The sequence below is a fragment of the Pseudoduganella sp. R-31 genome (assembly GCF_049913235.1).
GTDB lineage: Bacteria > Pseudomonadota > Gammaproteobacteria > Burkholderiales > Burkholderiaceae_D > Rugamonas.
The window spans coordinates 4,486,884-4,600,832 of the sequence record NZ_CP183986.1; the positions used below are offsets into that span (position 1 = coordinate 4,486,884).

The 113,949-nt window shown below is 64.3% G+C and carries 102 protein-coding genes (2 of these 102 running past the window's edge); 52 read left to right on the forward strand and 50 right to left on the reverse strand.

The window, feature by feature from the left end:
• The 6 genes from ACN9MY_RS20185 to ACN9MY_RS20210 form a co-directional block, all read right to left on the reverse strand.
• On the reverse strand, positions 1–100 hold the start of the coding sequence (locus ACN9MY_RS20185; protein WP_426162295.1) for a copper-binding protein. It extends 248 nt beyond the left edge of the window; only the first 100 of its 348 coding nucleotides appear in the window; it begins with the start codon at positions 98–100; the stop codon falls past the left edge of the window.
• Position 101: 1 nt separating this feature from the next.
• Positions 102–3,236 carry an efflux RND transporter permease subunit gene (locus ACN9MY_RS20190; RefSeq protein WP_426336042.1) on the reverse strand — a complete coding sequence of 1,045 codons (3,135 nt, stop codon included), beginning with the start codon at positions 3,234–3,236 and terminating at the stop codon, positions 102–104.
• Positions 3,233–4,714 carry an efflux RND transporter periplasmic adaptor subunit gene (locus tag ACN9MY_RS20195; RefSeq protein WP_426318441.1) on the reverse strand — a complete coding sequence of 494 codons (1,482 nt, stop codon included), beginning with the start codon at positions 4,712–4,714 and terminating at the stop codon, positions 3,233–3,235. Before ACN9MY_RS20195 ends, ACN9MY_RS20190 begins: the two co-directional genes overlap by 4 nt.
• Positions 4,711–5,961, reverse strand: coding sequence for a TolC family protein (locus tag ACN9MY_RS20200; RefSeq protein WP_426318442.1), 1,251 nt, complete (start codon positions 5,959–5,961; stop codon positions 4,711–4,713). Before ACN9MY_RS20200 ends, ACN9MY_RS20195 begins: the two co-directional genes overlap by 4 nt.
• A 77-nt stretch (positions 5,962–6,038) precedes the next feature.
• Positions 6,039–6,413: a hypothetical protein gene (locus ACN9MY_RS20205; protein WP_426162300.1), complete on the reverse strand. Its 375-nt coding sequence runs from the start codon at positions 6,411–6,413 to the stop codon at positions 6,039–6,041.
• A 210-nt stretch (positions 6,414–6,623) separates the two neighbouring features.
• On the reverse strand, positions 6,624–7,679 hold the full coding sequence (locus tag ACN9MY_RS20210) for a LacI family DNA-binding transcriptional regulator (RefSeq protein ID WP_426318443.1): 1,056 nt from the start codon (positions 7,677–7,679) through the stop codon (positions 6,624–6,626).
• 105 nt (positions 7,680–7,784) lie between these two features.
• On the opposite strand from ACN9MY_RS20210, the gene ACN9MY_RS20215 reads away from it, so the two are divergent.
• Positions 7,785–10,226: a family 20 glycosylhydrolase gene (locus ACN9MY_RS20215; protein ID WP_426336043.1), complete on the forward strand. Its 2,442-nt coding sequence runs from the start codon at positions 7,785–7,787 to the stop codon at positions 10,224–10,226.
• A gap of 103 nt (positions 10,227–10,329) precedes the next feature.
• Positions 10,330–11,139, forward strand: a complete 810-nt coding sequence (locus ACN9MY_RS20220) for a pre-peptidase C-terminal domain-containing protein (RefSeq protein ID WP_426336044.1) — start codon at positions 10,330–10,332, stop codon at positions 11,137–11,139.
• An 8-nt stretch (positions 11,140–11,147) separates the two neighbouring features.
• Here ACN9MY_RS20220 and ACN9MY_RS20225 read toward each other — a convergent pair whose 3' ends face one another.
• The gene (locus ACN9MY_RS20225) at positions 11,148–12,683 is read right to left on the reverse strand and encodes a hybrid sensor histidine kinase/response regulator (protein ID WP_426336045.1); all 1,536 of its coding nucleotides are present in this window, start codon (positions 12,681–12,683) and stop codon (positions 11,148–11,150) included.
• Complete coding sequence (locus ACN9MY_RS20230) at positions 12,676–14,169, reverse strand: ATPase domain-containing protein (RefSeq protein WP_426336046.1); 1,494 nt, start codon at positions 14,167–14,169, stop codon at positions 12,676–12,678. The genes ACN9MY_RS20225 and ACN9MY_RS20230 overlap by 8 nt, the downstream gene beginning before the upstream one ends.
• 317 nt (positions 14,170–14,486) lie before the next feature.
• Between ACN9MY_RS20230 and ACN9MY_RS20235 the strand changes: the two genes are divergently transcribed.
• Complete coding sequence (locus ACN9MY_RS20235) at positions 14,487–15,662, forward strand: MFS transporter (protein ID WP_426318447.1); 1,176 nt, start codon at positions 14,487–14,489, stop codon at positions 15,660–15,662.
• Positions 15,663–15,664: 2 nt separating this feature from the next.
• Here ACN9MY_RS20235 and ACN9MY_RS20240 read toward each other — a convergent pair whose 3' ends face one another.
• A complete protein-coding gene (locus ACN9MY_RS20240; protein ID WP_426336047.1) occupies positions 15,665–16,354 on the reverse strand; it encodes a hypothetical protein in 690 nt (229 codons plus the stop codon).
• 4 nt (positions 16,355–16,358) lie between these two features.
• Positions 16,359–16,973, reverse strand: coding sequence for a transglycosylase domain-containing protein (locus ACN9MY_RS20245; protein ID WP_426336048.1), 615 nt, complete (start codon positions 16,971–16,973; stop codon positions 16,359–16,361).
• A 177-nt stretch (positions 16,974–17,150) separates the two neighbouring features.
• Here ACN9MY_RS20245 and ACN9MY_RS20250 point away from each other — a divergent pair, with 177 nt between their 5' ends.
• The 7 genes from ACN9MY_RS20250 (at position 17,151) to ACN9MY_RS20280 (ending at position 25,324) form a co-directional block, all read left to right on the forward strand.
• Complete coding sequence (locus ACN9MY_RS20250; RefSeq protein WP_426336049.1) at positions 17,151–18,392, forward strand: paraquat-inducible protein A; 1,242 nt, start codon at positions 17,151–17,153, stop codon at positions 18,390–18,392.
• Positions 18,385–20,022 carry an intermembrane transport protein PqiB gene (locus ACN9MY_RS20255; RefSeq protein ID WP_426318451.1) on the forward strand — a complete coding sequence of 546 codons (1,638 nt, stop codon included), beginning with the start codon at positions 18,385–18,387 and terminating at the stop codon, positions 20,020–20,022. The genes ACN9MY_RS20250 and ACN9MY_RS20255 overlap by 8 nt, the downstream gene beginning before the upstream one ends.
• Entirely contained in the window at positions 20,019–20,618 is a 600-nt protein-coding gene (locus ACN9MY_RS20260; RefSeq protein WP_426336050.1) for a PqiC family protein, read from the forward strand. The genes ACN9MY_RS20255 and ACN9MY_RS20260 overlap by 4 nt, the downstream gene beginning before the upstream one ends.
• Positions 20,619–20,683: 65 nt before the next feature.
• Positions 20,684–21,568 carry an AraC family transcriptional regulator N-terminal domain-containing protein gene (locus tag ACN9MY_RS20265; RefSeq protein ID WP_426318453.1) on the forward strand — a complete coding sequence of 295 codons (885 nt, stop codon included), beginning with the start codon at positions 20,684–20,686 and terminating at the stop codon, positions 21,566–21,568.
• 107 nt (positions 21,569–21,675) lie between these two features.
• Positions 21,676–22,134: a (2Fe-2S)-binding protein gene (locus tag ACN9MY_RS20270; RefSeq protein WP_426162314.1), complete on the forward strand. Its 459-nt coding sequence runs from the start codon at positions 21,676–21,678 to the stop codon at positions 22,132–22,134.
• Positions 22,131–24,326, forward strand: a complete 2,196-nt coding sequence (locus tag ACN9MY_RS20275; RefSeq protein WP_426318454.1) for a molybdopterin cofactor-binding domain-containing protein — start codon at positions 22,131–22,133, stop codon at positions 24,324–24,326. The genes ACN9MY_RS20270 and ACN9MY_RS20275 overlap by 4 nt, the downstream gene beginning before the upstream one ends.
• Complete coding sequence (locus ACN9MY_RS20280; RefSeq protein WP_426318455.1) at positions 24,326–25,324, forward strand: XdhC family protein; 999 nt, start codon at positions 24,326–24,328, stop codon at positions 25,322–25,324. The genes ACN9MY_RS20275 and ACN9MY_RS20280 overlap by 1 nt, the downstream gene beginning before the upstream one ends.
• Here ACN9MY_RS20280 and ACN9MY_RS20285 read toward each other — a convergent pair.
• The gene (locus ACN9MY_RS20285) at positions 25,277–26,146 is read right to left on the reverse strand and encodes an acyl-CoA desaturase (protein WP_426162317.1); all 870 of its coding nucleotides are present in this window, start codon (positions 26,144–26,146) and stop codon (positions 25,277–25,279) included. The two genes, ACN9MY_RS20280 and ACN9MY_RS20285, sit on opposite strands and share 48 nt — an antisense overlap.
• A 66-nt stretch (positions 26,147–26,212) precedes the next feature.
• Positions 26,213–27,133, reverse strand: a complete 921-nt coding sequence (locus ACN9MY_RS20290; protein WP_426162318.1) for a LysR family transcriptional regulator — start codon at positions 27,131–27,133, stop codon at positions 26,213–26,215.
• 112 nt (positions 27,134–27,245) lie between these two features.
• Between ACN9MY_RS20290 and ACN9MY_RS20295 the strand changes: the two genes are divergently transcribed.
• Positions 27,246–28,481 (forward strand): MFS transporter, encoded by a 1,236-nt coding sequence (locus tag ACN9MY_RS20295; protein WP_426318456.1) that lies wholly within the window; start codon positions 27,246–27,248, stop codon positions 28,479–28,481.
• Here the strand turns inward: ACN9MY_RS20295 and ACN9MY_RS20300 are convergent.
• Positions 28,450–29,079 (reverse strand): LysE family translocator, encoded by a 630-nt coding sequence (locus ACN9MY_RS20300; protein WP_426162320.1) that lies wholly within the window; start codon positions 29,077–29,079, stop codon positions 28,450–28,452. The two genes, ACN9MY_RS20295 and ACN9MY_RS20300, sit on opposite strands and share 32 nt — an antisense overlap.
• A gap of 78 nt (positions 29,080–29,157) precedes the next feature.
• Between ACN9MY_RS20300 and ACN9MY_RS20305 the strand changes: the two genes are divergently transcribed.
• Positions 29,158–30,069, forward strand: a complete 912-nt coding sequence (locus tag ACN9MY_RS20305) for a LysR family transcriptional regulator (RefSeq protein ID WP_426162322.1) — start codon at positions 29,158–29,160, stop codon at positions 30,067–30,069.
• Here ACN9MY_RS20305 and ACN9MY_RS20310 read toward each other — a convergent pair.
• The gene (locus ACN9MY_RS20310; RefSeq protein ID WP_426162323.1) at positions 30,050–30,301 is read right to left on the reverse strand and encodes a hypothetical protein; all 252 of its coding nucleotides are present in this window, start codon (positions 30,299–30,301) and stop codon (positions 30,050–30,052) included. The genes ACN9MY_RS20305 and ACN9MY_RS20310 overlap by 20 nt on opposite strands.
• 766 nt (positions 30,302–31,067) lie before the next feature.
• On the reverse strand, positions 31,068–31,496 hold the full coding sequence (locus ACN9MY_RS20315; RefSeq protein ID WP_426162324.1) for a PACE efflux transporter: 429 nt from the start codon (positions 31,494–31,496) through the stop codon (positions 31,068–31,070).
• A 124-nt stretch (positions 31,497–31,620) separates the two neighbouring features.
• On the opposite strand from ACN9MY_RS20315, the gene ACN9MY_RS20320 reads away from it, so the two are divergent.
• On the forward strand, positions 31,621–32,508 hold the full coding sequence (locus ACN9MY_RS20320; protein WP_426336051.1) for a LysR family transcriptional regulator: 888 nt from the start codon (positions 31,621–31,623) through the stop codon (positions 32,506–32,508).
• A 40-nt stretch (positions 32,509–32,548) separates the two neighbouring features.
• Here the strand turns inward: ACN9MY_RS20320 and ACN9MY_RS20325 are convergent, their stop codons facing one another.
• Positions 32,549–33,550: a YeiH family protein gene (locus tag ACN9MY_RS20325; protein ID WP_426162326.1), complete on the reverse strand. Its 1,002-nt coding sequence runs from the start codon at positions 33,548–33,550 to the stop codon at positions 32,549–32,551.
• Positions 33,551–33,652: 102 nt separating this feature from the next.
• On the opposite strand from ACN9MY_RS20325, the gene ACN9MY_RS20330 reads away from it, so the two are divergent.
• On the forward strand, positions 33,653–34,552 hold the full coding sequence (locus tag ACN9MY_RS20330) for a LysR substrate-binding domain-containing protein (RefSeq protein ID WP_426162327.1): 900 nt from the start codon (positions 33,653–33,655) through the stop codon (positions 34,550–34,552).
• 70 nt (positions 34,553–34,622) lie between these two features.
• Positions 34,623–35,054 carry a VirK family protein gene (locus ACN9MY_RS20335; RefSeq protein ID WP_426318458.1) on the forward strand — a complete coding sequence of 144 codons (432 nt, stop codon included), beginning with the start codon at positions 34,623–34,625 and terminating at the stop codon, positions 35,052–35,054.
• 51 nt (positions 35,055–35,105) lie between these two features.
• On the opposite strand, the gene ACN9MY_RS20340 is transcribed toward ACN9MY_RS20335, so the two are convergent.
• Both ACN9MY_RS20340 and ACN9MY_RS20345 read right to left on the reverse strand, forming a co-directional pair.
• Positions 35,106–35,747, reverse strand: coding sequence for an outer membrane beta-barrel protein (locus tag ACN9MY_RS20340; protein ID WP_426318459.1), 642 nt, complete (start codon positions 35,745–35,747; stop codon positions 35,106–35,108).
• A gap of 148 nt (positions 35,748–35,895) precedes the next feature.
• A complete protein-coding gene (locus ACN9MY_RS20345; RefSeq protein ID WP_426318460.1) occupies positions 35,896–40,161 on the reverse strand; it encodes a hypothetical protein in 4,266 nt (1,421 codons plus the stop codon).
• 140 nt (positions 40,162–40,301) lie between these two features.
• Between ACN9MY_RS20345 and sctV the strand changes: the two genes are divergently transcribed.
• From sctV to ACN9MY_RS20380, 7 genes are all read left to right on the forward strand, one after another.
• Positions 40,302–42,416, forward strand: coding sequence for a type III secretion system export apparatus subunit SctV (gene sctV, locus ACN9MY_RS20350; RefSeq protein WP_426336052.1), 2,115 nt, complete (start codon positions 40,302–40,304; stop codon positions 42,414–42,416).
• Positions 42,417–42,418: 2 nt separating this feature from the next.
• Complete coding sequence (locus ACN9MY_RS20355) at positions 42,419–43,336, forward strand: FHA domain-containing protein (protein ID WP_426318461.1); 918 nt, start codon at positions 42,419–42,421, stop codon at positions 43,334–43,336.
• Positions 43,330–44,691 carry a FliI/YscN family ATPase gene (locus ACN9MY_RS20360; protein ID WP_426162335.1) on the forward strand — a complete coding sequence of 454 codons (1,362 nt, stop codon included), beginning with the start codon at positions 43,330–43,332 and terminating at the stop codon, positions 44,689–44,691. The genes ACN9MY_RS20355 and ACN9MY_RS20360 overlap by 7 nt, the downstream gene beginning before the upstream one ends.
• Positions 44,688–45,152 carry a hypothetical protein gene (locus tag ACN9MY_RS20365; RefSeq protein ID WP_426336053.1) on the forward strand — a complete coding sequence of 155 codons (465 nt, stop codon included), beginning with the start codon at positions 44,688–44,690 and terminating at the stop codon, positions 45,150–45,152. The genes ACN9MY_RS20360 and ACN9MY_RS20365 overlap by 4 nt, the downstream gene beginning before the upstream one ends.
• 260 nt (positions 45,153–45,412) lie before the next feature.
• Complete coding sequence (locus tag ACN9MY_RS20370) at positions 45,413–46,000, forward strand: RNA polymerase sigma factor (protein ID WP_426162337.1); 588 nt, start codon at positions 45,413–45,415, stop codon at positions 45,998–46,000.
• Between the two features lie 64 nt (positions 46,001–46,064).
• On the forward strand, positions 46,065–46,403 hold the full coding sequence (locus ACN9MY_RS20375; RefSeq protein WP_426162338.1) for a hypothetical protein: 339 nt from the start codon (positions 46,065–46,067) through the stop codon (positions 46,401–46,403).
• Entirely contained in the window at positions 46,400–47,899 is a 1,500-nt protein-coding gene (locus ACN9MY_RS20380) for a DUF535 family protein (protein WP_426318462.1), read from the forward strand. The genes ACN9MY_RS20375 and ACN9MY_RS20380 overlap by 4 nt, the downstream gene beginning before the upstream one ends.
• A 3-nt stretch (positions 47,900–47,902) precedes the next feature.
• Here the strand turns inward: ACN9MY_RS20380 and ACN9MY_RS20385 are convergent, their stop codons facing one another.
• Positions 47,903–48,154, reverse strand: a complete 252-nt coding sequence (locus ACN9MY_RS20385; protein ID WP_426162340.1) for a hypothetical protein — start codon at positions 48,152–48,154, stop codon at positions 47,903–47,905.
• A gap of 98 nt (positions 48,155–48,252) precedes the next feature.
• Here ACN9MY_RS20385 and ACN9MY_RS20390 point away from each other — a divergent pair, with 98 nt between their 5' ends.
• Complete coding sequence (locus ACN9MY_RS20390; protein WP_426318463.1) at positions 48,253–49,026, forward strand: AraC family transcriptional regulator; 774 nt, start codon at positions 48,253–48,255, stop codon at positions 49,024–49,026.
• Positions 49,027–49,035: 9 nt separating this feature from the next.
• Here ACN9MY_RS20390 and ACN9MY_RS20395 read toward each other — a convergent pair whose 3' ends face one another.
• From ACN9MY_RS20395 to ACN9MY_RS20415, 5 genes are all read right to left on the reverse strand, one after another.
• Positions 49,036–53,916: a hypothetical protein gene (locus ACN9MY_RS20395; protein ID WP_426336054.1), complete on the reverse strand. Its 4,881-nt coding sequence runs from the start codon at positions 53,914–53,916 to the stop codon at positions 49,036–49,038.
• Between the two features lie 108 nt (positions 53,917–54,024).
• Positions 54,025–54,960: a class A beta-lactamase gene (bla, locus tag ACN9MY_RS20400; protein ID WP_426162343.1), complete on the reverse strand. Its 936-nt coding sequence runs from the start codon at positions 54,958–54,960 to the stop codon at positions 54,025–54,027.
• 10 nt (positions 54,961–54,970) lie between these two features.
• Positions 54,971–55,384 carry a type III secretion system chaperone gene (locus tag ACN9MY_RS20405; RefSeq protein ID WP_426162345.1) on the reverse strand — a complete coding sequence of 138 codons (414 nt, stop codon included), beginning with the start codon at positions 55,382–55,384 and terminating at the stop codon, positions 54,971–54,973.
• 116 nt (positions 55,385–55,500) lie between these two features.
• Entirely contained in the window at positions 55,501–56,184 is a 684-nt protein-coding gene (locus ACN9MY_RS20410) for a response regulator (protein ID WP_426162346.1), read from the reverse strand.
• A 96-nt stretch (positions 56,185–56,280) separates the two neighbouring features.
• Entirely contained in the window at positions 56,281–59,322 is a 3,042-nt protein-coding gene (locus ACN9MY_RS20415) for an ATP-binding protein (RefSeq protein WP_426318466.1), read from the reverse strand.
• 227 nt (positions 59,323–59,549) lie between these two features.
• Between ACN9MY_RS20415 and ACN9MY_RS20420 the strand changes: the two genes are divergently transcribed.
• Together ACN9MY_RS20420 and ACN9MY_RS20425 are read left to right on the forward strand one after the other, a co-directional pair.
• A complete protein-coding gene (locus ACN9MY_RS20420; protein WP_426162349.1) occupies positions 59,550–60,848 on the forward strand; it encodes an SGNH/GDSL hydrolase family protein in 1,299 nt (432 codons plus the stop codon).
• A gap of 128 nt (positions 60,849–60,976) precedes the next feature.
• On the forward strand, positions 60,977–62,203 hold the full coding sequence (locus ACN9MY_RS20425) for a PrpF domain-containing protein (RefSeq protein ID WP_426162350.1): 1,227 nt from the start codon (positions 60,977–60,979) through the stop codon (positions 62,201–62,203).
• A 28-nt stretch (positions 62,204–62,231) separates the two neighbouring features.
• Here ACN9MY_RS20425 and ACN9MY_RS20430 read toward each other — a convergent pair whose 3' ends face one another.
• The 4 genes from ACN9MY_RS20430 to ACN9MY_RS20445 all read right to left on the reverse strand — a co-directional run bounded on the left by ACN9MY_RS20430 (position 62,232) and on the right by ACN9MY_RS20445 (position 67,568).
• Positions 62,232–62,432 carry a hypothetical protein gene (locus ACN9MY_RS20430; protein ID WP_426318467.1) on the reverse strand — a complete coding sequence of 67 codons (201 nt, stop codon included), beginning with the start codon at positions 62,430–62,432 and terminating at the stop codon, positions 62,232–62,234.
• Between the two features lie 33 nt (positions 62,433–62,465).
• Entirely contained in the window at positions 62,466–65,816 is a 3,351-nt protein-coding gene (locus ACN9MY_RS20435) for a TcdA/TcdB pore-forming domain-containing protein (protein WP_426318468.1), read from the reverse strand.
• A 158-nt stretch (positions 65,817–65,974) separates the two neighbouring features.
• On the reverse strand, positions 65,975–66,892 hold the full coding sequence (locus ACN9MY_RS20440; RefSeq protein ID WP_426323813.1) for an arsenic resistance protein: 918 nt from the start codon (positions 66,890–66,892) through the stop codon (positions 65,975–65,977).
• 82 nt (positions 66,893–66,974) lie between these two features.
• Positions 66,975–67,568, reverse strand: coding sequence for a cysteine hydrolase family protein (locus tag ACN9MY_RS20445; protein WP_426318469.1), 594 nt, complete (start codon positions 67,566–67,568; stop codon positions 66,975–66,977).
• A gap of 216 nt (positions 67,569–67,784) precedes the next feature.
• On the opposite strand from ACN9MY_RS20445, the gene ACN9MY_RS20450 reads away from it, so the two are divergent.
• From ACN9MY_RS20450 to ACN9MY_RS20470, 5 genes are all read left to right on the forward strand, one after another.
• Complete coding sequence (locus tag ACN9MY_RS20450; RefSeq protein WP_426162353.1) at positions 67,785–68,642, forward strand: hypothetical protein; 858 nt, start codon at positions 67,785–67,787, stop codon at positions 68,640–68,642.
• Positions 68,643–68,645: 3 nt separating this feature from the next.
• Positions 68,646–69,140 carry a hypothetical protein gene (locus ACN9MY_RS20455; RefSeq protein WP_426162354.1) on the forward strand — a complete coding sequence of 165 codons (495 nt, stop codon included), beginning with the start codon at positions 68,646–68,648 and terminating at the stop codon, positions 69,138–69,140.
• On the forward strand, positions 69,137–70,315 hold the full coding sequence (locus tag ACN9MY_RS20460) for an MFS transporter (RefSeq protein ID WP_426318470.1): 1,179 nt from the start codon (positions 69,137–69,139) through the stop codon (positions 70,313–70,315). The genes ACN9MY_RS20455 and ACN9MY_RS20460 overlap by 4 nt, the downstream gene beginning before the upstream one ends.
• A gap of 182 nt (positions 70,316–70,497) precedes the next feature.
• Positions 70,498–71,436, forward strand: a complete 939-nt coding sequence (locus tag ACN9MY_RS20465; RefSeq protein ID WP_426162357.1) for a DMT family transporter — start codon at positions 70,498–70,500, stop codon at positions 71,434–71,436.
• Positions 71,423–72,169, forward strand: coding sequence for an alpha/beta fold hydrolase (locus ACN9MY_RS20470; protein ID WP_426162358.1), 747 nt, complete (start codon positions 71,423–71,425; stop codon positions 72,167–72,169). The genes ACN9MY_RS20465 and ACN9MY_RS20470 overlap by 14 nt, the downstream gene beginning before the upstream one ends.
• A gap of 98 nt (positions 72,170–72,267) precedes the next feature.
• Here ACN9MY_RS20470 and ACN9MY_RS20475 read toward each other — a convergent pair whose 3' ends face one another.
• Positions 72,268–72,549 (reverse strand): hypothetical protein, encoded by a 282-nt coding sequence (locus ACN9MY_RS20475; protein ID WP_426318471.1) that lies wholly within the window; start codon positions 72,547–72,549, stop codon positions 72,268–72,270.
• Between the two features lie 66 nt (positions 72,550–72,615).
• Here ACN9MY_RS20475 and ACN9MY_RS20480 point away from each other — a divergent pair, with 66 nt between their 5' ends.
• Positions 72,616–73,026: a hypothetical protein gene (locus ACN9MY_RS20480; RefSeq protein ID WP_426162360.1), complete on the forward strand. Its 411-nt coding sequence runs from the start codon at positions 72,616–72,618 to the stop codon at positions 73,024–73,026.
• A 33-nt stretch (positions 73,027–73,059) separates the two neighbouring features.
• Here the strand turns inward: ACN9MY_RS20480 and ACN9MY_RS20485 are convergent, their stop codons facing one another.
• From ACN9MY_RS20485 to ACN9MY_RS20520, 8 genes are all read right to left on the reverse strand, one after another.
• The gene (locus tag ACN9MY_RS20485) at positions 73,060–73,311 is read right to left on the reverse strand and encodes a hypothetical protein (protein ID WP_426162361.1); all 252 of its coding nucleotides are present in this window, start codon (positions 73,309–73,311) and stop codon (positions 73,060–73,062) included.
• Positions 73,312–73,573: 262 nt separating this feature from the next.
• Complete coding sequence (locus ACN9MY_RS20490; protein ID WP_426336055.1) at positions 73,574–79,972, reverse strand: TcdA/TcdB pore-forming domain-containing protein; 6,399 nt, start codon at positions 79,970–79,972, stop codon at positions 73,574–73,576.
• A gap of 213 nt (positions 79,973–80,185) precedes the next feature.
• Positions 80,186–80,482 carry a hypothetical protein gene (locus ACN9MY_RS20495; RefSeq protein WP_426336056.1) on the reverse strand — a complete coding sequence of 99 codons (297 nt, stop codon included), beginning with the start codon at positions 80,480–80,482 and terminating at the stop codon, positions 80,186–80,188.
• 137 nt (positions 80,483–80,619) lie between these two features.
• The gene (locus ACN9MY_RS20500) at positions 80,620–82,749 is read right to left on the reverse strand and encodes a type I secretion system permease/ATPase (protein WP_426336057.1); all 2,130 of its coding nucleotides are present in this window, start codon (positions 82,747–82,749) and stop codon (positions 80,620–80,622) included.
• A 1-nt stretch (position 82,750) separates the two neighbouring features.
• On the reverse strand, positions 82,751–84,118 hold the full coding sequence (locus ACN9MY_RS20505) for an HlyD family type I secretion periplasmic adaptor subunit (RefSeq protein WP_426336058.1): 1,368 nt from the start codon (positions 84,116–84,118) through the stop codon (positions 82,751–82,753).
• Positions 84,108–86,231 (reverse strand): peptidase domain-containing ABC transporter, encoded by a 2,124-nt coding sequence (locus ACN9MY_RS20510; RefSeq protein WP_426336059.1) that lies wholly within the window; start codon positions 86,229–86,231, stop codon positions 84,108–84,110. Before ACN9MY_RS20510 ends, ACN9MY_RS20505 begins: the two co-directional genes overlap by 11 nt.
• 168 nt (positions 86,232–86,399) lie before the next feature.
• Positions 86,400–87,056, reverse strand: coding sequence for a gamma subclass chorismate mutase AroQ (gene aroQ / locus ACN9MY_RS20515; protein WP_426162367.1), 657 nt, complete (start codon positions 87,054–87,056; stop codon positions 86,400–86,402).
• 53 nt (positions 87,057–87,109) lie between these two features.
• Positions 87,110–87,574: a PliI family lysozyme inhibitor of I-type lysozyme gene (locus ACN9MY_RS20520; protein ID WP_426162368.1), complete on the reverse strand. Its 465-nt coding sequence runs from the start codon at positions 87,572–87,574 to the stop codon at positions 87,110–87,112.
• A 296-nt stretch (positions 87,575–87,870) separates the two neighbouring features.
• Between ACN9MY_RS20520 and ACN9MY_RS20525 the strand changes: the two genes are divergently transcribed.
• On the forward strand, positions 87,871–88,218 hold the full coding sequence (locus tag ACN9MY_RS20525; protein ID WP_426336060.1) for a hypothetical protein: 348 nt from the start codon (positions 87,871–87,873) through the stop codon (positions 88,216–88,218).
• Positions 88,219–88,376: 158 nt separating this feature from the next.
• Positions 88,377–88,721, forward strand: a complete 345-nt coding sequence (locus tag ACN9MY_RS20530) for a helix-turn-helix domain-containing protein (RefSeq protein WP_426162370.1) — start codon at positions 88,377–88,379, stop codon at positions 88,719–88,721.
• A 309-nt stretch (positions 88,722–89,030) separates the two neighbouring features.
• Here the strand turns inward: ACN9MY_RS20530 and ACN9MY_RS20535 are convergent, their stop codons facing one another.
• The 9 genes from ACN9MY_RS20535 to ACN9MY_RS20575 form a co-directional block, all read right to left on the reverse strand.
• Entirely contained in the window at positions 89,031–90,005 is a 975-nt protein-coding gene (locus tag ACN9MY_RS20535) for a fimbrial protein (protein WP_426336061.1), read from the reverse strand.
• 204 nt (positions 90,006–90,209) lie between these two features.
• Positions 90,210–92,720, reverse strand: coding sequence for a fimbria/pilus outer membrane usher protein (locus tag ACN9MY_RS20540; protein ID WP_426318476.1), 2,511 nt, complete (start codon positions 92,718–92,720; stop codon positions 90,210–90,212).
• Between the two features lie 196 nt (positions 92,721–92,916).
• Positions 92,917–93,663: a fimbria/pilus periplasmic chaperone gene (locus tag ACN9MY_RS20545; RefSeq protein ID WP_426318477.1), complete on the reverse strand. Its 747-nt coding sequence runs from the start codon at positions 93,661–93,663 to the stop codon at positions 92,917–92,919.
• 91 nt (positions 93,664–93,754) lie between these two features.
• Positions 93,755–94,303 carry a fimbrial protein gene (locus ACN9MY_RS20550; protein ID WP_426318478.1) on the reverse strand — a complete coding sequence of 183 codons (549 nt, stop codon included), beginning with the start codon at positions 94,301–94,303 and terminating at the stop codon, positions 93,755–93,757.
• Positions 94,304–94,484: 181 nt separating this feature from the next.
• Complete coding sequence (locus ACN9MY_RS20555; protein WP_426162377.1) at positions 94,485–95,528, reverse strand: hypothetical protein; 1,044 nt, start codon at positions 95,526–95,528, stop codon at positions 94,485–94,487.
• Positions 95,529–95,531: 3 nt separating this feature from the next.
• A complete protein-coding gene (gene sctC / locus ACN9MY_RS20560) occupies positions 95,532–97,127 on the reverse strand; it encodes a type III secretion system outer membrane ring subunit SctC (RefSeq protein WP_426318479.1) in 1,596 nt (531 codons plus the stop codon).
• Positions 97,121–97,540, reverse strand: a complete 420-nt coding sequence (locus tag ACN9MY_RS20565; RefSeq protein WP_426162379.1) for a hypothetical protein — start codon at positions 97,538–97,540, stop codon at positions 97,121–97,123. The genes sctC and ACN9MY_RS20565 overlap by 7 nt, the downstream gene beginning before the upstream one ends.
• Positions 97,537–97,755 carry a hypothetical protein gene (locus tag ACN9MY_RS20570; protein WP_426162380.1) on the reverse strand — a complete coding sequence of 73 codons (219 nt, stop codon included), beginning with the start codon at positions 97,753–97,755 and terminating at the stop codon, positions 97,537–97,539. Before ACN9MY_RS20570 ends, ACN9MY_RS20565 begins: the two co-directional genes overlap by 4 nt.
• Positions 97,752–98,474, reverse strand: coding sequence for an HrpE/YscL family type III secretion apparatus protein (locus ACN9MY_RS20575; protein WP_426162381.1), 723 nt, complete (start codon positions 98,472–98,474; stop codon positions 97,752–97,754). The genes ACN9MY_RS20570 and ACN9MY_RS20575 overlap by 4 nt, the downstream gene beginning before the upstream one ends.
• Positions 98,475–98,589: 115 nt before the next feature.
• Here ACN9MY_RS20575 and sctQ point away from each other — a divergent pair, with 115 nt between their 5' ends.
• From sctQ to ACN9MY_RS20640, 13 genes are all read left to right on the forward strand, one after another.
• A complete protein-coding gene (gene sctQ, locus ACN9MY_RS20580) occupies positions 98,590–99,624 on the forward strand; it encodes a type III secretion system cytoplasmic ring protein SctQ (RefSeq protein ID WP_426318480.1) in 1,035 nt (344 codons plus the stop codon).
• Positions 99,621–100,283 carry a type III secretion system export apparatus subunit SctR gene (gene sctR / locus ACN9MY_RS20585; protein WP_426318481.1) on the forward strand — a complete coding sequence of 221 codons (663 nt, stop codon included), beginning with the start codon at positions 99,621–99,623 and terminating at the stop codon, positions 100,281–100,283. Before sctQ ends, sctR begins: the two co-directional genes overlap by 4 nt.
• Before the next feature lie 10 nt (positions 100,284–100,293).
• Positions 100,294–100,575: a type III secretion system export apparatus subunit SctS gene (gene sctS / locus ACN9MY_RS20590; RefSeq protein WP_426162385.1), complete on the forward strand. Its 282-nt coding sequence runs from the start codon at positions 100,294–100,296 to the stop codon at positions 100,573–100,575.
• A gap of 59 nt (positions 100,576–100,634) precedes the next feature.
• Positions 100,635–100,808, forward strand: coding sequence for a hypothetical protein (locus ACN9MY_RS20595; protein WP_426318482.1), 174 nt, complete (start codon positions 100,635–100,637; stop codon positions 100,806–100,808).
• A 94-nt stretch (positions 100,809–100,902) separates the two neighbouring features.
• Positions 100,903–101,106: a hypothetical protein gene (locus ACN9MY_RS20600; RefSeq protein ID WP_426162388.1), complete on the forward strand. Its 204-nt coding sequence runs from the start codon at positions 100,903–100,905 to the stop codon at positions 101,104–101,106.
• A gap of 29 nt (positions 101,107–101,135) precedes the next feature.
• Complete coding sequence (locus ACN9MY_RS20605; protein WP_426162390.1) at positions 101,136–101,420, forward strand: hypothetical protein; 285 nt, start codon at positions 101,136–101,138, stop codon at positions 101,418–101,420.
• A gap of 55 nt (positions 101,421–101,475) precedes the next feature.
• On the forward strand, positions 101,476–102,039 hold the full coding sequence (locus ACN9MY_RS20610) for a hypothetical protein (protein WP_426318483.1): 564 nt from the start codon (positions 101,476–101,478) through the stop codon (positions 102,037–102,039).
• Entirely contained in the window at positions 102,036–102,401 is a 366-nt protein-coding gene (locus ACN9MY_RS20615; protein ID WP_426318484.1) for an EscI/YscI/HrpB family type III secretion system inner rod protein, read from the forward strand. Before ACN9MY_RS20610 ends, ACN9MY_RS20615 begins: the two co-directional genes overlap by 4 nt.
• A gap of 7 nt (positions 102,402–102,408) precedes the next feature.
• Complete coding sequence (sctJ, locus tag ACN9MY_RS20620; protein WP_426336062.1) at positions 102,409–103,164, forward strand: type III secretion system inner membrane ring lipoprotein SctJ; 756 nt, start codon at positions 102,409–102,411, stop codon at positions 103,162–103,164.
• Positions 103,142–103,825, forward strand: a complete 684-nt coding sequence (locus tag ACN9MY_RS20625) for a hypothetical protein (protein WP_426318486.1) — start codon at positions 103,142–103,144, stop codon at positions 103,823–103,825. Before sctJ ends, ACN9MY_RS20625 begins: the two co-directional genes overlap by 23 nt.
• Positions 103,812–104,390, forward strand: coding sequence for a GNAT family N-acetyltransferase (locus ACN9MY_RS20630; protein ID WP_426162397.1), 579 nt, complete (start codon positions 103,812–103,814; stop codon positions 104,388–104,390). Before ACN9MY_RS20625 ends, ACN9MY_RS20630 begins: the two co-directional genes overlap by 14 nt.
• A gap of 6 nt (positions 104,391–104,396) precedes the next feature.
• Complete coding sequence (sctT, locus tag ACN9MY_RS20635; RefSeq protein WP_426162398.1) at positions 104,397–105,185, forward strand: type III secretion system export apparatus subunit SctT; 789 nt, start codon at positions 104,397–104,399, stop codon at positions 105,183–105,185.
• Positions 105,182–106,312, forward strand: a complete 1,131-nt coding sequence (locus ACN9MY_RS20640) for an EscU/YscU/HrcU family type III secretion system export apparatus switch protein (protein WP_426318487.1) — start codon at positions 105,182–105,184, stop codon at positions 106,310–106,312. The genes sctT and ACN9MY_RS20640 overlap by 4 nt, the downstream gene beginning before the upstream one ends.
• On the opposite strand, the gene ACN9MY_RS20645 is transcribed toward ACN9MY_RS20640, so the two are convergent.
• Positions 106,294–107,400 (reverse strand): HD-GYP domain-containing protein, encoded by a 1,107-nt coding sequence (locus tag ACN9MY_RS20645; protein WP_426336063.1) that lies wholly within the window; start codon positions 107,398–107,400, stop codon positions 106,294–106,296. The genes ACN9MY_RS20640 and ACN9MY_RS20645 overlap by 19 nt on opposite strands.
• A gap of 220 nt (positions 107,401–107,620) precedes the next feature.
• On the opposite strand from ACN9MY_RS20645, the gene ACN9MY_RS20650 reads away from it, so the two are divergent.
• A complete protein-coding gene (locus ACN9MY_RS20650) occupies positions 107,621–107,968 on the forward strand; it encodes a hypothetical protein (protein ID WP_426162401.1) in 348 nt (115 codons plus the stop codon).
• 20 nt (positions 107,969–107,988) lie between these two features.
• Here ACN9MY_RS20650 and ACN9MY_RS20655 read toward each other — a convergent pair whose 3' ends face one another.
• Positions 107,989–108,153 (reverse strand): hypothetical protein, encoded by a 165-nt coding sequence (locus ACN9MY_RS20655; protein ID WP_426162402.1) that lies wholly within the window; start codon positions 108,151–108,153, stop codon positions 107,989–107,991.
• A 375-nt stretch (positions 108,154–108,528) separates the two neighbouring features.
• Here ACN9MY_RS20655 and ACN9MY_RS20660 point away from each other — a divergent pair, with 375 nt between their 5' ends.
• The 4 genes from ACN9MY_RS20660 to ACN9MY_RS20675 all read left to right on the forward strand — a co-directional run bounded on the left by ACN9MY_RS20660 (position 108,529) and on the right by ACN9MY_RS20675 (position 111,271).
• A complete protein-coding gene (locus ACN9MY_RS20660; protein WP_426162403.1) occupies positions 108,529–108,708 on the forward strand; it encodes a hypothetical protein in 180 nt (59 codons plus the stop codon).
• A gap of 9 nt (positions 108,709–108,717) precedes the next feature.
• Positions 108,718–109,278 carry a disulfide bond formation protein B gene (locus tag ACN9MY_RS20665; protein WP_426162405.1) on the forward strand — a complete coding sequence of 187 codons (561 nt, stop codon included), beginning with the start codon at positions 108,718–108,720 and terminating at the stop codon, positions 109,276–109,278.
• A gap of 74 nt (positions 109,279–109,352) precedes the next feature.
• Complete coding sequence (locus tag ACN9MY_RS20670) at positions 109,353–110,609, forward strand: molybdopterin-dependent oxidoreductase (RefSeq protein WP_426336064.1); 1,257 nt, start codon at positions 109,353–109,355, stop codon at positions 110,607–110,609.
• A gap of 11 nt (positions 110,610–110,620) precedes the next feature.
• Positions 110,621–111,271, forward strand: a complete 651-nt coding sequence (locus ACN9MY_RS20675; protein WP_426162407.1) for a c-type cytochrome — start codon at positions 110,621–110,623, stop codon at positions 111,269–111,271.
• A gap of 59 nt (positions 111,272–111,330) precedes the next feature.
• On the opposite strand, the gene ACN9MY_RS20680 is transcribed toward ACN9MY_RS20675, so the two are convergent.
• Entirely contained in the window at positions 111,331–112,056 is a 726-nt protein-coding gene (locus ACN9MY_RS20680; RefSeq protein WP_426162408.1) for a hypothetical protein, read from the reverse strand.
• Positions 112,057–112,242: 186 nt separating this feature from the next.
• Positions 112,243–113,385, reverse strand: coding sequence for a branched-chain amino acid ABC transporter substrate-binding protein (locus ACN9MY_RS20685; protein ID WP_426162410.1), 1,143 nt, complete (start codon positions 113,383–113,385; stop codon positions 112,243–112,245).
• 378 nt (positions 113,386–113,763) lie between these two features.
• On the opposite strand from ACN9MY_RS20685, the gene ACN9MY_RS20690 reads away from it, so the two are divergent.
• On the forward strand, positions 113,764–113,949 hold the beginning of the coding sequence (locus ACN9MY_RS20690) for a CesT family type III secretion system chaperone (protein ID WP_426336065.1). The gene runs 216 nt beyond the window's last position; 186 of the gene's 402 nt are visible here — the first part of the coding sequence; its start codon is at positions 113,764–113,766; the stop codon falls past the right edge of the window.

A 113,949-nucleotide genomic window follows, 5' to 3' on the forward strand; every position in this document is an offset into this window, starting at 1 on the left:
CATGGTCGGCGTGGCCGCCATGGTCGGCCATGGCTGGCACGCCGGCCATGACGGCTGCCGCGAGGATTGCTGCTTGCAGGGTGGTGTGGATTGCTTTCATATTAATTCTCCAAAGTTGTATTGCGCCGCCGAAGCAGCAAGTATGCCGCAGGTACGACAAATAACGATAGCAGGGGCGCGGACAACATTCCCCCCACCATCGGTGCAGCGATGCGCTGCATGATCTCGGACCCGGTGCCGGCGCCAATCATGATCGGCACCAGGCCAGCCACGATGACCGTCACCGTCATGGCTTTCGGCCGCACCCGCAACACCGCGCCTTCACGAATGGCGTCCAGCAGGTCTGCCTCGCCGTGACGCCCTGCGGCTTCGCGCGCTTCCCACGCATGTTTGAGATAGAGCAGCATGATCACGCCGAATTCGGCCGCCACGCCGGCCAGGGCGATAAAACCAACGCCGGTAGCCACCGACAGGTTATGGCCGAGCCCCCACAGGAGCCATACCCCACCAGCCAATGCAAACGGCAGCGTGGCCATGATCAGCGCTGCCTCGTCGGCGCGGCGGAACGTCAGGTACAGCAGCACGAAGATAATCAGCAGCGTAGCGGGCACCACCACCTGCAGGCGCGCCGTTGCGCGCTCCAGGTACTCGAACTGGCCCGACCACGACACCGAATAGCCAGGCGGCAGCTTGACGCCGGCTGCGACGGCTCGCTGCATTTCCTGCACGGCAGAGCGCAAGTCGCGGCCATGGATGTCCACGTACACCCAGCCCGAGAGCCGCGCATTTTCGCTGCGCAGCATCGGCGGGCCATCGCTGATGCGCACCGTGGCCACGTCGGCAAGACGCAGCTGTGCGCCACGCTCCGTCAGCAGCGGCAAGGCGCGCAGGCTCTCCAGCGAATCGCGCAGTTCGCGCGGGTAGCGTACGTTGATGGGAAAGCGCTGCAGGCCTTCAACGGTTTCGCCGACGTTGTCGCCGCCCACCGCGCTGGCGATAATGCTTTGCACTTCATCGATATTCAGGCCGTAGCGCCCCGCTGCCGCTCGGTCGATTGCCACATCAATGTAGCGCCCTCCGTTCAGGCGTTCCGCCAGCGCCGACGACACGCCCGCCACCGGCCGCACCACGCGCTCGATCTCGGCGGCGATGCGGTCGATCTCCTGCAGGCTGGCGCCCGACACCTTGATGCCGACCGGGCTCTTGATGCCGGTCGCGAGCATGTCGATCCGGTTGCGGATCGGCGGCACCCAGATGTTGGCCAGGCCCGGCACCTTGACGATGCGGTCCAGCTCCGCCACCAGCTTGTCCGGTGTCATGCCCGGCCGCCACTGGTCGCGCGGCTTGAACTGGATGGTGGTCTCGAACATTTCCAGCGGCGCCGGGTCGGTGGCCGACTCCGCGCGGCCTGCCTTGCCGAAGACGCTTTGTACTTCCGGCACTGTCTTGATCATCCGGTCGGTCTGCTGCAGCAGCTGCTGCACCTTGCCCGCGCCAATGCCCGGCAAGGCCGAAGGCATGTACAGCAAATCGCCTTCGTCCAGCGGCGGCATGAATTCGCCGCCCATGTGCGCCAGCGGCCAGAGCGACAGCACCGCCACCGCAGCCGCCACGGCCAGCGTGGCCTTCGGCCATTGCAGCACGCGCTCGAGCAAGGGCCGGTACACCGCAATCAGCCAGCGATTAAGGGGATTGGCATGTTCGTCGGGAATTCGGCCCCGAATCAGATAGCCCATGAGGACCGGAATCAGCGTCACTGCCAGCCCCGCTGCCGCCGCCATCGCATACGTCTTGGTGAAGGCGAGCGGGGCGAACAGGCGCCCTTCCTGCGCTTCCAGTGTGAACACCGGGATGAAGGACAGCACGATGATCAGCAGCGAGAAGAACAGCGCCGGCCCCACTTCCGCAGCCGCCGCGGCAATCACCTGCCAGTGTTCTTCGCCTTCCAGCGACCTGCCGGGATGGGCATGGCGCCATGCTTCGATATGCTTGTGGGCGTTCTCGATCATCACCACCGCCGCATCGACCATGGCGCCGATGGCAATCGCGATCCCGCCCAGGGACATGATGTTGGCATTGACGCCTTGGTAATGCATGATCAGGTAGGCAGCCAGCACGCCCAGCGGCAGCGAGACGATGGCCACCAGTGCGGAGCGCAGGTGGAACAGGAACACGGCGCAGACCAGGGCCACGACGACGAATTCCTCCGCCAGCTTGGTCTCGAGGTTGCTGACCGCACGCCGTATCAGGTTGGAGCGGTCGTACACCGGCACGATTTCCACACCCGGCGGCAGGCTGGCCTTGAGCGCCGCCAGGCGCGCCTTGACGGCATCAATCGTCTGCAAAGCGTTTTTACCGGAACGCATGACGATCACGCCGCCCGCCACTTCGCCCTCGCCATTCAAGTCGGCGATGCCGCGCCGCATTTCCGGGCCGAGCTGGATGGTTGCCACGTCGCCCAGGCGCACCGCCACGCCGCCCTCGCTGGCCGTCAGGGGAATCTGGCGGAAGTCTTCCAGCGAGCGCAGGTAGCCCGATGCGCGCACCATATACTCCGCTTCCGCCAGTTCCAGCACCGAGCCGCCGGTCTCCTGGTTGGCGCGGCGGATCGCGTCGATCGCCTTGCCGTGCGTGATATTGAAAGCGCGCAGCCGCGCCGGGTCAAGCAGCACCTGGTACTGCTTGACCATGCCGCCAAGGCTGGCCACCTCCGCCACGTTCGGTACCGCCTTCAGTTCGTACTTGAGGAACCAGTCCTGCAAGGCGCGCAGCTGCGCCAGGTCATGCTTGCCGCTGCGGTCGACCAGGGCATACTCGAACACCCAGCCCACGCCCGTCGCATCTGGCCCCAGCGAGGCGCGCGCCTGCGGCGGCAGTCGTGACTGCACCTGGTTCAGGTACTCCAGCACGCGCGAACGCGCCCAGTAGGGGTCGGTGCCGTCCTCGAACAGCACGTAGACAAAGGAATCGCCGAAAAAGGAATAGCCGCGCACCGTGCGCGCGCCCGGCACCGACAGCATCTGCGTGGTCAGGGGGTAAGTGACCTGGTTTTCGACGATCTGCGGCGCCTGCCCGGGGAAGCTGGTGCGAATGATGACCTGCACGTCCGACAGGTCCGGAATCGCATCGAGCGGCGTGCGCTGCAGCGCCCATGCGCCCCATCCTGCCAGCAGCACGGACGCCAGCAGCACGAGGAATCGGTTACAGATCGACCACAGGATCAGTTTCGCGATCATTTCTGCTCCCCGTGCTGATGCGTTGGAGCGGAAGCCGGCGCCATCGACGTAACCTGGAAGCTGCCGTCCGCCTGCTGCACGAACTCGAAGCTCACATGGTCGCCCGCCGCGACACGCAGCGGCAAGCCGCCTTGCGGCAGCTTGAAGGCCATCGTCATGGCGGGCCACTTGAGCGTGGCGATCGGGCCATGCGACAAGGTGATCTCGTCCTTATCCACAGCTTCCACAGTCGCCTCGCCGCGATGCGCCAGCGGCGCCGGGCCGGCCATGCGCTGGCCGCTGCCTTTCAGGCTCGCTTCCGAGTCGACCAGGAACTGCCCGGAGACCGCCACTTTCTGCCCAGCCTGCAAACCGGCGCGGATTTCCACTTGCCCGCTGCTCTCGGCGCCCAGCTCCACCTGCACCGGGGCGAACTTGCCAGCCCCCTCTTCCACCATCACGACGTTGCGCGTACCGGTGCGGATCACCGCTTCCGAAGGCACCAGCAAGGCTGTCTGCCGCCGGCCCGGCGCAAACGACATCGTCACGAACATGCCCGGCGCCAGCCGCCCGCCCGGATTGGACAACTCGATGCGTGCGCGAATGGTGCGCGTCGCCGCATCCACCTGCGGCAGGATCGCCGCCACCTTGCCGTGCAACTCCTTGTCCGGCAAGGCCGCGGCACGTGCCGTGACATCGGAGCCGACCGGTACCTGCGCCACCGCATTTTCCGGCAACTCCGCATTCACCCACACCGTCTCCAGGCCATTGATGCTGTATAGCGGCGCCCCGGCGGCGACGGCCATGCCTTCGCGCGCGGCCAGTTCCGTCACCACGCCGGCACGCGGCGCGACCAGCACCTGGCGCGCCAGCACGCGGCCGCCCGCCTCCACCTGTTGCACCTGCTGTTCGCTCATGCCCGCCAGGCGCATGCGCTGGCGCGCAGCATCCAGCAGCCCCGGCGCAGCGCCAGCCTGCATGCGGCGCACGGCCAGGAATTCTTCCTGCGCCGCCACCCAGTCCGGCATGGTGACCTCGGCCAGCGGCTGGCCGCGCCGCACCGCCTCCAGCGGCGCGCGTACCATCACGCGTTCCACAAAACCGTTCGAGCGGGACTGGACAACCGCCACTTCCCGCTCGTCAAAAGCCACGTTGCCGACCGCCGACACGGCCAGCGGCAACGGGGCGCTGGAAACCAGCGCCGTGCGTACGCCAAGGTTTTGCTGCACGCGCGGGCTGATGCTGACCGTGCCGGCGTCGCCGCCCTCGTCGGCGTAAACCGGCACCAGGGCCATGTCCATATACGGCGACTTGCCCGGCTTGTCGAATTTCTGTCCAGGCACCATTGGATCGTGCCAGTACAAGGGCTTGCGGCCCACCACAACTGGAGCCTGTGCCGGCGCCGCCTGTCGCTTGCCCAACTGGTAGCCGCCGATGGCACCCACGGCGCCCAGCGCGCCTGCCGCCACAATGGCGGCGATCATTGCGTTCTTCTTCATGGGTGGCCTTTCGCCGGCTGGATGTACGTCAGTTGCGCCCAGGTGCGCGCATTGTCGCGTTCGAGCTGCAATGCCTGCAGGCGCTGCTCGCTCTCCGAGCGGCGCGCCGCCATTACCTCCACCAGGCCAGCCTTGCCCCCACGGTAGGCGGCAAGGACCGCCTCCGTGCGCGCACTCGCCAACGGCAGTACCTCCTTCTCGTAGCGCGCGATGCGCTCGCGGCCAGTCTGCCAGTCGGCCAACTGGCTGCGTATCTCCGCCACGTGTTCGCGCAGCGCTTCGTCGCGCTCGGCCTGCGCCTGCCCAGCCATCGACAGCCGGGCCGACAGCTCGCGCTCCTGGCGTTGGTCGCGATCCCACTGCAGCGGTACCGACACGCCAAACGACACCATGCCCGGATAGCCGGGCCCGCGCTGCTGCAGCGCCACTTCAACGGTCCAGTCGGCACTGCGGTTGGCGCGCGCCAGTCCCGCTTCCGCCTGCGCCAGTTCGGCCTGGCGCGTCAGCACCGCCACCTGCGGGTGATGCTCGAGCGTCGCTTCCAGGTTCGCCGGATCAAGGGCAATGCTGCCGGTATCGACGCTGCCATCGAGCGCCACGTCCACCGGCTCGCCGGTCCAGCGCGCGAGCATGATGGCGGCATTGCGCGCCTGCTGCCCCAGCTCCGTTGCACGATCCTCCAGCACCAGCAAGGCCGCGCGCGCATCGAGCAGGCCGGACTGGGTGCCGCGGCCGCCACGATAAGCCGCTTCCGCCGCCGCGATTTCGTCGCGCGCCAGGGCGGCTTGCCGGGCCAGTTCCGCTTTCATGCGCTCGAGATGGTAGCGGTCGAGCCAGGCGATCGCGGTATCGCGCTGGATGTTCGCCGCCAGCGCCTCGGCCGCGGCCTTGCTGCGCGCCGCTTCGCTCTCGAAGCGGGCAGCCCGCCAGCGGCGCTTGTCGCGGCTGGTCAGCTCCTGCATGACGCCAATGCGGCGCATGGTCATCGAATCCGCGCCGATGCGGTAGCGATCCGCACCGCTGACGGGAAGGTTGTCGACGCCGGCTTTCAGCACCGGGTCGGGCAATTGCGCCGCTGCGACAGCCATGTCGCGTGCAGCATCGGCAGCATGGCCTTGCGCCGCCAGTTGGCGCGAACGCTCAACGGCGCGTTGCTGCGCCTGCGCCAGCGTCAGCGCAGGAGCCTCGGCGGCGAACGCCAGGGCGCAGCCAAACGCAAGGCAGCGCCAGATAAATGGGGAAAACATGAAACCTCCAGAGTGCAAAGGAAACCACGCGCAGGCCACGCAGGCAGGCGCGAGACGTCATCAGGCAATCTGGAAGGTCAATGTCGGAAGCAGCAATGCTCTATGGAGTGAGGCGGAGATAGACTGCGCGTCATATCTGGCGGCGCGGCAGCCCCTTCGCTGGACTCGAGGGCCCAAGCGTCGGCAACCACGGTCCCTGCCAGGTCGGCAGCGATGAATGGCAGCACGGGCGGCAAATCGGGCTTGTCCAGCGATTGCTTGGCGGCCAGGTTGCTCGCCTTCGCCTTGCACAGGCTGGGCTGCGCCGGGTCCATGCCGGCGCACTGGGCGCCGGTGGCGACCGGGTTTCCGGCGGTCGGACAGGCATAGGACGCCACGGCAAGCTGCATGAACAGCATGCTGAACAGCGCCACCACAGCGGCCACGATCCTGGAAGTCCGGCGGAATTTCATGGGGGCGATAATAGACCGTTTCTCTCAATCGATCAATGACTTCACCATTATTCTGCCGTCCGTCGCCCGCGGAAGCGCTGGTGCATGGGCGGATTGGCAGCGCTGCCATTTAATTACGCAGCGCGATTTTTCTTTTTCAAATCATCGCCTTAACGCGCAGCCCCGGTGCTTGTTAACAGGCTTTTCCACAGAAAGCGTTAACAAGTTCGTTCAGGAGCGGCGCTTCCGGGCGCGCGCCGAAGCGGCGGTGCCTGGCGCAGGCCCGGTCGACTCGCGCACCACGAACTCGCTCGGGAATTCGATGCGCTGGCGGCGCCCGGATTCGCCGCGGATGCGGCGCACCAGCTCCTGCACAGTGGCCTGTGCCATGGCTTCAAACGGATGCCGCAAGGTGGTCAGCGGCGGCTGCATCATCGATGCGGCGGGAATATCGTCGAAACCGATGATCGATATGTCTTCGGGAATCCGCAGGCCCTTTTCGCGGATGGCGTTCATCGCCCCCTGCGCCATCGCATCGTTGGCAGCGAAGATGGCAGTCGGCGGTTCGGCCAGTTCCAGCAACCGCCTGCCGCCTTCCAGCCCCGACTGCTCGTTGAAATCGCCTGGGTAGACCAGGGCCGGATCGGTCTTGATGTCGGCATCGGCCAACGCTGCGAGATAGCCGCGCTCACGCACATCGCTCTGTCCCGTGTATGAACTGCCGCGTATGAAGCCGATACGGCGGTGGCCCAGTTCAAGCAGGTGCGTTACCGCATCGTGCGCACCGTTGACGTTATCGCCGCGTACCACCGGCAAGCTGGTCTCATGCCGGAAATAGTTCACCAGGATGATAGGGCTGGCACTCTTCTCCAGCGTTTCCAGGTAATCGTCGGTCATGCGCGGCAGCACATAGACCAGGCCATCCCACAGGCCATGCAGCAACTGGCTGACGCGCTTGCCTTTGCCGCCCCCCATGTCGCCCAGCGAGTTATAAATGAAAAGATCCATGTCGAACTTGCGCACTTCCTCGCTGAGCGCCGTCACGAAGCAATTGACGACTGCCGACGACAAGTCGTTCACGACCACGCCAATGACATTGGTTTTCCCGCCCTTCATCATGCGCGCCAGGGCATTGGGCGTGTAGCCGAGCTGCCTTGCTGCCGCCTGCACCTTGGCCCTGGTTTCGTCCGAGGCATAACCATCGCCACTCAGTGCGCGCGAAGCAGTCATCACCGATACGCCGGCAACCTTGGCCACATCGGCCAGCGTCACACCCGCTTTTTTCATTTTCACCTGCCGTCCGTTAACGTTATCCGTATTGTAGCGAGAGATGTAGCAGGTAAGGCAACTTTATGCTAGCGTTACCAATTCTCAACGAGACAAGCTGATCCCATGACTTCAAAACGTTTGCTTGTTAGCCTCGCGCTGCTGCTGGCGCTCCCCGCCGCCATGGCGGAGCCACCCACCGCTAACGGCGAACGCCTGCAAGTACGCTGGGAACTGCAGGACGGAGGCAAAGGCGGCCGGCTTGAAGTCAGGAACCTGGACCACCATCCCCTGCCGGCGCAAGGCTGGGCGCTCTACTTCAACTGCATCGAATGCGCCGTGGCAGGGCCGCTGGCTGGCCAGTTGGCGATCGACGCACTGGATGGCACCCTGTACCGCCTGCGCCCGCAACCGGGCTTTCGCGGCCTCGCGCCGGGACAGTCGCTGAACGCGGTCTACCGCGCTCCCAGCGCCGACGCCAAGGCCTACCGCGCCCCTTCCGGCCTGTACCTGGTCTATGAGGCGGCGCCGGACAAGGCGCAAGCCGTTGCCGATTACCGCATGCTTCCGCTGCCGCGCCCGGACCAGCTGGGAACAGGCCAGGCGGTAACAGCCCAGGACCTGTACCAGCGCAACGCGGGAACCGATGTGCTGCCTGCCGGCGCCCTGCCGCCAGTCTTTCCCACTCCGCTGCACCTGCAGCAAGGTGCCGGCACGCTGCACCTGGCGGCGGCGCCCGCCCTCGTGGTCGCCGACGGACTCGCACCGGAAACCGCCCTTGCCGCCAGCCTGCTCAAGCAATACTGGCCCGCCGGCGCAGGCGCGCCATCCGGCGCCACCTTGCGGCTCTCAGTCGGCGCCGTCGCCGGCCAGTCGTCGCCGGAGGCCTATACCCTGGCCGTAACGTCCGATGGCATTGCCATCACCGGCAATAGCGCCGCCGGGGTGGCGCACGGCCTGCAATCGCTGCGCGACCTGTTGCCGCTGCCCGGCGCCGGCCGGCAGCAAGCAGTAGAGCTGCCGCTGCTGGCGGTGACCGACGCTCCGCGCTTCGGCTATCGTGGCCTGATGCTGGACGTCAGCCGCAATTTCCAGCCCCGGCAAACCGTCTTCCGCCTGCTCGACCTGATGGCGCGCTTCAAGCTCAACGCCTTCCACTTCCATCTGACGGACGACGAGGGATGGCGCCTTGAAATCGCCGGCCTGCCGGAACTGACCGGCATCGGCGCGGTGCGTGGTCACAGCGCAAAACCTGGCGTGCGCCTGCAACCCGACTACGGTTCCGGCCCCAGCGCCAGCGATCCGCACGGCAGCGGCTACTACTCGCGCGCCGACTACATCGAGATCCTGCGCTATGCGGCAGCCCGTCACATCGAGGTCATCCCGGAAATTGAAATGCCCGGCCATGCGCGCGCCGCAGTCAAGGCCATGGAGGCGCGCTATCGGCGCATGAAGGCCGCCGGCCAGGCCGGTGCCGGCAAATACCTGCTGAACGACCTGGACGACCGTTCGCAATACAAATCAGCACAGAACTTCCATGACAACGTGATCAATCCGGGCCTGGAGTCCAGCTATGCCTTCATCGAGCACGTGGTGGGCCAGGTCGCAGCCATGCACCGCGAAGCGGGCGTCCCCTTGCGCACCCTGCACGTCGGCGGCGACGAACTCGCGGCGGGCGCCTGGGAAAAATCCCCCGCCAGCCGCAGCCTGATGGCGCGCCGCAAAATGCAGTCCACCGCCGACCTGTGGGATTACTTCTACGACCGGGTCGACGCCATCGTGCGCCGGCAAGGCGTGGCAACCGCGGGGTGGGAAGAACTGGGCACGCGCAAGCTGATACCGAACCCGCATTTCGCCCAGCGCGGTTTCCGGCTGCACGTCTGGAACAACGTCGGCGCCGCGGCCGACCTGGGCTACCGGCTAGCCAATGCCGGCTACGACGTGATCCTCGCGCCCGCCACCAGGCAATACCTGGACATGAGCCACAACCTCAATCCCGACGAGCCGGGCGTGAACTGGGCCGCCTATATCGAGCTCGATGACGTCTACAACTTCATCCCGTTCGACAAGAGCTTGAGCGACGCCGGCAGGCAGCGCATCCGCGGCCTGGAAGCTGCGCTGTGGACCGAAACCATCCGTGATCCTGCACTGATCGACTACCTGCTGGTGCCGCGCCTGCTGGCCATGGCCGAACGCGCCTGGGCCGCCGATCCTGCATGGGCCACCGAATCCGATTTCGCCCGGGCCTCCGCCTTGCACCGAGCCGAATGGTCGCGCTTCGTCAATGCACTGGGCCAGCGCGTGCTGCCGCGCCTCGACCTGGAGCCTGCCCCGCTTGGGCCCGTCCATTACCGCATCGCACCGCCCGGGCTGTCGAGGGATGGCGGCAAGGTCCACGCCAATCACGCCCTGCCCGGCCTGGCGCTGCGCTACACCAGCGACGGCACCGAACCGCATGCCGCCAGCCCGCTGGTAGCGGGGCCCATCGCCGATCGCGGCCTGATCCAGGTGGCCGCCTTCGACCGCAACGGCAGGCGCGGCGCCGTATCGCGCATCGACAATCCCTGATCGTTTCGTGCGCCGCGTGACGCGCAGGCCGAATTGCCGTATCCTCCCGGAGCAGTATTGCCTTAAATACAACATTGTGAAATTATTTATTCCGGGAGACTACATGAAGAGCATATTGGGCGCCCTGGCGCTGGCATTTTGCGCAGCGCAGGTTTCGGCAAACGCCAACACGATTTACCTGACCCGCCACGCCGAGAAATCGGCCACCGGCACCGACCCTGTGCTGACCGCGGAAGGCCAGGTCCGCGCCACCAACATCGCCGCCACGCTGAAGGACGCCCAGGTCAGGCACATCTACTCGACGGCATACCAGCGCACGCAGCAGACTGCGCAACCCCTGGCCGCCTACCTGAACCTGCCGGTCACCACGTACGATGGCGGCCAACTGGCGACGTTCGCGCAGCAATTGCGCGCCTTGCCCGACAACGCGCTGGTAGTCGGCCATTCCGACACCACGCCCGAGCTGATCCGGCAACTAGGCGGCGATCCGGGCAGCGCCATCGCGGAAACGGAGTTCGACCGCCTGTACCAGATGACGTTTGGCGCGGACGGATCGGTCACCACCACCCTGCTGCATTCGATGCCAAGCACCCTGAACCTGCCTTGCGCCAGCGTGACGCTGAACCAGTCCAACCTGTCCGCCACGGCCGGCAACTGGCTGTACTTCAGCATCAACGTGCCGGAATGCGCGAATACCCTGAACGTGAACATGAGCGGCGGCAGCGGCGACGGCGACCTGTACGTCCGCTTTGGCGCGCAGCCGACTGCCAACGATTATGCTTGCCGCCCCTACAAGACCGGCAATGCCGAATCCTGCGCGCTGGCCAACCCGCAAGCCGGGACCTGGTACGTTGGCATCCGCTCCTACGCCACTTTCAGCGGCGTCTCGCTGAACGCCAGCGCGGCCCAGTAAGCACGCGGTCAGGCGCGCTGCAAGGCCTGATCCCGGATCTCGGACAGGTATTTGCGCAGCACATTCAAATCCACCGGCTTGACCAGGTAATGCTGCATGCCGGCGTCGGATGCGTGGCGGCGCGCCTCGTCGTGTCCCCAGCCGGTCATGGCGATGAAGACAATGTCTTCGCCGCCTTCCATCTCATGGATGCGCCGCGCCGCTTCATGGCCCTGCATGTCGGGCAGGCCGATATCCATCAGAATGGCATGAGGACGAAATCGTCCAGCCAGGGCGATCGCGGCCTGCCCGTCGTTGGCTTTGGCGACCGTGCAGCCCTCCATTTCCAGCATCACCTGCAGCATGTCCGCGCCATCTTCATTGTCGTCCACAACCATGATACGCAGCGAGTCATCGGAATGCGCCGAGGATGGTCCCGCAGCAGAGCGCTCCTTGCTGCGGCGCTCAGGCACCACGATCGGCATGCGCAGTACGAACTCGCACCCCTTGCCGACGCCCGCGCTGGCGACCGAGACGCTGCCACCATGCATGTTCGTGAAGCGCTGGGTCAGGCTAAGCCCGATCCCCAGGCCGCCGAGTGAATGCGAGCGCCCAGCCCGTCCCTGGACGAACAGGTCGAAGATGCGCGAGCACGCCTCCGGTTCAAGCCCGGCGCCATGGTCACGCACAGTGAACACGATATCCTTGTCGTCCACGTCGGCGTACAGGTGGATGGTCGAGCGTGGCGGCGAGAACTTGGCGGCGTTGCCCAGCACATTGGCCAGGCTTTGCACCAGGCGCGCACGGTCGCCGAACAACAGCACGCTGCCCGCCGGCTGGCGCAGGTCCAGCGTATGGCCCGCCGCGTCGATCTGCTGGCGGCAAATTTCCACCGCATGTTGCAGCACTGTCGCCAGGCTGACGCGCTCGCGTTGCAGTGCAACTTTGTCGTTGGTGATGCGGGCCACGTCGAGCAGGTCGTCCACCAGGCGCGTCAGGTGGCGCACCTGTCGTTCAACCACCTGGCTGATGCTGCGCACTTTGGGATCGGTGCCCGGTATGGTATTCAGCACATCCATCGCCGTGCGGATCGGCGCCAGCGGATTGCGCAACTCATGGCCAAGGATAGCCAGGAATTCATCCTTGCGGCGGTCGACCTCGCGCATTTCATACTGGCGGCGGCGGGCACGCCCAGCCGAGAGCGCCGCGCTCACCAGCGTTGCCCTGCGCACCGGGCGCTCCAGCAGCGTAACGTTGCCGACTTGCTCAAAGATCCTCTGCACTCCAGGCGAATCGAGCCCCTCCTTGCTCAATACCAGCACCGGCAAGTCGGACCAGGCCGGCTGGACAGCGAGGAAGCCCGTGATCTCGCGCAGGAATGCATCGTTGAAGGCCTCTTCGACCACGAACAAGCCTGCCGCCCCCTGCTGCAGTTCTTTCACCACATCGCCCAGTTCAGTGCAAATATGGCAGGCCAGGCGCGCCTGGCCCAGCACCTGGCCGATCAGGCGAGCATCCTTGCCGACCGGGGCAAATATGACGATACGATGCTCCAGCTCACTCATGCCCTGCTTCCTTCTTCCCGTTGGATATGCTCACGGGCACCCCGGTCAGGATGCCGCGGAAGCCTTTCAGCACGAGTCCCACTTCGATCCCCTTTTCGCCGATCGAGAAGGCGCGCAAGGTGGTTTCATGCTTGCTGCCGCGTTTCTTGAAGACCGACACGGCCTTGTGGATTGTGCCGTCGGCTTCGTAGTAGCGCAGCAGCAGCACATTATCGGCGAGGTAGCTGACGTCCACATTGGTGCCCGTCGGGCCGATCACGCCCTGTTGCACGCCGACCAGCATGGTCGCCACCCCACGCCGCCCCAGGTAGGTCAGCACTTCGCGCAATTGAATGGTGAGGAAGCGTGCTTCCGGCATCGCATTCATATAGCTATTCAAGCTATCGATCACGATCACCTTTGCCCCGTCGTCGGCAGCTTTGCAGACCGTGTGCGCAAACTGTCCCGGCGACAGTTCAGCCGGATCGATCTGGTTGACGGTCAGCAATCCCGCAGCCAGCGGCGTGCGCAAATCCATGCCGATGCCATCTGCGCGGTTCAGCAAGGTACTAAAATCCTCCTCGAAGACGAACATGGCTGCCTTCTGCCGACGGTCCGTGACGGCCTTGACGAATTGGGCCGCAAGGCTCGACTTGCCGGTGCCAGGCGGGCCCGAAATCAGGGTGCTGGAACCCTCTTCAATTCCGCCGCCAAGCAAGGCATCAAGGGACGGCAGCCCGCTTCTCACCTGGCCCCGCTGTACCAGCTCGCGTGAGTCTGCCGCCACAATGCGCGGATAGGCAACCGCGCCGCCGGAAATGATCACGTAGTCATGTGGCCCGCGCCGGAAGTCGATGCCGCGGTACTTCAGCACACGCAGCACGCGGCGTTCGGCCCCATAGCCCGATTCAAGCTGCTGCAGCGAAATCACGCCGTGCGCGATGCTGCGCACCTGTTGGTCGCCGCCCACGGCCGCTTTGTCGTCGAGGAACAGCGCGGTGCAGGCGCGCTTGGCGAAATACTGCTTCAGCGCCAGCACATGCCGCCGATAGCGCAAGGGATTGCCAGCCAGTAGCTGCAGTTCCGACAAGGAGTCGAGTACCACCCGGGTAGGACAGAGCCGCTCAATCTGCGCCAGGATCAAACGGTTGGTCTCGCCCAGCTCGATCTCAGAGGGATGAAACACGGTATATTGTTCGTCAGGATCAAGCACGCCTTCGGCTGGGATGATTTCGTGCACGGTGATGCCGTCCATCCGGAAGCCGTGCGATTGCGCCACCGCACGCAGTTCTACTTCGTTCTCCGCCAACGTAATGTATAGCACCGTTTCGCCGCGCTGGGCTCCCTCGATCAGGAACTGCAGCGCCATCGTGGTCTTGCCCGTTCCGGGATCGCCTTCCAGCAGGTACAGGCGCTCCTTGGTCAGCCCACCGGCCAGGATGGTGTCCAGGCCAGCAATGCCGGTCGAGATGAAGGCATCCGTCTGCTTGTTCTGCGGCTGGAGCATGGCTGTCCTGCACTAAGATTGTCGATAAAACACTATAGCAGGTGTTGCCGAACGGCTCGTTTCGATTGCCCTTTATTTGCGCACGATAACTTTCCTCAATTGAATCAATTACTTGCCTGGCCGTGCGCAGCCTTGTTAACAGGGTTTTCCACAGAAACCGTTAACAACTTCCGGTCGCCGAGCAACCATGGCAGGCAGCGGCAAGGCAAGAGAATTGTTGAATTCAAATCAAAAGTGTTTAGCAAATCCTGGGCTTAATCCGCAAATATTGCCCCGGTACACTGCGATCCATTGAAAAACTCCAGGAGTGTCTTCCAATGCGATCCTCTACCGCCCTGTTAGCCCTTGCCACTGGCGCCTTCGCCATCGGCACCACCGAATTTACCCCCATGGGCTTGCTGCCCGTGATCGCCGACGGCGTCAATGTCAGCATTCCCACCGCCGGCATGCTGGTTTCGGCCTATGCTGTCGGCGTCATGGCCGGCGCGCCGGTGATGACCTTGCTGTTCAGCCGCTTCGGCAAGCGTGCCGCCCTGATGGCGCTGATGCTGATCTTCACTGTCGGCAACGTGCTGTCGGCCTTTGCGCCGAGCTATACCACCCTGCTGCTGTCGCGCCTGATCACCAGCCTCAACCATGGCGCCTTCTTCGGCATCGGCGCCGTGGTGGCCGCCAGCGTCGTGCCGAAGGAGAAACAGGCCAGCGCCATCGCGGCCATGTTCATGGGCCTGACGGTCGCCAATATCGGCGGCGTGCCGGCCGCCACCTGGATCGGCCAGCAGGTCGGCTGGCGCGTCGCCTTTGGCGGCACCGCCGTGCTGGGGCTGGTCACCATCGCCGCGCTGTGGCTGGCCTTGCCCAAAGGAGAACCCGGCACGCCGCCCGACCTGCGCCGCGAACTGAAAGTGCTGGTGCGTCCCGAAGTGCTGCTGGCGATGGGCACGACCGTGATGGGTTCCGGCGCCATGTTTGCGCTCTATACCTATGTGGCGCCAATCCTGGCCGAGATCACCCACGCCGGCCCTGGCTTCGTCGCCTTTGCCCTGGTGCTGATCGGTGTCGGTTTCACGCTCGGCAACAGCCTGGGCGGCCGCCTGGCCGACTGGTCGCTCGATGGCGCCACCAAGCTGATTCTCGCTGCACTCGCCGTCACCATGGCGGTACTGCCGCTGGTCATGCAGACCGAGGCCGGCGCTGCCATTGGCCTCGTGATCTGGGGGGCTGCAGCTTTTGGCATCGTGCCGCCCGTGCAGATGCGCGTGATGCAGGCAGCGGCGCAGGCCCCTGGCCTGGCCTCCTCCGTGAACGTCGGCGCATTTAACCTGGGTAACGCGCTTGGCGCGGCGTTGGGCGGCGTGGTGATCAGCCAGGGCCTGGGCTATGGCGCGGTACCGCTGGTTGGCGCCGCGCTGGCTGCCGGCGGCCTGGCACTGGTCTGGCTTGGCAATGCCGGCCGCCGCGATGCGTCGGCCTCCGCCGCTTCCTCGGCTTGAACCTAGCCCGGCGCCTTGAACGGCATGTCTTTCATGGGTGGGCACTTCTTGCGAGGTGCCCAGTCCCACCAGCCATGGTTCTTAACGAGTTTCATCTTCCACTGACGCTTCTGGTCTGAAGCGCAAGTTGCGGTTGCCACCAGCTCGCCATTGGGCATCCAGGTCGGCATGCCCAGGTCGACGTAGCGGAACCTTTTATCGGGGTCCGAAATGAAGTTGTAGCCAGACCAGGACATCTCGCCGTTCACGGCATATACCGTCCACGCGTCGCCATCCAGCCCGCCCCCGTGCGAAGCGGCGAGATAGGCGCGGCGGTCTTCCGAGAACAGGACGCTGGTCCCGCCTTCCGTGACAGCGCCGGTCTGTTCGTTAATCAGCTTGCCGGTGAATTCGTAGGCATCTTCGACATTGACCAGGACGAAGCCTTCTTTGCGGTCGCAAAAATAGTAGTGGACGCCGTCCATCGGCTCGTCATAGGGCGGTTCGTCCTTGAACGATTGAACGCCCGCCTTGGTGCTGACCTTCAGCAGGTGGGCGCCTTTGCGCATCACCACGCCCGCGCCAAGCTTGCTGATGCGCGCTTGATCGCTTCCCGTACGGCTCGCGCATTCCAGTTCGAGGGGAGCTGCGTGCAGCGTGGCGCCGGCAAGCGCCAGCGAAGCGAGGAAGATCGATTGGGCGAGTTTTTTCATTGGTTTATTGATTCCGGAGCTGAACGTTCACCTGCATCAGGCGCTGGACAAACTGTGCAGGATTCCTGACCGGGTGGTACAGGTTAGGCGCCTTGATCATGGCAACCAGGCCCACGAATTCCTGCTCCGAAAGCCGGTCCAGTGGCTTGCCGTAGTAGCTGAGGGCCGCCGCACCGAAGCCGCGCACCTGCCTGCCCTCCTGGGTGCCCATATAGACCAGGGCCGAATAGGCGTCCAGTTGCTGGGGCTTGCCCAGCTTGCGGTCCAGCACCAGAGCCATCACGTCGCGCCCGATATCGATCTTTTTGCAGCAATCGAAGACGCCGCGGTAAAAGCGCTGGAACGCGCCTGTGGCGCCGTCAAACTGCGCCTCTCCGAGGTACACGCTGCGTGCGAGCGAAGACGTGATGGTCGCCAGTCCCTGCCCGCCAAAGACGCTCAAGCCCGAATGACGGTAAAAGTCCGGGTCTTCGACCTGCAGCAGGATCTCCACCTGGCGCGGCGACAGCGGCACGGCGGATGCCTGCGGCAGGTTCTGGACGGCCGCTGGAAAAGCCGTCCAGGCCCAGGCTGCGGCAACGGCGAGGTAGCCGGCCAGCGCAAGCAGCAATGCCAGCAAAGCCCTTTGTGCTAGTCGTGCTAATCGTGCCAGTTCCAATGCGTGTCCCGGTTCGTCTTTCGAATGGCCGCAGACTGTAGCCGAACTCGGGACCCGAAAGTCTATCGAATAGTCACAGTGCCGGGTTTCATGGCAAATGTCGTATCATGCTGGCATATTTCAGTTCCCGCCCAACGAGTGCATCGATACGACCTGATTAGCTGCCATGACTGCGGCGTGCTGCATCGCCGGCGCCCGGTGCGCCCGCGCGAAAAAGCGCGCTGCGTGCGCTGCCGCTCGATCATGTATCGGGGCATACATTCCGACGCCAGCCGCATGGCGGCCATCATCCTGACCGCCCTGATCGTGTATGTCATCGCCCAGTGCTTCCCGATCGTTGAACTGGAGGTGAACGGCAATGTCTCGCGCGCCACGCTGCTGGGAGCCATCGTGGTGCTGTGGCAGGGGCATATGCCGCTGGTAGCCGCGGCGGTCTTTCTGTTTACCATCCTGCTGCCGGCGGTCGAACTGCTGTCGCTGCTGCACGTCACGCTGTCGCTGGCGGGCGGCCACAAGCCAAAACTGTTCAATGTCCTGCTGTATGCCGTCCACCTGGCGCGGCGCTGGGGCATGACGGAAGTGCTGATGATCGGCATCCTCATCACCATCGTCAAGATGACCAGCCTGGCCACGGTGGTGCTGGAGCCGGGCCTGTTCGCGTTTGCAGCGCTGACGCTGATGCTCGCCATCGTGGTGTCGTTCGACCCCAAGATGCTGTGGAACCTGGGCGACGCCCTGGCGCCGCGGCCGGACGTTCCGCCGCCCGTTCCCCAGGCAGCGTTGTCATGCCACGTGTGCGGGCTGGTGTCGGCAGACAGCGGGACACGGCGGCAGGACTGCCCGCGCTGCCACGCGCGCCTGCACCACCGCCATCCGGACAGCCTGGGCCGCACCTGGGCCCTGCTGATTGCCGCCGCCATCCTGTACGTTCCTGCCAACCTGCTGCCCGTGATGTACACCCACTCCCTGTTCGGCCTGGAGGACGACACCATCATCAGCGGCGTGCTGTATTTCTGGGACAGCGGTTCGCCCGCCCTGGCCTCGATCATCTTCGTCGCCAGCATCCTGGTACCGCTGCTGAAGCTGGCCGCCCTGTCGCTGCTGGCATGGACTGCACAGCGCCGTTCGCGCTGGCGGCCGCTACAGCGCACCAGGCTTTACCGCATGGTGGAATTCGTAGGACGCTGGTCGATGCTGGACATCTTCGTCATCACCCTGACCGTGGCCCTGGTACGCTTCCAGACGCTCGCCACCATCACCGCCGGCCCCGGGGCCCTGGCGTTTTGTGCCGTCGTGGTGCTGACCATGCTGGCATCGATGCAATTCGACCCGCGCCTGATCTGGGATCCCGTCCCGCCCAATGGAGAACAACATGCCTGAACACGACGGCGCCCCAGCCAATACCGCCGGTGCTCCCCTGCCCCAGCCCCAGGTCGACAGCGCCAGCCACTGGCTGCCTTCGCTGGTATGGCTGCTGCCCCTGCTTGCGGCGCTGGTCGGTATCGGCCTGGTGGCCAAGTCCTACTTCGACGAAGGGCCGACCGTGGTGGTCAGCTTCCGCAGCGGCGAAGGACTCGAAGCCGGCAAGACCAAGGTGAAATACAAGGACGTGGACGTCGGCCAGGTGCGCGCGATTTCCCTGTCGCCGGACCTGAGCAAGGTGCTGGTCACCATCGACATGAACAAGGATGCGCGCCGCTTCACCGCGGCCGATACCCGCTTCTGGGTGGTCAAGCCGCGCATCGGCGTGAGCGGCGTCTCGGGCCTCGGCACGCTGCTGTCAGGCGCCTATATCGGAGTCGACGCCGGCAAGTCGAAGGACAGCAGCCACGAATTCACGGGCCTGGAAAAAGTGCCGCAAGTGGCGGGCGACCAGAAAGGCACGCACTACACGCTGCACGGCGAGTCGCTCGGTTCGATCGACGCCGGCTCTCCAGTCTTTTATCGCCGCATCCCGGTCGGCCAGGTGATCAGCTATGAGCTGGAAAACAACGGCCAGGGGGTTGCCATCCGGGTCTTCGTCAACGCGCCTTACGACCAGTACGTGGGCAAGAGCACGCGCTGGTGGCATGCCAGCGGCGTCGACCTGCAGCTCGACTCGGGCGGGTTCAAGCTGAATACGCAATCGGTGGCGGCCATGCTGGTTGGCGGCATCGGCTTCGAATCGGTCACCGGCCGCAAGCCCGACACCGTGGCCGCCGCGGGCACCGAATTCCCGCTCGCGGCCGACCAGGCCCGCGCGATGCGCGAGCAGGATGGCGCACCGATCACCACCGTGTTCTACTTCAACCAGTCGCTGCGCGGGCTCTCGCCCGGCGCGCCGGTGGACTTCCGCGGCATCGTGCTGGGCGAGGTGCGTTCTGTAGGCGTGGAGTTCGACCCGGTCAAGAAGGACTTCCGCATGCCCGTCACGGTGGACATGTATCCGGGCCGCCTGGGCCGCCGCTTCCAGGAGACGGTTACCGACGAGAAGGACCGCAACGCCGGCCCGCTGGTGCTCGAGCGCATGGTCAGCCACGGCTTGCGCGGCCAACTGCGCACCGGCAACCTGCTGACCGGCCAGCTGTATATTGCGCTGGACTTCTTCCCCAACGCGGCGCAGGTCAAGCTGGACATGAACGCCTACCCGGTCGAAGTGCCGACCGTGCCGAACGCGCTGGACGAACTGCAGGCGCAGATCGCCAGCATCGCGCGCAAGCTGGACAAGGTGCCGTTCGACCAGATCGGCAACAACCTGCGCGACTCCCTGAAGAGCGCCGACAACCTGTTCAGGAAGGTCGATTCTCAGCTCGTGCCGGAACTGCAGTCCACGCTGGGCGAGGCGCGCCAGACCTTCGGCGCGGCGCAGCAGGTGCTGCAGCAGGATTCGCCGGTGCAGTCCGACCTGCGTTCAGCCTTGCAGCAACTGACGCAAACCCTGCAATCGCTCAATGAACTGTCGGATTACCTGCAGCGCCATCCGGAAGCGCTGATCCGCGCCAAACCCCAGCCTGCGAAGGAGAACAAATGATGCGCTGGCAATCTCTGTCAGGCGGCGTAGTGCTTGCCTTGTCGCTGGCCGGCTGCGCAAGCCCGCCGCCGGAACGCTTCTATAGCCTCAGCAACGGCATGGCCCCTGCCGCCAGCGTGCCCAATCCGGGCTACTACATCGAGGTGCAGAATGTGACTGTGCCGCAGCAGGTGTCGCGCAGCCAGCTGGTGGTGACTTCCGGCGAAGGGCGCGTCGACCTGCTGGAGCAGGAGCGCTGGTCCTCGCCGCCGGCAGCGGAGATCGGGCAGGCCCTGTCACTGGCCATTTCAGGCGAACTTGGCGCCATCGATGTGTTCCGCACCCCGCAGCCGGAAAAGGCCACGGTCTACCGCATCAACACCAATGTGCAGCGCTTTGAATCGGCGCCAGGCAACTATGCGCTGCTGGACGCCGTATGGAGCGTGCGCGTGGCGGGCAGCGCGCAAGTGCTGGCCTGCCGCAGCACCGCCCGTGAAGAAGTGGGCGCCGGCTATGACGCGCTGGTGATGGGCCACCGCCGCGCGATAGCCCGGGTGGCGGCGGATATCGCGAAAGCCGTGCGCAGCCAGGCGGCCGGCAAAGGCGTTTGCCCTTGACCGTTTTCTGCGCGTGGGAAATCCTGGCTCATGAACAAACCGGGCCGTGATGTTATGCTAGCCGCATGAAAACCCTGGCTGAAGCTGTCGCACAATGGACCGAGGACGCGGAAGACTACCAGTCCCCCATTGCCAACCTGTACCTGTACCGCCGCAATGAGCCGACTCCGCCGAACGTCTGCCTGGTAGAACCCAGCATCGTGATGGTCGCGCAAGGCGCCAAGCAACTGGTCATCGGCGAGCAATGCTACCGCTACGATGCACAGCGCTTCATGGTGACCGCGCTGAACCTCCCCGGCAGCTCGCAAGTACTGGAAGCGACTCCGGAGCAGCCTTGCCTTGGCCTGGTCTACAAGCTTGACCTGCGCACCATCACCGAATTGTCCACGCACAGCAGGCTGCCCCTGGCGGCCGACGTTTCCAGCCAGGGCGTGGCGGCCATCGGCAGCCTGACGCCCGCGCTGGCGGATCCTTTCCGGCGCCTGATCGCCTTGCTGGACGAGCCGGAGTCCCTGTCGGTGCTGGCGCCGCTGGTCGAGCGCGAGATCCACTACCGGCTGCTGCTCAGCGACCAGTCCGCACGCCTGCGCCAGATTGCCTCCACCGGCAGCCAGGGTTTCCGCATTGCGCGCGCACTCGACTGGCTGCGCGTGCATTACGCCCAGCCGCTGCGCCTGGACGAACTGGCGGCACACGTGAAAATGAGCACGTCCAACCTGCACCTGCATTTCCGCCAGCTGACTGCGATGAGCCCTTTGCAGTACCAGAAATGGCTGCGCCTGAACGAAGCGCGGCGCCTGATGCTGAACGAACACCTGGATGCCGCCAGCGCCGCGTTCAGGGTCGGCTACGAAAGCCCTTCGCAGTTCAGCCGAGAGTACAGCCGCCTGTTCGGCGCCCCGCCCAAGCGCGATATCGACAGCATGCGGCGCGAAGCCGCTGCTGCCTGAAGCGCCAAAGAGGATCAGGCAAGAAATCGGTGGGATTGTGCTATCAGTAGCGAAAATCCGCTCCCTAGAATGCAAGCTTGCATTTCCACATGAGCGGAGAGTACGGAATGATCACACTGAATATCAATGGCACGACGACACGCGTTGACGTCGCCGCCGACACCCCATTGCTATGGGTGCTGCGCGACAAGCTGCAGCTGACCGGCACCAAGTACGGCTGCGGCATGGGCCTGTGCGGCGCCTGCACGGCGCACCTGGACGGCACGCCGATCCGCTCCTGCAGCACGCCCGTTTCGGCCGCTGTCGGGAAAAAAATCGTCACCATCGAAGGCGTCGACCGCGCGCGCATCGGCAAGGTGGTGCAGGAAGCCTGGAAAAAGCTGGACGTGGTGCAGTGCGGCTACTGCCAGTCCGGCCAGATCATGAGCGCTGTCGCCCTGCTGGAAGGCAATCGCAAGCCATCGAACGCTGACATCGACGCAGCCATGGCCGGCAACATCTGCCGCTGCGCCACCTACGTGCGCATCCGCGCCGCCATCCACGAAGCCGCACAGGAGCTGGCATGAACATCACGTCCCCTCGCATTGAAAATGGCAGCCGCCGCGACTTCCTGCGCAGCGCAGTGCAGGCTGCCGCCGGCCTGACGCTGGCAATCTACCTGCCCGGCACGCAAGCCGCAACCGCTGCCGCCGCAGCACCGGAATTCGAACCAAACGCCTTTGTCCGCATTGGCACGGACGGCACGGTCACCGTCATCGCCAAGCACGTTGAAATGGGCCAGGGCGCCTACACCGGCCTTGCCACGCTGGTCGCGGAAGAACTTGACGCAGCCTGGTCGCAGGTGCGCGTGGAAGGCGCGCCTGCTGACGCGCGCCGCTACAACAACCTGGCATTCGGACCGGTCCAGGGCACGGGCGGCAGTACCGCCATGGCCAACTCCTGGGAACAGATGCGCAAAGCCGGCGCCAGCGCGCGAGCCATGCTGGTATCGGCCGCCGCCGCGCAATGGAAAGTCCCTGCCGGCGAGATCCGCGTCAGCGAAGGCATCGTCAGCCACGGCGCGCGCAAGGCCGGCTTCGGCGAATTGGCGCCCGCCGCGGCACTGTTGCCGGTGCCGGCCGACGTGCCGCTGAAATCACCGGAAAACTTCAAGCTGATCGGCAAGCATGCGCCGCGCAAGGACAGCGCGGACAAGGTCAATGGCCGCGCCCAATTCACCCAGGACGTGCACCTGCCCGGCATGTTGACCGCCGTAGTCGCCCGCCCGCCGCGCTTTGGCGCCACGGTCAGGTCATTTGACGCGCGCAAGGCAAAGGCCGTCAAGGGCGTGGTCGACGTGGTGCAGATCCCGACCGGCGTGGCAGTGCTGGCGCACGATACCTGGAGCGCAAAGAAAGGCCGCGACGCGCTCAGGATCGACTGGGATGAGTCCCGTGCCTTCAAATTGGACAGCGAGGAAATTCTCGCGCAGTTCCGCGCGCTGGCGCAGCAGCCTGGCCTGGTGGCCCACAGTTCCGGCGACGCCGAGGCTGCCCTCTCCCGCCCGGGCCGCGTGCTGCGCGCCGCCTATGACTTCCCCTATCTCGCACATGCGGCGATGGAGCCCTTGAACTGCGTCGTGCGCATCGGCGAAGGAGAGTGCGAGTTGTGGTACGGCGCCCAGTTCCAGTCCATCGACCAGCCTTCGGTCGCCGCCCTGCTTGGCCTGCCGCCGGAAAAAGTGAAGATCAACATGCTCTACGCCGGCGGCAGCTTCGGCCGCCGCGCCAGCAAGGACGCGGACTACGTGCTGGAGGCGGTGCAGATCGCCAAGGCCAGCAAGTCCCGCGCACCGATCAAGATGGTCTGGATGCGCGAAGACGATATGCGAGCCGGCTACTACCGCCCTGCCTTCCACCATGCACTGGAAGCATCGCTGGGTGAAGATGGCCGCCCGACGGCCTGGCGCCACCGCCTGGTCGGCCAGTCGATCATCGCCGGCACGGCATTCGCCGGCATGATGATCAAGGACGGCGTTGATGCGGTGTCCGTCGAGGGTGCGGCCAATCTTCCGTATGGCATCCCGGCCTTGCGCGTCGAGCTGCACACGCCGACCAATATTGGCGTGCCGGTGCTCTGGTGGCGCTCGGTCGGCTCGACCCACACCGCTTACTCCACCGAGACCTTTATCGACGAACTGGCCAGCAGCGCGGGGCAGGACCCGGTTGCCTACCGCCTGGCGCTGCTCGGCAAGCATCCTCGCCACGCGGGCGTGCTGAAACTCGCCGCGGAAAAGGCCGGCTGGGGCCAGCCGCTGCCGGCCGGTGCGGCCGGTACCCGGCGCGGGCGCGGCATCGCCGTTCATGAGTCCTTCGGCAGCTTCGTTGCCGAAGTGGCTGAAGTGACAGTGAATGCCGATGGCAGCTTCAGTGTCGACCGCGTGGTGTGCGCCGTGGACTGCGGCATGGTCGTCAATCCCGACGTGGTGCGCGCGCAGGCCGAAGGCGGCGTCGGCTTCGCGCTGTCGGGGGCGCTGCATGGCGCCATCACGCTGAAGGGCGGCGTGGTGGAACAGTCCAACTTCCACGACTACGCGCCAATCCGGATCAACGAAATGCCCAAGGTGGAAGTGCACATCGTCCCCTCGGCCGAGAAGCCGACCGGCATCGGTGAACCGGGCGTGCCGCCGCTGGCGCCTGCCCTGGCGAACGCGCTTGCCGCGGCAACCGGCAAACGGGTGCGCAGCCTGCCGATCCGTACAGAGGAGCTGAAGGCCTGATGGAGAGTGTTGACCTGCAGGTGCTGGAAGCCGCCCGCCGCTGGGCGGCTGAAGGGCGGCGCTACGCATTGATCACCGTGGCGCATACCTGGGGCTCGGCGCCCCGTCCCTCCGGCTCCTGGCTGGCGATACGCGACGACGGCATGGCCATCGGTTCGGTGTCGGGTGGCTGCGTCGAAGACGACATCATCGCCCGCATGCGCGAGGGCCGCCTTGGGGACCGCCTGCCGTTCAGCCTTGACTACGGCGTCACGCAGGACGAGGCAGCGCGCTTTGGCCTGCCTTGCGGCGGCGCGCTGCAGTTGGTGGTCGAACCGCAGCCGGATGCCGCGCAGCTGGACGAACTGGCCCGGCGCCTGGAGCGCGGCGAGCTGGCCGTGCGCGAAGTGGACCTGGCGCGCGGCGCCACCAGCCTGGCTGGCGCACAGCGCGGCGACGTGTTGAGCTGGGACGGCCAGCGCCTGCGCACCGTCCATGGCCCGCAATGGCGGCTGTTCATCGTCGGCGCCGGCCAGATTTCCTATTACCTTGCCCAGATGGCGCAGGCACTGGACTACGACATCACGATATGCGAACCGCGCGACGAGTACGGCGCCGAATGGCGTGTGGCCGGCACCAGGCTGCTCACCGCCATGCCCGATGACGCCTTCCTGTCCATGCAGGCGGACTCGCGCTGCGCTGTCGTCGCGCTGACGCACGACCCGAAGCTGGACGACATGCTGCTACTGGAAGCCCTGCGTTCGCCGGCCTTCTATGTCGGCGCGGTCGGCTCCCGCACGAATGACGCCAAACGGCGCGAACGGCTGTCGCGCCACTTCGACTTTTCGCAGGAGGAACTGGCAAGGCTGCACGGGCCTATCGGCCTGCCCATCGGCAGCCATACGCCGCCCGAAATCGCCGTCGCCATCGTGGCGGAGATGACCGCCGTGCGCCACGGCGCGCCGATTGCCTTATCGAAGGTGCCAAACCAGCCCAAGCTTCTCGAACCCGCGAATTAGCCATCCGCCAGCATCGAGATGCTTCGGCTCGTTCATCGCAGAAGCAGGACGCCAGTGATGGTGGCTGTGCAAGCCCTCGCCCAGCAGGAGCAAGGCAAAGAAAATATTGTCGCGCGCCTCGCTGTCGCTGCCGGCCACCTTCTGGCCAAACAGGTGGCCGAAGGAATTGACCGACCAGGTCAACTGGTGCAGCAAGGCGACCCTTGCAGCACCAGCCCAGAAGACGCACCTGGCCATCTCGCCTTCGCCGCCAAGCAAATATCCGAAGGCTCCAGGCAGGACCAGGCCCAGGGCGACGATCGGCCAGTAGTACCTGGACAGGACGGCGATGCTGCGGTCGGCAAGGCAGTCAGGGGCATAGCGCCCCGGCTGCGACACGCGCCCGTAAATCATCCATCCCATATGCGCATGAAACCAGCCGTGCAGGCGATTCGGAATCGGGCCGCGGTCGGAATACCATGGCGAATGGGGATCGAATTGTTTGTCGGCGAAACGATGGTGGCGCCGATGATCGGCTACCCAGCGCGTGATATCGCCCTGCATCGCCCAGGTCCCGAGCACGCCCAGGCAGACCTTGATGAAGCCACTGGTCTTGAAGGCATGGTGCGTGAAGTAGCGATGCATGCCGATGGCGACGCCTACCACGGTCATGGCAAAGAAGACGGCAAAGAGCAGCAATGTCGTGGCGGTTGGCGCCAACTGCTTTTCGCTGCCAGACGCAATCGCCGCCATCAACAGCCAGGGCAGGAAGATGGACGCCAGGTTCAGCACCCGGTTACCCCAGTTCTCTCTTGCGTCTTGCGAGATATACGGATCCTTCATCGCCGATGCTCGAATTATTTTAACAACAATATACTATTATCAATCTTCCTCTACCGCAACAATGGCTCACGCGGCTGCGCGCTGCAGGTCCGGCTCGGCCTCGAACAAGGCCTCCAGCCAGCGCGCGAATACCTGCAGCTTGGGCGACGCCATGCGGCCCTGGGGATAGACCAATGAAACAGGCATCGGAGTCGGCGGCGTGTCGTGCAACACCTGCACCAGCGCGCCGCTGGCGAGGTGGCTGCGGACAAGGTAGGTAGCCGTCTGCACCAGGCCAAGCCCCTGCAGGCCGAGCGTGACATAGCCTTCCGCATCGTTTGTCGCGAGGGCGCCGGCCATATCGATCTTGCGCACGCCGCCAGCATCGTTGAAGGCCCAGTCGAAGGCACGGCCGGTACGGCCTGAGTAGTGCAGGATCGCCGTGTGCTGCGCCAGTTCCTCCAGCGATCGCGGCACGCCGCGCGCGGCGAGATAAGAAGGAGCCGCGCAGGTCACGAAGCGCATGGTGCCGATCTGGCGCCCGATCAGGGCTGAGTCCTGCAGTTCGCCCACGCGCAGGGCGCAATCGACGCCTTCACGGACCAGGTCTGTCAGCCGGTCGCTGAGCGTGAGTACCAGCTCGACGCCGGGATAGGCACGACAGAATTCCCCCAGCTGCGGCAAGACCACATTGCGCCCTACCGCGCCGCCCAGCTCGACGCGCAGCCTGCCCTGCGGCGCGGCGCCATCGCTGGTTCGATATGGCGCTTCAGCTTCGTCCACCGCCGCGAGAATCGCCAGGCAATGCCGGAAGTAGGCCGCGCCGTCGCTGGTCAGCGAAAGCGTGCGTGTGGTTCGCTGCAGCAATTGCGTGCCGAGATAGGCTTCCAGCTTCTGGATGGTTGCCGTCAGCGCGGCGCGCGGCAAGTCGAGCGTTTCAGCCGCCTTGGTGTAGCTGTTTGATTCCACGATGCGGACGAAGGTTTGCATGGCTTTCAAGCGGTCCATGGCACTCCAATTGTTCATTTAATGTGAAAAGTATAGGCTATTTGTTGGCCAATTATCTTTGCGGCCGCATCCCGCAGAATGGCTTCAGTCTTTCCACTACTGGAGTTTCAACATGAAGAACGATATTTCACGCAGCATGGTGGCCCTGCTGGCCGGCGCCAGCGGACTGATAGTCGCCAGCCTGTATTACGCACAAACCCTGGTCGGCCCTATCAGCGCAGCGACCGGACTGCCGCCCGCAGCGGCGGGCCTGATCGTGACCCTGACCCAGGCCGGCTATGCGCTTGGCCTGCTGTTCGTGGTCCCCCTTGGCGACCTGCTGGAAAACCGCAAACTGGTGTTTTGCGCCCTGCTCTTCGCAGCTGCAGCTCTCGCCGCAGCGGCCGCGAGCCACAACGCCGCGCAGTTCCTTGCCGCCTCGCTGGCCATCGGTCTCGGTTCGGTGGCCGCCCAGGTGCTGCTCCCCTTCGCCGCCCATCTGTCGCAAGAATCGACGCGAGGGCAGACTGTGGGCAAGGTGGTAAGCGGACTGCTGCTGGGGATCATGCTGGCCCGGCCTGCGGCGAGCCTCATTGCCGATCACGCCAGCTGGCGCGCAGTGTTCGCCCTTGCATCCGTGCTGGTCGCGATGCTGGCCTTCGTACTGCGCGCCCGGCTGCCGCAACGCATTCCGGACGCAACGCTTTCCTACGGCCGCCTGATTGGATCGCTGTGGCACCTTTTCCGCGACACGCCCGTGCTGCGCCGCCGCGCCGCGTATCACGCTGGCCTGTTTGGCGCCTTCAGCATGTTCTGGACGGTCGTGCCGCTGGTGCTGGAAGGCGAACGCTTCCAACTGTCACAGACAGGCATTGCCTTGTTCGCGCTGGTCGGCATGGCAGGTGCAGTGGCATCGCCTGTCGCCGGGAAGCTGGCGGACCAGGGTTATACGCTGCCGGCGACAGCTGCGGCGCTCCTGCTCGGGATTCTCGGCTTTGCGCTGCCCCTGTGGATGCCCGATTCGCGCGCCATTGCGATCGGCGTGCTGGTCATCGCCTCCATCGTGCTCGACATGGGAGTGGCGGCCAACCTTGTGCTCGGGCAGCGCGCCTTGTTTGCCCTGGGCGCCGAAGTACGCAGCCGCTTGAATGGCATCTATTTCGCGCTATTCTTCGCAGGCGGCGCCCTGGGCTCGGCGACCGGCGCCTGGGTGCTGGCAAGCCACGGCTGGCGCGCCGCCCTGTTGACGGGCATCGCCTTCCCGGCCGCTGCACTGCTTTATTGGATTTCGGAAGCGCTGGCATCGCGCGCTGCGCCACGCCAGCCCTTGGCAGCTATCATTCGAAAGCCAGGAGGATCGCAAGGCTGATGAACAACACGGCAGTGCCGCGCTGCAGGATCGCCATCCGTGGACCGGACACGATCCGTGAGCCTGCCGTGGCAGCCAGCAGCACATAGCTCAGGTGCGCGACCAGGGTACACGCAACAAAGGTCAGGCTAAGCAACAGGAAGCGCGCCAACTCTATCTCGCCCGGCGGCATAAATTGCGGGAACACTGCGGCAAAGAACAGGATCGCCTTGGGGTTGCTGCAAGCGACCAGCATGCCGCGCCGGAATACCGCGCCGCGGCTGCTGCCTTCTGGCGCGCTTGCCAGGGCCGCCGCCCCAACCTGCCCCGCATTGCGCCATTGCTTGACGCCCAGCCAGGCGAGATAAGCGGCACCGCCCAGCTTCAGGGCGGAAAAAGCCGCAGGCCAGGCCTTGAACAAGACGCCCATGCCGCCGACGGCCACGCAAGCGACCAGGAATACCCCGACGGCGTTGCCGGCGGAGCTGTACGCGGTTCGGCGTGCGCCCAAGGTCAGTGTGGTGGAAACCGCCAACAGCACGGCAGGGCCTGGGCTGAAGGTGGCGGCAAGAGCCATGGCGAGGAACGCCAGCCAAAGGGAGAAAGTCATGGTTGTCATGCCGCCAGTATCCTTCCTGCAGCCGGGATTAAAAATACCGTAAAATTAACAACATCTTTAACTCATGATTAACAATGCATGGACAAGATGCGCAGCATGGAGGTTTTTGTCCGCGTGGTGGATGCCGGCAGCTTCAGTGCCGCAGCCCGAACCCTCGACATGTCGACCGTCATGGTCAGCAAGCACATTGCCGCCCTGGAACAACTGGTCGGTGCGCGCCTGCTGCACCGGACCACGCGCAGCCAAAGCCTTAGCGAGATCGGCCAGCAATACGCCGAGCAATGCCGGCATATCCTGCAGCTGGTGCACGCGGCGGAGAGCGGCGCCCTCGCCATGCGCACGGTCCCGCGCGGTACGCTGAAGATCAGCGCGCCGGCGGCGTTCGGCAGCCGCTGCCTGGCCCCGGCCATGGCGGAATACCTGGAAACCTATCCTGAGGTCAACCTCGAGCTCGACCTCTCCAACCGTTTGTCCGACCTGGTGGAAGAAGGCCTCGATGCCGCGATCCGCATCGGCCCCTTGAAGGACTCCACCCTGGTGGCCCGGCCGCTGACGTCTTTGCAGATGATGGTCTGCGCCGCACCAGCCTACCTGGCGCGCCATGGCACGCCCCGCACGCCCGGAGAACTGTCGCAGCACCGCTGCCTGGACTTCTCCCACTGGCGCCATGATGCGCGCTGGCGTCTCGGTCAGCTCGGTACGGAAGAAAGCACCTCACCCCATTGCCGCATGCGCTCGAACAATGGCGAAGCCTTGCGCCTGGCGGCAGTCGCAGGCCTGGGCCTGGTGATGCAGGCCGACGCCGTCCTGGCCGACGAAATTGCCGCCGGCCGGCTGGTGCCTATCCTGCGCGCTTACTGGCCGACGCCACGCCCGATGCACCTGATCTATCCGCGCGACCGGCAGTCGACGCCCAAGCTGGCCAGCTTTGTGGAGTTCGTGGTGCAGCGCTTTGGCGCGGCAGCGCCCCTCAGAGAAAAGGCCAGCTAAGGATGCCTTTGGCGTGCAGTACCGGGCGCAGCACCAGGTATCCCACCGCCAAGCCGATTGCCAGCACGCTGCGCGCATCGCCCATGGCAGCGAGGAACACACCGCCAACGGTAATGGCGGCCACCAGCACCATCAGCCAGACTTCAATACTGGCGAAGAAAGGCGCAGCCCGACGCCACGTGGCCATCATCAGCTTGAATGCTTCGCGGGGAGTCTTGACTGGCTTTTGCATGAAATTCCACCAACTGTGCCAATTGCACAAAAATCGAGGCCGCAAATGAAAAATCCCCGCCGAGGCGAGGATTCTTCATTCTTTTGGAGGCGAGGGCCGGAATCGAACCGGCGTACACGGCTTTGCAGGCCGTCGCACGCTTTTAAAATCAAGCACTTACAACGCTGCTACCCTACTGGCTACCGTACTGCCTATTTAAGCGGCAATTATAGCATCCCCTTCCCATCGATACCTTGCCGCCGGGCAACCTACTTCGATCCCACCACAGTGCCACCTGCGACCGGCTTAGTCTCGGTCCTTTGCTTAACTTTGCAATAGCCCGCGATAGAACTGGTGTTCCATGAGCGATCTCCATTGCATCGAATCCGGCCCAGGTTGAACCTAACCGCCGCGCGCGCGCAAACCGCGCCACAATGTCAGCGGCACTAATGCATTCTTCCCCAGGCAAGATTTTCCGCATCTTTTCCATTGTCATCGGTAGTAGTTGATTCAGTAGCGACGCTGGGCCACGAACCCGCCAGCAGTCCTCCAACATCGCGGAACCCCGGGGCCTCTGCGTGCCCCGCGCCACATTGAATAATCGCGCGCAGCGGTCTGGTCTTTCCAGCAGTCCGCCTCGATGCATTCGAGGCCCTGCACGATACGCAAGGGACTGCCGTAGAACGGACGCTCGTCGCGCATCAGTATCGCGATGAGGCTTTCGCCAGAGCCATGGACATCGCCCCGCCCGCAGCCATGCCGGAGAACATCACCGTGCCGCCATAGCTCACGCAGATGTTCCCCGCTGAGTCGGCGCGCCGAAGAGCGCATCGAAGGTCCAATTGAACAGGAATGTGTAGCCCGGGATAACAACCATTAGCGCAAAATCGAGCTGGACCGCCTGCCATAGCGTAATCGCCATCCACCAGGCAATCAACGGAATCAGGTAGAGCATCAGGGTAAGTTGGAATCCCACAGCATGTAGCACGCGACGCCATACCGTGCGCGCCAGTTGTGCCTGGCATGCCTCCCATCGCTCGAATAACAGGTTGTAGGCCATATTCCAAGCGACTGCAATCAAGCTGATCATCAGCGACAAAGGCCCTGTATGAATGGGTGCGCCCCCCGACAGCCAAGCCAGCCCCAGACCGGATATCAGCATGCCGAGCAATTCGTAAGAAGTCGCATAGACCAGTTTCCGTTTGATACCTTGCATTTTTACTCTCGCTTTCTGTAGTCATGTGAAGGCAGCACGGTCGCTCTGCCTTGCAGCAAAGATACGTCAGTCATACTGACACTCAAAGTCAGCATCTTTCAGTTTTTCTGATAAGCTGTCGGATATGAACCTGACGAGCGATCACGTTGAACTATTGCTGGCCGTCCTCGAGCACGGCTCGTTCTCTGCCGCGGCGCGGGCGCTTCGGCGTGTCCCCTCCGCGGTCAGCATGGCAGTCGGCAACCTGGAAGCCGAATTGGGAGTCGAGCTGTTCCAGCGCGGCCAGCGCGAATTGCGTCCGACGGCCGCCGCCCTGGCGCTGGTGCCCCAGGCGAAGCTGGTGCACAACCAGCTGAGGCAGTTGCGCACGCACGCCGTCGCCTTGGCGCGCGGCCTCGAAAGCACGCTGTCGATCGGAGTCGCCGCCGATCTGGACAGCAATTCCCTGATGGCGGCCATGTCCGTGCTGGCGCGACGATATCCTTTGCTTGATATAGAAGTGATGCAAGCGCCGCAGGACGAGGTGCTCGCCTTGTTGCGCCGTGGCCGCGTCGCCGTCTGCCTTGCGTACGGTGGCCCCGACGTCAAAGCGGACGAGCAATTCCTGTGGGTGGGAAGCGAATCGCTGGTGGCGACCATCTCCCCCCATCACAGCTTGGCGGGCTCAGTCTTCTTGCAGGAGTTGGTCAACGTGCGGCAAATCATTGTCGCCGCCTGTGAGCAGCCGATGACCGACAAGCGCCCTTTGCTGGCAGCGGCATATTGGCGCACCGATAGCCTGCCCCTGGCCCTGCAAATGGTCGAGTTGGGGCTTGGCTGGGGCAACTTTCCTTTGTCCCGCATCACCCGTTTGCTGGAACAAGGCCGGCTGACGCGGCTGCACTTCAAAAATACCCGCAACGAATTGCTGCTGCCGGTGCATCTGGTCTGGCGCAGCGCCACGCCGCTGGGCAAAGCGGCGCGCGAATTGATTGAACTCATGGAGCGGCCGGTTCCCGAAATGCGAGATTAATTGGCAGGCCATTTCCTCGGGAACCGGCCATGGCAGCGCATCAGATGCCTAAAATACGGATCAACAGGAAGCTTACGACCCCAAGCGCGGCGAGCGAGACCACCACCACTCCAGCAACGCGCGGACCTGCGCGCATCACGGAGCGCACATCGACGCCAAGTCCCAGCGCTGCCATCGACATGATGGTCAGGAAGTTCGCGGTATGGTGAGCCGGGGCGAGCAGCAGTTGCGGCAGCAGGTCCAGCGAGCGCATCGTCAGCATCACCAGGAAACCCACGATAAACCATGGCACCAGGTGATTCAAGCTCGGGCGGCCTTTCGCCTGGCCGAGGCCAAACAGCGACAGGACCACGCAAACCGGACCAAGCATCAGCACGCGCACCAGTTTCACCAGCGTTCCGATGTGCACGCAAGCCGGGGAAATGCAGTTGGTAGCGGCCAGCACCTGGGGCACAGCGTAGACCGTGAGTCCAGCAAAAACCCCGTATTGGACTGCAGTGAAGGATAGCAGAGACACAAAGAGCGGCAAACCGAGTACCACCACCACGCCCAGGACCGCGGTGAATGCAATGGAAGCCGCGACATCATTGCTGTCGGCATCGATGACCGGCGCCACGGCCGCGATTGCCGAATTGCCGCAGATTGAATTGCCACACGCGATCAGCAGGGCCATCTTGTTTGGCAAGCCGGCGCAGCGGCCAATCCCATAACTGGCCACGATTGCGATCACGACCACCCCCGCGATGCCGGCGATCAGCCACGGGCCGTATTCCAGCAGATTGCTGGCGCTGACTGCCGCCCCGAGCAGGACGACGGCAATCTCCAGCAGCAATTTGGCGCCAACCCGGATGCCCGCTTCGTAGCGCTGGTGGAAGCGATGCAGCGAGCGCACCGCAGTGCCGATCACGATCGCCAGCACCAGGCTTTCCAGCCAGGCGCGCCCGAAGATCCTGGCCTCCATCCATTCGGTCAGATAGGCGGCTAACGTCACCGCGCCACATAGGCCAAGGCCAGGGATGGCCGACAATACTTTATTACGCATACATACCTCCGTTCGTGACAAAAACAATGAGGCGATTGTCAGCTTTCCCATTCATTCGATCCATCTTATAATTTCTCATATTTCATTCATCTAAATTAAACAATGACCCTTGAGCAGCTCCGTGTCTTTGTTGCCGTCGCAGAGCGCCAGCACCTGACCCACGCCGCATCGGCACTGTCCTTGACGCCGTCCGCCGTCAGTTCGTCCATCAAGGCGCTGGAGGAACGCTTCGGCGTTGCGCTCTTCCATCGGGTCGGCCGCGGCATCGAAATCAGCGACGCCGGCAAGACATTCCTGGACGAGGCGAGGCGCGTTCTGGCTAGCAGCCGCGCGGCGGAATCGGTGCTTGCGGAGCTGGGTGGCTTACGGCGCGGCTCATTGACCATCCATGCCAGCCAGACCATCGCCAATTACTGGCTGCCGCCGCTGCTGGTGCGCTTCCAGGACCTGCATCCTTCCATCGAGCTCCGGGTTGATCTGGGCAATACCGAACAGGTAACTCGTGCGGTCGTGCAAGGCAGCGCCGACATTGGCTTGATCGAAGGCGCCCTGCAAGAAGAAAACCTGCAATGCCGCGTGGTGGCCGAGGACCGGATGGTCGTCGTCGTGCGGCCCGACCATCCCTGGGCATCTGGTCAGAAGCTCACGGCTGCCGTCTTGCGCACCGGGCACTGGGTCTTGCGCGAGGCCGGTTCCGGCACGCGCTCCGAATTCGAGGCCGCACTGAAAGTTATCGGTGCCCGCCGTCTCGCCTTGCGCATTGCCCTTGAATTGCCGTCGAACGAAGCCGTGCGCAGCGCAGTACTTGCCGGTCCCTATGCCGCAGCCATGTCGGAACTGGTCGCCGCGCCGTACCTGCGCGCTGGCCTGCTGGCCAGTGCGAACCTGGATCTGCCGGTACGCAGCTTCTCCCTGTTGCGGCATCCGGCCCGGCTGCGGAATCCCGCCGCCACTGCCTTCGAAGAAATCCTGCTGCAAAAGCAGGACTGGTCCGGGAAGTAATGCCTTTACCCCGGACGGCTCAGCACGCTGGTTAGAGTGCGCCTTTTCACCCATGGAAAGGCAAAGCACAATGAAGAAATTTCTGGCAGGTTTCTCCCTGATCCTGCTGTCCACGACAGCAGGAGCTGCTGAATTACCGGGCTACGGTGACGTGGTTGAGGCCCTGATGCACGGGCGAAGCGTGGCGCTGACAATGGATCTTGCGCAATGCGTCGATAATCTCGGTGCCAAGGGCCCAGACCGCCGTGCAGGGCTGGCCATCGGCAGTTTCATGCTACCCGGCTCATATCTGGCCTTTTCCGACACGCACTTTACTTTGTCCCCCATCGGCAGCCCTGCCACCGAGTTCATGCGCTACCGCCTCAACAACGATGGCAGCCTGACTCTGGACGTAACCGTCTTGGGAATGCCGGACTACCACCCGGTAAGGCAAATGAACTATCGATGCACAATTGGCGCCGGCGCCCGTTTCTGGACGGCAGATAGCCCTGCGAAGCGATGACCGAAAAAAAGCCGGGATACCTCCCGGCTTTTTTGTGCGGCAACGCGGAAATCAGAAGCTTACGCGCACGCCCACCGACATCATGTCTGCTCGGACCTTGCCACCAAAGTGCTTCTTGTACGATGCCTTGCCGAAGTAATCATACTCCGCCAGCAGCGCGACATTCTTGGTCAGGTTATAGGAAGCGCCGACGCCAACCATTGGAGAGAGGCGAGTCGATTTCTCCTTGGTAATGCTGGTCTCCTTGGCCGGCTGTGGCTGACCTTCCGCAACCTCTGCCACCGGCTCGCTGATCCCCAGCACGGTGGTGTTGTGGCGGGTGACAGCGGCGCCGCCTTTGGCAAACACGGCGAAGTCGGCGCTCAGCGGCATGCGTGCGGTGGCGGCCGCATAGATAGCCGTATTATCCATCGTCAGCGAGCCATCGTTCGACTTCAGGAACTCGGCTTTGCCGAAGCTGACCACGCCTGCTTCAACACCCCAGTTCTGGTCCAGCTGGTAGCCACCGTGCAGGTTGAATGCACGATGCTTTTGCACGGTCTTGACGGAGTTGATAGACAACTGCTGGTGAGCATTGCCGATCGAACCGCCGATGTAGGCGTGGCCGGACTCATCATTCGTATCGGCGGCGTGGGCCAGGGAAGCGAGCGTGCCGACGGCACCGATCATTACAGCGATAACTTGTTTCTTCATGTTTAATCTCTTTGCGGTTTATTCGAGAAATGGATACTGCGGAAGCGCGTCTGCTTGAATGGCGACTTCGGGGAGAAGTGTATCCATCAGGAATCACGGCCGAGCACCCCCTGCACATTTCTAGGACGATGTTACGTCTAGGTTATTTTTAACTACGCCAATCCCGAAATTTCATGGGCATCGGGTCAGCCGCGGTGCGACTGCTGGCCTGGATATGGCTCGCCGATGTTTCGCTTGGGTGCAGGGCCGACGCCAAGGTCCGTACTGGCGTCGGCCAGGGAGCTTGCGCATCTGGCCGCCATGCGACCGCGCCAAGCTCGGATTGCGGCACTGCCGGCGCATTGTCATGCAAGTGCTGGGCAATCGCGCCCAGGTCGACCTGGTGTACCTCGGCCGGCGCCTGTGCCACCGTCGCGCCGGGTGTGGCGCTGTCGGGCGCCGTTGTCGAAGGCGGACGCATAAAGGCCGCAAATGGGGGGCCGTCGGTCGCAACCTGCTCGTGGTAAAAGGCGTGGCGTGCGAGCGGTGCAGGGCGCGTCGGCGCAGCTTGCGGCACTGCATCGGCACTGTTCGTTGCCGTTCCCGCCCGCGGCGCCTGCAGGCGGTCGGCATGGTTCCGATCAGCCGCTTCCAGCGCCCGGGTCACCAAGTCCGCTTGCTGCGCCGCCGCTGCCTTCTGCTGCACCTCGCGTTCACACGCATCGGCGTAGGCTTCCTCACGCCAAGCCTCTATCGCCGCAGCATCATATGCTAGCCGCTCGGCATTTTTCTGTTCGATCATCGCAGGCGCAGCGTCATTCATTTCTTGTACAAACGCGCCCAGTACGCCAAACATCGCGTCCGGCGGCTCTTCGCGCCTGCCCGGTTGCAGCGCTGCTGTCTCGGAGGCAATACACCACTGCTGTTGGGCAAGCCAATCCTGCAAGATATCGCGGCGCTTCGGAGCATTCAGTATCGCGCATTCCAGAGCACCGGCCACTTTTTGCCGCAACAGCAGCCGCGCCTCATTCGCAGTTGGCCTGACATCAAAGTCCACCGTCAACATGCCTAGGCGGGCCGCCAGTTCATCCACGTTGGCAGCATCGAATTCAGCCAGCACCCGCGGCGTCAACATGCGCTCCGACTCCAAGTTCTGGATGGTGGCAAAAACGCGCTGGCCAGATTCCCAAGACGCTTCCATCAGCAGCCTGATCGCTTCCACATCGGCCACATCGGGCCGCGGCAGGCTGGGCCCCGGCGCCAGCGGAGCCGGCCTGCGCGCAATCATCCCAGCGGGCTGAGGCGGTGGCGCTGCGCGCAGGCGCTTTGCCGCGAGCCAGCCCTCGATCCGCGCCGAATAAGGTGGTCTTCGACCGACTTCATCGTGACGCCGCAGAAGGCGGTTGCCAAAATCGGCACGGCTGGCGTCACCGAGTCTGCGGCTGTTGATCAGTTTGACAGCCACGATCTCCTGGTGCTCCGGGTGCATTTGAGCGACCAGCCGGTCCAGCAGGCTGCCCATGCGCGCAGCGGCGTTGTCCAGTTCCCGCCTGACGTCCCGATCCTTGTCCTTGAGTTCCTTCACGGCACTGTACAAGATGGGAGGCGCAAGGTCGTCGGCCGATAGGACGTCGCGCTCGCGCAGTGTTGCGATGGCGTCCGCCCGCGACAACACGTTCTCGGCCGATGGCTTGACATATTCTTGTGTCAGCTGGACAGCATAGCGCGCCGCCAATCGGCTCAGCTGTTTCCGGAACTCCGGCGCATCCGACAATTCGCGCAGACGCACCAATAGTGCGGTGTAGCCGGAGCGCAATGGCGCGTCTCCTTCACTATCGAGCACATCGAGAATGCCTTGCGCGGCTTGCGCTGAACTCACGCGGGCCGCCAGTTGGCCCAACAAGCGTGGCATCCCCTCGTAAAACGTGCCCGGGGCAACATTCTGCAAATACCCCAACAAATCCCCGGGCAGAACCTCGTTCCGCGCCATAGCTCGGCCCAGTGCATCGAAGATTCGGCCCGTCGCGTAGGAACCGCGTACCGTTTCGAGCAATCGGCTACGCTCCAGTATCTCCAGCAAGGCGCCGCCTTCCATACGCGCCAGACGGTCCAGGTAAAGCAACAGTGATCGCGGCATATCTTCCACGCCGCGCAGTGAACTGACCTGGCCTGCGGTCAGAGCGCGCATCGACCGTGCCAATCGCAGCGCATCCTTAACCCGGTCGCGCTGCAACTTGGCCGCATTTGATGCCGCACGGCTGGGTGCAGTGAAACGATCCATGAACTCAGCCAAATTCGTACTTGTGCCATCCGGGGATCGCCCCACCTCAAGGGCAGACAGCCTGGCCAACATTTCATCATCCAACGTCAGCACATCCACTACGGGGCCGTCATCCTTTCCGATTTCGACCGCATACGTGGACTGATTTCTGGCCAAATGCCTCGCGAGTCCATCACGAAGAGCTTCCTCGCCTGAGAATGCCACAGCACCCAGATTGGGGTCGAAGAGAAGATATTGCCGCTTTCCTCCCGCGCCGTCACGGCCCATCAGTGCCATCACATGCGTTCCCGTCATTAACAGGACGGCGGTAGATCCTGCTCCCACGCCCATATCTTCGACTACCTGGTCCAACGCCACCGCGCGCCCTTGAAATTCGCCGAATTCCACCGCACTAAACACTGTCTCGAGCGCCAATCTGAACCCGGAAAATTCAATATCCTGAATGGTTACAGCGAAGTTACGCTCAGTTCTTGCGGCAATGGCATGCGACAATGCTAGGACACCGCTTTCCTGACTTTCCTTGTAAGCCATTGCAAACATGGTTGATGTCGGCAAACAATTGCCCTGATCAAAGCCAGCAGAGCGCATGAATTGCGCTTGACACATACCAAACTCGCCGCGGGCGGGATCTGCCGCTCCTTCCAAAGCGAGGGTTTTGCGCCACTTTCCATACCTCCTCTCGACTCGTTTGGCAGTCCGATCAACTCGGTCCTGCAATAAGGCGGTCATGACGCCGATTTGACGCGCGTCATCCATACTCACGGCGAGGCGCGCCAGATCCCCAGTGGAGAGAGTCGCCAGCCACTCATCTTCCGCCCCATCCCATCTAAGACGCTCGGCAGGCTTTCCCGTACCCAATACGCCAAGCCAATACTCTCGCACTTCCTCTGGCGAAGCATTGGCGCTCTTCTGGAGTTCCCTATTGTCCCGGAAGTATCGCTGTGTAGAGTCATACAGCTCTGCCTGGGCGTAATCCAGATAGGGATTGCGTTCCAATAAGCTAATCCACTGCCGCATGAATGAACGGTCCCGGAGCCCGGCTTCGTCCAGCGTGTGGCCATCGAAATTCTCAAGATAATACTGTTGCAACCGTCTCACCGCCTCAGCCCTGCGTCTTAGCGCATCTCCCACTGCTTCTAAGGGTCGGTAGATTGCTTCGGTGGGCACTGCCCAGGCAATCGCATCTGCAGTCACTTGCGCAGCAGCACTCTGGTCGGCGGCCAAAACCCAGTCGCGCAGCTCTCGACGGCTCAGTTGCCTGTCACTGTCGTTAGCTTCGCTGACCGCACGCCGGTAGGCGTACGCTTCTTGTAATGCGCTCAGGTTCTCACCAATAGTCTCCCATCGGACCCTCCCCTGAGGTTCAGGCGTGATAACGGCGTCGCTGGTCCCGGCTTGCTGGGATAGCAGAATAAAGAGCGGTTCTCCCTCCGCTTGCCGCGCATCGTTCGGCACGCCGGCGTCCGCATCGCCTACCCTGCGATAAGAAGCGTAGCGCCAGCCAGGCGCTATCGTGTCGGAAATCGAACCGATTCCAGGACCGATGTTTGCAGTCGCCAAAGCCTCGTGGTTGACGAAATCTGCTACACGCTTCAGCCGGACCGCCGTGTATTCGGCCTCGTCAGGCGCTGGTCCAATTTGCAGCGTCAGCCGTGCGACGCCCTCATCCGGTTCGCCAAGCTGCCATTTCTCCACAGGACTGTCTTCCGCCAACAGCAAGGGGGCGACTGCGTCGAACGCCTCCGGCAGCTGGCGCGGGTCGATGCTGAAACGGATTTCCTCACCGAGATTGCCAACTCGCCCACCGCCGCGCGTCACCGTCAGGATCATTCCCGGCACGGCTTCGTCGAAACGGAAGCCGGCCGGCTCCTCCTTATAACCGCGGCGCGCCACGTCAAAACTCTGCACCTGGTTCTGCAAACGGAACTCGCTTTCTCGCAGAGTACGCATCTCCTTTTGCAACATGGACGACCGATCAGACAAGGATCGACTGGAAGCTTGCTGATCCGCGCGCTGCGCGAGAGGCCCGCTGGCGTCTGGCGGCCAAGCCGGCGGTGGGGTGTTGGGCGAATTCGATACTGAGCTAGGCATGGCGTGGTTTCTTGAGGCTCCGTATTTGTTAGTGCGGCCTGAGCGCCGTCCGGTTCGCGGCATGCCAACCTGCAGGCAGCGTCATAAACGCCGAACCAATTCCCACCGCCTTGGCACTTAGCGGGCATGAACCCCGATCGCAATACTCGATGCAACCGCGCGGCGGTCTGCCTTTCGCGCGCCGCCACGCAAGGAAACAACGTTTGAACGCCACGCCCCCATCCTGGAGCGACGCCAAGGCCCTCGGCAAAGAACTGCTGCCAAAGGGGGGCCGTGCCGAAGTCACCGCCGCCGCCATCCTGCTCGCCATCGTGCTGGCCATGCTGCTGCCGCTGCCCGCCTGGCTGCTGGATATTCTGATCGCCCTGAACATGTGCGCGGCCTGCCTGATGATCGTGCTGGTCATGCAGATCAAGGATTCGCTCGGCCTGAGCACTTTCCCCGCCCTGCTCCTGGTCACCACCCTGTTTCGCGTCTCGCTCAGCATCGCCAGTACCCGCCTGATCCTCCTCGAAGCGGAGGCCGGCCACATCATCGAGGCTTTCGGCGAGGTCGTGGTGGGCGGCAACTTGGTGGTCGGCCTGGTCGTCTTCCTGATTTTGACCGTGGTGCAATTCCTGGTGATTACCAAGGGCGCCGAGCGGGTGGCCGAAGTGGGCGCCCGTTTCACGCTTGACGCCCTGCCCGGCAAGCAGCTGGCGATCGACATGGAGTTCAAGGATGGCTCGCTGACCGCGAAGGAGGCACAGGCCAAGCGCTTGCAGCTGGGCCAGGAAAGCCAGTTCTTCGGCGCCATGGATGGCGCCATGAAGTTCGTCAAGGGCGACGCCATTGCCGGTATCGTCATCCTGCTCACCAATATGGTGGGAGGCCTTGCCATCGGCATGCTGCAACGAGGCATGTCCGGCGCTGACGCCATGCACCTGTATTCCATCCTGACCATCGGCGACGGTCTGGTGGCGCAGATCCCGGCCCTGCTGCTCTCGCTGGCGGCCGGCCTGCTGGTGACGCGCGTGGCCGGCGGCGAAGAAGGCGGACGCAACGTTGGTAAGGAAATTACCGCCCAATTGATGGCGCAGCCCAAGGCCTGGGTCATTGCCGGCTGTGCCATGCTGGTGTTTGGCATGCTGCCCGGCATGCCTAGCATGGTGTTCGCCGTGCTGGCGGGCAGCGCGCTCGCGCTTGGCCTGGGCATGATCTACCGCAAGCAGAAGCGCGCCCGAAACGATGCGGCCAGAGCAGCCGCCGAAGTGCCCGAGTTGCGCGAATTCCAGGTGCTGCGTCACTTCGTCGTGCGGACCGGGGCGCAAGTTGACCCGCTCATGGCGGCAAACGTGCTCAACCAAGCCCGCCTGGCACGCAATTCACTGGTGCTGCGCTACGGCCTGGTGCCGCCACCGGTGTGCGCCGACCCTGGCATCCATGTTGCCGACGCCGACTTCGAGTTCTGCCATGAAGAAGTGCGCGTCTTTGCCGGCTGGCTGCGGCAAGACATGCTGACCACCTTGTGCGCGCCGGATCAGGTACCGGCGCTGGAGCTGGCGCCCGACTGCATCGAGCCGATCGGACGCGACGGCCGCCAGCGGGTCTGGTTGACGCCGCAGCAAGCTGAGGTGCTGGAATGGGCGGCGGGCAAGCCGCAGCCATTCTGGGAATACCTGAACGGCCTGTTCACCAGCGCCCTGTTGAGGGCGGGGCCGCGCTATTTCGGCATCGAACAGGCACACAAGCTAAGCCGCTGGCTGACCGAAAAAACGCCGGAGCTGGCCAAGGAGCTCGAACGCAGTGTGCCTTTGGGCCGCCTGGCCGATGTCATGCAACGCTTGCTGGGCGAACAGGTCAGTATCCGCAATATGGATACGATCGCCGAGTCCCTGGTCGAATGGGGCCAGCGCGAGCGCGACCCGGCCGTGCTGTACGAATGCGTGCGCGGCGCGCTGGCACGGGAAATCTGCGGCGCCTACGCCAGCAAAGGTCCGTTGCACGCCCTGCTGCTGGCGCCCGAGCTGGAAGCGCTGGTGCGCTCGGCTGTGCGCCAGACTGCGTACGGCGACATGCTGGCGCTCGACGTGCGCACCAGCGAAGCCTTGACCGACGAGTTTGCCGTCCGGCTCGCGCTGCAGCCGCCGCGCCCACCGCCGGTGGTGCTGTGCGCGCCGGACCTGCGGCCACATGTGCGGCGCCTGTTGCGCGACCGTTTCAATGAACTGCCTGTCTTATCCACCCAGGAAGTGCCGCCGGAACAGCAGGTCCAGGTGCTCGATGTGGTGCCGTGTCCACCCGGCACGCAAGAAGCGGAAGACGAATTTGGAGTGTGACCATGGACGAAACCATTGAGGGCAACATCGCGGCGCCTGCCGGCCTGGAGCTGCGCGTGCTGTCCGGCTTGCATGCCGGCGCCGCCTTGCCGCTGACGGAGGAAGCCGTCGTCGTGGGCAGCGATACCGCATGCGACGTCATCCTGCTCGACCCCGACGTCGCACCGCAGCACCTGAGCTTGCGCTGGGTGGACGGCCAATGGCTGGCCGAGCCGGATTCCGGCGCCGATGTCGCCGACCTGGCAGGCCGGCCGCTGCATGCTGGCAGCGCGCTGGCGCCCGGTCTTCCGTTCCGCATCGGCCAGGCATGGCTCATGCTCAGTCCAGCCGACGCACCATGGGAAACGGCCGTGCTGCAGCCGTCCGCGCCGCCGGTGCCGGAGGCGGCAAGGCCCGGCCGGCGCTGGCCGCTGGCCCTGCCGGCCGTGACCGCGCTCGCGCTGTTGCTGCTGGTGCTGGCCTGGTGCGTGCTACGCAGTCCGTCCGCCCAGCCGCCCAGCGCGGCCGCGGCGCCAGCGGCGGCCGCGGTGCCAGCCGAAGCCGACGAGATCGCGCGCCAAACTGAACGGGTTCTGAGCGAGCGCGACTTGTCCAAACTGGTGGGCATTGTCTACGAAACCGGCCACCTGACGCTCTCGGCCGAGCTCGATGCCGACGAATCACGCCGCTTCGACAGCGCGCTGGCCAGCTTGCGGCAGCGCTTTGGTACACGGGTGCGCATCGACGTCGCCCTCACACCGCTGCAGCGCGCACTGCCCTTCGATGTGCGCGAAATCGTCACCGGCAGTGCGCCCCACATCACGCTTGCCGATGGCACCGTGATGTACGAAGGCACCAGCATGGCCGGCTACCGGCTGCAAGCGATCCGGCCCGGCAAGCTGCTGTTCGACGGCAAGCGCCAACTGGAACTGCCATGGTGAAACGGCATAGCCACTGGCGCCAGGCTGGCAACGGCCTGCTGGCCGCCGCGCAGCAGGCATTCGCCGGCGTCACCTTGGTTAGCGGCCTGGGCCGGGTACAGCGCGTGCTCGGCGCATTGGTCGAAGGCAGCGTGCCCAACGCCAGCATCGGCGAACAATGCGAACTGTTCCACCCATCGGCGCCCGGCCGCACGCGGCGCGCCGAAGTCGTCGGCTTCAATGAGCACGCCGCCTTGCTCTCGCTGCTCGATACGCTGGACGGACTGGGCCCGTCCTGGCTGATCCGGCCGCTGCGCCGCACGCACCGCGTGGCGGCCGGGCCGGATCTGCTGGGCCGGGTGCTCGACGGCTATGGCCTGCCACTTGACGGCCAGCAGCCGCCCGACGGCGACGCGCCCGGCATGGCCTGGCGCACCGTCATGGCCGAAGCGCCCGCGCCGACCGAAAGGCCGCGCATCCGCGAAGTGTTCGCCACTGGCGTGCGCAGCATCGACACCCTGCTGACCCTGGGCCGTGGCCAGCGCGTCGGCATCTTCGCGCCGCCCGGCTGCGGCAAGACCACGCTGATGGCGGCCATCGGCCGCGGCAGCGCGATCGATGTGCTGGTGCTGGCCCTGATCGGTGAGCGCGGGCGCGAAGTGCGCGAATTCACCGAGCACGAACTCGACCCAGAATTGCTGGCGCGCACCGTGATCGTGTGCGCCACGTCGGACCGTCCAGCGCTGGAGCGCGTGCGCGCGGCCTTCACCGCCACCGCCATCGCCGAAGGCATGCGCGCGCGCGGCATGAATGTGCTGCTGATGGTCGATTCGCTGACCCGCTTGGCCCGCGCCCAGCGCGAAATCGGTCTGGCGGCGGGCGAAGCGCCGGCCCGCGCCGGTTATCCGCCCTCGGTCTATGCCATGCTGCCGCGTCTGCTCGAACGGGCCGGCAACACCAGCCAGGGCGCGCTGACGGCGCTCTACACGGTACTGCTGGACGGCGAACTGAAGGCCGACCCGATCAGCGAGGAAGCCGTCTCGCTGCTCGATGGCCATATCCTGCTCTCGCGCAAGCTGGCCGAACAGGGTCACTATCCGGCGGTTGACGTCCTGCCCAGCCTGAGCCGCGTCATGTCGAATATTGTGGCGCCGGAGCAGCGCAAGGCTGCGGCTCGTTTGCGCCATGTGTTATCCAGCTACCGTGAAGTCGAACTGCTGATCCGGCTGGGCGAATACCGCAGCGGTGCCGATCCGGAGCTTGACAAGGTGGTACGCGCCCATCCGGAAGTGATCGCCTTCCTGCGCCAGGACACGCGCCAGGGTGCCACCTGGGACGCCAGCATCGAACAATTGCTGCGCCTGGCGAGCCTGTGAGCGCGCGCCGCTTTCCGCACGAGGTGGAGCCGGAGCCTCCCCCACCCAACCCCGACCTGGCCCGCGTGCAGGCCATGGAACACTTGCAGTTGCTGCGCCGCTTGGCGGCGGACGGCCTAGTCGGGCAGGCCCGGCAAGCGCTGGCGGCCGCCGAAACCGCACTGCTGGCACGGCAGCAAGCCCTGGCGCAGGCGGCCGACACGCTGCAGCTGCGGCGCGCAGCGCAGACGGCGGCCGCAGCTGCGCAGCCGCTCTCCATCGCTGCGCTGCAGTGCTGGCGGCAAGAGGAAGCGGCGCTGCTGGCCGGCCTGGCGCGGCGGCGCGATGCCGTGCACGCCCAGCACGCCGCCATCGACCAGGCGCGGCGCGAGCTGCAACTGGCACAACAGCAACGCCGGCAGTTGGAGGCTCGCCGCGAGAAGTTCACGCAACTGCTCGAACAGCTGCGTACGGCGGACTAACGGACTGGAACGAGAGTGGCGCGAGCGAAGCACGCGCGGATGCCTTGCAGGACAAGGCGCAAAGCGCAGCAGTTGCATGCTGTCGCGAGTATTGGCTACAGCACGCGGCGGCGCCTCCGATTCGCGCGCTGCGACCAACTAAGACCGAACGCTATGGAACCGGTCCGATAGATGGCCAAACGCTCAAGGCGGTCGAGATACCCATGCTCTAATTTTCTGCTGGTGCCCGTGGGGCGCCGCTCCTCTGGAAAAAGGCAGCAATGAATCCAACGCCTGACAGCAAACAACAACAGCAAATGCTGGCCTACCTTGGCCAACTCTCCCGCACCGCCACCAGCTCGTCCAGCCCGCTGCGCCGCTTCCTGTGGCGCTTCGAACGCTCACAGGACCAGCAGGACGACATCATCCAGCAAGCCCTGCTCGAGGCGCTACGCTGCAGCCATCACGACCTGCGCGGCGCGTCGGTGCAGACCTGGTTCTTCGGCGTGCTGGCCAACGTGGCGCGCCATCATGTGGCGCGCCAAGTGCGGCAGTCGGAACGTACCGAAAGCCTGGACATGTGGCAGGACGGCAGCGAGCGTAGCGCAACGCCCGACGACAGCACCCCCTCGCCCGAGGAAGTGACACATTTCCGTCAGCTGGCCAGGCGCCTGGAGGAAGCCACGCGCGAACTACCGCCGCGGCTGCGCCACACGCTGGAACTGGTGTGCCTGGACGAATGCAGCTATATCCAGGCTGCCGAACAGCTGCTTGTACCGATCGGTACCATCCGTTCTCGCGTCAATCGTGCCCGCATGCTGCTGCGCCGTCAGATGGAGTTCGGGGCACAGCAAGCCTGGAGCGAGTAATTCGGTCCTAAACTGCGCGGCAGCGGGCCGTGCCGCCGCGCCAGGTGCCTAAGATGCAGCGCTTATGGACATCAAACGCCCCACCACCACCCTGTGGCCCTTCCTGCTGGCCGGCGCCCTGTGCTCTGGCCACAGCGTTTTGCTGCATCGCTTGGCCCAGCCCTCGGCAGGCAGCGTTCCGCGCGCGAGCGCGGCCGCCGAAACGGCCGCGCTATGGTCGGCCCTGTATCCCGAGGCCAGCATCGCCCCCCACAGCGGCGGCGCCGACGCACGCGACTCCGGTGAGCTGCAGGCGCAGGCGCGCGCCTTGCGTTGCACGGTCCTGCTGTCGCGGCGCCCCAGCTTGGCCGCGGTGCAGGCGCGCAACGCCATCTCCGGCACGCAGCTGCCGGCGCTGCAATGAACGGCTGTCAACCGCGCCCCGCAGGACGGCACGCCTGCTGGGCCCTATTGTTGACCGCGTTGGCGCTGCTTGGCGCATTGGCCCATGCAGTCGCCGGCAACGCCGCCCTGCTGCACTGGGATCATCGCCTTTCGCATTGGTGCGCAAAGCACGCCACCGGTTGGCTGACCCACACCATGCACCTGATCAGCCTGCTGCACAGCGTGGCCGGGATTCTGGTCCTGGCTACGCTGCTGGCCTACTGCATGATCCGGGCGCGCGCCCGCCTTTGGCTGCTGATCCTGGCATGCGGCCTGCCAGGGCTGATGCTCCTGAACCTGTTGCTCAAGCAGGTCGTGGCGCGCCCCCGGCCGCTGTTCGACACGCTGCAGTCTGGTCAGCTCGCCACCGGCTTCAGCTTCCCAAGCGGGCACACCGCCCTCGCCACCATGCTGTACGCCCTGGGCGCCGCCTGGCTCCTGTCGCGCACCCGCGGCCAATGGCGCCGCGCGGCGATCGTACTGCTGGCCGCGCCGCCGGTGGTGCTGGTAGCAGCCAGCCGCGTCTACCTGGGCGCCCATTATCCCTCCGATGTACTGGCGGCAATGGCCGAAGGCCTGGGCTGGTTAGCAGCCTGTCTGCTGGCTGCGAACGCCCTGCACGGCCGGCGCGTGCCACCGCTGCTTGGCGCCGCGCCGCCGGCACGCCGGCACACCACGCTCGGCTTGCGCCTGCGCGCGCTGCCTGCGCCCCGCCTGGCACGCCGCTGGCTGGCACTGCTGAACAGCGACAGTGCGCTGCGCGACCTGCTGCACGCGCAACCGGCGCTGGCGCACAAGCCTTGCCTGCCCTGGTTCAGCCTGCGCTTGAGCCGCCCGCGACGGGTGGCGGCCCTGTGCAGCCACTACCGCTTCGTCCTGCAGCGAGGCTGGGGTGGTCAGCTGGCGGCGGCGGCGCGCCAGCCGCTGGAACTGGCGCACCTGCCCGGTCGCGGCGGCGCAACCTTTTGCGTCAAGCTGGGCGCCGCTGCGCCGCTGGCACCCCACGGAGAACAGCTGCTCTACCTGTATCGGGACGCGCAACCTTTGTACGCTATGGCCTTCTGCTTCGTACCCGACGATGGCCGCATCGAACTGGGGATCGGGGGGGTGCTGGATGCATGCGGCGAAAGCGCGCCGCTACTGGCGCATGAGCTGCATGGACTGCATCCCAGGGATTTGCTGTTGCGCCTGCTGCGCCAGCTCGGGCACGCCCTGGGTTGCAGCCGCCTGCTGCTGGTCAGCGACAGCAACCGCCCGCGGCGCTGGCGGGTTCCACACCGCCGCTGCGACCGGCTATGGCTGGCACTGGGCGCCGAACGGCGCCCAGACGGCGACTTCAGCCTTCCCTGCCTGACGTTAGCGCTGCATGGAACGCCAGACGGCACGCTCACGCAGTGCGGCCAGGATTTACTGCAGGCCGCCAGCCGCGCCGTGTTGGCCCGGCTCGGCCCGAACGCTAGCCGCGACGTGCGGTGACGCTCATTCGCCTTCGACCAGCCGGCGTAAATGCGGATCGCGCACCGTCAACACCTCCAGCACGCCAAGCGCGCGCAGCGCCGGTACGGCGGCCACAATGTCCTGCTCGGCAATCGCGCGATCGGCGGGCGCCGCATCCGCATCGAGCCAGGTCCTGGCACTGACAATAAACGCGCCGACCGTGCCTTTGCGCACGATGACGCCCTCGAAATCGCGCTCGTTCAAATGATCGGGCAGCATGTCTTTTGCTTGCATATGGGAGATCTCCGAAGTGATAGGAGCCATTACTGTAACCACCCGGCGCCCCCAGCGCTACGCCGCTGGCGCCAATTGCTAGCTCATTTCCGCCAATCATGACGAGCTTCTCCTTGCTTGGCGCCGACGCCGGGTCTGACACCGATCAACCGCCACTATTTGCCGTGGCGCACCGCCAACGCGAGCGCCGCTGGCACCGCCATGCACGCGGACAGCTGGTGGGTGCCGCCAGCGGCCCGCTGGCGGTGGAGGCTGGCGGCGGCCATTGGCTGGTGCCAGCCAACTGCGCGGTCTGGATACCGCCCGGAATAGCGCACGCGGTGCGTGCGCGGGACGCGGCCTGGAGTTTGTATGTGGCGCCCTCAGCTTGCGCCGCGCTGCCGCGCGAAACGCGCATCCTGGCCGTTTCTGGCCTGCTGCGCGAAGCGCTGGCGCGCGCCATGTGCTGGCGCGGCAACGTGCCCGATGCGGCCCAGGCGCGCCTGGGGGCCGTCATCATCGACGAAATCAGCGCCCCTCCAGCCGCGCCCGGCGGCCTGTCCATGCCGCGCGAACCGCGCCTGCTGAAGATTGCGCAGGCGTTGGCGGAAGATCCGGCCGATCCGCGCCGCATCGGAGAATGGGCGGCCTGGGCCGCCATCACGCCGCGCACGCTGACGCGCCGCTTCGTGGCCGAAACTGGGTTCAGTTTCAGTGCCTGGCGCCAGCGCGCCAGGCTGCTGCGCGCACTGGAGATGCTGGCGGCGCGCCAGTCCGTGACCGCCGTGGCGCTGGACCTTGGCTACGACAATGTCAGCGCCTTTATCGCCCTGTTCCGGCGCGTGTATGGCACGACGCCGGGGCAATATGCCGCCTTGGCGGCGATTGCCTGAGGGGCGCGCTCAGGCCGCCTGTTGCCGCTGCAGTTTGAGATAGTCCTCTTCCACCAGCACCGCCCGGCGTGCCTTGATCAATTCCGCCGTCACCTCCCGCTGCGACGCCAAATCGTTGGAGCGCGCGCGCACCGCCACCAATTGCGTGGGATTGTGATAGCCCGCCTCATGCAGGATCTCGTCGACCAGTTTCACCTTGCCGCCACGGCTCTTCAACGGCTGGGCCGGGGCTTCCATTTCAGTCATGGCATTGACGAAGGCAGTGGTGACCTTGCGTTCAAACTCGGTATCGCGCAAGCCCTGCTGTTCCAGGTACTGCGAATGATCGTCGAACACGTACAGCTTGCCGGTGGTGCGGTCGGCGGCGCCGGCCCAGGCCTGGCCGGCCGGCAAGTCCGCCTGGGCCGTCGCCTCGTCGAACACGAACTGCCATTTGCCCTCGGCGCGCTCGGGCATACGTTCCAGCAGGTTGCGGAAGGTCCGACTCTTCAGCAAACGCTTGCACACGCTCTCGAAGGCTCGCGGGGCGGCGCCGTCCGGCAGCTCGAAGCGTTCGCGCAACGCATCCAGGCGCCGGCCGGCGCGCAAGGTCGCGCTTGGCCTGGCCGGTGGCTGCCGCTGCGCCTGCTGCAACTGCTGCCATTGCGTGACGGTCGGGCGTTCGGCAAGGCGCTGTTCCAACACAACGGTGTCCGCAGTCGGTGGCAAGCGGTGGCGGTTCAGCATTTTGTCGATATGGTAGGAATCCAGTTGCGCATCGTTCGCCGCCACCGGCACGCGCGGGTCCGCCGCCCCCCGCCTGAAGTCGGCGTACGTCACCCGTTCCGGCACGTCCTTGCCCATTTCGAACAGAATGCGGTCGGCCAGGAACGATGGGCTGCCGGTGTCGGTGGGCACGACAGGCCGAGCGTTCACGGTCTGGTCCGGCAAATTGGGGTCTTTTCCCAACAACAGGGCGTGGATCAGTTCGTGCACCACCGCGTTCTCCTTGGTATAAGTCGGCACGTCATTCGCGGCCGTGTAGGCGTGCACCATCGTCGCCGGGATATCGATTGCGCGCGCTTGATGATCGGTTCTCGGATTAATCGCGTGCGTAGTTTGAACACGGCCGCCGAAATGGATTTTCCATAAGCGCCGGTCTACGCGGCGGCCATGGGCGTCAAAGTGATTCATGATGCGACGGAAAGTTTCGCTGCGGTCGTATAGTTGCTCCATGAACTGCCTGAAGCCTTGCATGCCGCTGCCGGGCTGGCCCGGCAGCTCCCAGCTCGTCATGCAGTTCCCGAGGTCGAACACAGCGAAATTCCGCTCGAACAAAGTGTTGAAATTCTGCCGGCTGCGGTCGTTGGCGGGTTTTAATAGCTCCTTCACGGCGACCACTGTCTCCCTGTTCGCGACCCGTGTGCCGTCGCTGGTCTTTTTCCGGCCGGAATGGCCCGGCAGGGGCATCCCGCCCGCCAGTTGCTGGTCGTTGCGGTAGCCGCGTGACGTCGGGTCCTGGTGGATCAGCTTGCCATTCTTGACCGGGTGTTCGGTCTGCCAGTCCAGCTCCTGATAGGCGCCGCCACGGTTTTTCACCGGCACCACCCGGTCCTCGTTCTCGATCAGGATCACTTCGTGTCCCTTCCAGGTCACACCGCGTTCGCCACTGCGCACACGCGCGGCTAGCGGCCGCAAGTCGCGCGGCACGTTCCCGTCGCGCACCTTGAAGTTGATGGTGCTGGCGATATGCGCCTCCGGCAGCAGGTCGCCTGGCGTCGGCGCCTTGAATTTAAATGGCACGTCGTCAATCCGCGGGACATCCTGCACGCCGAGCTTGCCCGTAATGCGCTTGAAATCGGACAAGGCTTGCCCCATCCCAGGCTTGAGCAGCTTCAGGCTGAGGCTGCGCAAGTCGCCGGCCGAGCCTTCGAGCAGATTTAGAAAGCCCATCAGCATCTCGATCTTGTCTCCATGCTGCCAGCCTTGGTAAATGCCCCATATCCCACCGACGATCGGAATACTGCCCAATTCGACGTTCAACATGGTTATTAACTGCTTGTGGTACTCGCTTTCAGCCTTATACGGCTCGGCCACGCTACGCATTTCCAGCTCAATGTCGACGTCGCGCATCGGCGCCCCGCGCAGACGCAGGTTTTCCTTGGCCTTGGCGCGCACCCAGGGATCGCTCAGCAAGCGTTCGTTGTATGCCGTGACGGCTGGCTGCAAAAAGTCAATGGGCTTGACAAATCGTGTACCGATCCACATTTTACTGCCGTCAAGCAGCGGCTGGTCGACGCACTGCATGAACTTCTCCAGCAAGCCGGTATTCCTGGCATACTCCGGATCCAGGCGGAACTCTTCTTGCAGTATCTTGAGGGCGGCGGCCTGGCGGTCGAAGCGCGGCGGATCACTCAGGGCTGCATACAGTCGTTCGGTGCCATACTCCACCACAGCGAAAGCCTTTTCCATCGGCGTATCGCCCACCACCACTTCGCTCAACAGGCCAGCTTGCTTAACCTTGGCTGCGAAGTCATAGACGACGTGCTTTGCGCGTACCCCAAATCCCGGTTCCTCGGAGCGCTCACACATGGCGCGCAAGCCGTTCAGCACCGCTTGGATGGCTTTGCGCTGCCTCTCAGCGGGTTGCTGGTCCCACCTCGCGCCTCCCCGGTTGTACCTGGCAGCTACGCTCGTCACCCAGGATTCCGGGTCCAGGGCGCTATTCGAGTTGCGCTCCTCGGGCGGATACGACAAGATGTGGCCTTGCGCCATCGCCAGGATCGCGTCGTAGCGCGCCTTCAGCTCCGCCGTGCTCATCACTTCAACGCCACTCGCGGCGGCCATGTGCTCCGAGAATTGCAGGCGCGGGTGCAAGGGAAAACTGCTGTTGTCGGCGGCCCACTGCTGCTCAGCTTCCACGTAAGCGCGCGCCAGTTCCTGGTTCGAGGCGAATGGGCCCGGTACCGGCTGGTCCCGATAGCGGGCCATACGGATCAGGGTACTGGCTACGGACTGCCGCGCCGTGCCGATTTCGAATTGCGTGCTTTCGCCCACGTCCGCGAACTTCGCCTCCAGCAGTTCGCGCTGGCGCGCCGCTGACAAAGCACGGAAGCCGGTGTCGATCGACACCCTGGGCGATTGCAGTACCTGGTCGAAAGTCTTGTTGTACGCGTCCGCGATCGCAAAGCCAGTGAAATATGGCGACGGCGCCGAAATATTGCGCGGCGATGCCAGCAACTGTTCCAGCGCATGCAAAACGACGTATTCTGTGCGCAGGTCGTCCAGCAGGCGCGTGCGCAATTGTTCGGAGCGCGGCATCGCGGCTTCGGCATCGGGACCGGGATTGCGCAACTGATGGTACAGTACGGCGGCTTCGTCCAGCCGCTCCTCATCCTCAAGCAGCGTGATGTCGAAAGTTCGCGTGAACTCTTCCGGCACCTCCTCGCCATAATGCTGAAACACACCGTGCAGCGCATGATAGGCGTTGACGCTCTGGTTGGCTTTGCTGTAGTCGACCCAGCCGCGCAGCGAACGGGCCAACGCACTGACGTAACGGCTGTCCTCCTGCACTTCCTCCGCCAGGTAGGCCGGCGTGGTGGTTTGCGGAATGGGGGTGGCAGCGGCGGCATTGCCCTGCAAAGTGACGGTGCGGATCAAGGTATCGAGCACGAAGTCCACCGCGCCCGCAGCGCTGCCAACTGCAGCCAGCATTGCCCCGGTACTCGTGTCCATGGGCTCCACATCCTGATTCTGGGGCATGGCAGGCGTCATCGCACCGGCCCCCTGCTGCGCGGCGGAGGGCACCGGTGGCGCGTCCTGCGCCGGCGGATCGAATTGTTTCGGCATCTGCTTTTGCAAACATCCGGCATATGCGGCGCTGTCCGAACCAGTCGCCCCCAGCAAGATCGCGGCAGTCTGGCCGGCGTCGCGGGCCGGATGCCGCGTACCGACGGGAACCGTCGCGTCGAACGCATTACGCAGCGCATTGAAGTTCTTCATGGCCTCTTTACTTGCCAGATCGGCCGCAGCCTGTTCGCGCCGCGAATTCGTACCGATTGCGCGCCTGCCCAGTTGGTCTCGACATAGCCTCTTGGCGGCCTCACTCGGGGCCACGTCGCAGATTTGCTCGTGCGCCCGCTTGGAGCCTTGAATGGCCGCCTTGCCACCGCAGGAGCCTGCATGGCCGATCACCTGATTGGCAAACTGCTCCGCGTCGTCGCCGCCGTTCAAGGTCGGATAGCCCGTGATTGGACGCCTGTAGGCGTCAAGCGGGCGCTGGTACTGCGCCAGCACCTGCCCCAAATACAGGACCACTGCCTTCAGACGGATACGCTTTGGGGTGGGCAAGTGCTGGTAGATGCCCTGATCGTTCAGAAAAGCCTGATTCTCCAGTTCCGACGTCGCGCCCAGCAGTAGGCGCGCCCCATCGGTGCGCAGTTCCCCCCGATTCACTTGGCCATGTATTTCGCGCCACAGGCCCTCGCGCTGGCGTAGTTGCTCCAGATGCCGGGCCGGAACGCCCTCTTCCGCCAGGTTTTGCAGCACCACGTCGGTGAATTCGCCGAGGTCGCGCGGATAATCGTTCGGGTTGACCGTGATCCAGCTGGAGGTCGCCCTCGCCTCGCCTGTGCGCAGGCGATGCAGGGGCACCGGATCGTCCATGGGCGATCGCAGCACGTCTGGCGCGCCAATAGCAGTGGCGCCGTTGATACCACCTTCGGTTGCGGAAGCGCCACCCGGCGCGCCGGCGTCGGGCACCTTGGCGTTGGCGCGCAGGGGTGCCCCGACCATAACAGCGGCCACCTGCTTGGCAGCGTGAAGATAACTGGCGATCGAGCCGATACCCTTCACGTAATTGACGCAACTGAATGCGCCAGCAGTCCGGCCGATTACCGAGTGGTTATTCATTGCGTGCCTCGCAGTCAATGCAGAGTTGTCGGAGGCAGTATGGTAGGGGCGCTCCGGCGCGGCGGCGGCGGCGGCGGAGAATCTCGGACCAAGGGAAAGGCCGTCCGGCTAGCGCCGCTCGCGTATCCACTCGGTGGCAATGCGGCTTGCGGCGGCCACCACATCGTCGCGCATGGTAGCGTCGCGCGCGTGACGCGTGGTGTACACCGCCAGGACCACCGGGGCGCCCTCGCTCGGCCACAGGACGGCGATATCGTTGCGCGTACCGAAGGCGGCACTGGCACCGGACTTGTCCCCCACCAGCCAGCCGGGCGGTACGCCGGCGCGTATCAACGAGGCGCCGGTGACGCTGCCGGTCAATCCAGCCCGTAATTGCATGCGTTGCGGCGACGGCAACTCTTCGCCCAGGACCAACTGCTGCAGGCAGTGCGCCATCGCTTCCGGCGTCGCCGTGTCGCGCGGGCCGTCCGGGGCGGCATTCAGGTTGGGTTCCCAGCTGTCAAGCCGGAACGATTGATTGCCGATGCCATGCGCATAGGCAGTCACGGCGGCCGGACCGCCGATCAGGCGCATCAGCAGGTTGGCCGCCACATTGTCGCTGTAGCGCAGCAACGCGTCGACCAGTTCGCCCACCGTCATGCCATCGGCCAGATGATGCTGCGTGATCGGCGCATAGGCCACCATGTCCGCCGCCCCGTAATGGATGCGGCGCGCCAGCAGAGCCGGAGCATGGATGTCGCGTTCAAGGACCGCCGCCGCCAGCAGCACTTTGAAGGTGCTGCACACGGGAAAAGGCTGGTGCGCGCGATAGGTCAAGCGCGCGCCGTCCGCCGTATCGATGGCGCAGAGGCCGAGGCGGCCATCGAAGGAGCGTTCCAGGTCAGCCAGGCGATAGCGCGCACGGGGCACGCCGGCATCGTGCGCCCAGGCCGGCAAGGACAGTAGCGGCGCCAGCGCAGCAGCTCTCAGCAAGGCTCGGCGGCCGCTGTCGACGGCATGGCGCGAACTGCGGCCCGCGCCAGGGGATATTGCGGTTCGGTTCATGGCAAGCCCCTTAGCGCGTCGCCACCAGCTGCGCCATGCGCCGACGCTTGACCAGGAAAGCGTTGATCTCATGCTCCAACTTTCCGACGGTGATGTGGTCGGACGGCAGCGCCACATGGTAGACAAATGCCGCCAGGCGATCCGATACCGACAGTACCCCGCCTTCCGAGCCCTCTTCAAGGCAATTGTTCTGTAAGAGGCTCAAGGCAATCTCAGGCCGACGGTTGGACGACAGGGGGGCCAGCACGGCATACACGTACAGCCGGTGCGCGGCCGGCGCATAGCGTAGATAGATTTCGCTGCCGTCGCGCAGCCGCAATCCCGAGGAACCATCGCCATCGAGATCCCACCCAGTGATGCCGTTCTTGGCGCCCAGCGCGCGGACGCATTGCCGCACATGGAAGTCTTCGTTCATTTCTGCCATCCTTATTCCTGTTGCAATTCGCCGAAGCGGCATTACTGATAAGAAATAATAGAAGCAGAGTGCCGCGCGCCGGCCGCCCGACGCGGGATTTCGGACCGAATTACCCTGGGCGGGGCTTACAGGGCATCGTGGTGCCCCTGATCGAATTTTTCCTTCAGATAGAGCGCCAGCGACAAGTCATCCGCCAGACCCAGCTTGGTCATCGCGCTACGCTTGTGCGTGCTGACCGTCTTCTTGCTGCGGCTCAGGCGCTCGGCCACCTGGGTCACCGACAGGCCATTGGCGATGTGGCGCAGGACTTCCACTTCGGAAGCGGTCAATTGCTCATCCGCGCTAAGCGGCTGGACTTTGTCGATGCGGCCGCCGCGCACGGCAAAGAACGAATGCGGCAGGGTGGCCGCCATGCGGATCGCTTCGCCTAGCAGTTCCAGCGGCGCCGATTTGGGCACGAAGGCGTTGGCGCCGGCGCGGAAGGCCGCATACTCAATCTCGCTCGCCTTGCCGGCGGAGAAGGTCACGATGATCAAGTCGGGAAACAGGCGACGGATGCGCTTCAGGAAGTGGAAGCCGTCTGTCGTGGCCTCGGGCAGGTAGAAATCCAGCACCGCCGCGTCGCATGGTTGTTTGGCCAGCATGGCAGCAAAGGCATCTCCCGACGTTTCCTCCACTTCCACCTTGAAATCGCTCTGGCTGCGCAGGTAGGCTGCCGTCCCCAGTGCGATCACCGGATGGTCGTCCAGCACGGCGATATGCATCGTATGCATGGGGCGGGAAGAAAGCAGATATTGCCTCGTTAACATAAAGTACTCCATTAATGATTAGCGACCGCAACGCTGGCGTAGGGCTGGCTCGGTCAATTTTACTGCCGGCAAACAGTCTGCCGACACATTCGAACGTTATTCTTGCTGCACGGGCGCGATGCCCCAGCGCAGCAGGCAGTCGGCCAGCATCTGCCGCGTCATCGGCTTGGGCAGGTAATCGTCCATGCCCGCCGCCAGGCAGTTGTCGCCGTCGCTCTTCGAAGCGCTGGCGCTGACGGCGATGATCAGCGTACGCGGCAGGCCGCGCTTCGCCTCCTCGGCACGGATCGCGCGCGCCAGGCCATAACCGTCCAGCCTGGGCATCTGGCAGTCGGCCAGCACGATGCGCGGCTGCCGCTGCCGCCACTGCCGCAGCCCGTCTTCGCCATCGATGGCGCTGCGCACCACAAAGCCGAGCTTGTCCAGCTGGCGGGCCATGATGTCGCGGTTGATGTCATGGTCCTCGCATAGCAGCACGTCGGCTGCCAGTGCGATGGGGGCCGGCGCCTTGGGTTTGGGCCGTGGCCTGGCCGGCAGGCCGCCCAGCAAGCGTTCAGCCTCGCGCACAAAGTCGCTGCGGGTGAATACCGTGGTGGGTGCCTGCCCAGGGACTGCCAGTAGCCAGCCCGCGCTGCCGGCATCGCTCACCTGCAGCGTCGCCGTCGCCGCCGGCGCGCCAGCCATGCCCATCTTGCGTGTCCAGGCCTGCACCGCGCGCCGCAGCGGCGGCGAATCCAGCGCCACATGCGCGCTGCGCCCTGCCAGGCTGGGCCACGGCGGTGCCGCTTCACCCCAGGTCAGCGGCAGCATGACCAGCACCGTGGTACCGGCACCGGGGGCGCTCTCGACCACCACCGTGCCACCCATCATGTCGGCCAGTTCCTTGACAATCGATAGCCCGAGCCCAGTCCCGCTGCGGCTGGCGGCGCCCGGACGCTCTTCCTGGTGGAAGGGGGTGAACAGGCGTTGCTGGAACTCAGGCGACATACCGCAGCCGCTATCGGATACCCGCAATTGCAAGTGCGGGCGGCCGTGGCGCAGCAGGTTGCGCATTTCAACCGTCACCGCGCCGTGTGCGGTGAAGCGGATTGCGTTGCTGACTAGATTGGCCGTCACCTGGGTCAGGCGTACCGCGTCGCCCAGCACCAAGCGGTCGAAGTGGGGCATGACGGCCACCCCGAAATCGAGTTCCTTCTCGATTGCCAGTGGCCGGAACAGCACCGCGATATGGTCGGCCACCATATACATATCGAACGGCGCCTGCTCCAGGGTCAGCGCGCCAGCTTCGATTTTCGAGTAATCGAGCACATCGTTCAGTACGCGCAGCAGCAGCCGCGCCGACTGCTCTGCCACGTTCAGGTAGCGGCGCTGTTGCGGGTCGAGTCCGCTGTCCTGCAACAGGTCGATGACGCCGATCACGCCATTCATCGGGGTACGGATTTCGTGGCTCATGGTGGCCAGGAATACCGACTTGGCACGGTCCGCCGCCTCCGCCTGCTGGCGCGCGGCAATGGCATCCTTGCGCGCCAGTTCGGCCGCACGTCCGGCGGCGCGGATGCGGTGAATGGTCCAGCCCAGGCCGGCCAGCACGACCAGCACCAGGCAGGCAATCAGTAGCGCCGTGCGCCACACGCTCTGTTTGTCGTAGCCCACCGACAGCACGGTCTGGCGGCTGCCGTGCGCCAGCCGTTCCAGTTCGCCCGGCCGGTAGCGGGCGATGGCGCGATTCAGCATATCGCGCAGCACGGCATTGCCAGCAGGCAGCCCAAAACTCAGGAATTCCGCGCCGGACTGCTCTGCCGCCACTTGCAAGCGCCCTTGGTAGTACTGGCTGATCAGGTCGTTTGCAACGAACAGGTTGACATAGGCGGCGTCGGCACGCCCCGCCACAATGGCCGCCAGCGCCTCGGCCGTGCTGGCCACCGGCACGATGTCATACTCCTGCAGGCCGGGCGCAGTCTTGATGCCGCGCAGGCGCCAAGTGACTGCTGCCACCCGCCGTACGGCAGCGGTATCGTCAAGTTTGCGCACCCAGCCCCACGGTTCATGGGTATACGGTTTCGTTTCCAGGATGGCACCGTCACCGGTGCCCACCGTATAGGACGGCGTGACGTCGATCACGCCGCGCTGCAGCGCCTCGTGTGGCGCTTCGTAGCGCGAGAGCAGGATCGGTTCCAGCCGGATCCCGGCGCTCAGGCTGAATCGGCGCAGCAATTCGGCGCCCGGGCCATGCCAATTTTGTTCGTCGTCCAGGTAGTCGTATGGGCTGGTAAAACCGGGAATGCCGACTTTCAGCACCGGGTGGGCTTCCAACCAAGCGCGCTCATCGGCGCTGAAAGCCAGCGCGTGCTGGCTGGCCGTTTGCAGAGCATCGAGCCAGCGCACGCGGATATCGTTGCGCTCCTGCGTGGTCATTGCGCTCAACCCACCGGCCAGCAGTGCAATGGTGGCCTTATCGTCGTGCCGCGCCATGAAGTGCACCGAGCGGTTGGCCAGGGCCAGCTGGTGCGCCTCCAAAGTGCCCATGCCGCCGCGCTGGACTTCGGTCAGGCCGGCGAAGTAGAACCCCAGATAGGCATCGGCGCGTCCCTCGTCCACCGCCAGCACCCCTTCTCGCGGAGTAGCAACCGCCACCGCCTGCGCTTGCGGCGCGGCCTGCAGCAGGTGGTCGCGCCAGGCATCGCCTATCACGGCTACCCGCAAGCCGTCCAGCGCGGACAGCTTGTCGATGGAGGCTGCCGAGCGCGCCTGCACCACCCCTACCGGCAAGTTGGCGTAGGCAGCGGACAGCCAGAAGTCGCGCTGGCGCTGCGGAGTCCACAACATGTCGAGCAGGACATTGATCTCGCCGCTGCGCAAGGCTTGCTCGGCGGCGGCATAGCTATCGTAGTGGTGGTAGCTGGGGACGATGCGCCGGCCAGCCAGTACTGCGCGCAGAGTATCCGGCGTCAAGCCCTGGTGCATGCCGGAGGCATCGGCATAGTTCAACAGGTAATGTCCGCCGGCGTTGAACCAGCCCACGTGCAGCACCGCCGCGGCAGGCTCGGCCTGGCGCGCCGCGTGGGCGCGCCCCCCGCCCAGCAGCAAGGTGGCGCACAACAGCAGGGCAAGGGTCAAGGCGGTGGAAACGGTGCGCATGTCTGGGGCTGTGTCAAGGATGAAAATAATCATACACGATAGACACACTTTTCCGGACTGCCAACATGTCCCCAGAGCCGTCCGGCACAGGTGAATCAGTCCGATTTTTACACGGCCGCGCAAATAACTTTACGACTGAACAATATCCTGCCGCCGCAACTAGGACCAATTAACCCCCCGCCCCCCGCCCGGTCACGCACCGGGTCCTTGCTTCACGGAGCCACATCTTGAAAAATTTCATCATTCCCGCCCTGTTCTATTGCCTCAGTCAGGTAGCCAGCGCCGCGCCCGACCCCGGCCTCGGCGCCTGCTATTCTCCAGACGGACCGCTGAGCGAAGAACAGCTGCTCGGCCGATCCCGCTCGGAATGCGAGACAGCGCCGGGCGCCACCACCCAGACCTATCTGCGCTGCTTCTTCCGGGTCGACGACGACGCCCGCCGCCCCGCCACCAGCTATGCCTGGGCGCGCGAGGCCGATGGCGAGTATTACCGGGTCGAGGGCTACTGGTGGTCGGCCAGTCCCCTTCAATGGCGCAATATGTTCTATAGCGACGCCACGCAGGAAGCGCTGGCGGAAACTTGCCGCAGCACCCTGGAGCACGCCGGCATCGACCGGCCGCTGGCGATGTTTGCGGCCGCCAACAACGCGCTGTCGTTCAACCACACCATCTGGAGCAACGACGTGCCTACGCCGGCCGGTGCGATCAACAAACTCATTGCCTTCGGCGACAGCCTGTCCGATACGCAGAATATGTACAACGCTTCGCTGTGGCGGCTGCCGAACAGCCAGAGCTGGTACCTGGGACGGTTCAGCAACGAGCAAGTCTGGACGGAGTATCTGGCCCGGCACCTCGGCCTGCCTCTGTATAACTGGGCCGTCGGTGGCGCCGCCGGCGATACCGCCCACCTGGTAGTGCCGGGGCTGCTGCAGCAGGTCCGTTCGTGGCGCCAATATATGCAGGAAGCCAGCGGCTATCGCGCAGAACATACCCTGTTTACGGTCTGGATCGGCGGCAACGACTTGCTCACTTATGGCCGCAGCGTCGACCAGGTGAGCGCCAACGTCACGCAAGCGCTGGCCGAAATGGTCGACGCGGGCGCCCGGCACATCTTGCTGCTCAACCTGCCCGACGTCTCGCGCGCACCGGTCTTCAAATACCGCGGCGATGCCACCCGTATCGCCGCCCAGGTCCGCGACTACAACGCCAGACTGGCGGCACTGGTCCAACGTCTGCGCAGCCGGCATACCGACCTCAATCTCCAGTTGTATGATGCCTACGCCTTGTTCAACGACGTCTTTGCCAATCCGGCACGCTACCAGTTCGCCAACGTCACGGACTCCTGTCTGGAGATCAACCGCAGCTCCTCGCTCGATTACATGCTGCGGCAGCGCACCCGCGCCAGCTGCCGCGACCCGCACACCTTCCTGTTCTGGGATACCCTGCACCCGACCACGCAGACTCACCGCCTGCTGGCCGAACGCTTGGGGCAACAGGTGAAGGCCATGCTGCCGGGACTGCGCTGAAGACCTGCGCCGGGGTGCATCGGTCCGAGAAAGCAGCACCATGCCGGCGGCACGCCCCTGCCGGGGCTAGCATCACGCCCACCTGCCTGGCGCCCGGCGCCGAACCCTTTCCCAAGCCGAATCCGACAATGCACGATTACCCGAGCTTCCCCCACCCTATGCTGCAGCACTTGCGGCCCTGCATGCTGGACGGCGTGCTGCAATTCCCTGTCTACGCCATGCGCGGCGGCACCTCCACCGGCGCCGTGCTGTGGCAGCCCCAGCTGCCGCCGGCCGGCCCCCTGCGCGACGAACTGATCCGCCTGATCATGGGCGTTCCCTTGCACCACGATGTCCCGGGCGACCGCCAACTGACCGGCCTGGGGCGCGGCACCCCGACCAGCAACAAAGTTTTCCTGGTCGAGGTCGACGCGCACTCACGCGAGATCACCAGCACCCTGGCGCAACTGGCCCCGGGCCGCAGCGCCATCGACTGGAGCGTCAATTGCGGCAATATGTCGGCCGCCCTGCCGCTGTTCGCGCTCGACAGCGGCCTGCTGCCGGCCGGCCCCGAGAACGGCGACCTGCGCATCGCGATCCAAAACCGCAATACGGACAGTGCACTGAGCGCCCAGTTGCAGCGCGTCGGCGGCCGACTTGCGCAGGTGGCAATTCCCGGCGTGATGGGTTACCACCCTGGCGTCGACCTGCACCTGCATCACCCCGCCGGGGCCAAGACCGGCGCCCTGCTGCCCACTGGCCGCGCGCGCGACACCATTTTCGGCGTCACCGTCAGCTGTGTCGACGTGGCGGTGCCAATGGTGATCGTGGCGGCCTCCGAACTGGGCAAACGCGGCGATGAAACGCCGGCCGAACTGGACGCAGACAGCGACTTCAAAGCCCGCCTACGCGTTCTGTGGACCGAGGCCGGCCTGCGCATGCGCCTGCGCGGCGACGACGGCGCGCTGCTGAGCGCAGCCCGTCTGGCCGCCAGCGAAACCATGCCGAAGGTCTGCCTGGTGTCGGCCCCGCGCGAAGGCGGCGACATCGCGGCCCGCTACTTTACGCCGCAGCGGGCGCACGCGGCGCTGGCGGTCTCTGGCGGCTGCTGCCTGGCCGCCGCCTGTCTGGTTCCTGGGACAGTGGCCCACGCTCTGGCCCTGCCGCGCGGCGTGCCAGTCGGCGACCCTGGCCTGCATAGCGTGCACATCGAGAATCCGGCCGGTATCTTGACGACCCTACTGGATACGCGTATGGTCGACGGCCAACTTGACATCGTGCGCGCCGCCTACCGCCGCAGCGCCCAGGTTCTGATGCGAGGCCACGTGCCGCTGCCGCAGGCATCGCCCGCGCTGCTCGCGTGCTATGGCGCTTAGGCGACTGCGCGGCGCAAAGCGGCGTGCTTCATGATGCGACAGTCCGGCTCGTGAAGTTCTCGGTCGCCGCATTGCGCGACAGGCCGCCAGCGAAATCGGCTGCGGCGGACGACAGGGAAGAACATGGATGATCGTCCCTTGCAGCCAGCCGCAGCGCCCCGACCGCTTTCCGTCGTGCCGCGCAGATGCCCAAGGTATGGCGGCCAACACCGGCGTTGGCGCCAACCATGCCGCAAGGCCAGCGCCGTCAGCGGTTCTTTTCTTACGCCGGTCCGCCGGCTGGGTGCGGCAGCGCGCCCGGCCCGGCCAGGAGTCCAGGCGCTTGCGGCGTGACAATGGCGCGCTGGCCGGCCGCCCCTTCACGCGCAAAACTGCTCATTTCCTGCTTCAGCAGCCCCGTGTCCATCATGCGCAGCGACGTATGCGCCGGCGCTGTACTGGTCTCTGTCCAAGGCAGATGTTCATCCGCCCCGTGTTGGTTGCGCGGGTGCACGCGCAACACCTCGCCTTTGCTCACATCGATGATGTCCACTTGCGTCAGACCATCGACGATGAGGCGCACCTGGGACGCGATCCTGTCGCTCTTGGCTTGGCCCGAATGTCGGATCACCAAGGTGCTGCCGACGCGCATGACGTCGTCCACCTCGTTCACGCCGCTGGAGAGGATGCCTATCACCGTGCCATCTCCGACGCCACGCATGAGACACTTGCCGGTGGCGGTACGTTCGAACACGACGATGCCGTTCGACATCTTGCCCAGCACCGTAAAGCTTGCCTGCCGGTCCTCCGGAAGATCCGCCGGGCGATACACCTTATATTCGTCGCCGTAGTGCTCGGGTTGCAGCCGCACCCATCCCTTGCCCGCGCCATCCTCGATCGGAACGAATGTGTCGTGTTCATAAATCCTGGCCAGGTCGTCCGAGTAACCGCCCTTTTGCCGAACCACCGAATCCGCCATCTCCCCCTTCAGGCCCAGCAAGCGCGGCTTGCCACCGCCGGGGCGCAACGACAGGATGCGGCCATCGCCAGTCTCGATGACGAAGCCGTCGCCGCTGATCGATGCCGACTTGACCCATCCTTTGATGTCGGGCGGGCCGCTCAACGGGTCGGCGATTTCAAAGCAATCGGGCGCGCTGTCGTAGCGGGCGTCCAGCTTGTGGCTGTAAAGCTTGCCCATCGAAGGGTCGAACAGCCAAACCTTGCCGCCCATGATCCCCAGGTAATCCGGCCGCTTGCCCGGGGTGTTGCCCGCCACCAGCAGGTGGCGGCCGACGTCGTACCAGCCCGGGCTGATGCCGCCGTCCGCGCTTTGGATGCCGGCCACGCTGAGAATGCCGGCGCTCGCCTCCATGCTCAGATTGGCCAAGTCCTGCGGCAGAGTGGCCCGGTGTGCCGCGCTCCAGCTGGCATCGACGCCGAGCACCCGCCGGCTCAGATCGCCTGCGACGCGGTACAGCACCCCGTCGGCCGCACGGCCCAGCAATTCACCGGAGACGCGGTCATAGCGCCCGCCGGGCAAAGTCATACCCTGCGCGGGAATGCCCAGTACTTCGACGGTGCTACAGCCGAAACTGCCGGCCAGCGCACCCAGCGCGCCCAGCAGATTGCCCTGGTGCGCCTTGACCCAGCTTGCATCGACCAGCAGAATTCCTGCGCCATTGTGCGCGTTGCGCACCAGACTGGCCCCCGGCTCCGCCCGGCATACCAGGTAGCCGCTCTTGGCGCTGAAGCAGCCTTCCAAGGCCTGCCCGCCAGGGCCCGGATAGCCGATCACCTCCAGCTTGTCCGCCCCCTGCTCCTTCGCCAACTGCGCCAATGAGGTCAGCAAGGTCTTGGCGTGCGCTTCGATCCACCCCGCGGCGACACCGCCCAGCTCGATCTTCCTGGCCTGCGCGTCGACCTTGTACAGCGTACTGTCCGCCTTTTGCACGCACACCTTGGTGTTCGCCGGGCGGTCGATCCAGACCTGCGCGCCGCCGATGGCCAGATGGTCGCCCTGGAACGCGATCGCATCGCCCAGGCCCTTGGCGCCGGCGTCCAGCAGCCAGGTCGACTTGCTGTCGCCATTTTCCTGCAGGGTGACGCTACCGTAAGCACTCAAGGCCAAGGCGTATTTTCCACCTTTGCCCCGCATGCGGTACTGCATGTCCCAGTTGGTGCCATGGCCATCCTTGATCTGGGAGCGTGCCATATTTGGCATCACCAGGGTCTTGCTGGCCTGGCCCAGGAGCACGTCGACCGTGGTCGATTCGAACGTGAGATCGATTCCGGTCAGCTCATCCTCGCTCTTGATATAGGTCTTGAAACTGATCGGGTTGCCCCTATCGTCGAGTTTGCCGTCCATGCCGCGTATCACGGGACCCAGCCCCACGGTTTGCACGCCATGCACCATCTTCGCTCTGGCCGCCGGCATGAAGGGCAACAGCACCAGGTCGCGCTGCTCCGGCAGCGCTATGGTGTGCTTCACGCCCAGCCCTGCGTGGATTTCGAAGGTGCGGCCATCGTCAAACGGTTCCAGCGTAGCCTCCCAGCCGCCCGCGGCCGAACCGCCCATCCCGCGCCGCCCCTCCTTGTACTGCAGCATGTCGAACTTGCCGAAGGAGACGGTGTTGTGCTCCAGGTCGAGCGTACCGATCGGCACCCCGTATTGCGGAATCAACGCCCTCCCCTCCTTGTCCAGCCCATAACCGGCGTGGTGGTAGCCTGCGTTCAGGATGTCGAAGTATTCCTTGGTCTTGCTGGCGCGTTCGTTGCCTTGCTCGATCGCTTCGACCAGCCCGGCGACATACCAGCCGACGGCCGCAGCGGCCAGCCCCACGCCACCGAGCGCGCCAGCCACGGCTTCCGCACCGGCGATCTCGGCGACCACGCTCGCCACTTCGAGCCCGGTGCCCAGCAGGTCATTGGTGAGCTTGGTGCCAGCCACCATCTGCGCGTCCGGCGACTGGGCTTTGGCCAGTTCGATGGCGTCTTCGAATGCCAGCCCCCCTTTCAGCACCACGCCGGCCGCACCGAGAATGCTTGACATGTTTTCGGTTATCAACGCGACTTTTTCGAACTTCATCGCTTCATTGAGCGCTCCAGCAAAGGCGTTCAGGCGCTGCAGGCCCACCACCGAGTAATCGACCTGTTCGGCGACCTTGACAAAGGTCTCCGCTTGTAGCGACTGGCGTACGACTTCGCCCAGCTCCGCCTGCTCGCCGACCTGCACCTGCGCCTCCAGCGCTTCGTCGAGCATCGCGGCGTACGCGCCGCCCAGCGCCAGCTCTTGCGACCCGGGCGCCGGCGCACCGCCGCTCTGCGGTTGCAGCTCGCCGTCCTCGACCTTGAACTTGCTTTGGATGGCATTGGTCAGCTCGCGCGTGTAGGCCAGCGCCTGCCGCAAGGGGACAGCCCCGACTTTACAGGTGAGCAACTTGCTCGGATCGTTGCGTTTCATGAAACTGACCTGACCGCTGGCCGTGTCGTAGCTGCCCAGCATCGGCACCCATTCACTTCGCTCCAGGCCCTGCTGTTTCATCAACACGGCCAGGCCCTGCCGCAAGGCACGCGCTTGCTTGCGTGCTTCCAGCACGGCCATCGCTTGTCGCTCTTCTGCGTTAAATGAACCCATTTATCTCTCCTTGACGTGACAACGTTCAACAGCCAACGGGGCCAGGCCGCTGCCTGACAGCAGTCCGAACCGGGTTGGGAACCGGCTTCAGGCTAGCCTTTCGCTAACGAGGCAGCGCATCGACGGTGCAATTTCGGACGGAATCACGCGACCCGCACTCAGAGGCGTGCGGTGGGCGTCGCGGCGCCGAGGACGGGCAGCATGCGGATGTAGAGCAGTTGGAAGACCAGTTCGACGCAGGTCTGGGCCACGATGACGGCCGGCAGGATGGGAACGGCGCCCGGCACGGCCAGCGCCAGCGGCAACACCACCAGCGAATTACGGGTCGCCGCACTGAATGCGACGGCGCGGCCCGCGGTCGGCGCCAGGCCCAGACAGCGGCCGGCACACCAGCCCAGCAGCGGCGCCGCCAACGCGAAGGCCAGGTACACCGGCAACACCTGCAGCACCGCCGCCGCCGCGGCGCCAAGTTGCGGCAGCATAGCCACCATCATCAGCCACAGCACCAGCGCCGTGGCGGGCACCGTCAGGCTGGTCAGGCCGCCGGCGACGTGCCGGCCTGCGCGCGACGATGCGGCCCAGTATTGCAGCAAAGCTGCCAGGGTCAGCGGCAGCAGGATCATGGTGCCGAACGCGTGCAGGAATGCGGTGGGCCGTACCAAGTCCGCTTCGGCCTGGCCTAGAAACAGCCGCAGGTATAACGGCAACAGCGCCATCTGCGCCAGCAGCAACAACGGGGTTGCCGCCAACAGCAGGCGCGCGTCGGCCCGGCCAAGGTGGGAAAAGGTCACAACGTAATCGATGCAGGGCGCCAGCAGCACCAGCAGCACGCCCAGGCGCAACAAGGGCACCTGCGGCAGCCAGTGCAGCAGGAACACCACCAGGAGCGGGATGCCGACGAAATTCACCGCCAGCAAGGCGGCCAGGAAACGCCCCTGTCGCAGCGCCCGCCCCAGCTGTCCCAGCGGAACTTGCAGGAAAGTGAGCGTCAGCATCAATGCCAGGCAAGGCTCGATCGCCTGCGCCCATGCCGCACTGTGCGGCAAACAGTAGGCCCCCAGTGCGCCCAACAGCATGGCGCCGAAGTAGCAGGCGATCTGGTGGCGCTCCAGCGCCGCGCGCAATACCTGGCAAGCCGACGCGGCGCTGTCCACCGCTTCAGTCCTTCATGCAGGCGCGCACTTCGTCCAGCGTGCGCACTTGCGCCACCTGCGACAGCGCACCGGACAAGGTGGCGCGGTGCTGGTCCAGGCTGCGCGCCGCGCAGCAATCGGACAACACGGTCACCCGCAGGTCGCGGTCATGCCCCTCGCGCGCAGTCAGGTCAATGGCGTGGCACGTCGAAACGCCGGCCAGCACCAGTTGCCTGATGTTCTTGGTGCGCAGCAGTGATTCGAGCGGCGTGCCGTAAAAGGCGCTGACGCGCGGCTTGACGATCACCAGCTCGTCCGGATGCACGTCGAGTTCCTGGTGGAAGGCGGTGCCCCATCCACCCAGCTGCAGCGCACCGATCTGGTCGGCCTTGCCGAACATCGACCACGAACCGAGCGTGGTGCTCGTGCCGGCTACCAGGGCAACCTTGACGTGGCCGATGTGAAAACCCTGCGCCCGCGCCCAATGCAGCGCTTCGTTGCTGCGCGCGATCACGCCGCACGCCATGACCATTGGCGCGCAGCCGGCCATCTTGCCGTCCGGGTGCACCAGGTCGTTAATGAAATCGACTGTCAGGAATAAGGGCTTGGAATCGTTCATGAGACTGTCCTTGGGCGAGAAATGTGGCTGCGATGCTAACGCTCGGGCGCCCCGCGGCAGAGGGACCGCCTCATTTCCCGGACCAATTCCGAGAGGCGGGGTGCAATCGTCCTAGAAATTGCCCTTGGGAAGTTATTAGTGCTGAGTAGCCACATACTGCGGACCGGATCGGCAAGGCCCTTGCCGAATAATTCGATCAGACCAGGAAACTGTTCCATGAACCATAAACTGAAAATTGCCGCCTTGCTGCCCCTGTGCGCCACCCTGCTCGCCTGCGGTGGCGGCGGCACTCATGCCGGCGCTAGCACGTCCAGCCTGACCCCGGCTCCCGCCTTCAAGCCGAGCGGTTCGCAACGCCTGGCCGACGGCATCTGGTTCGGCACCAATGCCGATGGCAAGCCGGCCTTTGCGCTGCTGCACGGCCAGAACAACGATGCCGAAACCGAGTTCTATTTCGCCGACGGCGTTGGCGAGGACAATTATCTTGGCACCTATAGCGGTTTCCTCAAGCTCAACGATGGCGACATCGGCGGCGCAAGCGTCGTCGCTCCGCTCCACTTCGTGCATGCCGTCATGAGCGGCCACGCCGACGCCGCGAACACCCTGTCCGCCACCTTCGACCTGGCGGACCGCTATGTCGCCGGCGCACCATACGGCAGTTATGCGATGACTTACAGTGCCGACAACAACCGTCCCGCCAGTCTCGCGGAGGTGCGAGGCAACTACTCGCCCACGGCGCGTACACTGCCCGGCTACCAAGGCTACGACACGGCCACCACACCGCGCCTGTCGATCGACGCCCAAGGCAAGGTGATCGGCAAGTTGTTGGGCTGCAACCTGGATGGCTACATCCGGGTGCTGGATCCGTCCAAGAACATCTACCGATTTTCGGTAACGGCCAAATCGGATACGCCCGGCATGGGCTGCGTGCAGGGCGACGCTTCCGAATCGCTCGACCTGAATGGCTTCGCCGCCCTGGTCACCCTGCCCCACGACAAGGTGCGCAGCCTGATCTTCGCCGCAAGCGGCGGCAGCAACCTGCGCATGTTGGCCGGTGCGGTGCCCAAGCAGTAAGCCATGCACCTGCTGCCCCGCCGCCTGGTTCTGCGCTGCGCCGCGTGCGCGACGCTGGCAGTCTCCACTGCCCTGATCGTGCACGCCGGCGTGCTGCAATGGGCCGGGCAGCTGAGCGGCGCCCTGGCCCAGGGCCACGTCTTCCCCGGCCCGCAGCAATACTCGGCTGGCATCATTGCCATGGCCTGGCTCACCGCGCTGGAACCGGTGATGGCGCTGATGGCCTTGAATTATGGCGCAGGCCACCGCCTGCCGGCGCGCCTCCTGCCGCGCGCCGGGCTTCTGGCCGTGGCCGTGCTCGCACTAAAAGGCGACTTGTTGCGCCAGGCCTGCATGACCAGCTTGGTCGCCAGCGCGGCCGGCCTGGCCGCGCCGTGGCGCTATGGCCTGTTATGCCAAGCCGATGTCTGGCTCGCCAACGGCGCGTTGGCATTGTGCGTGGCCTGGCTGGGCCCGCGCCGCGCTCCACCAAATGAACCCAACCTGGAGCATCGATGAATCCCATTCCCCTTTCGCGGCCAGCAATCGCCATCCTGCTATTGTTGCTGGCCTACCCGCAACTGAGCCAGACCATGTACGCGCCGGTGTTGCCCGACATTGCTGCCGCCTACGGCGTCAGTGCCGGCCAGGCGCAATGGACCATGAGCTTGTACTTCGCCGCCTTTGCCCTTGGCGTCCTGTTCTGGGGCCGCATTTCCGACCTGAAGGGACGCCGCCCCGCCCTGTTCGGCGGTTTGTGCTGCTACGTCGCCGCCGCCGCCCTGGCGCTGGTGGCGCGTAGCTTTACCGTCCTGTTGCTGGCGCGCGCCTGGCTGGCGTTCGGCATCAGCGTCGGCGCCGTCGTCATGCAAACCATGGTGCGCGACAGCTACCAGGGTCCTCAGCTGACCAAAATGTTTTCCGCCGTTGTCACGGTGCTGGCCTTCTCGCCGGCCATTGGCCCCGCCTTGGGCATGCTGGTGGCCAGCCATTACGGTTATCACGGCGTGTTCGCCTGCCTAGGGCTGCTGGCCGCGCTGGCACTGCTGTGCGCCGCCTTCATGCCGGAAACCCGGCCGCGGCATCAGCCGGCCCCGGTGCCCATGCTCCGCGTCGCGCGCCATATGCTGACCGACCGCCATATCTGGATCTCGGCCGCGCTGGTGGCCGGCTTCAACCTGATCCTGTTCGGCTATTACGTGCTGGCGCCGCACACGTTCGATGAATTGGGCATGCCGCACTGGCTGTCCGGCGCCAGCGGATTGTTGCTCGGCCTGGCGGCCGTCGGCGGCGCCCGCCTCAACAAGCTGGCGCTACGGCACTACCGGCCGCGCCAGCTGATCCGCCGCGCCTGCCACGCCGGGCTGGCGGCGGCCCTGCTGCAGTTGCTCGCCCTGGCCGCCGGCGCCCGTGCGCCGCTGCCGGCGGCGTGCGCCGTGCTGGCCACGCAGGTGGTCCTGATGCTGTGCTTCGCCTGCGCCATTCCCAGCATTTTCGCCGCCTCCCTGCAGCACTACCGCGCGGTGCAAGGCAGCGCCAGCGCCATGTACGGACTGACCTATTACCTGCTGATCGCCGCCGGCCTGGCCGCACTGGGCGCCCTGTACCACGCGCAAACACTGGCCCAGCCGGTGTTCATGCTGGTGGTCAGTGCCGTCCTGATGCCGGTGGCGCATTGCTGGGCACAGGACTGAAAGCCGCCACCGCATGGTCCTGGCCCGTGGGCGCGGCGGCGCGCCGCCCGCTCGGCAGGCCGGACCGGTCCTGCTTTTCGCTTCCCGCAAGCGCAACGCGCCTCATCGTGTGCATGATCCATGCCGGCGCCCGATGTCGGTCTCGCAGCCCGTTCGAGCCCTGGCACCAAGGAGAACGCATCATGCACACACAACAAAGAACCCTGCTCGACTATCTTCTCTTATTGGGCATCGGCACAATCTGGGGCGGACAATTCCTGTTCAATGCCTTCGCCGTCGAGAGTATTCCGCCCGCCACCACCGCGGCTCTGCGCGTGTTGATTGGCGCGGCGACGCTGACCATGCTGGCCGGCTTCACACGCCGACCTACGCGCCCGTTACCTGCAGCCGGCCGCAAGGCGCCACTTTCGCCCGCACTGCTGTATGCATTGATTGCTCTGTTCGAGGCAGTGCTCCCCTTTTTCCTGATCGTTTGGGGGCAGCAGCATGTCGACAGCGGTATCACGGCGGTGATGATGGGCAGCGTGCCGATCCTGACAATGCTCCTGTCTTTATGCATAAGCAAACACAGGCGCCCCGGCTGGCCGGCGATGCTCAGCGTTCTGCTCGGTTTCGCCGGCATTATCATCCTGGTAAGCCCTGCCACCAACCACGGCAGCGGCCACTTGGTCTATGAAGGCGCCATCTTCCTGGGCTGTGCCAGCTTCGCCTTAAGCCTCAATCTCTTGGAACACCTTCCGCATGACAACCCGATCCGCTCCGTACGGACCATCTTGTGGTATGCCGCCTTGCCGCTGGCGATAGCATCGTTGCTGATCGACCATCCCTGGCAACTGACATGGACGCCGGGCGCGCTGGGCGCCGTGGCCGTGCTGGGCACGGTCGAGTCCGGGCTGGCTTACCTGATGTACGCCGCACTGGTACAACGCCGCGGCCCGGTATTCACGTCGCTGTCCAATTTCATCGTTCCCGTGGTCGGCGTGCTGCTCGGCGTGGCGCTGCGCGGCGAGCACTTCGGCCTGCGCCAGGCGAGCGCGCTGGCGCTCACGATTGCCGCGCTGGCGGTCAACGGGATGCCATCCTGGCTTAGAAAAAAGGGGATCAACCATGTCTCACCGTAAACAATTCGTCCTGCTTCCGGGCTGGAGCAACCATGGCGACCGCATGTGGCGCGACTTGATCGAACACCTTACGCCACACTACGACGTGCACACCATCGTCGTGTCCAACCAGTCCAACGCGGCCGGCATGGCCAGGGAAGTGCTGCAGCTGGCACCGCCGGAATTCACTTTGCTCGGGCACTCCCTGGGCGGGCTGGTGGCCCAGCATCTGGCCCTGATGGCGCCGCAGCGCGTGCAGCGCATGGTCCTGGTGTGCACCTATCCGGGCAATGCCCCGGAGGCGCAGCGCGAGTTCTTCCGGCACGGCATGCTCACGCCCCTGCTCAACGGCACCATCGGCCAGCATTGGCCGCAGCTCAACCAGTCCTGCGTCGATCCGCGCCGCGCCGGGGAGCGCGACCTGCTTGACGCCCTGGCCGCCTGCCAGCAGTTGCCGCGCGCCGGCCTGGTCAACCAGACCCGGGTCCTGATCAACGCCTGGGATATTTCCGCGCGCCTGACTGCACTCAGCATGCCGACATTGATCCTGTACGGGCGGCAAGACCAGTTGTTCAGCATGGAGATGCAGCGGCTGATGCTCAGCAAGCTGCGCCGGGCCGAACTCAAAGTCATCGAGAATTGCGGGCATCTGCCTGCGCTTGAGCGGCCACAGGCGACGCGCGAGGCGATCCTCTCGTGGCTGGCGCAGTCCACGCCAGGCGAAGATCGGAGGAAGGACGGGCAGCCTGCCTGAGCGCGCCCCTTGCCACGCCGGCCGGCATGCGTCTGGCGTGCGGCCAGGCATGCTGCCGGACGGCACACCACCGTGGCCGCCGCAGCGCTGTCCCGCCGTTAGTGACGGTAGCGGCGCCGCCATTCGCGGTCTTGCCAGCGCTGCTGCTCCAGCCAGTCTTGCTGCTCGCGCTCCTTACGCGCATTCACTTCCGACCCGACGCACTGGGCATATGCGTCGGTGCCGGGACGGAAACCGTATTCACTGCAAACCCGGCGCGCATCCTCCTTCTCACTGCGCGCCATCCCCTTGGCGAGACCGTCAAGTTCGGCGCACGCCGTTGCCGCAAGCCCAAGCAGGCAGAGCAGCAACAGCTTGCATAGGCGGCGGAACCTGTCCATTTTTCCGCTGAATCATAACGCTCCTTTCCCCATAAACGTGGCGCCGTCCAGCGCGGGCGGCCAACCATGCAAGTTACCGGCGGAGTGAAGCACGTGTTCAAGGCCGGCCTGCGCACGCTCTGGACCGAGGCCGGTCCGCGGATGCGATTGCGCGGCGCGTACGGTGCCCTGTTGACCGCCGCCCAACTGGGCGCCAGCGAAACCGTGCCAAAAGTGTACCTGGTGTCGGCGCCGCCCCAGGGCGGCGACCTCTCCGCCCGCTATTTCAGGCCGCAGCAGGCGCACGCCGCGCTGGCGGTCTTCGGCGCCTGCTGCCTGGCGGCGGCCTGCCTGGTGTCCGGCACGGTGGCGCATGCGCTGGCCCTGCCGCGTGGCATGCCAGCCGGCGATCCCGGCCTGCAAGGCGTGCATATCGAGAACCCGGCCGGCATGCTGACCCAAGCGTCGCCGCGCCTCAAAGCATGCTACGGTGCCTGAGCCGGCGCTTGCGGCGGCCCAGGACGCCGTGACTCAATGGTGCCGCAGCAGCGGCGGCGCGGTCAGCGGCAGCGTCGCGCCATCGCCGGTCCAGGGCAGATGCTCGTCCGGCGCATGCAGGTAGCCCAGATGCATGCGCAACAGCGCGCTCTTGCTGACGTCGATGATATCGATCGCTTTCGCGCCATCGGTGAGCAGGCGCAACTGGGCATGGATCGCCTTGATACTGTCGGTTGCGGACGTCTTGATGCCTAGGGTCGTACCGACGCGCGCGGCATCGTCCACCTCAACGGCGCCCGATGAGAGCACCCCTTGGAAGCTGCCTTCGCCAATGCCGCGCAGGGCGCACTTGCCGTTGCCACTGCGCTCGCTGCAACAGGCCGGGGGCCACCTGGCGCAGATCTCGATTCAGGGCGTGCTGGGTGCTGGACGTACAAATAGCGGCAGGCGGCCCATGGGCCGCCTGTTGTCCCGCAATCGCCGCGCTCTGAATGCGCTGCCAGACGCGGCCCGAAGCGGTCTCCAGGCCGCATCGGCGGCATTCACGTCAGACGCGGATGGTCCCGCCCGCCGCCTTCGGCAAAGCGGCCGCCAGAAACTCGGCGCTCCCGGCAACCGGCGCAGCCGTCCTGCCGGCAACGCCGTCCTGCGCGAACGTGCTCATGGCCTGCTTGAGCAGGGCCAAGCCATCGGGCGCCTGCATGCGCGTGGCCGGCGGCTTGTTACCGGCTTGCCCGTCCGCGATGGTACTGGACTTGGTGTCGAACCACTGTACCTTGCCATCGGTTTGCTGCAGGCTGATCCCGTCCTCGCAACCGAGGCGTTTGGCCAACTCGGCCAAGGCCCCGGTCAGATTGTCGGCATGCGCGGCCAGCCAGGCCGGCCCAACCTGCAGCAGTGTCGCCTCGTGATGTACCGACACCTCGAACGTCAGGTCGTCCTTGGTGGTGGCTATGTAGTTGTCCACCTTGAACATCCGCGGCAGCTTGGCCAGATCGGTTTCGGCAATGCCGCTCAGGCCCAGGACGTTGCCTACACGTACCACGTGCTGCGCCCCGATCGCCACCGGCTCGTGCCGCATGCCGCCTTCACCGGCCGCCGACACCAGCTTGTGCGCGAGCGGGTCGAACATGTAGAAATCATCGCCGTAGCCGAGGTACTGCAGCTCGGCAGCTTGCGGCGCCGCGGTCATCGCGCGATGCTCGAAGTCATACCAGGCGCACGCGCCATCTGCCATGCGCACGCGGATCGCTTCGCCAAAGCTGAAGCCGTAGTGTTGTTCCCAGCTTTGCAAGCGCTCCCGGTCGCTGTTCGAAACCGTCTTGGCCGACTTGCCGCCGCCCAAATCGATCGTGCCGACCAGCGTCTCGCCATCGATCTCCAACGGCGTCAACACTCCCGGCAGCGCCAGGTCGGCCCCCAGCGTCAAACGGCCGTCTTCCATTGCCAGCACCAGCGTGCTGCCCACCATGGTCGCGGACTTGAGTTTGCCCAGCTGTCCGAACATGCGCCCGGCGGCCGGCGGCTGCTTGAGCGCGTCGAGCGAAGCGACCTGCTTCCGCGGCACGCTGCCCAGCACCTCGCCGCGCTCAGCATCGAACAGCCAGGCCATGCCGCCGAACGTGCCCAGGTAATTGAGGCCGCCACCGCCCGGGCGGCCGGCCACAATCCACTGTTCCGCCACCACGTCGTACCAGGCGCACAGCGCTTTGCCGGCGGTATCGGTCAGGCCGGAGACGGCCAGCACGGACGCGCGCCGCTCGGGCAGGCTCTTCAGCGAGTCCGGGCCATGCTGCCGGAAGAATGCCGCGCTCAACCCGACCAACGTGCCGTCCTGGTCCAGATGGGCCGCATCGTGCTGCCAGATCCTGCCCTCGCTATCGGTGCCGGCCAACGTCCAGGACTTGCCGTCGTAGTGGCCGGACACATCGTAGGACTTGCCTATCGGCAGGCCATAAATATCGAATTGTTCGGTTCCCCGGTACGCCTTGGCTTCCGCGACCAGCTCGGCCAGCAAGGCGCCTTGCTTGTGCTTGAGGTAGTACTCAGCGCCGAGTTTCTCCTGCCTGCGCCTGATGGCCTCCGCGCTGAATGCCACCAGCGTGCCGGATCCTTGCAGAAGCTCAGGCGCGCTCGCGAACTTCATCACCAGCCCGTCCTCGCGTTCGGAGATGATGCCGCTACCGACGATGTAACGACCGCTGCGCGGCTTGCCGTCGTTCCATTGCACGGTCAATCCGGTCAGATGCTGGTCCGCGGCCAGTTGCGCCAGATCCTGCATCAGTGTGGCCGCGTGCTCCTCGACCCAGGCGGCGTCCACCAGGCGATCGACGGCCGTCGCGGTCTGCTTGGCCAGATCCACCTCCATCAACTGACCGTCCGGTTGCTGCACGCGCAGATGCGTTTCCTGCGGCTTGTCCAGCCAGACCCAGGTCGAGCCCACCTTCACCCAGTTCGGCGCCTTCCATTCCACCACATTGCCGTCGCCGCGCAGTAGCCAGGTCGACGCTTTGCCGTCGTCTTCCTCGTAGAGCCAGACTTCGCTCTTGCCGTGCAGGTCCAGCGCCGCCTGGCTGCCGTTGCCGCGCACCAGGCAATGGCCTTCCCCATCGTCGGCAACCATGGCCTGGGTCTTGCCGTCGAAATGGCCGCTGATCACATGGCTGCGGAAAGGCATGCCTGCCACGTCGAAGCTGCTCCCTCCGATATCCCGCACCAGGTCGGCCAGCGTGGCGTTCGCGTGGTACTTGAAATACTCCTTGGTGAAGCCTTGCTTGTACGCAGCCGAGTCGAGCAAGCTCAAGCGCATCAAATTTCCATCCGGCTGCTGCACCCTCAGTTCCGTAGCCGCCGGCTTGTCCACCCAGATCCGGCTCGAACCCAGCGTCACCCAGTTGCGGGACCAGCCGCTTGGATCCTGGCCGTCCGTCTCCAACTGCCAGGTCGACGGATGATCGGCATCTTCCTCATAGAACCAGACCTCGCCTTTGCCTTGCACCTTGAACACCACGTGGCTGCCATTGCCGCTGACCAGCCAGTGGCCATCCTTATCCCGGCCGACCATGGTACGGGTCTTGGCATCGTAGTGGCCGCTGGCCAGGGTGTGGCCGTGGAAAGACAGGCCGGCCACGTCGAAACTCCCGCCGCCGGCAATCTTGACCAAGTCGGCCAGCGTGTCGTTCGGGTGCGTCGTGAAAAACTTCTCGCTGAACGCGCTCAGCCTGCCGGCGCCACCGAGATCCGGGTTGGCCCCCTCATACACATACACCTGTCCCTTCGGATCGACACGCGTCAGCACCCAGCTCTTGCCATCGTAGTGGCCAGAGACCACAAACGACGCATCGGCCGAGGCGACCAGCTGCTTCAGCGGAATGTCATACACATCGAACTCGGTCGCGTCGAAGTCCTCCGCATATTTCACCAGGTCGGCCAGACTCTTGACGTCCGGTTCCTGGAAGACCTCGGCGGTGAAGCCTGCAACCACCCCCTTGGCCGTATCCAGGCCGCCGTCGGCATTGGCATTGAACCTGTCGACAAATTCATCATGCGCTCCAATAATGTAGTTCTGACCCGCGGTATAGCGGAACGTCAGCACGCTGGACTTCTGGCCGGGCGGCTGCCAATTCAGCGTCAGGCCATTCAGATTCTTCTCCTTGGCCAGCTGCGCCAAATCGTGGAACAAGGTTGGGGCGTGTTCCTTCACCCACGCATCCTCGACCACATAGTCCACCAGCTCAATGGACTTCTTCGCAACATCCAGGCGATACACCCCCTCTCCGTTGCGCAACAGGACGTTGGTATTGAGATCGTCGAGCAGCACGACCTTCGGGTGGGTATCGGGGTGTTTCGACTCGTGGCCAGGCGCCCAGACCGGGGTCAGGATGATCGAGGTATATTTGTGGTCCCAGTACGTGCCATCGTAAAACTTGACATCGAACGTTTCATCTTTGCTCGCGCTTTGCAGCACCCACGTCGAGGGTGCTTTCGGATCCTGCTCGGACAACAGGACGCGGTCGCCGTTGGGGACCAGGCTGTAGTGTCCCCCGGCACCGGCAATGCGATACTCGATATTGCCATTATCGGCAGGGATAACCAGCTGCTTGGGTGCCTTGCCCAGGGTGACCTCGAGTTGCGTGAACTGCGGTTCGTATCCATAGCCGACAACGCCCACGCCCAGCGATCGGGTATCGAAGGTGATACGCTGGTCCTTCAAGTCCCCCGAAAGATGGTCGCCCTGATGATTAGGGCAATCCTCGCCACTATGGCCCGGATCATCTCGATGGGAATGTTTGGAGAAGTCATTGAGCGTTTCGCCGGCCGCCTTCAATCCGTCCAGAGCCGTGGTGAACCAGCCCACCCGCTTGCTCGTGACCGGAAGTACGAATATATCCGGGTTGTCGATGGTCGCTGTGTGGCCGACGCCAAACGCTTCGTGCACGTCGAATGATAATTTGGGATTACTCTGCAGCCCTGGCACCAATGCCCCCGGCTCGACTTGCTCGCCATAAATCACGTTGGCGCCGAAGCTGATCTTCGCATTCTCGCCGGACAAATCGATTTTGTCGATCACCACGCCATCGATCGGCAGCATGGCGGAATGGTCGCCGTTCCATTCATAGCCCCCTCTTTGGTAGCCTTTTTTCAACTCGTCGAAATAGACAATGGTTTGATCCTTTGTCGCGGCGGTTTCCAGGAAATTGTCGACCAGGGCGCTGATGCCGATGCCGACCCCTGCCAGCGGCACGGCCATGCCTCCCATTACGATGCCCGCCGTCTCACCGGCCACCATCGCCGCCACACCCACGCCCATGGAGACCGAATCGAGCGCCAGCGAGGTGCCTGCGCTGACGCGCTGCTCGTAGCTTTGCGCCTGCGCCAGCTCCGCAATATCCAGGGCCACACCGGTCGCGTCCAGCGCGGTCGACAGGCCTTCAAACGCCTTGCCCACTTTACCGCCGATCTTGAGCAGCCCTTCACTCAGCTTGGCAGTGGCCTCTTCCAGCTTGCCCGAGTCCTCCAGCAGTTTGCCCACCATTTCGGCCAACTTGCTCAGGTCCTTGCCCGAGCTCGCGCCAACATTGCTGACATTGGCCCACATGTGCGCCTCGATGGTTTGCGCCAGCGACCCGGCCAGCTCTTCCTGCTCGCCCCCTTCGACCTTCTCTTGACGGTGCCGCGCGTGCAGCAGATCGACGATGGTCTGTAAGGTAAACGCGGCATTCAACCCTTCCGAGCCGTCCACCCCGCCCTCGCCCTCATGGTGGGCCTGCGTGAGGTGGTCGTTTTTCATCTGGAAGTTGTCGCCCACCTTTTTCAGCAGATCCGACATGCGCTGCAGGCTGGAGCGCAGACGGGCCGCTTCTGCCGGATCGGGCAGGCTCACCTGCACTTTTTTGGTCTGATGACCCGCTGCTCCGGTATCGAGAAATTCCATCGTCGTACTGCCGTCGGTTTCTATGCGGAAGGTATTGAACAGCGGCTTGTACCGTGCTTCGGGCAGGGCGCACTGGACCATCCATTTGCGCATATTGTCCACCAGCGCGTCGCCGATGGTTTGCGCCTGCACGGCGGCATGCGCAGATTCCTGCGCGCTATCCAACACCATCGCCGCATCCTGCGGGATCGTGAAGATCTCTCCCAGCTTGGCAATGCGCTGCCCGCCTACACTGTCCTTTATCTCCATATTCAAGAGACTGGCGGCCATTGCCTCATCAATTTTGGCCGCCGCCAGCATAAGCTCCCCGTCCCGCATAGGGATCCTATATGCCTCCTGTCCCGTCGACAGCAGCATGGAGACGTCGTTAATCGCCTGTTCCGCGCTATCGAAGGAATAATTGCCGAAATTGGGGTCGAAGAATTGATAATGGCGTTGACCATGTTCGTCGATGCTGACGCCGAGCTCCATTGAGTGATTAGGGGATTCGATAAGAAAACTAGTCCGGCCCGTGGTGCTGGCGAGCTCCTTGACCACCTCGCGCACGGTGCGCATCTGAAGCCTGGCAAGAAGCCCCCACGCTACATCATCCGAACCATTCAGATGCGATAAGGCAGCTCGCGTGGCCGATTTATCGCTCGGATAGCGCGCATGCATGCCATCGAACATCTCAAGTCTGAAGCTGCGGAACAATCGGGCGGCAGCGTCCACGTCATTGTTCACCAATGCCGTGGCATAGAGGATGGAATACGCACGGCAATATCCTTCGTTACCGCCAAAGGCGTAGAAATGAGCCGTCTGATTGAAGGCGAATTCGCCCTTCTTCCGGTCGGGGATAAGACCGCCAAAGGCGCTCCGCCAGTGTGCGTCATTCGCCCCCATTGTCGCCCATGCATCCTGCACTTTCCTGCCCATAAGCCCGATAACGGTCCCGAAGTCTCGCGGGCGGTCAGCCAGACTGAGCCCAAGACGATACAAATCCCGACCTTGGAATGTGCGCCAGCTCGGATCGGACGGCGGCTTCGCCACGCCATCCCAGAAATCAATCAATGCGGTTGCGCTGGCGGCGGAATCAGCGCTTTGGAACTGTCTTTGCGCATCTTTGAAGAGCCGTCCCTGCGCATCACGGAAGCCGGAAACGCCCTCAACATTGTGGATTCCGTCGGCAAGCACCGCCACAGCTTTCAACTGGTCCGGATTGGCAGGGTCAATGGTGGAAAAGTTCTTGTTAAAGCAAGCGTATAGGTTGTCCAACGCCGTCTGGTACATTTGTATCGCTCTTTCGACTTGGCCCGGCGAATCCAGCAATTTTTTGGCCTTGTTGGCAACATCAAACGCTGCCCGGTACTTTTCTTCCAATTCAGATCCTGCTGCCTTATCCAGCCACTCCGACCGATCTGAATTGGTAATAGCCGGAAGATCTTTAGCATATTTTCCGATGAGCCGTTCGAATTCTTGGCGAGATCTGATGCCCGACTCGGCTTGTGCTGTGGATTCCAACGCGTGTGTCATTTGAACAATCTCCTGATAACAGTTTCGATATGAGGCAGTTTCACGCCGTAAGCGCGAATGCCGACTCAGTTACTGTTCAGCATACCGGTGGACCCGGGCGCAATCTGGATCGAGGAGATTTATCGGACGGATTTCGCGATGCGGGTCGCTGCGCCACGTGCGGGTGCGGCCTCGCAAGCTTCCGCCCTGTCCGCCACGGCGCTGTGCCGCGGCTTAGTGACGGTGGCGGTGCCGCCACTGGCGGTCTTGCCGGCGTTGCTGCTCCAGCCAGTCTTGCTGCTCCCGGTCCTTGCGCGCATTCACTTCCGAGCCAACACATTGTGCATACGCGTCGGTGCCGGGGCGGAATCCATAGTCGCCGCAAACCCGGCGCGCATCTTCCATCTCACTGCGCGCCATCCGCTCGGCCAAACCGTCAAGTTCGGCGCACGCCGTTGCGGCCAGACCGGCCAAGCAGACCAGCAACAGTTTGCATAGGCGGCGGGACCCGTTCATTTTCCACTGAACCATCACTCTCCTTTCCTCATCAATGTGGCGCCGCCCAAGGCGGCGGCAAACCATGCAAGTTACCGCTGGAGCGAACCACGATTGGCTCTGGCGGCAATTATCCGGACCGGTCCGAGCGCCGCCGTCGATCATGCCGCGCACTACGCAGCGCCGGTCTGCAACCGCCACAGCCGCGCATACAGGCCATCGCGCGCCAGCAGTTCCTCGTGGGTCCCATCCTCGGCCACGCGACCGTCGTCCATCACCAGGATGCGGTCGGCGTGGCGGATCGTGTTGAGCCGGTGCGCGATGCTGATCACGGTTCGGCCGGCCACGATATCGGGCAGGCGCTGCATGATGGCCGCTTCCGACTCGTAATCGAGGGCGCTGGTGGCCTCGTCGAGGATCAGGATGCGCGGATCGGTGATCAGGGCGCGTGCCAGCGCCACCCGCTGGCGCTGGCCGCCGGACAAGGCCGCGCCGCGTTCGCCCACTTCGCTGTCGTAGCCCTCGGCCAGCGCATCGGCGAAGGCATCGACCCCGGCCAGGCTGGCGGCGGCACGTACCTGTCCCTCGCTGGCGCCGGGACAGCACAGGCGGATGTTGTCGGCGATGGTGCCGGCCAGCAGCACACTGTCCTGCGGCACGATGCTCATCTGCCGGCGCAGTTCGACCGGGTCGGCCACTGCGATGTCGGCGCCGTCCAGCAGGATCTGGCCTTGCTGCGGGGTATACAGGCGCTGCAGCAGCCGCACCAGGGTCGACTTGCCCGAACCGGATGGCCCGGTCACGCCGACGAAGCTGCCGGGCGCGATGTCCAGCTGCAAACCTTTCAACACCTCGGCACTGTCCTCGCCATAGCGGAAGCGCACTTGGCGGAACGCCACCGCGCCGGCCAGCGCCGGCAAGGCGCCGGCGCCTTCGGCCGCCGCCTCGGCCGGTTCGTCGAGGATATCGCCGACCCGGCGCAGGGCGATCTGCGTGTGCTGGAAATCCTGCCAGACCTGAGCCAGGCGCAGGATCGGCTGCACCACATGGCCGGACCACATATTGAAGGCCACCAGCTCGCCCACGCTCATCTGCCCGGCCAGCACCGCATGCACGCCAAACCACAGCAGCAGTGCAGCGCCCAGCTTCTGCGCCAGGCCTATGCCCTGCCCGGCAATAATGCCCAGCGCCTTGCTGGCGAACTGGCTGCGCAGGTAGGCCGCCAAGCGCTGCTCCCACTGCGCCGCCAGCCGCTCCTCCACCGCATTGGACTTGATAGTCTCGATGCCGTTGACCGCTTCGACCAGGAATGCGTTGGCGTCGGCATTGCGCTCATAGGCCGCCAGCGCGCGCTGGCGCAGCAGCGGTCCGAATACCATCCACAAGACGAAACACAGCGCCAGCGAGAGCGCCAGCACGCCGGTCAGCACCGCCGAATAGCACAGCATGACAGCCAGGAACACCAGCACGAACAGCAAGTCCAGCACCAGCGTCAGTGCCGAGCCGGTGAGGAACTGGCGCACCGAATCCAGCTCGCGCACCCGCGCAATGATGGCGCCGGCCTGGCGTGCGCGGAAATAGCGCAGCGGCAGCGCCAGCAAGTGACCGAACACACGTCCTTCCAGTTCGGCCGTGATCTTGCTCGACAAGTTGCCGTACAGCCAGCTGCGCAGCCAGCCGTACAGCGGCTCGAAGAGCGCCAAGCCCAGCATGCCAATCAGCAGCACCTGCAAGCTGCCGGCGCTGCGGCTGACCAGTACCTTGTCGACCACGTTTTCGAAGAACAGCGGCGTCACCAGGGCGATCGCCTGCAGCGCCAGCGACACCGCCAGCACCCAGGCGAATTGGCGCCAGTGGCGCCGCAGCGCGGGCAAGAACCAGCGCAGGCCAAATGCCGGCGTGCGCGTTGGCGCGCGGCGCTCGCCCAGCAACAGCACAGTGCCTTCGCACCAGCCCTGCAGCTCGCCATGCGTGAGACGCAGTTCGGCCCCGGTAGCCGGCAGCCACAGCGTGGCGCCCGCGCTGTCGTTGGCCGCCAGCAGTACGAAGCCGTCCCCGGTCAGCAGCAAGGCCGGCGCCGGCAGCGTGGCCAGGTCGCCGGCGCGATAGCTGGCGACGCTGGCGCGCAGGCCAAGCCAGTGCGCCAGGCGGCACAGCTCGGCGGCGCTGGCGGCCTCGCCAGCCCGCCCCATTTGATGGGCCAGGCGCTGCGGCGCAACCGCCAGGTCGAAGCTGGCCGCGGCACGCGCCAGCGCCAGCAGGCCGGTGTCGGACGCGGCCGTGAATGCGGTGAGCCGGTCCATCTTAGCGCTCCCGCATGGCCGTGGCCTGGTAATCGCGGATCGGACTTAGCAAGTAATCGATCACGCGCCGGCGATCGGTCTTGATCTCGGCCACCACGCTCATGCCCGGCTGCAAGTCCACCTGCTGGCCGTCCACCAGCATGCTGCCGCGCGCCAAGTGCACGCGCGCCGGGAACACATAGCCCAGCCGTTCATCCTTCACCGCGTCGCGCGACACGAACGACAGCCGCGCCTGCACCGTGCCGTAACGGGTATAGGGGAAGGCGTCGACCTTGACATCCACCGGCTGGCCGGGCACCACGAAGCCGACATCCTTGTTCAGGATATTGACTTCGGCCTCCAGGCCGCTGGCATCCGGCACCACCACCATCAGCGTCTGGGCCGGCGTCACCACCCCGCCCACCGTGTGCACCGCCAATTGCTGCACCACGCCGTCGGCCGGGGCCCGCAGGCTCTGCAGGTCCTTGCGTTCGACCGCCTTGGCCAGCTGCTGTTCGATTTCGGCCACGGCATTGTCGGCCTGGGTCAGCTTGTCGCTGAACTCGCGCCGCATATCGGCCAGGTAAGTGCGCTTGCGGGCCAGCAGGTTGGCATGCTGGGCTTGCAGGACCTGCAACTGGGCCTGTTGTTGCGCCTGGCGTTCTTCGAGATCGAGCTGTTCGCGGCTCTTCTCAAGCAGGGCCACGTGCGACACCATGCCTTGCTGCTCCAGCGTGCGCAGGGCGCGCAGGCGGCTCGCCACGTTGCGATGCAGTTTGTCGAGCGCCTCCAGTTCACGCGCCGCCGCTTGCTGGCTGGCCTGGTTGACCGCGCATTCCGCCGCCAGGTCGGCCAGGCGCGCCGACAAGGCTTGCCACTCGCTGGCCAGGTGGGCGCGCGCCGCCGCCACCGGCGTGGGACCGATGCCGGCCGGCGGCGCAAACGCGGCCGGCGGATCGTCCGCCAGCAAGGCGCGGAAACGCGCCGCCTCCAACTGGTTGGCGACCAGTTGATCGCGCAAGCGCAGAGTGTCGGCGCCCGCCCCCAGCAGCTTGAGGTCGATCAGCGGCTGGCCGGCCGTCACGCGCTGGCCGTCGCGCACCAGGATCGCCATCACTTCGGCCTGTTCCAGCGGCTGGATCAGCTTGGAGCGCGAGGAAGCCACCACCCGGCCGCTCGCGCTGGCATGGATGTCCAGCCGGCCGAACACCGACCAGAGCAGCGCCAGCAGGAGCAGCAGCGCCAGCGCCAGCGCGCTGCGGCGCGCCCAGGGCGAGGCCGGTCGCTGCAGGATTTCCAGATAGGCGGGCAGGAATTCGTACGAGGTGTCGGGCCGGCGGTCCGGCTGGCCGCGCCGGCGCCAGGCGCCAAGCAAGGATTTAAATGGCATGGGACTGCTCCGATAAGAAATTTTGTTGTAAGCGCCACAGGCGGGCATAGCGGCCGTCCTCGGCCAGCAGCGCGGCGTGGCTGCCGCTTTCGACGATGCGGCCGCGCTCCAGCACCACGATGCGGTCGCAGCCGGCCACGGTGGACAGGCGGTGCGCCACGGTCAGCACGGTACGGCCCTGGGCGATGCGCGGCATGTGCTCGCGCAGCACTTGCTGCGCCTCCTCGTCCAGCGCACTGGTGGCTTCGTCGAATATCAGCACCGACGGATCGCTCAGCAGCGCGCGCGCGATCGCCAGCCGTTGCCGCTGGCCGCCCGACAGCGAACTGCCGCCCTCGGCCAGCACGGTGTCGTAGCCCAGCGGCAGCTTCAGGATGAAATCGTGCGCGCCGGCCAGGCGCGCGGCCGCCATCACCGCTTCCAGCGGCGCCGCCGGCTCGCGCAGCGCAATGTTGTCGCGCACCGAACGGTGGAACAGGAAGTTTTCCTGCAACACGACGCCTATGCGCCGCCGCAATGCACCCGCCTCCAGCGCGGCCAACGGCTGGCCATCGATGAACAGGGCACCGCCCTGCGGCAGGTAAAGTTTCTGGATCAATTTGGTCAGCGTCGATTTGCCGGAGCCGGAAGGGCCGACAATGCCGACGTGCTCGCCGGCCCGCACCGTCAGCGACAGCCCGTCCAGCGCCGGCGGCAAGTCCGGCCGGTAGCGGAATTCCACCGCATCGAGAGTAATGTCGCCGCGCAGGCGGCCCGGCAGGCATGCGCTGCCACCCTCCTGTTCGACTGGCAGGTTGAGCATATCGCGCAGGCGGTCGACCGCGACCCGCGTCTGCACGAACTGCTGCCACAATTCGACCAGGCGGGTCAGCGGCTGGCTGGCCTGGCCGGCCAGCATATTGAAAGCGATCAACTGGCCCACGCTCAGGCGCAGCTGCAGCACTTCGTGCGCCCCAACCCACAGGATCAGCACCGCCACGACTTTTTGCACCCACTGCACCGCCTGGTTGACCAGCACTTGCCGGCTCTGCACCGCGAAGCCGCTGGCGACCTGGTCGCGCGTGGTTTCTTCCCAGCGCCGGCGCAGGCGCGGCTCCAGCGCCAGGCCCTTGATGGTTTCCACCGCGCCCAGCGACTCGGCCAGCAGGGAGGCGCTGCGCGCGCCATGGTGGAACATGGTTTCGATACGCCCTTGCAGGCCGGGCGTGGCGCGCCAGGCCAGCAGCAGGTACAGCGGCAGCGAGGCGGCCAGCAGCGCCGTCAGCAGCGGTGACAAGCTGGCCATCACCCCCAGCAGCACCAGCGTGAAGACGGCATCGACGCACAAGCCCATCGCCGCCCCGGTCAGGAACTCGCGCACGGTATCGGCCTCGCGCACGCGCGCCACGATGGCGCCGGCCTGGCGGCTGCGGAAATAGGCCAGCGGCAGGCCCAGCAAGTGGCGTACTAGCTCGCCGCCCAGGCGCGCGTCGATGCGGGCCGCCGTGTGGCCCAGCAGGTATTCGCGCAAGCCCTTGAGCAGCACTTCGGCCAATGCCGCCAGCGCCAGGCCCAGCACCATCACGTCAAGCGTGGCCAGGGCCTGGTGCACCAGCACCTTGTCCAGCACCACCTGGAAACCCAGCGCGGGCAGCAAGGCCAGCAGTTGCAGCACAAAGGAAAACAGCAATAATTCGAGCAACAGGCTCCGGTGCGCGGCAAACGCCGGCACGAACCAGCGCAAGTCGAAACGCAGTGCCGGCCCGGCCAGTTGCAGGGCCTGGCCGCTCCAGTCCTCCTTCAGGTCGGCCAGCGCCAGCTGCATCGGCTGCGCCCGGTCCGGCACTTGCACCAGCGCGCGCGCCTCGTCCATGGCGGCCAGCACAGCGAAGCCGCCGCTGCGGCGCCGGTAAGCCAATGGCAGCTGGGCTGGCCGCAGCTTGCGCCAGCCCAGGCGGCCCAGGCGCAGCCGCACCCGGTGCCGGGTGCCGTATTCGGCCAGTGCCGCGCCCAGCGGCTGGCCGGGCTGCGGGTTCGGCGCCTGCGGTTCAATGCGCGCCAGCGCCAGCAGGCTGGCGGCGCAGGCCAGCGCCGAGCCGGTGTCGTCGGCGCTGTCGGTTGGATGGGATTGCATGGTAACTCCAGTGGGGCAACGCCGAAGCGTCGTCGGTTCGCATCAAAATGCGCAGCGCCGACGGCTTGGGCCAGTGCTGCGGTGATAGCTGGATGTTACCGATAGGAAATCATTTTGGCGCACCGGGAGCGAGATCTCGGACTGGATTACCAGAACCGGACCCCGGACTTATTTGCCGCGCGGATAGGCGCTGCCGTCGGTCAGCACCAGGGTGGCGTGTTGCGATGCCTCGACGCTCAGATGATCGCTGTCCATGGCGGCAAAAATCACGGCGACGCGCGGCCGCTTGGCCGGATTGGACAGGATCGGCCAGGCCGCCGCGAGCGCCAGCAGCAGCGGCTGTTCGAGCGCATCGAGGCGCGGCCGGGTCTCCTGCGCCAGATCGGGCACGGGACCGGCGGTAATGCATGGCAGCGAAGCAGTACAGGCGCGCTGTAGCATTTTGGCGGCGTCGATCTGGGCCCGGAAAAACAGCTCGCTCCAATCGCTGGGCAAGCCCAGCGCCGCGGCCTGCGCCGCGAAACGCTCGATAATGACGCGTTCGCGCGCGAGATCTTCGATGGCCCCGCCGTGGCGCCATTTGTAGCGCGCCACGTCCGGCATCAGCGCCAGGCGCTGCTCCATCAGCTTGCGCAATTGTTCGAGCAACGCATCTTCGTAGGGCGGTGCACCGGCAGATGCCGCCTGCTGCGCCTCTGCCAAGCCCACAGCGCTGGCGGAGCCCGCGCCGGTCAGCGGACCGTCCTCCCCCGCATTAGCCGCATAGGCTGCGCCGGCATACAGCATCGCCAGCCCGGAGGCCGTCAGTAAGGTAAATCGCTTCATGGCATTCCTTTCGTTTTTAATCGCTTGGTGGGGCGCTCCCCGGGCGCGCACGCTCAACGCCGGCGGCGCGACAGCGCGGCACGCAGCACGGTTATCGGGTCGGCCTGAGGCGACAGCCCGCCGACGCTGGCGCGCAAGGCAAGCTTGCCGTGCGCAACGCTGAACGCGTCGGCCGCCAGGAAGGATCCGGAACCGGCGCTGCGCATGATCACGATCAGGCTGTCCGCCTTGCCATCGAGCCTGTCCAGCATGATTTTTTCCACGCTGCCGTCGCGCGGCAAGACCAGACCGGCCTCGTAGAACACAGTGTCGTCGCCCGGCGCAGCGCCGGCGCTCGAATACAGGCGCACGCTGTAGCTGCCGATCGAGCGCGCTTCACAGTCGCCCTCCGCCACCACTGCCGTATACTGGCGCCCCACGGCTAGTTTTCGGACAACGCGCCCGGAATCGTCCGCGCGGCAGGCAGCGTTCGACAGGGCAAGGAGCCCGGCGAAAGCCAGCAGTTTGCAGGATCGCATAGGCCTCCTTGCTAAAAGCCACCCAGCATAGACGCCTTCCGCCCAAGACAGCGCGGATCGCTGCATTTCTCGGACCGAATCACTGCAGCACTGCCGACGGTCCGGTAAACCCGCGCGCCAGCACCGCGCCGCACTTGACGTTTTAGCATGCATGATCCACGACATCTCGATTCAGAGGATCATCCATGCCGGAACTGCTTATCTCCACTCCCGTCCAGCACGGCGACACCGCGCCCTGCCCCAGTGTCGCGAAAGCTGGCACAATAGCGGTTGGACACTGCTCCCGGGAAACCCTTATGTCAGACGACACGCCGCTGCTCGACCTCGACGAGCTGCAGGAACTCTACGATGCTGATGCTCTGCGCAACTTGCTGACGCAAGTGCGCCAGCACCTGTCGGCCGACCTTGCCATCATCCGCAGCGAGGCGGCCACTGGCCGCCACGAGGTTTGCCGCAGCGCCACCCATCGTCTGAAAAGCATGCTCATGTTCGTGACCGGCGAGCGCCTGCGCGCCGATTTTGAACACCTGGAAGAGGCCTTGCGTCAGAACGCGATCAACGTGGCGCCGGCGCTGGAGCAACTCCAGCAGCGCCTCGGCCAGTTCGACGCCGAACTGGCAACCGCCCTCGATCACCTGGCCTGACCATTCCTCCCCGCGAGCGCAGCCGCAACGCGGCGGCGTAATCTCGTCCGGTAATTGCAGCACACGCCTGTGGGCCATCTGACCCGCCGGGATAATTCTTCACGCCAATCCCGGCACCCTGATGATAACCACAGCCTGGCGCTGCTATCGATATGAACATGAAAACGCCCGAACATGCCGTCTACAACCCCGACATGCTGCTCGACACCGTCAAATTCTGGCTCGGTTTGCGCTACGACGCCGCCCTCGCCGACCGGTTGCAGGTCACTCGCACCACCATCAGCAAAATCCGCCACCGGCACTGCCCGGTATCCTCCGAGCTGCTGCTGCGCATCCATGAGATGACCGGACTGCCGCTCCGCGAGCTGCGCTTTCTCGGGGGGGATTTTCGTTGGCACACCGGAACTTCGACCTGGACCCTCCTCCCCAGCCAAGTGACATGCCAGCTGTCGGCGCCGCTGCGCGCCTGCGCGCACAGGGCACGCCAGGGCCGGCGCTTTTAAGCCAGCGCGGTAGTTTCCCGCCCCAACTAACCCCTGCGCGCGGGGCACGTGGGCGCCCCAGTGATACACCAGGGTGACCGTCTCAGCGCCCTTGGTGATACCGGGACTGGTCTGGCGGCCGGTCGACTCATAGCGTACACTCAGAGGAACCTTCTCCTGTTAGTACACCAGGGCCTCTTCCTGGACTTTGCTGCCGCAGCACGTGACCTGCCAGTTGTCCAATCCGATACGTCATTGCGCGCGCCGGGCCCGCCAGTGCCGGCGCTTTTAACGTCCCGCCCAAGCGCGCTCGGCTAGCCGACTTAGTCGTCAGTCATAAGTTATGGTGAATGTGGCCATGCTGCGAATAATACCGGGCGTAACTTTGCCCGTCGCCACATAACGCACACTGAGCGGGATCTGCACTGGCCCCTGTGGATAGTGCCAAGTGTTGGCGATTCGGCCAAGTGACCACTTGTTGCCAGGCCCGCCCAGACGCACCGGCTTGCCATCGCGCGCAATGCGCAGCTGCACACCTTTGACTTCGGAGCCGGCAGCCGGCGTTAGCAGATCGCCATCCTTTCCGTTTCCATTCGCGTCCGATAGGTAGATAGACGGTTCGGCTCCAGCGTAGCAAAGCAGCCGGACCTGGAATGGCGTTTCGCCAGCTTCGCTCCCGATGGTGCTCAGGTCCGACGCTCGCACCTCGTTCAGCCTAACCTCGCTCTGGGAAACTTGCGCTGTGCAGGTCGGACGAACAAACTTCACCTTGAATTGCCACGCTCCCGCATCGTGTTCCTTCCACATCCATTTGTCCGTGAACCGCATCACTTCGCTGGACACATCCCCCACCACCGAGGTCGCCCCAAGAGCCCATCGGGTCAGCTGAATCGAAAACGTCTTATCGAAATTCTTGCCCCCCTCATCTATGATGGTGCTCGTGTCGAACAGCAAGCCTTTGCGCTCCCGAACGATATTGCCCTCGCTGTCACGCAATATCATGCCAATGCCCGGGATTCCCGTCTTCCATGCCCAGCCCCCATCCGTTGATTCAAAAGGAATCTGATAATAGACTTGTACGCCCAGCGTGGTTTTATCACAGTGAAAGCTAAGCTTCATGGGGTAACTTGTCGAGCTACCAAATGAGTCGTCGTCAGTACCGAAAGCTGGCAACATCAGCTTATTGAGAGGCTGCATCGGGGGACTGATAAGCGTGCACGTCGCGTGCGCGGAAAAGCTGGCGACCACGAGGCCAAGACCAACGGCAAACCTGCGCCACATGGCAGGAAGTTTCACTAAAAACATTATGGTTCTCCTGAACTGATGATATGTCTGGGTGGATGAACGTCAGCGCGACACGCCGATGGGAAGTCAGGTAGTGGTGGGCAGCAGGCCCATTGCAAGTGCCTGCTTTACGTGCGCTGGCGCATAATCGGGCCAGACGAGAAACGCGGCCGCGATGCAGACAGATGGCGTTGAAATGGCTTCCACGCGACACCGGAAATTTCTTCATGGCGAACCCGATGCGGCATTTGAAGCAGATTCGGTCAGCGCGCCCGGCCCTGTCGGACCTTGCTTGACACTGGATTCATCCGCCGTCCGGTGCTGCGCCACACAGACTGCACTGCTACGGGAAAATGGGCTCGCCGCTCCCGCTTGCTGCTGCAAGTGATAGTCGAAGTCGCAACGCTGTGCTGCTCCATCACCCCAATCCGCGTAAAGGTGGCCTCTATCCTCGATTCCACGCACGTACAGCTGCCCCCCCTGTCCGACAACGCCAACCTCGACACCTTGAGCGTCGCGGACAGTCGAACCGAACGGCAATGGAGCACCATCGGCGCCGGTCAATGTGAGAAGCGCGGCACGTCCGGTCACGGTACCAAAGCGCACCATCACCACCGAATTGGCACGTGGCGCCACTTGTGCGCTGGTGCTCGTAAAGTCAACATTGCTTGCCGCGCCTTTGGGATCGATTTCGACATTGTTCATGCGATATGGCGTCATGTACGGCACCACCGCATAACCTCGTCCGTCGACCTTCACACCTGGCGCATTGAAGACGCTGGCCCCTTTGGCCGACTTCGCTTCCAATACGGCGACTGTATCGCCCAGATCGTTCGCCAGCGTCACGCCGCCAGGGTGCACCACCACGCCGCCGGATACTCCGCCCGACCATTGCGAATAGCCCTGGCTGCGGCTGCCGGTGGCACGCAGCGCTGCAAATTGCGTCCGGTAAGAGACATTGGCGCCGAAATCGGCATCCTGTCCGTGCCCAGCCCGCACGCCGTAACTGAGGGCATTGTCTTCACCATAGCTTCCGCTCAGCTCGGCAAGTTGGCTGGTGCCGCCGCGATCGTGGGTGGCGCTCAGCGACATCATCGGCGCCTGTGTGCCACGGCCGAACGGCACCGACAGGCGCAGGGCAATGCGATTATCCATCTGCCCGCTCAGCATGTCGCGCTGGCGGCCGGCTGAAATGTCGTAACTGACATTGGTGCCCAACGCGGTCAGAGAGTTGTTGTAGCGCAAAGTGAAATCGGTCCCCGCCCCTGGCCGGTTCCAATAGCGGCCAGCGACACCGGACAGCGACAGCACGCCGCCGCCTTCCCCGAACTCTTGACTCAGCATCAACTGCAATTGTTCACGTGGGCGATCGATGCTCAGCGATTCCCAGCCGCGAGCCTGGTAATCGCGCACCAGCGCCGTATCGCTCAAGTTCCAATAGCCGCGCGAGGAATAGCGCAGGGCCGCCAGGCTGAAGTTGGTACCGGTCGAGGCCATGCGCTTGCTGTAACGCAGACGCAGACTCTGCCCCGTGGCCGGCGCGGTATGCGCGAACTCCGCGCGCGCCTGGGTCAGGTCGGCGGACAAAGCGCCCAGCGAAGTATTGAAGGCGGCGCCCCCCGTCACAGCCCAATAGTGCTGGGTGGCGGTCACACCGCCATAGGCGGTTACCATATTGTTCAGGCCACGCTGCAAGGTACCCTGCAACAAGGCATCGCCATTGTTCAAGCGGCCATCCCGCAAGCGCCCAGCCGATACGCTGTAACGCATGGTGCCTGGCCGCAGCAGTTGCGCGACCGAGGCAAACGGCACCACCGAGCTATGCTGGCTGCCGTCTGCCTCCGTCACCGTCACCAGCAGATTGCCGCCATAACCGGTGGCGTACAGGTCACTGATCTTGAATGGGCCGGGGGCCACGGTGGTTTCCAGCAGCGTCATGCCGTTCTGGGTCACCGTGACGCGCGCATTCGTACGCGCCACCCCCTGGATCAGCGGTGCATAGCCGCGCAGCGAATCGGGCAGCATATTGTCGTCGGTCGCCACGGTCAGGCCTCGGATGCCAATGCTATCGAACACGGCGCCATCGGTGAAGGCGTCGCCCACGCGCAGCTGGCTCTGCAGCGACGGCAGATCACGCTGAACGTAAGTGGAGATATTGTCGAAACTGCGCCGCCCCTTGTTGTCGCGCATCATCGATGAGTTATGGCGCAGGTGCCAGTCGCCGATATTCAAGCCGGCGCGCAAGCCCAGGTAGTCGCTGGTGTCGCGGCCGCTGTGGAAGGTGTTGAAATCATATGCCAGCGTAGCCGACGTTACGCCGGCATCCCACAGCTCGGGGCTGACGTAACCGCGTGGCTGTTTCAGCAACGCCGCCTGCGGCAGGTTCAACTCCAGGCGCAGTTCGCCCGTGTCGAAGTGCTCGGTGGCAGCCGGGACGAGTCGGCCCAGCGCAGCGCACTGGCCCGCCTGCGCTTGCGCCAGCTCGGCGCGGCTCCTGCTGGACAGAATAGCGTAATCGAGACCAAGGCGGCCGATCAGCGCCTTGTCAAGACAAGCACTAGCATTCGCGACACCGGGGCTGGCAACAAAGCGTACTGAAGTGCGTCCGCGCCATTCGCCGTTGACGATAAGGTCAACCAGGTAATCTCCCGGGGTCACCGGGTTGCCGCGCGCAAAGCGCGACAGGTCGACGGCACCGCCGCCACCGCCCATCAGAAATTGCTCATTGAATTGCATCGACTCCGAACTGCTTTCGGCACTGGCTGGCAGGCACAGATGGACAGAAAAAACGCCCAGCATTGCCGCACAGATGCGGCGCAACACAAGACGGTCGCGTCCGCACCCGGAGGGTGGTTGGTGATAACTCATAGTGATGATTCGTTAAGTTAAGGGGGCGCGGAGCTGCCGCGCTACTGCAAGCGGGAAATGCTGTTCAGGGCGCGGCAACGTCGCCGTTAGAGCCGCCGCCGTAGTCGTTGAGGAAGGTGTACTTGACCTTGAGCGCACCGGCTGGCGCAGCGCTCAGGTGCCCGACCGGAAATTCCTGGGTCGCACCGGGCGCCACCATACCGCCCGCCTCGCTTTCATAGCTGGCATTGCCGGCGCTCGCAGTCAGCTTGCTGAACGTAACGTGGTAAGGAGTGGGATTGGTTGCGGTCAGGACGTAGTTCCCTGACTCGGCCTTTCTCCAGGCCCAGTGCACTTTGGCCGCGGCGTCACGCGGGTCTCCCGGCAGGCCCGCGGGACGGAAAAATACTTTGATACGGCTGCGAATAGCCAGCTGCAGCATATTCTGCGGACGTTCCCCTTTTTCGGCGCGCGGCGGCACTTCCAGAACGTTGAGCCAGAATAGGGATTCCTTATCCTTCGGCAGCGCGTCATGCGTGTACATCAGGCGCAGGTGCTGTCCCTTACGCGGATCTATGCGGGACAAGGGTGGCGTCAGAGCAAAAGGCACTTTGGCCGAGCCCGGCGTAGCGGAGGCATCGCCGTCGTCCAGCCACACTTGGGCCAGCACCGGAGTCTTGCCTTCATTACTCAGCTTAACCGTGACTTCGCGCTCGTCGGCCGGATAGATAACACGGGTGCCGGAAATGATAATGTTGGCGTTGGCCGTGCCGGCACTGATCACCATACCCACCGCCAGCAGCATCGAAAAGAAAGAAGGTCGTACTAACATATCGCGATTCCGATCTTGGTCAAATTGAAATACGTGCTGAAAAAGGCGCCGATGCCCAGCCAAGCCATCGACGCCCTGCTTACTTAATGCATCACAGGTACTGGATGGTGTAAGTCGCAGTGGAAGTCACGGCACCGGGGGTCGCCGCGCCCAGCGCAGCGTACTCGGCGAAGTACTTCAGTTCGGCCTTCTTGCCGGACACGGTAGCAGCGCTCGAACCTTGGTCCGCCGGGGTAACGGCAGCCAGATTCATGTCCTTACCGTCACTGTTCAGCAGCGCAATGCCGACGTTGGTAGCGGCGTCCTTACCCGTCAGGTTGTTTTTCAGCTTGCCGGAATTGGCATCCAGCGCACCAGGCACGAAGAGCGCGCTTACCTTGCCCGCTTGGTCGTCACACTCGGTCAGGCTCAGCGTGAATGGAACACGGCCGGCGCGCTGGCCTGCCGTAGCCAGCGACCCAGCGACAGCAGATGGCAGCGCTACAGTGAGATCGCCCTTACCAGTGTTGACCTTGCAAGATTGAGCCAGCACCTTGCCGGTGAAGGTGATGGTGCCATCCGCTGCGTGCGATACAGCCGGCACGATGGAAGCAGCGGCCAGCAGTGCGCCAACGATCAGGTTTGCTTTGGAGTGTTTCATGTAATGCCTTTCAAATGAAAGTAGATTTAAAAACCGGACCGGTTAGTCCGGCTGCGTGATGCGAGGTGCATCCTAGCGGCGCGTAGTCCGAGAGCGAAACTGCGACGCCACTTTCTAAGACGGGTTCACACCGGCGCGATGGCGACTAGGACCAGCTCACCTTCGCTCCGGAGCCCCCGTCTCAATTCGATTGCTTGCGTACCAGCTGCTGCAGCACAAGCGGCTTGCTGTCGGGTGTCGTCCACACCAGGTCCGGCCAGCGCAGCGCTTGCCCGTACAAATAACTGAACAAGGCCTGGCGCCGTTTGCGCGGCGCCGATTGTCCCAGCACGGCGGCGGCCAGCTTGTCCAGCATGCCGGCCGGCACCGAAGAATTGGCGATGTCGATCATGGCCCGCGCATGTTTGAACGGCAGCACGGCATCGCCTGCCACGGCCCCCGGGTAGCGCTGTAGCGCCCTCCCGTGTTCGACCATGGTGCGCACCGCCCCTGCCAGGCGGCTGACAATGATGAACACGGCGATCTGCTCCAACCGTCCCACTTGCCCAGCCCAGGCACTTTGCATGGCGTTCAACGTCTTGGTCGCATCGGTGGTTCCGCCCACTTCGGCCAGCACATCGAGCACGGTGCGCACCGTCGGCTTGCTGGCCAGCAGCTCGCAGTAGTGGCGCTCCACGCCAGGCAATGGCGACGTTGGCGCGGGGGGCGGCGCGGCGCGCATCGCCGGCAAGGCGCGGAAAATACTGTTCAGCGGCGCCGGATACTGCATGGCCAGCGCATGGGCCTCGGCATTAAGCCGGTTGGCCGATTCGTCGGCCATGGCCCGGGTGGCAAGGCGCAGCACCGCCCAGCGGTGCTGCGGCTGCAGGCCATCGGTCAGGTAATCCATCGCCTCGCGCCGCCCTTCGCTGAAGGCCTTGGCGAACAGGCGCGCACGGCCGCGCAGCTGATCGAACAGGTCGCGTCCCTCCAACAGACGCAGCACGGCGCACACTTCCTCCACTGACGCCTCTTCTTCGTCATGCAGGGCGTGCATGTCCACATCGAAGCGCTGCTCCAGCGCGAGCTGGGTCGCTTCCACCACTTCGCTGACCTGGAAGGTCAGTTCTTCCATGGCGTTGACCAGGCCTTGCTGCGAATACCCTCCCTGGCTCGGGCCATCCGCCTTTGCTTGCTCGCGCGGGACGTAGGTGGGGAACGCACCACGTGAAATCGCTTCTGCCATCGCTTAGCCTTTGTCTGAATGGGAGGCGCTTGGTACAGGCAAGGTAGCGTCCGCTGCCGCGTCGTGTCCCACGACGCGCGCCGTTAGAATGAACAGGCGCTCCAGCTCATCCTTCTTATCGCTGTCGGCCGAGAACAAGCGCCCCAGCAGTGGAATCTTGCTCAACACGGGAACGCGCTCCTGTCCGTTTTGCGTTTGTTCGCGGCGGTAGCCCCCGACCACCAGGGCCTGGCCCGGGTGCACCAGGGCTTGGGTGCTGATACTATTGCGCTCGGTCGTCGCACTGCTGCTACCGTCGCCTGCCGTGATCAGCCTGCCGTCCTCGATGTCCACCAGCAGATGGATGGTGGGGTCGGCTGCATCGGCAATCACGCGCGGGGTCACCTTCAGCAAGGTGCCGGCGGTCAAGCTCTTCAAGTCGGCAGTGCGCTCGCCCAGCAGCTTGACGTAAGCCGACTGGCTCATGTCCAGCACAGCATCGACATTGTCGAGCGTGAGCAGCGAGGGACGCGACACCACGCGCAGCGCGCCTTCCGATTCCAGTGCACGCATTTCCAGATTCAGCTTGCCGAGCGACCACAACACAAGATTGGCGCCACCTTGCTCAGCATCGCCGCCAGCGTGAGAAAACCGGCCCCCCATCTTTCCGCCCTGCAGCGACAGGCCGGCCGACCAATCGCGCAGCGTGCCGCGCTTGGCGTCGACGATGGTCACCAGGATTTCCACCTGCTCGACCGGCACATCCAGTGCCATGATCAAGTCCTGGTACATGGCGCGCCGTTCGGGCAGGTCGCGTACCAGCACGGCATTCAAGGGCGCATAAGCTTCGACGGTCGCAGGTACCGGCGCGGCCGGAGGCGCGCCTGGCGGCACCGGTTCGTTGCGTTGCGCCGCACGTGCCAGGGCGATCGGTCCCGGCCCGCCAAAGGGCTCGGGACGTCGCCCCGCCACCATCTGGCTGAGCAGCGTTGCCACACCCGGCTGAATCAAGAGCTGCTCGCGTACAGTGGTTTGATGATCGGCCGCAAGTGCGTATTTCAGGCGGAACAGCATGGGCTGCGGCGTCTCCTTGTTCTCGTCCTTATGCTCCAGAACGCTCTTTAGCAGGCGGACATAGTCTGGCGGACCGGCGACAATTACCGTGCTGTTGCTATCGTCACCACCTCCCCATCCGAACTTGGACTCAAACAGACCGAGGCCCTCCAAGGCCTGGCGCGCGCCCGCGCTATCAAGGCCGGCCAAACTGACACGCTCGGTCACCTGTGCATCCGCAGCCGACACATACAGCACTCCGTGATAGACGAACCACTGGAAGCGCTGCGCCGCCGCCAGGCGGTCCAGGTAGACGCTGGCCTGAGCCGCATGTGGATCGAACGGCACCGGCGCGCGGGTCAGGGCGCCATCCCGCAGACTCAGACGCAAGCCCATGGTGCGGGCAAACGCTTGCAGGCGCTCGCCCAGGGTCGATGCTTCGCCGCGATAGCTGTACAGCGTATCGTTCCAGGAAGCGGGCATGGCAGCGGAACAAGGCGTGACGGACACGCCCAGCGCCAGCAGCAGTGCCGCGCCTGCAGCCAATTGGCCCAACGGTCTCAGCATGCTCGCCCTCCTGCTGGGGCCGATGTGAGCAAAAGCAGCCAGGCGTCGATCTGGTTCAGCATCGCCTCGATTTCGTCCAGCAGGGAAGCCCTGTCCCGTGCCGGCAGGCGACGCACGAAGCGCAATGCGGCAGCCGCATGGCTATAGCTGAGGCTGGCAGCATGATGCGCGCTGGCCGGCAGCGCCATGGCACATAAACGCGCAAACAGCACATCGTCCAGTGGCTGCGCCAGCGCCAGTTCACCTGTTAGCCATGCGGAGTCCTCGTGCAGCGAAAGCTGCAGCGTGCGTCCCGGCAGCGCGATTTCAGCCGATCCGGTTTGCTCCAGACTGGCCAGGCTGGCGACAGCCGCGGCGTGCAGCGCCTCCATCTCCATGCCAGCCGTCACTGGCGTCGGCAGGCCATCCGTCATCGGATCTCCGTCATGATTTTCGAGAGCAAGCTATGGCGCCGTTGGGTGGCGACTTTGGCAGCCCACACTGCCATTTGCACTTCCTGAAAGGCCGCGACGTAAGCTTTCTGTTGCGCCGGATCGCTAGGACTGAGGTCGTTCATGGCTTTGTCAAAATTCTGCAGGGTGTTGCCGAAGCCGCTGACAAAACGGCTCAAGGGATTGTTGTAACTCATTGCGCTTCCTCCGAAATATCGCCCGCATGCCGGCCCAGTGCTGCCACGAGACTGCTCACGCTGGCGGAAAAATTGGCTGACAGTTCACTCCCGCCAGCGGTCAGTACGCATGTCCCAGACGCCACCGAGGCATCGGCCACGGACTGCCAGGCGTCACCGCTGCGCAGTTCCGCCGGCAAGCTGTCATAGTCTTGCGCATGCACTCGCAGCACCGCCTGGCTTGTGCCAGCTGCCGCACGCCATTCGCGCAACACAAGGCGCACACTGGACACCGCCGGCCAGCCTGGCGGCACTTCAAGCAACAGGCGCCGCAATGCCGTCCGCGCCAGTCGTGCCAGCATACGTCCCGCCTCCGTTTGCAACGCCGCACGCTGGCCCCGCAACTCTTCCAGCAAAGCATGCGCTTCGCGCCACACCATCTGGCTGGCTTCCTGCTTCAGCGCCAGGGCATCGTCGGCTGCCGCGGCGCGCACGGCATCCGCATCGTCGTAGGCCGCCGCGCGGATTGCCTCGGCTTCGACCTGCGCCGCGAGGCGCATTGCCTCGACCTCTTCCTGCCCTGCCGCACGCATGGATTGCAGCAGCTCCATGCCTTCCTGCCAGGTGGCGAGCTGCTCGCGCGGCAGGACCACGTCGTCCGGCGTGCGCGGCATACCGGGAGCAAGCCGCAAACGACGCACAACCGGCATCAGTAAAGCTGGATTCAACTCATCATTCATGCCTGCTTAGTGCGCTGGCCCGCGGTGCCGGTTCAGTATTTTTTTTGGCGAACCGTTCGCTGGCGGCGTGCCACTACAGCCCAAGCCCTAGGGGCGCTATGCCGAAAGGTCGCCAATGCCAGCCAACACCACACCATCCAGCCACCCTGCCCGCCGCGTCTCGTTGCGCAGCATGCCCGCCGCGCAAGCGCAGCTGGCACGCAGGCTGGCAAGCGGGTTGATCTGGAAGGCAACGCAAGGACCATGGCAATGTTTCGAGTTGCGTCGTTCCGCGTTGCCCGCGGCAGGCGCAGTTGAGGCAGGCTTTGCGCTACGCAATGCACACGGTGAATTGCAGATAGAGGAATTCACCCTGCTGCAGATTGCGAGCGGAATTGCGCTCGATCCCGCTTGGCCGGCTGCGGTAATGCATGACATGCTGCAGCTTGCCTGGGGCATGGTCGATGACGACCTGCGTCAAGCGCTCGGCGGCGACGCTACGTGCAGTACACAGCCCGTTGCCGCAGCATCCGACGACGTCCACTTGCTGCTTACCCTTTGCGGTAGCAATGGTTTTCGCCATAGCGCTGCGCTGCGCTGCCCGGCAGCCAGTGCGCTGCCATGGCTGCACTGCGACGGCTGGCAAGCCGGCGCACCGCCGGCTTGCCCCGCCGTCGATGCCCTGCCGTGCCACGGGCGGCTGTGGCTGGGCACCTCACACCTTACGGCACGCACGCTACGTACCCTGCGGCCCGGCGATGCCGTGCGCATTGCGATGCAGTACTACGGTTCAGACAACCGCGTGCGCATCAAGCTCGGCCGGCACGCGCTGATCGCTTACACGGCAAGCGACGGCACCCTCTACTTTGACTCTTGGAGAAGCGCAAGCATGGAACACGACAGCACGGAATGGGAAAGCGAAATCGATGGCGCCGACGCGCCGGTTGCTCTGGACGACTTACCGATCCGGGTCGACTTCGTCGCTGGACATGCGAACTTCACTGTCAACGAGCTGCGCAGCCTGGCGTCCGGCGCCGTCATCGAGTTGTCAATGCCGGCGCGCCCGGCAGTCGACATCGTCGCTAACGGCCGCCGCATCGGCTCCGGCGAACTGATCGAGGTTGACGGCACGCTCGCGGTCGAAATCATCAAGCTGGAAGGCGGCGCGTGAGCATTAGCAACGTCGACCCGATCGGCATCGCCCTCTTCCTGGCGGCGCTGTCGCTGCTTCCGCTATTGTTAATTTGCACCACCTGCTTTCTCAAGGTTTCAATGGTGCTGGTCATTGTGCGAAACGCCATCGGCGTGCAACAGGTGCCGCCCAGCATCGCCATCTATGGTGTGGCGCTGGCGATCAGCCTGATGGTGATGGCGCCGGTGTTTCATGACGCGGCGGCACGCTTGCCCGGGCAAGGCGGCACTGTGACTGAACGGACCGCGGGCCTGTCGCTTGGCGAGATGGCGCGCGCGGGCGAGCCGCTGCGCAGCTTCATGATCCAGCACACCGCCCCCGAAACGCGCAGCCATTTCCTGGCGTTGGCGCAGCGCCAGTGGCGCGGCACCACCCTGGCCAACGAGGCCAGCGACCGCGATTACGCCGTTGTGATTCCGGCATTCGTCATCTCGGAGCTGACAGTGGCTTTCCAGGTTGGTTTTGTGCTGTATGTGCCTTTTGTGGTGATCGACCTGCTGCTGTCGAATGTCCTGCTGGCGCTTGGCATGCAGATGGTGTCGCCGATGGTGGTGTCTTTGCCGCTGAAGATGCTGCTGTTCGTCATGGTCGACGGCTGGAGCAAGCTGGCGGAAGGATTGATGCTGTCTTACACATAGGAGAAAGGATATGGTCGAAACAATTGCGTTATTCCAGCGCGGCATGCTGCTCGTACTTTGGCTATCCGGACCGCCCCTGGCGGTGGCGGTACTGGTCGGTGTAGTGCTGTCGCTGGTGCAGACGCTGTTGTCGATTCAAGACCAGGCCTTGCCGTTTTCATTCAAATTGCTTGCCGTGGGTTTAACTCTGGCAATCAGCGGGCGCTGGATGGGACTCGAACTGTTCACGCTCACCAACCAGGCAATGCAGGCGGTGGCCAGCTTGGGCTACCACGGCTTGCCTGGCTCATAGGCGGCTCACATCGCCATTTCAACCACGCCGGCATACGCCGGCATTTAAAGGAGAACTTTATGCAACTACTCGGCGGTATCCTTGGCATTATCCCAAAAGTCATCGGCGGCGTGCTTGGCGGCGGCGCCTCGTCCGGTGCAAAAAACGCTCCTGCGCAGTCTGGCAACCCGCTTGCCAACGTCGCACACCAGGTGCTCAACGCGGTCGGTCTGAATCTTGGCAACTCGTTCTGATCAGACCGAAAGAGCGAACCGTGCATTCTTCGCCTTGCACTAACGAGGAAGCGGCATACTGTGCCGCCCCCCCCTTTAACAACAGGAGAATCAAATGCCTGACATTAGCGCCCCCGGCAGCAATCCTTTCGTGGATTACGAAAAGGATTTGACCAATAGCGAATCGATCAGCTCACAGATTCAAGCTTATCAATTGGCCCGGCAACAAATGCGGTACCAAACGGAAAACGCGCGTTTGAAGAACGGCCTCGAGCAGACTACCGCTGTCTACGGCTTTCTCACTTCAATCCGACTGTAGTTTCTAAATCAACCAAGGAAAGGAAAAGTATGGCTACTCCTATCGATACCCGGCCAGTCTATATTGACCGCAGCGTCCATATCAATGAAAACCCGGGTGGCGGCATGCCATTCGGCGGCGGCATGCCGTTCGGCGGCGGCCCCTTCGGCTTCGGCGGCCCCCAGTACAACATGGGTTACGGCATTGGCAATATGCTGCGCAATTTCGGTTCCATGTTCCAGGGCATGAGCGACGGCTTCCGCGGCGGCTTCCTGGGAGGCCTGGCCCAGTATGCCATGTGCGGTACCCAGCGCATGTTGCAAATGCCGTTCTAACATTTTTTGCCAGTGCGTTTGCGCCGACGCACTGGCTTTTTTTCAAGGATAAGCAATGTCCGAAGCAATCAAACTTGATATCACTCCGCGCTTGGCACAACAACGCGCATGCATCGCACGGCTCATGGACGACTATCCCTGCACCTTTGCCGCGCCGCAAGATGGCGGCCGCTGGAGCGAGTTCATTCAGCACGGCACCGTAGCGCAGGGCGCAGATCGCCATACCGCCGACAAAGCGTTAGGCATGCTGTCCAGTACCATCCGTACTGCCCAGCTCTCACTGAATGTACAAACCAGCCTGGTCGACATGCTGGCGCGCGCACGCGAACTGGAGATCGCCGATTTTCCCGCCGACCCGGCAGCGATGGCCCAGGCAGGACCGAACGCCGATCAGGAAGAGGCCACTGCATACGGCCAGGCGATCACCGTCTACAAGCAGTGCGTGCTGGAGGGCTTGATGGAACGCCAGGACCTGCTGCGCTTCCTGGCCGAGGCGTTCGACGAATTGCCGGCCACTACCCCGCTGAGCCGCGCATTGATCGAAACGGCCAAGATGCTGGTCATGATCGATCTGGAGGAACTGCTGCCGGAACAGGAGCTGCTGGAGGCGCCACGATGAGCGCGCCGGCCATGCTTGGGCGCGTGGCTGCGGCACGTGCCGCCACGCTTCGCGCGGCGGGCGCTGACAGCGCAGCCGCACGCGACGTCGATGTGTTTCGCCAAGCCTTGCAGGCCCCTCTGCCTGGGTCCGTGCTCAAGCCGGGCCGCACCGGCAGCGCATTGCAAGAGCTGACAGACGCATTGGGCCGGAACCGGCGTAGCCTGGCGCGACAGATCGAGCAGGTTCAAACCACACGCGACCCCGCCAGCATCGTGAAAATCACCAATGAACTGGTCGATCAAGGTGTACAGAACGACCTGATTGCCAAGGTGGTGGGCAAGACTGTGAGCGCGGTGGACCAGCTGACCAAATTGAGTTAGGCCGCCGATGTCCGCTCCCCTGCGCCGCTGGCGCGCGGCATTGCTATGCGCTTGCCTGATGCTGGCCGCATGCTCACACCCGCTCCAGCTGTACACCGGCCTGCCCGAAGGCGACGCCAACGAGATCGTCGCCGTCCTGCGCGACCATGGCATCAGCGCCGACAAAAGCAGTGCCAAGCAAGGTTTCGTCGTCAGTGTCGGCGAAGCCGAACTGGCCACGGCAGTCGCCCTGCTGCACGAGCGCGGCTTGCCGCGCGACAGCTTTGCCCGGATGGGCGAGGTGTTCAAGAAGGACGGCATGATCTCCACCCCGACCGAAGAGCGCGCGCGCTATCTGTCGGTGCTGGCGGCGGAGCTGGAAAATACCCTGTCGCAAATCGACGGTGTGGTGCTGGCCCGCGTCCACCCGGTGCTGCCTGAACGCATCGTGGCGGGAGAACCGGTGCTGCCGTCCTCATGCGCCGTGTTGATCAAATTCCGTCCGGGCTGGGATCCGGTCGCCTACGAGAGCCGCATCCGGCAACTGGTACTGGCCAGCATCCCCGGACTGGCGGACGCCCCGTCCCCAGCCCACAGCGTGTCAGTGGTATTTGTCGCGGCCGAACAGGCGACGCCGTCCCCCCCACCGCCGGACGATCACCGCTTCGCATGGCTGGGCGTTTGCGGTGCCGCGCTGCTGGCGCTCGGCAGCACGGCCGTCTGGGCCTGGCGCCGCCGGCAGGTCACGAACACGGTCGAGCATGATGACGACGGCCCGATGTGATTCCGAGGCGCTTGATGCCGCCTGGCGCACGCTGTGGTTCGCGCCCTGGCGTGGGGCCGATCCCAGCTGGCGCGAGCAGGCGACGGATGGCGCGCCCTGGATCGCCCTGGAACGCCAAGGCGGGGCCTCGGAACACCTGTCCTATCGGCTGTTTTGCCTGCACTATGATTTGCCGCTGCTGGCGCCGCCCGCCGCGCCCGCCCTGCGCTCCTTGCCTGCAGCCGCGTGGCAGGCTGCACAACTGCCGGCGGTGCAACTCTTCCTGGGCATGGCCGGGTGGGCTGGCACGCCCGGTTTTACACGGAGCGGCTTGACCGAGCCCCTGGCCCATGCCGGCAGTGCGCTGGAGTGGCGCACCGCATTGCGGCTGGCGCGCGTGCGGCCGCTGGCGCCGCTGGAACCGGATCTCGCGCCACCGGCTGACGCCGCGGCCCTGATGCACATTGGCGGGCAGCAGCTACAGCAGGCCTGCGAAGCCTTGGCGCCTGGCCTTTGGCAACGCCTGCGCCTGCGCCTGCCATGCGGCGTCAGCGCCGGCCAGACGCCGCGAGCGGCGCCGGCCGCGATCGACGTCGCCACCGCGCGCCATATCGTCCGCGCCTGGCATTGCGCAACGACTCTCCCTGTCACCGTTGAGGAACACAAGCTTGAAACAGAATAGATCATTCGTTTGGCGCACAGCGCTGCAAACGGACGCCGAAGCGATCGCTGCCATCTATAACGAAACCGTAAACGGCGGCGGACATTCGCCGACCTTGAACAAGAGCAATGCGGCCAACGTCGGCCATTTGTTGCGTGAATCGCGCCGCAACGGCTGGCTGAATTGGGTGATTGAGCACGATGGCCAGCCTGTCGCCTGGGCCTTGCTGCGCGCCATCGTCTGGGGCCGGGAAGTCTGCCACCGTACCGGCGACCTGTCGATCTATGTGCGGCACGACATGCAGGGACAATCCTTGCCGATGAAGATGATCGCCGAAGTCTACCGCGAAGCGCCGCGCCATGGCTACGAAGCCGTTTCTTGCTGGATCCTCGGCGGCAACCGCAAAAGCCTGATGGTCGCCCGCGCATTCCGCATGAGTTTATGGGGCTGCCTGCCGCGTGCAGCCTGCTATGGCGACCGCGTTGACGACGTGATGATCTATGGCGTACGCTTCGACGATCCAGAATGGCGTGCCTACATGGAACGGCGCATCGCGCGGGCCGAGCGGCGCGCAGGCGCCGTTTAACCCCACATGGCTGCCGCGCCGCTGCCGAACTTTCTGCTGCCGGTCAGCTGCCTGGCGCTGGCCATGCCGCGCATGCTGGGCTGCGCCCTGGTGCTGCCGGCGCTGGGACGGCAGCATATGGCCGGGCTCGAACGCAGCGCCTTCTGCCTGGCGCTCTCGCTGCCGCAGGCGCAACTGCTGTGGCCTTTGCTGCAGCATCAGCCGCTGACTTTTTTGCAGGGCGGCGCGCTGGCCCTGAAGGAAGTGCTACTGGGCGTGTTGCTAGGCTGCCTGCTCGCCGTACCGTTCTGGGCCATGCGCGCAGCCGGTACGCTGATCGACAACCAGCGCGGCACCAATGCGGCGCAACAGATCAACCCATCCCTGCAGGCCGATTCTTCGATCCTCGGCGAGCTGTGCGAACGGGCTTTGCTGGTCTATCTGATTGAAACAGGCCTGTTCCTGCGCCTGTTTGATGTGATGGCCGACAGTTACCAGCTGTGGCCGGCCCTCACGCTGGCGCCGCTGCATGCGCCGGCCGCGCATCAAGCAATGCTGGCGGCATTGACGCGCTTGATGGCCGACGCCATGTTGTACAGCGCACCGGTATTGCTGGTGACCATGCTGGCCGAATATGTGCTGGCGATCGGCAGCAGCGTGCTGCAGGGGCTGGATGTCTACCAGGTCGCCATGCCGGTCAAAGCCATGCTGGCGCTGTGGATGCTGATGATGTGCTTCCCGGCCCTGCTGCCCTTTATCGCCACCCACGCCGGCGAATGGTGGGGCGACGCCGTGCTGCAGGCCCTGCGCCCATGAGCGACAAAACCCACCCGCCCAGCGAACAGCGCAAGCGCCACGCACGCGAGCATGGCGAATTCGGCTTGAGCCAGGAACTGTCCAAGCTGCTGCTGTGGACCATCGGGACCGAGGCCGTGCTGGCCGCCGAGCCGGCATGGCGCACCCTGCTGCAGAACGATATGCTGCAGGCGCTGGCCGCCATTGCGCGCCCCGGCCGGGTGCCGCTCGACAGTGCCTGGTCCGCCTTCAGCGCCGCCGTACTGATCATGCTGTGCATGGCCGGCGTCGCGGCCCTAGTATCCGCGCTTTCCGTTCTATCGCAGACCGGTTTCAATATCGCACCCAAAGCGCTGGAGAAAGGCACGCAGCGCTTCGACATCGGCAGCAACCTGAAACAGCTGGTGGCGCCGAAGAAATTCCTGATGGCGCTGCTGGGGCCACTCAAGATGAGCGTGCTGCTCGCGACCGGCTACGGCTGCCTGCGCGACCAGTTGCCCGGCCTGGCCCAGTTGTACGTACTGACGCCGCAACAAGGCTGGCTGGCGGCAATGGCGGCCATGCGTACCGTCACTCACCATTGCCTGGGTGTGTTGCTGGTGCTGGTGCTGGCCGACCTGGCCCTGCAGCGTTATATGAACTACCGCAGCATGATGATGGATATCAGCGAGGTCAAGCGCGATCATAAAGAATCCGAGGGCGACCCGCATACCAAGGGCCAGCGCAAGGGGATTGCCAAACAGAACGTGATGGAAGAGCGGCGCAGCCCGCGCGCACCGGAGGCCGACGCCGTGGTGGTCAACCCCGAGCACATTGCGGTGGCGCTGGCCTACAGCGCCGAGCGCGACGGCTTGCCGCGCATCGTCGACAAGGGGCGCGACGGGGAAGCCGACCAGCTGCGCGCGCTGGCGCGCCAGCGACACGTCCCCATCATCAAATACCCCGGCTTGGCGCGCCAGCTGTACGCCACCGGCCGGGTGGGCAGCCACATTCCATCGCACACCTTGCGCGCTGTGGCCTTGCTGTACCGCGCCATCCAGGAACTGGAAGGCATGGCGGTCGACGAGCTGCACGAGATTGATGAGGAAATCGGCCACGCCATGCTGGCCGGCCCAGTGCCCCCGCCGCCTCAGTCCTCGTCCACGTAGCGGGCGGCAATGCCGCGGAACTGGTCCTGGATCGCCAAGAAGGCGTCCAGCACGTCAGGGTCGAAGTGCCTGCCACGTCCCTCGCTCATGATGGCGACCGACTGCTCGTGGGAGAAAGCTGGTTTGTAGACCCGCTTGCTGATCAGCGCGTCATAGACGTCCGCCACCGCCATCAGGCGCGCCGAGACCGGAATCGCGTCGCCGCGCAAGCCTTGCGGGTAGCCCGTGCCATCCCATTTCTCCTGGTGGCCGTACGCAATCTCGCGGGCAAACAGCAGAAAGCCGTTGCTGCTGCCGAGATACTCTTCCACCGCCTGCACGGCATCGCGGCCGTAATCGGTATGTTTCTTCATGATCTCGAATTCATCCTCGGTCAGCTTGCCGGGTTTGAGCAGGATCTGGTCCGGCACGCCCACCTTGCCGATGTCATGCAGCGGCGCCGACTTGTAAAGCAGCTCGATGTTTTCCGCCGTCAGCACGCGGCGGAATCGCGGGTGCTCGCGCAGCGCATTGGCCAGCGCCGCCACATAGTGCTGGGTGCGCCTAATATGGTTGCCTGTTTCGTTGTCGCGCGTCTCGGCCAGGCAGGCCATGGCGAAGATCACGCCGTCGCGCATCTTTTCCACCTCCTGCGTGCGCGCTGCCACCTGCTCTTCCAGCCAATCGTTGTGGCGCTGCAGGGTACGGCGCGCCTGGCGCACCATCAGCTCCTTGCCCACCCGCGCCAGCACGATGGCCGGAGAAATCGGCTTGGTGATGTAATCAACCGCGCCCGCCCGGATGCCACGTTGCTCTTCTTCCGCCTCGCTCTTGGCGGTCAGGAAAATCACCGGAATCTCGGCCGTCAGCGGATTGGCCTTGATGCGCGACAGGACGGCGTAGCCATCCATCTCGGGCATCATGACATCGAGCAGAATCAAGGCCGGCAGCGGCGGAATTTCCAGTGCACGCAAGCCACGCGCCCCGCTATTGGCCAGCGTGACACGATACTGGTCCTTGAGCAGGTTGTTCAGCAGCGACAAATTGCTGGTGTTGTCTTCAATTACCAGGATGGCGGGCTTCTCCGCCACGAGCGTCGGGTTGCGCATCTTCTTCTCCAGTTAAACGAAGGCAGGCTTGCCGGCGACTGTCGGCAGCACCCTTCAGGTAGCGAAGCCGGAGTAACTACATAATTGCAAGTACGTTAATCCCCATAAAGTTTCAGTATAGATTGTTAATTCGGGAAAAAACCATGCGTTGCAAAAAAAGATATATACGAAATGCTCTCCCGTTGTCGAACTGCCTTGAGACAGGCAGGCACTCACCGTCATGGACCGAGACCTTCCCCTGGCCGCCCCGGTGTGCCACAGCCTGCTGACCAGCCTAAGGCTGGGCCAGCCCAGTCATGACTGCTATCGATGTGGCGAGCTGATTTTGTCGGCCTTGAGCGGCGGCCGGCTATGTGTCGCATTTGCGGAAAAGAAGATGACCCTGGCCGACGCGCAGCGGCTGATGCAGCGCCAGTTCGAGGCGCCAGAGCGGCATGGCGAAGCCCAGCTGGTGCTGGACCGCCTTGGCCGGTTCGGTTTGATTGTGCGCCTCACCGCCGACGGGGGCAGCGATGAAGCGCGCCTGCGCGCCACCCTCCGGCCTGCTTTGCGCCTGTTGGCCGGGTGAGGGCTGCAGACGCCCGGCAGTCAGGCGGGGCAGTCTGTGCCCTGTTCGGGCAGTTCGGAACGGTCCTGGCCGACAACCCGCGCGTACGTTTCGCGCGTCATGACGTGACCAGGTTGCCACACCGCCAGTTCATCGCCCTCATCGGTGAGCGACGTGGTGCGGATTGGGTCGAGGTAAATAGTCAAGCGATTCGCCCTCCTTCAGGTTGAAACAGTGGTCGCCCAGTGCACGCACAGCAAGGCTGCGGCGAACAGGCAATCCATCAATAGCATGCCGGCCACCATGCGCCTGTCATGCTGGTTCTCGTTTGTTTTGCTCATAACATTCTCCTTTCGGGCCCGCCTTTGGCGCGCCGACCGAAGACTATATGCCGTGCCCGGCATTGCCTGGCGGCCCCGCAAGAATTCCCGGACCAATCCCGGACAGCAAAGCCGGTCTGCCCGCTTGACCTGCATAAATCGTTACCCATTGGTAATTCAGTCCGACATTTGGCAACGTCCAGCGCGTCGCACGGCCACAGGCATACGATGGTTGCGCTTCTACTTCAAAAGGAGGTCAATGTGTTTATCGGATTTATCCCATTCATTTTCTTATGCGCAGCAACCGTGCTGTCGCTGCGCCCGAACGCGCGCACTGTGGCGCAGTGCATGTGGCTGCTGTCGATCCTGATGATCGTCATCTGGGGCGTCTACCATGGCAGCCATCATATGCCGCTATTCCGCACGCTCAGCTCGTGGTAAGGAGCCATCATGAAACTGAACCGTTTAATTGACTCGCTGACCCTAATGGGCGTGTGCCTGGTGCTGCTCATCGCTTTTTACTTTCAACTTTTCATGGATGAACTGCCCTGCTCGCTTTGCAATCTGGAGCGCGCCGGCTTCCTGTTGTTTGGCGGCGGACTGCTGCTCAATGTCAGGCAGGAGGAAGCAAGCAATGCCAACTATGTCCTAGCCGCGCTCGGAGCCCTGGTCGGCAGCGTCATTTCCTTGATGCATATGTTCGTCAAAGTCCTGCCTGGCACGCCGCCGACCGGCACCACCTTCCTCGGCTTGCACATGTACACCGCCAGCTATCTCGCCCTGACCGCAGCCGTTCTGTATTGCGTTTGCATGCTGGCGCTCGCGCCCAGGCTGGGCAAGCGGACGGTGGCTTGCAGCGCATCCTGGACTCGCGTCGCGTCGACGCTGTTTGCGGTGCTGGTATTTGCCAACCTGGTATCCGCCTTCCTGGAGATTGGCTTTCATCCGTTCAAACCTGGCGGCCAGCAGCATTACCTGATGCTCTATGACGGCGATGTCATGAAGCCTTGACGAGGCCCACGGCCTCACTATCCGAAGCGCCAGCCACGCCTGGCGCTTCTTTTTTTAATCCAATGGAGTGTTCAATGACCGACCACAACAGCGCGGCCCCCAAAGGCCGCCGGCAATTTGTCAAAGGCATGGGCGCCGCCGTCGGCGTGGCCGCAGCCAGTCCCTTGCTGGGCTTTGCCGCACAAACGGCGCAGGCTAACGACGATGTCGCGCTCGCGGCCGGGCCACGCCCGCTTGTCGCCTATCCCCAGAAACGGCCCCTGCTGCGCGTCACCACCCGTCCGCCGCACCTGGAGACGCCGTTCGAAGTCTTCAATCATGGCCCGATCACGCCAAATGACGCCTTCTACGTGCGTTACCACCTGGCCAATATTCCGCTCGCGGTCGACCCGCAAACCTACCGCCTGCAGATCAAGGGCAAGGTGAAGACGCCGCTCAGCCTTTCGCTGAACCAGCTGAAAGACCTCGGTGCGCACGCGGAAGTGATCGCGGTCAACCAATGCTCCGGCAACGGCCGCGGCTATCTTTCGCCACGCGTGGCGGGCGCACAGCTCGGCAACGGCGCCATGGGCAACGCGCGCTGGGTCGGCATCCCGCTCAAGACCGTGCTGGAAAAGGCGGGCCTGCAAGGCCGCGCCCGGCAAGTGGTCTTTAACGGACTGGATCAGCCGGTCCTGCCAAGCACGCCGGACTTCAGAAAAGCGCTCGATATCGACGTGGCGCTGCAGGAGGACGTGATGCTGGCCTGGGGCATGAACGGGGAAGACTTGCCATTCCTGAACGGCTATCCGCTCAAACTGATCGTGCCAGGCTATTTCGGCACCTATTGGGTCAAGCACTTGTCCGATATCGAAGTCATCGATACCGCGTTCGGCGGTCACGATGCCGCCTTCATGACTGAAGCTTACCGCCTGCCCGACAATGACTGCCATTGCGTCACCCCGGGCGCTCCCGCCGGGCACACCAAGCCGATCGGCCGGCTGCCGGTGCGCAGCTTCATCACCAGCCTCGCTTCCGGCGCCGTGCTGCCAGCCGGACGCCCCGTGGAACTGAAAGGGATTGCCTTCGACGACGGCAGTGGGCTGAAGACAGTGGAAGTGTCGACCGACGGCGGGCGCAGCTGGCGGGCTGCAAGCCTCGGCCAGAACCTTGGCCGCTACTCCTTCCGCGAGTGGCGCTTGGCCGTCAGCTTCGGCGCCCTCAAGGGCCCTGCGGTACTGATGGTACGCGCCAGCAACCGGCGCGGCGAAGTACAGCCCATGCAGGTCGACTGGAATCCCGGCGGTTACCGCCGCCACGCGATCGAGTCCTACCATATCACTCTTGCCTGATGAGGAATTCAATGAAGTTCAGCCACGCTTTCGGTGCCCTGGCCCTGCTGGCCAGCACCACCTTCGCCATGGCCGCGCCGCACGCCATCACCTTGCCGCCTGAGACGGCCAAGCTGAAGCCATCGGCCTTGCCCGGCTATCAGATCGCGCTGCAAAAATGCGCCACCTGCCATTCCGCCGATTACATGGAATACCAGGCGCCGCATATGACGCTGGCGCAATGGACCAAGGAGGCGGCCAAGATGCGCGACCTGTTCGGCGCGCCGCTCAGCGAAGACGATGTGCGCCAGGTCGGCGCCTACCTCGCCGTGACGTACGGCAGCGCCAAGGAAAGCGAACTTCCGGCCGCACTGCGCAGCGCGGCGCCGGTCCGCCCCGGCACGCCGGACGCCGGTGCCGGTAATGCCAAGGCGCCGGACGTGAAAGCCCTGCTCGCGGCAAATGCCTGCCTTAGCTGCCACGCCATCGACGCCAAGGTCGTAGGCCCAGCCTACAAAGACATCGCCAGGAAATACCGCGGCGATGCTTCCGCCCTGGACAAGGCTAGCGCGAGCATTCAAGGCGGCAGTGCCGGAAAATGGGGCCCGGTCGCAATGCCGCCGTTCGGCCAGTTGAAACCAGAGGAAGCGCGCGCCCTGGCTGCTTTCGTACTAAAGCAATGAGGTAAAGCGGGAGGTGCCCGGCGTGCGCCGGGCAGTGCAGATGCCGCGGGCGACGCAGCCTAAAGGCTCGCGTCGAAGCCAGCCATCAATGCCGGTGCCCGGGACCTGGGCAGATAAACGAAATTCCGATTGAACGCCTGGCCGGCCAATTGCGCATCATCCATATCCCTGTTCCATTGCAGCGAATACAGCTGTCCGGCAATGTACGGATCGGCCACGGCGCACAGCATGCGGCGTAAATCGGAAATTGTGCACGTGCGCCACCAATCCGCGCCACGGCCATGCAAACGGAATGGCTCGTCATATGGCCAGGCGTTGGCGCGCCGCGCCATTTCGTGGCGCCCGAAACGGCATATGCCCAGGGCGAACATCGTCGCGACAGGCCCATAGCGAAGACGTTGCAGCGCTTTGCGATAAGCGTGTACACGGGCGCGCCGCACAGCTGGAGCCTCGTCATAAACCTTGAATATTTCCTGCATCAGCCTCGCGTTCTGAACCGCCGCGGCGGAAGACGGGCGCGCGAAACAGTGTTGGTAATGTTCCAGAAAAGCCGTCAGGCAGTGTTCGTATGCCGCCAAGCTGTCCCCGTCGCCGGGTGAATCGCGCAAGTTGGACAACAAGTTGTCCATCGACCTGCACAGGCGGTTCACGACCCGCCGCGCATCGGTGGTCTTATCGTCCAGCCAAGCCGCCGTGTTGCCGTCATCGGGCCAGTTCCATTCAAACAGCGCCCTGGCATCACGCCGGCCATGCTCGTAATGCTCGTGTGTCAAGATCGATTTCATGACACGCTTTTCCATACTGTTTTCGCCAACCGGCATTGATCCCTCGTTAGAATTGAATTAGGCCCGTTTGGGCAACGAGCCATCCTAAAAGACCCGCGCACGCAGGACGCACCCGGCTAACTAGAATCAGACCAATTCACGGAAGGTGTGACTGGAAACGCAAGGATACGGAAGGCCAACTAGGGTTTACAGTCGTGCGCCCTGCGAAGTCGCGATCGCTCGCCATTCGCCGTTCGTGACTCGGTAGAGGGTAATTGACCCGTTCTTCACATCACCCTTGTCATCAAACTCAGTGGTTCCTGTAATGCCCTTGTAATGAATTTTGCGCAGGGCCGGCAGAAACTTTACAGGATCCGTCGAGTTAGCCTGCTTCATGGCCTCGACCAGGATCATGACCGCATCGTAGCTGTAAGGCGCGTATGCCTGCATCTCGCCGTACTTCTCGGTAAATGCCGAATTGAGCGCCGCGTAACCAGGCATACTCTCTTTTGGCATACCAATCGAAGAGGCCATGTGCCCTTCCGCGTCGGGACCTGCAAGCTTTGTAAAAATGGATGATTGCATGCCATCCGCTCCAAGCAACTTCGCCTTAATTCCCAGTCTGGCCATTTGCTTTACCATGAGACCAGCCTGCGAATCCATACCGCCGTAGTAAATAAGATCCGGATTCAAACCCTTAATTTTCGTGAGAATTGCCGTAAAATCAGATGCCGTGTAGGTGGTGTACTCGCGACCGATGACCTTCCCCCCACGCTGCGCAAATACTTTGGCAAATCGGTCCGCCTGTCCTTGCCCCGCTGCCGTTCGATCATCGATCACGGCCACTTTTCTGGCGCCTAATTTATCGTAGGCGAAATTGCCGAGAACTGAGCCTTGCTGGTCGTCATTGGCGATATTTCGGAATGCCGTATTCAACCCTTGATGGGTATAAACAGGGCTGGTCGACCCTGGTGAGATTTGCGGAATACCTGCGGCAGCGTAAATCCTCGAGGCGGGAATGGTCGTTCCGGAGTTATAGTGACCGATTACAGCAACGACCTTCTGGTCCACCAACCGATTTGCCACTTGCGTGGCGACGCGCGGATCCGATTGATCGTCTTCCACGACCATTTCGAACCGAACCTTCTCGCCCCCAATCACAGGCTGTTGGGCGTTGATCCGGTCGAGTGCCAAGCGCGCACCTGACTGAATATCTTTTCCCAGGTGCGAAATTGGCCCAGTCATTGGCGCGGCAAGTCCGATCTTGAGCAGGACTTCGCCAGCTGTCGCCATTGCAGGGAGACCGCTCGCAAAAATCGCGGTGCAGATCATTGCTCGAATTACTTTCATATGTCAGTCCTACGGAAACTAAGTTGAGATCTAATCCCACAGCGAGGCAGCTCCGACTGTGGCCCGAGCGTGGCTGCGCGCGACGCATCGCCTTTGAGTGAAGAATGACAACTGGAGGGTTCGGGTAAATTAGTCCGACTATTTGACGTCGACCGCCGTGAATGAAATTAGCGGCGCGGCCAGGTTGTCATTATCTCGCCCCCGGTTCCCCGGCTGGTGGTGCCGGCCATGCCTTTGCCGGAGCCGACATCCACTGCAAATCCAGACCAATTCACGCTTGTTATTCGGCGTAGTCCGAAACTTGCCCCCGCCTAGCCCAGGGGGAGACCAGCACCGTTATGCTCCTGCCCTCAGAATTGATTGCATACGGTGTAGCCTTTGAAGGAGGAATTTCAGATCCGCCAATACGTCGAGGCGTTGGGCATCAGATACCGGATCGCCGGCCTCACGCTCGATGCGGATGGCGGCGCCGGCTTGCGACTGGGTGACGGCAGTGAAATCCATCTGCGGTTCAGGCGCGCCACCAACCGGCTCTACATCCATGCCGTGCTGGCGCCGCTGCCG

Bases quoted from the DNA above. Each gene is read 5' to 3' on its own strand.
- sctQ (WP_426318480.1), top strand. From the start codon at position 98,590: ATGCCAGCCAACACCACACCATCCAGCCACCCTGCCCGCCGCGTCTCG.
- ACN9MY_RS20315 (WP_426162324.1), bottom strand. From the start codon at position 31,496: ATGCAAGGTATCAAACGGAAACTGGTCTATGCGACTTCTTACGAATTG.
- ACN9MY_RS20550 (WP_426318478.1), bottom strand. From the start codon at position 94,303: ATGAAACACTCCAAAGCAAACCTGATCGTTGGCGCACTGCTGGCCGCT.
- ACN9MY_RS20610 (WP_426318483.1), top strand. From the start codon at position 101,476: ATGTCCGAAGCAATCAAACTTGATATCACTCCGCGCTTGGCACAACAA.
- ACN9MY_RS20380 (WP_426318462.1), top strand. From the start codon at position 46,400: ATGAACGGCTGTCAACCGCGCCCCGCAGGACGGCACGCCTGCTGGGCC.
- ACN9MY_RS20230 (WP_426336046.1), bottom strand. From the start codon at position 14,169: ATGCTCCAGCCGCAGAACAAGCAGACGGATGCCTTCATCTCGACCGGC.
- ACN9MY_RS20595 (WP_426318482.1), top strand. From the start codon at position 100,635: ATGCAACTACTCGGCGGTATCCTTGGCATTATCCCAAAAGTCATCGGC.
- ACN9MY_RS20415 (WP_426318466.1), bottom strand. From the start codon at position 59,322: ATGCGCACCGTTTCCACCGCCTTGACCCTTGCCCTGCTGTTGTGCGCC.
- ACN9MY_RS20495 (WP_426336056.1), bottom strand. From the start codon at position 80,482: ATGGTTCAGTGGAAAATGAACGGGTCCCGCCGCCTATGCAAACTGTTG.
- ACN9MY_RS20480 (WP_426162360.1), top strand. From the start codon at position 72,616: ATGCAAGTTACCGGCGGAGTGAAGCACGTGTTCAAGGCCGGCCTGCGC.
- ACN9MY_RS20650 (WP_426162401.1), top strand. From the start codon at position 107,621: ATGGACCGAGACCTTCCCCTGGCCGCCCCGGTGTGCCACAGCCTGCTG.
- ACN9MY_RS20430 (WP_426318467.1), bottom strand. From the start codon at position 62,432: ATGGTTGGCGCCAACGCCGGTGTTGGCCGCCATACCTTGGGCATCTGC.
- ACN9MY_RS20670 (WP_426336064.1), top strand. From the start codon at position 109,353: ATGACCGACCACAACAGCGCGGCCCCCAAAGGCCGCCGGCAATTTGTC.
- ACN9MY_RS20370 (WP_426162337.1), top strand. From the start codon at position 45,413: ATGAATCCAACGCCTGACAGCAAACAACAACAGCAAATGCTGGCCTAC.
- ACN9MY_RS20680 (WP_426162408.1), bottom strand. From the start codon at position 112,056: ATGAAATCGATCTTGACACACGAGCATTACGAGCATGGCCGGCGTGAT.
- ACN9MY_RS20345 (WP_426318460.1), bottom strand. From the start codon at position 40,161: ATGCCGCGAACCGGACGGCGCTCAGGCCGCACTAACAAATACGGAGCC.
- ACN9MY_RS20325 (WP_426162326.1), bottom strand. From the start codon at position 33,550: ATGCGTAATAAAGTATTGTCGGCCATCCCTGGCCTTGGCCTATGTGGC.
- ACN9MY_RS20625 (WP_426318486.1), top strand. From the start codon at position 103,142: ATGATGACGACGGCCCGATGTGATTCCGAGGCGCTTGATGCCGCCTGG.
- ACN9MY_RS20220 (WP_426336044.1), top strand. From the start codon at position 10,330: ATGAAGAGCATATTGGGCGCCCTGGCGCTGGCATTTTGCGCAGCGCAG.
- ACN9MY_RS20465 (WP_426162357.1), top strand. From the start codon at position 70,498: ATGCACACACAACAAAGAACCCTGCTCGACTATCTTCTCTTATTGGGC.
- ACN9MY_RS20535 (WP_426336061.1), bottom strand. From the start codon at position 90,005: ATGTTTTTAGTGAAACTTCCTGCCATGTGGCGCAGGTTTGCCGTTGGT.
- ACN9MY_RS20265 (WP_426318453.1), top strand. From the start codon at position 20,684: ATGAAAACCCTGGCTGAAGCTGTCGCACAATGGACCGAGGACGCGGAA.
- ACN9MY_RS20545 (WP_426318477.1), bottom strand. From the start codon at position 93,663: ATGTTAGTACGACCTTCTTTCTTTTCGATGCTGCTGGCGGTGGGTATG.
- bla (WP_426162343.1), bottom strand. From the start codon at position 54,960: ATGAACCGAACCGCAATATCCCCTGGCGCGGGCCGCAGTTCGCGCCAT.
- ACN9MY_RS20470 (WP_426162358.1), top strand. From the start codon at position 71,423: ATGTCTCACCGTAAACAATTCGTCCTGCTTCCGGGCTGGAGCAACCAT.
- ACN9MY_RS20205 (WP_426162300.1), bottom strand. From the start codon at position 6,413: ATGAAATTCCGCCGGACTTCCAGGATCGTGGCCGCTGTGGTGGCGCTG.
- ACN9MY_RS20285 (WP_426162317.1), bottom strand. From the start codon at position 26,146: ATGAAGGATCCGTATATCTCGCAAGACGCAAGAGAGAACTGGGGTAAC.
- ACN9MY_RS20300 (WP_426162320.1), bottom strand. From the start codon at position 29,079: ATGACAACCATGACTTTCTCCCTTTGGCTGGCGTTCCTCGCCATGGCT.
- ACN9MY_RS20455 (WP_426162354.1), top strand. From the start codon at position 68,646: ATGCACCTGCTGCCCCGCCGCCTGGTTCTGCGCTGCGCCGCGTGCGCG.
- ACN9MY_RS20355 (WP_426318461.1), top strand. From the start codon at position 42,419: ATGGACGAAACCATTGAGGGCAACATCGCGGCGCCTGCCGGCCTGGAG.
- ACN9MY_RS20665 (WP_426162405.1), top strand. From the start codon at position 108,718: ATGAAACTGAACCGTTTAATTGACTCGCTGACCCTAATGGGCGTGTGC.
- ACN9MY_RS20475 (WP_426318471.1), bottom strand. From the start codon at position 72,549: ATGGACAGGTTCCGCCGCCTATGCAAGCTGTTGCTGCTCTGCCTGCTT.
- ACN9MY_RS20260 (WP_426336050.1), top strand. From the start codon at position 20,019: ATGATGCGCTGGCAATCTCTGTCAGGCGGCGTAGTGCTTGCCTTGTCG.
- ACN9MY_RS20615 (WP_426318484.1), top strand. From the start codon at position 102,036: ATGAGCGCGCCGGCCATGCTTGGGCGCGTGGCTGCGGCACGTGCCGCC.
- ACN9MY_RS20490 (WP_426336055.1), bottom strand. From the start codon at position 79,972: ATGACACACGCGTTGGAATCCACAGCACAAGCCGAGTCGGGCATCAGA.
- sctC (WP_426318479.1), bottom strand. From the start codon at position 97,127: ATGCTGAGACCGTTGGGCCAATTGGCTGCAGGCGCGGCACTGCTGCTG.
- ACN9MY_RS20270 (WP_426162314.1), top strand. From the start codon at position 21,676: ATGATCACACTGAATATCAATGGCACGACGACACGCGTTGACGTCGCC.
- ACN9MY_RS20460 (WP_426318470.1), top strand. From the start codon at position 69,137: ATGAATCCCATTCCCCTTTCGCGGCCAGCAATCGCCATCCTGCTATTG.
- sctJ (WP_426336062.1), top strand. From the start codon at position 102,409: ATGTCCGCTCCCCTGCGCCGCTGGCGCGCGGCATTGCTATGCGCTTGC.
- ACN9MY_RS20605 (WP_426162390.1), top strand. From the start codon at position 101,136: ATGGCTACTCCTATCGATACCCGGCCAGTCTATATTGACCGCAGCGTC.
- ACN9MY_RS20225 (WP_426336045.1), bottom strand. From the start codon at position 12,683: ATGAGTGAGCTGGAGCATCGTATCGTCATATTTGCCCCGGTCGGCAAG.
- ACN9MY_RS20405 (WP_426162345.1), bottom strand. From the start codon at position 55,384: ATGGCAGAAATGAACGAAGACTTCCATGTGCGGCAATGCGTCCGCGCG.
- ACN9MY_RS20530 (WP_426162370.1), top strand. From the start codon at position 88,377: ATGAAAACGCCCGAACATGCCGTCTACAACCCCGACATGCTGCTCGAC.
- ACN9MY_RS20210 (WP_426318443.1), bottom strand. From the start codon at position 7,679: ATGAAAAAAGCGGGTGTGACGCTGGCCGATGTGGCCAAGGTTGCCGGC.
- ACN9MY_RS20570 (WP_426162380.1), bottom strand. From the start codon at position 97,755: ATGAGTTACAACAATCCCTTGAGCCGTTTTGTCAGCGGCTTCGGCAAC.
- ACN9MY_RS20445 (WP_426318469.1), bottom strand. From the start codon at position 67,568: ATGAACGATTCCAAGCCCTTATTCCTGACAGTCGATTTCATTAACGAC.
- ACN9MY_RS20235 (WP_426318447.1), top strand. From the start codon at position 14,487: ATGCGATCCTCTACCGCCCTGTTAGCCCTTGCCACTGGCGCCTTCGCC.
- ACN9MY_RS20195 (WP_426318441.1), bottom strand. From the start codon at position 4,714: ATGAAGAAGAACGCAATGATCGCCGCCATTGTGGCGGCAGGCGCGCTG.
- ACN9MY_RS20375 (WP_426162338.1), top strand. From the start codon at position 46,065: ATGGACATCAAACGCCCCACCACCACCCTGTGGCCCTTCCTGCTGGCC.
- ACN9MY_RS20440 (WP_426323813.1), bottom strand. From the start codon at position 66,892: ATGCTGTTGGGCGCACTGGGGGCCTACTGTTTGCCGCACAGTGCGGCA.
- ACN9MY_RS20510 (WP_426336059.1), bottom strand. From the start codon at position 86,231: ATGCAATCCCATCCAACCGACAGCGCCGACGACACCGGCTCGGCGCTG.
- ACN9MY_RS20410 (WP_426162346.1), bottom strand. From the start codon at position 56,184: ATGTTAACGAGGCAATATCTGCTTTCTTCCCGCCCCATGCATACGATG.
- ACN9MY_RS20190 (WP_426336042.1), bottom strand. From the start codon at position 3,236: ATGATCGCGAAACTGATCCTGTGGTCGATCTGTAACCGATTCCTCGTG.
- ACN9MY_RS20340 (WP_426318459.1), bottom strand. From the start codon at position 35,747: ATGAAGAAACAAGTTATCGCTGTAATGATCGGTGCCGTCGGCACGCTC.
- ACN9MY_RS20500 (WP_426336057.1), bottom strand. From the start codon at position 82,749: ATGGACCGGCTCACCGCATTCACGGCCGCGTCCGACACCGGCCTGCTG.
- ACN9MY_RS20645 (WP_426336063.1), bottom strand. From the start codon at position 107,400: ATGCGCAACCCGACGCTCGTGGCGGAGAAGCCCGCCATCCTGGTAATT.
- ACN9MY_RS20335 (WP_426318458.1), top strand. From the start codon at position 34,623: ATGAAGAAATTTCTGGCAGGTTTCTCCCTGATCCTGCTGTCCACGACA.
- ACN9MY_RS20240 (WP_426336047.1), bottom strand. From the start codon at position 16,354: ATGAAAAAACTCGCCCAATCGATCTTCCTCGCTTCGCTGGCGCTTGCC.
- ACN9MY_RS20390 (WP_426318463.1), top strand. From the start codon at position 48,253: ATGACGAGCTTCTCCTTGCTTGGCGCCGACGCCGGGTCTGACACCGAT.
- ACN9MY_RS20540 (WP_426318476.1), bottom strand. From the start codon at position 92,720: ATGCAATTCAATGAGCAATTTCTGATGGGCGGTGGCGGCGGTGCCGTC.
- sctT (WP_426162398.1), top strand. From the start codon at position 104,397: ATGGCTGCCGCGCCGCTGCCGAACTTTCTGCTGCCGGTCAGCTGCCTG.
- sctS (WP_426162385.1), top strand. From the start codon at position 100,294: ATGGTCGAAACAATTGCGTTATTCCAGCGCGGCATGCTGCTCGTACTT.
- ACN9MY_RS20565 (WP_426162379.1), bottom strand. From the start codon at position 97,540: ATGACGGATGGCCTGCCGACGCCAGTGACGGCTGGCATGGAGATGGAG.
- ACN9MY_RS20360 (WP_426162335.1), top strand. From the start codon at position 43,330: ATGGTGAAACGGCATAGCCACTGGCGCCAGGCTGGCAACGGCCTGCTG.
- ACN9MY_RS20640 (WP_426318487.1), top strand. From the start codon at position 105,182: ATGAGCGACAAAACCCACCCGCCCAGCGAACAGCGCAAGCGCCACGCA.
- ACN9MY_RS20305 (WP_426162322.1), top strand. From the start codon at position 29,158: ATGGACAAGATGCGCAGCATGGAGGTTTTTGTCCGCGTGGTGGATGCC.
- ACN9MY_RS20575 (WP_426162381.1), bottom strand. From the start codon at position 98,474: ATGAATGATGAGTTGAATCCAGCTTTACTGATGCCGGTTGTGCGTCGT.
- ACN9MY_RS20675 (WP_426162407.1), top strand. From the start codon at position 110,621: ATGAAGTTCAGCCACGCTTTCGGTGCCCTGGCCCTGCTGGCCAGCACC.
- ACN9MY_RS20435 (WP_426318468.1), bottom strand. From the start codon at position 65,816: ATGGGTTCATTTAACGCAGAAGAGCGACAAGCGATGGCCGTGCTGGAA.
- ACN9MY_RS20310 (WP_426162323.1), bottom strand. From the start codon at position 30,301: ATGCAAAAGCCAGTCAAGACTCCCCGCGAAGCATTCAAGCTGATGATG.
- ACN9MY_RS20275 (WP_426318454.1), top strand. From the start codon at position 22,131: ATGAACATCACGTCCCCTCGCATTGAAAATGGCAGCCGCCGCGACTTC.
- ACN9MY_RS20320 (WP_426336051.1), top strand. From the start codon at position 31,621: ATGAACCTGACGAGCGATCACGTTGAACTATTGCTGGCCGTCCTCGAG.
- ACN9MY_RS20685 (WP_426162410.1), bottom strand. From the start codon at position 113,385: ATGAAAGTAATTCGAGCAATGATCTGCACCGCGATTTTTGCGAGCGGT.
- ACN9MY_RS20290 (WP_426162318.1), bottom strand. From the start codon at position 27,133: ATGGACCGCTTGAAAGCCATGCAAACCTTCGTCCGCATCGTGGAATCA.
- aroQ (WP_426162367.1), bottom strand. From the start codon at position 87,056: ATGAAGCGATTTACCTTACTGACGGCCTCCGGGCTGGCGATGCTGTAT.
- ACN9MY_RS20525 (WP_426336060.1), top strand. From the start codon at position 87,871: ATGTCAGACGACACGCCGCTGCTCGACCTCGACGAGCTGCAGGAACTC.
- ACN9MY_RS20385 (WP_426162340.1), bottom strand. From the start codon at position 48,154: ATGCAAGCAAAAGACATGCTGCCCGATCATTTGAACGAGCGCGATTTC.
- ACN9MY_RS20600 (WP_426162388.1), top strand. From the start codon at position 100,903: ATGCCTGACATTAGCGCCCCCGGCAGCAATCCTTTCGTGGATTACGAA.
- ACN9MY_RS20200 (WP_426318442.1), bottom strand. From the start codon at position 5,961: ATGTTTTCCCCATTTATCTGGCGCTGCCTTGCGTTTGGCTGCGCCCTG.
- ACN9MY_RS20215 (WP_426336043.1), top strand. From the start codon at position 7,785: ATGACTTCAAAACGTTTGCTTGTTAGCCTCGCGCTGCTGCTGGCGCTC.
- ACN9MY_RS20255 (WP_426318451.1), top strand. From the start codon at position 18,385: ATGCCTGAACACGACGGCGCCCCAGCCAATACCGCCGGTGCTCCCCTG.
- ACN9MY_RS20280 (WP_426318455.1), top strand. From the start codon at position 24,326: ATGGAGAGTGTTGACCTGCAGGTGCTGGAAGCCGCCCGCCGCTGGGCG.
- ACN9MY_RS20505 (WP_426336058.1), bottom strand. From the start codon at position 84,118: ATGCCATTTAAATCCTTGCTTGGCGCCTGGCGCCGGCGCGGCCAGCCG.
- ACN9MY_RS20295 (WP_426318456.1), top strand. From the start codon at position 27,246: ATGAAGAACGATATTTCACGCAGCATGGTGGCCCTGCTGGCCGGCGCC.
- ACN9MY_RS20520 (WP_426162368.1), bottom strand. From the start codon at position 87,574: ATGCGATCCTGCAAACTGCTGGCTTTCGCCGGGCTCCTTGCCCTGTCG.
- ACN9MY_RS20555 (WP_426162377.1), bottom strand. From the start codon at position 95,528: ATGGCAGAAGCGATTTCACGTGGTGCGTTCCCCACCTACGTCCCGCGC.
- ACN9MY_RS20395 (WP_426336054.1), bottom strand. From the start codon at position 53,916: ATGAATAACCACTCGGTAATCGGCCGGACTGCTGGCGCATTCAGTTGC.
- ACN9MY_RS20330 (WP_426162327.1), top strand. From the start codon at position 33,653: ATGACCCTTGAGCAGCTCCGTGTCTTTGTTGCCGTCGCAGAGCGCCAG.
- ACN9MY_RS20425 (WP_426162350.1), top strand. From the start codon at position 60,977: ATGCACGATTACCCGAGCTTCCCCCACCCTATGCTGCAGCACTTGCGG.
- ACN9MY_RS20450 (WP_426162353.1), top strand. From the start codon at position 67,785: ATGAACCATAAACTGAAAATTGCCGCCTTGCTGCCCCTGTGCGCCACC.